Annotated in this window: 101 protein-coding genes, 1 tRNA gene and 4 pseudogenes (2 of these 106 running past the window's edge); 59 read left to right on the top strand and 47 right to left on the bottom strand. The window is 70.9% G+C overall.

All coding sequences use genetic code 11. From position 1 onward, the window contains the following. On the bottom strand, nucleotides 1–261 hold the 5' end (the start) of the coding sequence (locus tag ACLLJJ_RS06265) for a response regulator (RefSeq protein WP_434588261.1). The gene continues 435 nt to the left of window position 1, outside the view; the window shows 261 of its 696 coding nt (coding positions 1–261); the start codon lies at nucleotides 259–261; its stop codon lies off the left edge, out of view. Nucleotides 262–400: 139 nt separating this feature from the next. On the opposite strand from ACLLJJ_RS06265, the gene ACLLJJ_RS06260 reads away from it, so the two are divergent. The 5 genes and pseudogenes from ACLLJJ_RS06260 to ACLLJJ_RS06240 form a co-directional block, all read left to right on the top strand. Then, nucleotides 401–2020: an IS1634 family transposase gene (locus ACLLJJ_RS06260; RefSeq protein ID WP_434588209.1), complete on the top strand. Its 1620-nt coding sequence runs from the start codon at nucleotides 401–403 to the stop codon at nucleotides 2018–2020. 151 nt (nucleotides 2021–2171) lie between these two features. Beyond that, on the top strand, nucleotides 2172–3155 hold the full coding sequence (locus ACLLJJ_RS06255) for a Bug family tripartite tricarboxylate transporter substrate binding protein (protein ID WP_434600319.1): 984 nt from the start codon (nucleotides 2172–2174) through the stop codon (nucleotides 3153–3155). Further along, the gene (locus ACLLJJ_RS06250; RefSeq protein ID WP_434588260.1) at nucleotides 3152–3685 is read left to right on the top strand and encodes a tripartite tricarboxylate transporter TctB family protein; all 534 of its coding nucleotides are present in this window, start codon (nucleotides 3152–3154) and stop codon (nucleotides 3683–3685) included. The genes ACLLJJ_RS06255 and ACLLJJ_RS06250 overlap by 4 nt, the downstream gene beginning before the upstream one ends. 4 nt (nucleotides 3686–3689) lie before the next feature. Continuing rightward, nucleotides 3690–5186, top strand: coding sequence for a tripartite tricarboxylate transporter permease (locus ACLLJJ_RS06245; RefSeq protein ID WP_434588259.1), 1497 nt, complete (start codon nucleotides 3690–3692; stop codon nucleotides 5184–5186). A gap of 20 nt (nucleotides 5187–5206) precedes the next feature. Then, nucleotides 5207–5503, top strand: a pseudogene (locus tag ACLLJJ_RS06240) (GNAT family N-acetyltransferase); the annotation flags it as partial. On the opposite strand, the gene ACLLJJ_RS06235 reads toward ACLLJJ_RS06240, so the two are convergent. After that, nucleotides 5483–5989, bottom strand: coding sequence for a DUF402 domain-containing protein (locus ACLLJJ_RS06235; protein WP_434588258.1), 507 nt, complete (start codon nucleotides 5987–5989; stop codon nucleotides 5483–5485). The pseudogene ACLLJJ_RS06240 and the gene ACLLJJ_RS06235 overlap by 21 nt on opposite strands. 103 nt (nucleotides 5990–6092) lie before the next feature. Here ACLLJJ_RS06235 and ACLLJJ_RS06230 point away from each other — a divergent pair, with 103 nt between their 5' ends. Next, a complete protein-coding gene (locus ACLLJJ_RS06230; RefSeq protein ID WP_434588257.1) occupies nucleotides 6093–6467 on the top strand; it encodes a GntR family transcriptional regulator in 375 nt (124 codons plus the stop codon). A 38-nt stretch (nucleotides 6468–6505) separates the two neighbouring features. On the opposite strand, the gene ACLLJJ_RS06225 is transcribed toward ACLLJJ_RS06230, so the two are convergent. Beyond that, a complete protein-coding gene (locus ACLLJJ_RS06225; RefSeq protein WP_434588256.1) occupies nucleotides 6506–7600 on the bottom strand; it encodes a DUF5925 domain-containing protein in 1095 nt (364 codons plus the stop codon). 129 nt (nucleotides 7601–7729) lie between these two features. Between ACLLJJ_RS06225 and ACLLJJ_RS06220 the strand changes: the two genes are divergently transcribed. Further along, a complete protein-coding gene (locus tag ACLLJJ_RS06220; protein ID WP_434588255.1) occupies nucleotides 7730–9148 on the top strand; it encodes a xylan 1,4-beta-xylosidase in 1419 nt (472 codons plus the stop codon). 19 nt (nucleotides 9149–9167) lie between these two features. On the opposite strand, the gene ACLLJJ_RS06215 is transcribed toward ACLLJJ_RS06220, so the two are convergent. The 6 genes from ACLLJJ_RS06215 to ACLLJJ_RS06190 form a co-directional block, all read right to left on the bottom strand. After that, a complete protein-coding gene (locus ACLLJJ_RS06215) occupies nucleotides 9168–13058 on the bottom strand; it encodes a lipopolysaccharide biosynthesis protein (RefSeq protein ID WP_434588254.1) in 3891 nt (1296 codons plus the stop codon). Further along, on the bottom strand, nucleotides 13051–13824 hold the full coding sequence (locus ACLLJJ_RS06210; protein ID WP_434600318.1) for a polysaccharide deacetylase family protein: 774 nt from the start codon (nucleotides 13822–13824) through the stop codon (nucleotides 13051–13053). The genes ACLLJJ_RS06215 and ACLLJJ_RS06210 overlap by 8 nt, the downstream gene beginning before the upstream one ends. A gap of 20 nt (nucleotides 13825–13844) precedes the next feature. Beyond that, nucleotides 13845–14861 carry a glycosyltransferase family 2 protein gene (locus tag ACLLJJ_RS06205; RefSeq protein ID WP_434588253.1) on the bottom strand — a complete coding sequence of 339 codons (1017 nt, stop codon included), beginning with the start codon at nucleotides 14859–14861 and terminating at the stop codon, nucleotides 13845–13847. Further along, the gene (locus tag ACLLJJ_RS06200; protein ID WP_434588252.1) at nucleotides 14858–15730 is read right to left on the bottom strand and encodes a glycosyltransferase family 2 protein; all 873 of its coding nucleotides are present in this window, start codon (nucleotides 15728–15730) and stop codon (nucleotides 14858–14860) included. The genes ACLLJJ_RS06205 and ACLLJJ_RS06200 overlap by 4 nt, the downstream gene beginning before the upstream one ends. A 362-nt stretch (nucleotides 15731–16092) precedes the next feature. After that, complete coding sequence (locus ACLLJJ_RS06195; RefSeq protein ID WP_434588251.1) at nucleotides 16093–17196, bottom strand: GNAT family N-acetyltransferase; 1104 nt, start codon at nucleotides 17194–17196, stop codon at nucleotides 16093–16095. A gap of 1 nt (nucleotide 17197) precedes the next feature. Continuing rightward, complete coding sequence (locus ACLLJJ_RS06190; protein WP_434588250.1) at nucleotides 17198–17593, bottom strand: hypothetical protein; 396 nt, start codon at nucleotides 17591–17593, stop codon at nucleotides 17198–17200. Between the two features lie 188 nt (nucleotides 17594–17781). Here ACLLJJ_RS06190 and ACLLJJ_RS06185 point away from each other — a divergent pair, with 188 nt between their 5' ends. Further along, nucleotides 17782–18591 carry an SGNH/GDSL hydrolase family protein gene (locus tag ACLLJJ_RS06185; protein ID WP_434588249.1) on the top strand — a complete coding sequence of 270 codons (810 nt, stop codon included), beginning with the start codon at nucleotides 17782–17784 and terminating at the stop codon, nucleotides 18589–18591. Between the two features lie 19 nt (nucleotides 18592–18610). Here the strand turns inward: ACLLJJ_RS06185 and ACLLJJ_RS06180 are convergent, their stop codons facing one another. After that, the gene (locus ACLLJJ_RS06180) at nucleotides 18611–20380 is read right to left on the bottom strand and encodes a protein kinase domain-containing protein (protein ID WP_434588248.1); all 1770 of its coding nucleotides are present in this window, start codon (nucleotides 20378–20380) and stop codon (nucleotides 18611–18613) included. Between the two features lie 255 nt (nucleotides 20381–20635). On the opposite strand from ACLLJJ_RS06180, the gene ACLLJJ_RS06175 reads away from it, so the two are divergent. Then, complete coding sequence (locus tag ACLLJJ_RS06175) at nucleotides 20636–20899, top strand: hypothetical protein (protein ID WP_347121247.1); 264 nt, start codon at nucleotides 20636–20638, stop codon at nucleotides 20897–20899. A gap of 258 nt (nucleotides 20900–21157) precedes the next feature. Here ACLLJJ_RS06175 and ACLLJJ_RS06170 read toward each other — a convergent pair whose 3' ends face one another. From ACLLJJ_RS06170 to hmgA, 3 genes are all read right to left on the bottom strand, one after another. Beyond that, nucleotides 21158–22384, bottom strand: coding sequence for a type ISP restriction/modification enzyme (locus tag ACLLJJ_RS06170; protein WP_434588247.1), 1227 nt, complete (start codon nucleotides 22382–22384; stop codon nucleotides 21158–21160). A gap of 101 nt (nucleotides 22385–22485) precedes the next feature. After that, nucleotides 22486–23235: a GntR family transcriptional regulator gene (locus tag ACLLJJ_RS06165; RefSeq protein ID WP_434588246.1), complete on the bottom strand. Its 750-nt coding sequence runs from the start codon at nucleotides 23233–23235 to the stop codon at nucleotides 22486–22488. A gap of 43 nt (nucleotides 23236–23278) precedes the next feature. Next, entirely contained in the window at nucleotides 23279–24598 is a 1320-nt protein-coding gene (gene hmgA / locus ACLLJJ_RS06160; RefSeq protein ID WP_434588245.1) for a homogentisate 1,2-dioxygenase, read from the bottom strand. Nucleotides 24599–24744: 146 nt separating this feature from the next. On the opposite strand from hmgA, the gene ACLLJJ_RS06155 reads away from it, so the two are divergent. The 7 genes from ACLLJJ_RS06155 to ACLLJJ_RS06125 all read left to right on the top strand — a co-directional run bounded on the left by ACLLJJ_RS06155 (nucleotide 24745) and on the right by ACLLJJ_RS06125 (nucleotide 32692). Beyond that, complete coding sequence (locus ACLLJJ_RS06155) at nucleotides 24745–25362, top strand: TetR family transcriptional regulator (RefSeq protein ID WP_434588244.1); 618 nt, start codon at nucleotides 24745–24747, stop codon at nucleotides 25360–25362. A gap of 126 nt (nucleotides 25363–25488) precedes the next feature. Next, on the top strand, nucleotides 25489–27714 hold the full coding sequence (locus ACLLJJ_RS06150) for a molybdopterin oxidoreductase family protein (RefSeq protein WP_434588243.1): 2226 nt from the start codon (nucleotides 25489–25491) through the stop codon (nucleotides 27712–27714). Between the two features lie 120 nt (nucleotides 27715–27834). Then, nucleotides 27835–29238, top strand: coding sequence for a CitMHS family transporter (locus ACLLJJ_RS06145; RefSeq protein WP_434588242.1), 1404 nt, complete (start codon nucleotides 27835–27837; stop codon nucleotides 29236–29238). Continuing rightward, nucleotides 29238–30485 carry an MFS transporter gene (locus ACLLJJ_RS06140; RefSeq protein WP_434588241.1) on the top strand — a complete coding sequence of 416 codons (1248 nt, stop codon included), beginning with the start codon at nucleotides 29238–29240 and terminating at the stop codon, nucleotides 30483–30485. Before ACLLJJ_RS06145 ends, ACLLJJ_RS06140 begins: the two co-directional genes overlap by 1 nt. Nucleotides 30486–30747: 262 nt before the next feature. Continuing rightward, nucleotides 30748–31323: a hypothetical protein gene (locus tag ACLLJJ_RS06135; protein ID WP_434588240.1), complete on the top strand. Its 576-nt coding sequence runs from the start codon at nucleotides 30748–30750 to the stop codon at nucleotides 31321–31323. Between the two features lie 208 nt (nucleotides 31324–31531). Beyond that, complete coding sequence (locus tag ACLLJJ_RS06130) at nucleotides 31532–32032, top strand: class F sortase (RefSeq protein WP_434588239.1); 501 nt, start codon at nucleotides 31532–31534, stop codon at nucleotides 32030–32032. A 195-nt stretch (nucleotides 32033–32227) separates the two neighbouring features. After that, complete coding sequence (locus ACLLJJ_RS06125; RefSeq protein ID WP_434588238.1) at nucleotides 32228–32692, top strand: DUF3574 domain-containing protein; 465 nt, start codon at nucleotides 32228–32230, stop codon at nucleotides 32690–32692. Here the strand turns inward: ACLLJJ_RS06125 and ACLLJJ_RS06120 are convergent. Next, nucleotides 32644–33144 (bottom strand): ATP-binding protein, encoded by a 501-nt coding sequence (locus tag ACLLJJ_RS06120; protein WP_434588237.1) that lies wholly within the window; start codon nucleotides 33142–33144, stop codon nucleotides 32644–32646. The two genes, ACLLJJ_RS06125 and ACLLJJ_RS06120, sit on opposite strands and share 49 nt — an antisense overlap. A gap of 157 nt (nucleotides 33145–33301) precedes the next feature. Here ACLLJJ_RS06120 and ACLLJJ_RS06115 point away from each other — a divergent pair, with 157 nt between their 5' ends. The 7 genes from ACLLJJ_RS06115 to ACLLJJ_RS06085 all read left to right on the top strand — a co-directional run bounded on the left by ACLLJJ_RS06115 (nucleotide 33302) and on the right by ACLLJJ_RS06085 (nucleotide 40654). Next, entirely contained in the window at nucleotides 33302–34132 is an 831-nt protein-coding gene (locus ACLLJJ_RS06115) for a helix-turn-helix domain-containing protein (protein ID WP_434588236.1), read from the top strand. Next, nucleotides 34129–34374: a DUF397 domain-containing protein gene (locus ACLLJJ_RS06110; protein WP_434588235.1), complete on the top strand. Its 246-nt coding sequence runs from the start codon at nucleotides 34129–34131 to the stop codon at nucleotides 34372–34374. Before ACLLJJ_RS06115 ends, ACLLJJ_RS06110 begins: the two co-directional genes overlap by 4 nt. Before the next feature lie 10 nt (nucleotides 34375–34384). Further along, nucleotides 34385–35287 (top strand): helix-turn-helix domain-containing protein, encoded by a 903-nt coding sequence (locus tag ACLLJJ_RS06105; RefSeq protein WP_434588234.1) that lies wholly within the window; start codon nucleotides 34385–34387, stop codon nucleotides 35285–35287. A 44-nt stretch (nucleotides 35288–35331) separates the two neighbouring features. Further along, the gene (locus tag ACLLJJ_RS06100) at nucleotides 35332–36144 is read left to right on the top strand and encodes a carbohydrate-binding protein (protein ID WP_434588233.1); all 813 of its coding nucleotides are present in this window, start codon (nucleotides 35332–35334) and stop codon (nucleotides 36142–36144) included. Nucleotides 36145–36232: 88 nt separating this feature from the next. Continuing rightward, complete coding sequence (locus ACLLJJ_RS06095; protein WP_434588232.1) at nucleotides 36233–37645, top strand: aldehyde dehydrogenase family protein; 1413 nt, start codon at nucleotides 36233–36235, stop codon at nucleotides 37643–37645. 71 nt (nucleotides 37646–37716) lie between these two features. Further along, nucleotides 37717–38796: a Zn-dependent alcohol dehydrogenase gene (locus ACLLJJ_RS06090; RefSeq protein WP_434588231.1), complete on the top strand. Its 1080-nt coding sequence runs from the start codon at nucleotides 37717–37719 to the stop codon at nucleotides 38794–38796. Nucleotides 38797–39316: 520 nt separating this feature from the next. After that, on the top strand, nucleotides 39317–40654 hold the full coding sequence (locus tag ACLLJJ_RS06085; protein WP_434588230.1) for an MFS transporter: 1338 nt from the start codon (nucleotides 39317–39319) through the stop codon (nucleotides 40652–40654). On the opposite strand, the gene ACLLJJ_RS06080 is transcribed toward ACLLJJ_RS06085, so the two are convergent. Continuing rightward, nucleotides 40608–41600 carry a DMT family transporter gene (locus tag ACLLJJ_RS06080; protein WP_434588229.1) on the bottom strand — a complete coding sequence of 331 codons (993 nt, stop codon included), beginning with the start codon at nucleotides 41598–41600 and terminating at the stop codon, nucleotides 40608–40610. The two genes, ACLLJJ_RS06085 and ACLLJJ_RS06080, sit on opposite strands and share 47 nt — an antisense overlap. 32 nt (nucleotides 41601–41632) lie before the next feature. After that, nucleotides 41633–42349, bottom strand: coding sequence for an ArsR/SmtB family transcription factor (locus ACLLJJ_RS06075; RefSeq protein ID WP_434588228.1), 717 nt, complete (start codon nucleotides 42347–42349; stop codon nucleotides 41633–41635). Nucleotides 42350–42534: 185 nt separating this feature from the next. On the opposite strand from ACLLJJ_RS06075, the gene ACLLJJ_RS06070 reads away from it, so the two are divergent. Next, nucleotides 42535–42687 carry a hypothetical protein gene (locus ACLLJJ_RS06070; protein WP_434588227.1) on the top strand — a complete coding sequence of 51 codons (153 nt, stop codon included), beginning with the start codon at nucleotides 42535–42537 and terminating at the stop codon, nucleotides 42685–42687. A 9-nt stretch (nucleotides 42688–42696) separates the two neighbouring features. Here the strand turns inward: ACLLJJ_RS06070 and ACLLJJ_RS06065 are convergent, their stop codons facing one another. After that, complete coding sequence (locus tag ACLLJJ_RS06065) at nucleotides 42697–43377, bottom strand: TetR/AcrR family transcriptional regulator (protein WP_434588226.1); 681 nt, start codon at nucleotides 43375–43377, stop codon at nucleotides 42697–42699. A gap of 76 nt (nucleotides 43378–43453) precedes the next feature. On the opposite strand from ACLLJJ_RS06065, the gene ACLLJJ_RS06060 reads away from it, so the two are divergent. The 3 genes from ACLLJJ_RS06060 (at nucleotide 43454) to ACLLJJ_RS06050 (ending at nucleotide 45751) form a co-directional block, all read left to right on the top strand. Beyond that, nucleotides 43454–44605 (top strand): acyl-CoA dehydrogenase family protein, encoded by a 1152-nt coding sequence (locus tag ACLLJJ_RS06060; protein ID WP_434588225.1) that lies wholly within the window; start codon nucleotides 43454–43456, stop codon nucleotides 44603–44605. A 90-nt stretch (nucleotides 44606–44695) separates the two neighbouring features. Then, a complete protein-coding gene (locus ACLLJJ_RS06055) occupies nucleotides 44696–44986 on the top strand; it encodes a YiaA/YiaB family inner membrane protein (protein ID WP_434588224.1) in 291 nt (96 codons plus the stop codon). A gap of 138 nt (nucleotides 44987–45124) precedes the next feature. Then, nucleotides 45125–45751 carry a TetR family transcriptional regulator gene (locus tag ACLLJJ_RS06050; RefSeq protein ID WP_434588223.1) on the top strand — a complete coding sequence of 209 codons (627 nt, stop codon included), beginning with the start codon at nucleotides 45125–45127 and terminating at the stop codon, nucleotides 45749–45751. A gap of 105 nt (nucleotides 45752–45856) precedes the next feature. On the opposite strand, the gene ACLLJJ_RS06045 is transcribed toward ACLLJJ_RS06050, so the two are convergent. Beyond that, a complete protein-coding gene (locus ACLLJJ_RS06045) occupies nucleotides 45857–46318 on the bottom strand; it encodes a MaoC family dehydratase (protein WP_434588222.1) in 462 nt (153 codons plus the stop codon). Between the two features lie 132 nt (nucleotides 46319–46450). On the opposite strand from ACLLJJ_RS06045, the gene soxR reads away from it, so the two are divergent. Further along, on the top strand, nucleotides 46451–46948 hold the full coding sequence (gene soxR / locus ACLLJJ_RS06040; protein ID WP_434588221.1) for a redox-sensitive transcriptional activator SoxR: 498 nt from the start codon (nucleotides 46451–46453) through the stop codon (nucleotides 46946–46948). Between the two features lie 78 nt (nucleotides 46949–47026). On the opposite strand, the gene ACLLJJ_RS06035 is transcribed toward soxR, so the two are convergent. From ACLLJJ_RS06035 to ACLLJJ_RS06015, 5 genes and pseudogenes are all read right to left on the bottom strand, one after another. Then, complete coding sequence (locus ACLLJJ_RS06035) at nucleotides 47027–48094, bottom strand: RNA ligase (ATP) (RefSeq protein WP_434588220.1); 1068 nt, start codon at nucleotides 48092–48094, stop codon at nucleotides 47027–47029. A gap of 54 nt (nucleotides 48095–48148) precedes the next feature. Then, nucleotides 48149–48457: pseudogene (locus ACLLJJ_RS06030) on the bottom strand (3-keto-5-aminohexanoate cleavage protein); the annotation flags it as partial. A 75-nt stretch (nucleotides 48458–48532) separates the two neighbouring features. Further along, nucleotides 48533–49144 (bottom strand): hypothetical protein, encoded by a 612-nt coding sequence (locus ACLLJJ_RS06025; RefSeq protein WP_434588219.1) that lies wholly within the window; start codon nucleotides 49142–49144, stop codon nucleotides 48533–48535. Between the two features lie 146 nt (nucleotides 49145–49290). Then, on the bottom strand, nucleotides 49291–50604 hold the full coding sequence (locus tag ACLLJJ_RS06020) for a serine-threonine protein kinase (RefSeq protein ID WP_434588218.1): 1314 nt from the start codon (nucleotides 50602–50604) through the stop codon (nucleotides 49291–49293). A gap of 114 nt (nucleotides 50605–50718) precedes the next feature. Then, nucleotides 50719–51993: an exo-beta-N-acetylmuramidase NamZ family protein gene (locus ACLLJJ_RS06015; RefSeq protein ID WP_434588217.1), complete on the bottom strand. Its 1275-nt coding sequence runs from the start codon at nucleotides 51991–51993 to the stop codon at nucleotides 50719–50721. A 169-nt stretch (nucleotides 51994–52162) separates the two neighbouring features. Here ACLLJJ_RS06015 and ACLLJJ_RS06010 point away from each other — a divergent pair, with 169 nt between their 5' ends. Genes ACLLJJ_RS06010 through ACLLJJ_RS06000 form a run of 3 tightly spaced genes read left to right on the top strand, consistent with a single transcriptional unit; the run spans nucleotide 52163 to nucleotide 55207 of the window. Beyond that, complete coding sequence (locus ACLLJJ_RS06010; protein ID WP_434588216.1) at nucleotides 52163–52927, top strand: SDR family oxidoreductase; 765 nt, start codon at nucleotides 52163–52165, stop codon at nucleotides 52925–52927. Continuing rightward, complete coding sequence (locus ACLLJJ_RS06005; protein WP_434588215.1) at nucleotides 52924–54579, top strand: AMP-binding protein; 1656 nt, start codon at nucleotides 52924–52926, stop codon at nucleotides 54577–54579. Before ACLLJJ_RS06010 ends, ACLLJJ_RS06005 begins: the two co-directional genes overlap by 4 nt. A 34-nt stretch (nucleotides 54580–54613) precedes the next feature. Continuing rightward, nucleotides 54614–55207, top strand: coding sequence for a TetR/AcrR family transcriptional regulator (locus tag ACLLJJ_RS06000; protein ID WP_347121208.1), 594 nt, complete (start codon nucleotides 54614–54616; stop codon nucleotides 55205–55207). A 106-nt stretch (nucleotides 55208–55313) separates the two neighbouring features. On the opposite strand, the gene ACLLJJ_RS05995 is transcribed toward ACLLJJ_RS06000, so the two are convergent. The 4 genes from ACLLJJ_RS05995 to ACLLJJ_RS05980 form a co-directional block, all read right to left on the bottom strand. Further along, entirely contained in the window at nucleotides 55314–56528 is a 1215-nt protein-coding gene (locus tag ACLLJJ_RS05995) for an acyl-CoA dehydrogenase family protein (RefSeq protein WP_434588214.1), read from the bottom strand. A gap of 6 nt (nucleotides 56529–56534) precedes the next feature. After that, the gene (locus ACLLJJ_RS05990; RefSeq protein ID WP_434588213.1) at nucleotides 56535–57572 is read right to left on the bottom strand and encodes a phosphotransferase family protein; all 1038 of its coding nucleotides are present in this window, start codon (nucleotides 57570–57572) and stop codon (nucleotides 56535–56537) included. A 95-nt stretch (nucleotides 57573–57667) separates the two neighbouring features. Beyond that, nucleotides 57668–58579 carry an MBL fold metallo-hydrolase gene (locus tag ACLLJJ_RS05985; RefSeq protein ID WP_434588212.1) on the bottom strand — a complete coding sequence of 304 codons (912 nt, stop codon included), beginning with the start codon at nucleotides 58577–58579 and terminating at the stop codon, nucleotides 57668–57670. Between the two features lie 126 nt (nucleotides 58580–58705). Next, nucleotides 58706–59002, bottom strand: coding sequence for a hypothetical protein (locus ACLLJJ_RS05980; protein WP_434588211.1), 297 nt, complete (start codon nucleotides 59000–59002; stop codon nucleotides 58706–58708). A 170-nt stretch (nucleotides 59003–59172) separates the two neighbouring features. Between ACLLJJ_RS05980 and ACLLJJ_RS05975 the strand changes: the two genes are divergently transcribed. Both ACLLJJ_RS05975 and ACLLJJ_RS05970 read left to right on the top strand, forming a co-directional pair. Next, nucleotides 59173–60105 (top strand): NADP-dependent oxidoreductase, encoded by a 933-nt coding sequence (locus ACLLJJ_RS05975; protein WP_434588210.1) that lies wholly within the window; start codon nucleotides 59173–59175, stop codon nucleotides 60103–60105. A gap of 126 nt (nucleotides 60106–60231) precedes the next feature. Then, a complete protein-coding gene (locus ACLLJJ_RS05970) occupies nucleotides 60232–61851 on the top strand; it encodes an IS1634 family transposase (RefSeq protein WP_434588209.1) in 1620 nt (539 codons plus the stop codon). 317 nt (nucleotides 61852–62168) lie between these two features. On the opposite strand, the gene ACLLJJ_RS05965 is transcribed toward ACLLJJ_RS05970, so the two are convergent. The 3 genes from ACLLJJ_RS05965 to ACLLJJ_RS05955 are packed head-to-tail and all read right to left on the bottom strand — an operon-like array spanning nucleotide 62169 to nucleotide 63458. Continuing rightward, complete coding sequence (locus ACLLJJ_RS05965) at nucleotides 62169–62501, bottom strand: DUF202 domain-containing protein (RefSeq protein ID WP_434588208.1); 333 nt, start codon at nucleotides 62499–62501, stop codon at nucleotides 62169–62171. After that, nucleotides 62498–62893, bottom strand: a complete 396-nt coding sequence (locus ACLLJJ_RS05960; protein ID WP_434588207.1) for a YidH family protein — start codon at nucleotides 62891–62893, stop codon at nucleotides 62498–62500. Before ACLLJJ_RS05960 ends, ACLLJJ_RS05965 begins: the two co-directional genes overlap by 4 nt. A gap of 10 nt (nucleotides 62894–62903) precedes the next feature. Next, entirely contained in the window at nucleotides 62904–63458 is a 555-nt protein-coding gene (locus tag ACLLJJ_RS05955) for an NUDIX hydrolase (RefSeq protein WP_434588206.1), read from the bottom strand. Between the two features lie 105 nt (nucleotides 63459–63563). Here ACLLJJ_RS05955 and ACLLJJ_RS05950 point away from each other — a divergent pair, with 105 nt between their 5' ends. The 4 genes and pseudogenes from ACLLJJ_RS05950 to ACLLJJ_RS05935 all read left to right on the top strand — a co-directional run. Continuing rightward, nucleotides 63564–65219 carry an FAD-binding dehydrogenase gene (locus tag ACLLJJ_RS05950; RefSeq protein ID WP_434588205.1) on the top strand — a complete coding sequence of 552 codons (1656 nt, stop codon included), beginning with the start codon at nucleotides 63564–63566 and terminating at the stop codon, nucleotides 65217–65219. 60 nt (nucleotides 65220–65279) lie between these two features. Further along, nucleotides 65280–66260 (top strand): hydroxyacid dehydrogenase, encoded by a 981-nt coding sequence (locus ACLLJJ_RS05945; protein WP_434588204.1) that lies wholly within the window; start codon nucleotides 65280–65282, stop codon nucleotides 66258–66260. Continuing rightward, on the top strand, nucleotides 66257–68179 hold the full coding sequence (locus ACLLJJ_RS05940) for a DUF2264 domain-containing protein (RefSeq protein ID WP_434588203.1): 1923 nt from the start codon (nucleotides 66257–66259) through the stop codon (nucleotides 68177–68179). The genes ACLLJJ_RS05945 and ACLLJJ_RS05940 overlap by 4 nt, the downstream gene beginning before the upstream one ends. Nucleotides 68180–68239: 60 nt before the next feature. After that, nucleotides 68240–68439 (top strand): annotated as a pseudogene (locus ACLLJJ_RS05935) (glycoside hydrolase family 6 protein); the annotation flags it as partial. Between the two features lie 70 nt (nucleotides 68440–68509). On the opposite strand, the gene ACLLJJ_RS05930 reads toward ACLLJJ_RS05935, so the two are convergent. Next, the gene (locus tag ACLLJJ_RS05930) at nucleotides 68510–68950 is read right to left on the bottom strand and encodes an ASCH domain-containing protein (RefSeq protein WP_434588202.1); all 441 of its coding nucleotides are present in this window, start codon (nucleotides 68948–68950) and stop codon (nucleotides 68510–68512) included. Between the two features lie 161 nt (nucleotides 68951–69111). Between ACLLJJ_RS05930 and ACLLJJ_RS05925 the strand changes: the two genes are divergently transcribed. From ACLLJJ_RS05925 to ACLLJJ_RS05910, 4 genes are all read left to right on the top strand, one after another. After that, nucleotides 69112–70062 (top strand): hypothetical protein, encoded by a 951-nt coding sequence (locus ACLLJJ_RS05925; RefSeq protein WP_434588201.1) that lies wholly within the window; start codon nucleotides 69112–69114, stop codon nucleotides 70060–70062. Between the two features lie 26 nt (nucleotides 70063–70088). After that, entirely contained in the window at nucleotides 70089–71669 is a 1581-nt protein-coding gene (locus tag ACLLJJ_RS05920) for an APC family permease (RefSeq protein WP_434588200.1), read from the top strand. Between the two features lie 123 nt (nucleotides 71670–71792). After that, complete coding sequence (locus ACLLJJ_RS05915) at nucleotides 71793–72458, top strand: molybdopterin-dependent oxidoreductase (RefSeq protein ID WP_434600317.1); 666 nt, start codon at nucleotides 71793–71795, stop codon at nucleotides 72456–72458. Next, the gene (locus tag ACLLJJ_RS05910; protein ID WP_434588199.1) at nucleotides 72442–73113 is read left to right on the top strand and encodes a cytochrome b/b6 domain-containing protein; all 672 of its coding nucleotides are present in this window, start codon (nucleotides 72442–72444) and stop codon (nucleotides 73111–73113) included. The genes ACLLJJ_RS05915 and ACLLJJ_RS05910 overlap by 17 nt, the downstream gene beginning before the upstream one ends. Here ACLLJJ_RS05910 and ACLLJJ_RS05905 read toward each other — a convergent pair. Both ACLLJJ_RS05905 and ACLLJJ_RS05900 read right to left on the bottom strand, forming a co-directional pair. Further along, the gene (locus tag ACLLJJ_RS05905) at nucleotides 73075–74472 is read right to left on the bottom strand and encodes a gluconate:H+ symporter (RefSeq protein ID WP_434588198.1); all 1398 of its coding nucleotides are present in this window, start codon (nucleotides 74470–74472) and stop codon (nucleotides 73075–73077) included. The genes ACLLJJ_RS05910 and ACLLJJ_RS05905 overlap by 39 nt on opposite strands. 32 nt (nucleotides 74473–74504) lie before the next feature. Beyond that, on the bottom strand, nucleotides 74505–75014 hold the full coding sequence (locus tag ACLLJJ_RS05900) for a gluconokinase (RefSeq protein ID WP_434588197.1): 510 nt from the start codon (nucleotides 75012–75014) through the stop codon (nucleotides 74505–74507). 133 nt (nucleotides 75015–75147) lie between these two features. Here ACLLJJ_RS05900 and ACLLJJ_RS05895 point away from each other — a divergent pair, with 133 nt between their 5' ends. The 3 genes from ACLLJJ_RS05895 (at nucleotide 75148) to ACLLJJ_RS05885 (ending at nucleotide 78162) form a co-directional block, all read left to right on the top strand. Continuing rightward, nucleotides 75148–75849 (top strand): FadR/GntR family transcriptional regulator, encoded by a 702-nt coding sequence (locus tag ACLLJJ_RS05895; protein WP_434588196.1) that lies wholly within the window; start codon nucleotides 75148–75150, stop codon nucleotides 75847–75849. A 122-nt stretch (nucleotides 75850–75971) separates the two neighbouring features. After that, nucleotides 75972–76709, top strand: a complete 738-nt coding sequence (locus ACLLJJ_RS05890) for a FadR/GntR family transcriptional regulator (protein ID WP_434588195.1) — start codon at nucleotides 75972–75974, stop codon at nucleotides 76707–76709. Next, nucleotides 76702–78162 (top strand): amino acid permease, encoded by a 1461-nt coding sequence (locus tag ACLLJJ_RS05885; RefSeq protein ID WP_434588194.1) that lies wholly within the window; start codon nucleotides 76702–76704, stop codon nucleotides 78160–78162. The genes ACLLJJ_RS05890 and ACLLJJ_RS05885 overlap by 8 nt, the downstream gene beginning before the upstream one ends. Here ACLLJJ_RS05885 and ACLLJJ_RS05880 read toward each other — a convergent pair. Next, nucleotides 78159–78929 (bottom strand): TetR/AcrR family transcriptional regulator, encoded by a 771-nt coding sequence (locus tag ACLLJJ_RS05880; protein WP_434588193.1) that lies wholly within the window; start codon nucleotides 78927–78929, stop codon nucleotides 78159–78161. The two genes, ACLLJJ_RS05885 and ACLLJJ_RS05880, sit on opposite strands and share 4 nt — an antisense overlap. Nucleotides 78930–79042: 113 nt before the next feature. Here ACLLJJ_RS05880 and ACLLJJ_RS05875 point away from each other — a divergent pair. From ACLLJJ_RS05875 to ACLLJJ_RS05860, 4 genes and pseudogenes are all read left to right on the top strand, one after another. Then, nucleotides 79043–79402 (top strand): annotated as a pseudogene (locus ACLLJJ_RS05875) (amino acid transporter); the annotation flags it as partial. A gap of 92 nt (nucleotides 79403–79494) precedes the next feature. Beyond that, nucleotides 79495–81138, top strand: a complete 1644-nt coding sequence (locus tag ACLLJJ_RS05870) for an amidohydrolase (RefSeq protein ID WP_434588192.1) — start codon at nucleotides 79495–79497, stop codon at nucleotides 81136–81138. Between the two features lie 82 nt (nucleotides 81139–81220). After that, nucleotides 81221–82306, top strand: a complete 1086-nt coding sequence (locus ACLLJJ_RS05865) for an S-(hydroxymethyl)mycothiol dehydrogenase (protein WP_434588191.1) — start codon at nucleotides 81221–81223, stop codon at nucleotides 82304–82306. After that, nucleotides 82306–82935 carry an MBL fold metallo-hydrolase gene (locus ACLLJJ_RS05860; RefSeq protein WP_434588190.1) on the top strand — a complete coding sequence of 210 codons (630 nt, stop codon included), beginning with the start codon at nucleotides 82306–82308 and terminating at the stop codon, nucleotides 82933–82935. Before ACLLJJ_RS05865 ends, ACLLJJ_RS05860 begins: the two co-directional genes overlap by 1 nt. Before the next feature lie 417 nt (nucleotides 82936–83352). On the opposite strand, the gene ACLLJJ_RS05855 is transcribed toward ACLLJJ_RS05860, so the two are convergent. After that, a tRNA-Leu gene (locus tag ACLLJJ_RS05855) sits at nucleotides 83353–83440 on the bottom strand. A 188-nt stretch (nucleotides 83441–83628) separates the two neighbouring features. Here ACLLJJ_RS05855 and ACLLJJ_RS05850 point away from each other — a divergent pair. The 3 genes from ACLLJJ_RS05850 (at nucleotide 83629) to ACLLJJ_RS05840 (ending at nucleotide 86300) form a co-directional block, all read left to right on the top strand. Then, nucleotides 83629–84954 (top strand): M20/M25/M40 family metallo-hydrolase, encoded by a 1326-nt coding sequence (locus ACLLJJ_RS05850; protein ID WP_434588189.1) that lies wholly within the window; start codon nucleotides 83629–83631, stop codon nucleotides 84952–84954. A 171-nt stretch (nucleotides 84955–85125) separates the two neighbouring features. Then, entirely contained in the window at nucleotides 85126–85359 is a 234-nt protein-coding gene (gene chpH / locus ACLLJJ_RS05845; protein WP_434588188.1) for a chaplin ChpH, read from the top strand. A 140-nt stretch (nucleotides 85360–85499) separates the two neighbouring features. Then, a complete protein-coding gene (locus ACLLJJ_RS05840; protein ID WP_434588187.1) occupies nucleotides 85500–86300 on the top strand; it encodes a chaplin in 801 nt (266 codons plus the stop codon). A 79-nt stretch (nucleotides 86301–86379) separates the two neighbouring features. On the opposite strand, the gene ACLLJJ_RS05835 is transcribed toward ACLLJJ_RS05840, so the two are convergent. Continuing rightward, complete coding sequence (locus tag ACLLJJ_RS05835; protein ID WP_283519051.1) at nucleotides 86380–86568, bottom strand: DUF5703 family protein; 189 nt, start codon at nucleotides 86566–86568, stop codon at nucleotides 86380–86382. A gap of 47 nt (nucleotides 86569–86615) precedes the next feature. Between ACLLJJ_RS05835 and ACLLJJ_RS05830 the strand changes: the two genes are divergently transcribed. After that, nucleotides 86616–87266, top strand: coding sequence for a hypothetical protein (locus tag ACLLJJ_RS05830; RefSeq protein WP_434588186.1), 651 nt, complete (start codon nucleotides 86616–86618; stop codon nucleotides 87264–87266). A gap of 63 nt (nucleotides 87267–87329) precedes the next feature. Here the strand turns inward: ACLLJJ_RS05830 and ACLLJJ_RS05825 are convergent, their stop codons facing one another. From ACLLJJ_RS05825 to ACLLJJ_RS05815, 3 genes are all read right to left on the bottom strand, one after another. Continuing rightward, complete coding sequence (locus ACLLJJ_RS05825; RefSeq protein WP_434600316.1) at nucleotides 87330–89792, bottom strand: helix-hairpin-helix domain-containing protein; 2463 nt, start codon at nucleotides 89790–89792, stop codon at nucleotides 87330–87332. A 311-nt stretch (nucleotides 89793–90103) separates the two neighbouring features. Further along, nucleotides 90104–91501, bottom strand: a complete 1398-nt coding sequence (locus tag ACLLJJ_RS05820; protein WP_434588185.1) for an IS1380 family transposase — start codon at nucleotides 91499–91501, stop codon at nucleotides 90104–90106. Nucleotides 91502–91538: 37 nt separating this feature from the next. Continuing rightward, complete coding sequence (locus ACLLJJ_RS05815; protein WP_434588184.1) at nucleotides 91539–92522, bottom strand: aldo/keto reductase; 984 nt, start codon at nucleotides 92520–92522, stop codon at nucleotides 91539–91541. A gap of 140 nt (nucleotides 92523–92662) precedes the next feature. Between ACLLJJ_RS05815 and ACLLJJ_RS05810 the strand changes: the two genes are divergently transcribed. Together ACLLJJ_RS05810 and ACLLJJ_RS05805 are read left to right on the top strand one after the other, a co-directional pair. Continuing rightward, entirely contained in the window at nucleotides 92663–93712 is a 1050-nt protein-coding gene (locus tag ACLLJJ_RS05810) for an LLM class F420-dependent oxidoreductase (RefSeq protein WP_434588183.1), read from the top strand. Nucleotides 93713–93950: 238 nt separating this feature from the next. Then, a complete protein-coding gene (locus ACLLJJ_RS05805; RefSeq protein WP_434588182.1) occupies nucleotides 93951–94739 on the top strand; it encodes a ferritin-like domain-containing protein in 789 nt (262 codons plus the stop codon). Between the two features lie 40 nt (nucleotides 94740–94779). Here ACLLJJ_RS05805 and ACLLJJ_RS05800 read toward each other — a convergent pair whose 3' ends face one another. Next, nucleotides 94780–95802, bottom strand: a complete 1023-nt coding sequence (locus tag ACLLJJ_RS05800) for a magnesium and cobalt transport protein CorA (protein ID WP_434588181.1) — start codon at nucleotides 95800–95802, stop codon at nucleotides 94780–94782. A gap of 59 nt (nucleotides 95803–95861) precedes the next feature. Here ACLLJJ_RS05800 and ACLLJJ_RS05795 point away from each other — a divergent pair, with 59 nt between their 5' ends. The 4 genes from ACLLJJ_RS05795 (at nucleotide 95862) to mshC (ending at nucleotide 99306) form a co-directional block, all read left to right on the top strand. Beyond that, on the top strand, nucleotides 95862–96548 hold the full coding sequence (locus ACLLJJ_RS05795; protein WP_434588180.1) for a histidine phosphatase family protein: 687 nt from the start codon (nucleotides 95862–95864) through the stop codon (nucleotides 96546–96548). Between the two features lie 69 nt (nucleotides 96549–96617). Beyond that, nucleotides 96618–97208 carry a DUF3090 domain-containing protein gene (locus tag ACLLJJ_RS05790; RefSeq protein WP_434588179.1) on the top strand — a complete coding sequence of 197 codons (591 nt, stop codon included), beginning with the start codon at nucleotides 96618–96620 and terminating at the stop codon, nucleotides 97206–97208. Beyond that, a complete protein-coding gene (locus ACLLJJ_RS05785) occupies nucleotides 97172–97999 on the top strand; it encodes an SCO1664 family protein (RefSeq protein WP_434588178.1) in 828 nt (275 codons plus the stop codon). Before ACLLJJ_RS05790 ends, ACLLJJ_RS05785 begins: the two co-directional genes overlap by 37 nt. Before the next feature lie 77 nt (nucleotides 98000–98076). Next, the gene (gene mshC, locus ACLLJJ_RS05780) at nucleotides 98077–99306 is read left to right on the top strand and encodes a cysteine--1-D-myo-inosityl 2-amino-2-deoxy-alpha-D-glucopyranoside ligase (RefSeq protein WP_434588177.1); all 1230 of its coding nucleotides are present in this window, start codon (nucleotides 98077–98079) and stop codon (nucleotides 99304–99306) included. Nucleotides 99307–99536: 230 nt separating this feature from the next. Here mshC and ACLLJJ_RS05775 read toward each other — a convergent pair whose 3' ends face one another. The 7 genes from ACLLJJ_RS05775 to ACLLJJ_RS05745 all read right to left on the bottom strand — a co-directional run bounded on the left by ACLLJJ_RS05775 (nucleotide 99537) and on the right by ACLLJJ_RS05745 (nucleotide 107092). Continuing rightward, nucleotides 99537–99704: a hypothetical protein gene (locus tag ACLLJJ_RS05775; RefSeq protein WP_434588176.1), complete on the bottom strand. Its 168-nt coding sequence runs from the start codon at nucleotides 99702–99704 to the stop codon at nucleotides 99537–99539. 313 nt (nucleotides 99705–100017) lie between these two features. Further along, nucleotides 100018–101061, bottom strand: coding sequence for a PAC2 family protein (locus tag ACLLJJ_RS05770; protein WP_434588175.1), 1044 nt, complete (start codon nucleotides 101059–101061; stop codon nucleotides 100018–100020). A gap of 174 nt (nucleotides 101062–101235) precedes the next feature. Then, nucleotides 101236–101907 carry a FadR/GntR family transcriptional regulator gene (locus tag ACLLJJ_RS05765; protein ID WP_434588174.1) on the bottom strand — a complete coding sequence of 224 codons (672 nt, stop codon included), beginning with the start codon at nucleotides 101905–101907 and terminating at the stop codon, nucleotides 101236–101238. Nucleotides 101908–102064: 157 nt separating this feature from the next. Then, nucleotides 102065–103675, bottom strand: a complete 1611-nt coding sequence (locus ACLLJJ_RS05760; RefSeq protein WP_434588173.1) for an FAD-dependent oxidoreductase — start codon at nucleotides 103673–103675, stop codon at nucleotides 102065–102067. A 2-nt stretch (nucleotides 103676–103677) separates the two neighbouring features. Beyond that, the gene (gene glpK, locus ACLLJJ_RS05755; protein ID WP_434588172.1) at nucleotides 103678–105204 is read right to left on the bottom strand and encodes a glycerol kinase GlpK; all 1527 of its coding nucleotides are present in this window, start codon (nucleotides 105202–105204) and stop codon (nucleotides 103678–103680) included. A gap of 39 nt (nucleotides 105205–105243) precedes the next feature. Continuing rightward, entirely contained in the window at nucleotides 105244–106032 is a 789-nt protein-coding gene (locus tag ACLLJJ_RS05750; protein WP_434588171.1) for an MIP/aquaporin family protein, read from the bottom strand. Between the two features lie 244 nt (nucleotides 106033–106276). Continuing rightward, nucleotides 106277–107092, bottom strand: a complete 816-nt coding sequence (locus ACLLJJ_RS05745) for an IclR family transcriptional regulator (RefSeq protein ID WP_434588170.1) — start codon at nucleotides 107090–107092, stop codon at nucleotides 106277–106279. 143 nt (nucleotides 107093–107235) lie between these two features. Between ACLLJJ_RS05745 and metH the strand changes: the two genes are divergently transcribed. Then, nucleotides 107236–110626, top strand: the 5' portion of a protein-coding gene (metH, locus tag ACLLJJ_RS05740; RefSeq protein ID WP_434588168.1) for a methionine synthase. It continues 125 nt past the right edge of the window; 3391 of the gene's 3516 nt are visible here — the first part of the coding sequence; the start codon lies at nucleotides 107236–107238; the stop codon falls past the right edge of the window.

Genomic DNA, 110626 nt, shown 5'->3' with positions numbered 1-110626 from the left:
GATGAACAGGGCGTCGACCGTGTGCCCGGCCTCGTCGCGCTGCTCCGCGGCCCGCAGCTCGCGGAGCACGGTGATCCCGTCCATGTCCGGCAGATAGACGTCGAGCAGCACGAGGTCGGGGCGCAGCAGCCGGGCCGCGCGCAGCGCGTCGGCGCCGTTGTGTGCCACCCCGACGACCGTGAAGCCGTCCATCGCGGACACGCAGCGGCTGTGCAGCTTCGCGACCATGAAGTCGTCGTCCACCACCAGCACCTTGGTCACCGCGCCAGGCTAGGCCGATCCTCCGCACATAGCTGAATCGGATGAACTGATGAGTTGGCCGGTACTTCGATAAGTGCGGGTCGTTGTTCTGGACGTGCCGATATCTCGTTCGTGTCGTTCCCGGGTCCAGCGCCCCCGCATGTCGGTGGAGTTGGCGCCTGTGGTGGAGAGGCGTCTGGGTGCTCTGCCTGCCTCTGCCGAGTTTCTGCGCCGGCTGGACGTGGCCGGGATCATCGACGAGCTGTGTCCTGTCCGTGAGGTGGCTCATCTGACGCACGGGCAGGTCGTCGAGGCGCTGATCGCCAACCGGCTGTCCTCGCCGACCTCGATGGTGCGGGTGGAGGACTGGGCGCGGAAGTGGGCTGTCGAGGAGGTCTTCGGCATCGAGCCGGACCTGCTCAACGACGACCGTATCGCCCGCGCTCTGGACGCGATCGCCCCGCACCTGGAGGAGATCACCGGCTCGGTCGGCGCGCAGGCCATCGCGGAGTTCGGCATCGATACCGCTCAGATCCACTGGGACATGACGTCGATCTCCATGTTCGGCGCCTACCCGGACCAGGAAGAGGAGTACGCGCAAGTCAGATACGGTCACCCCAAGGACCGGCGGGTCGACCTGAAGCAGGTCCAGGCCGGGCTGGCCGTCACCCGCGACGGTGGCATCCCCGTCTTCCACCGTGCCTACGACGGCGGAGCGGGCGAGGTCGCCCAGGTCGTCGGCGCGATGAAGGCCCTGCGGAAGATCGCCGACCGCAAGGACTTCCTGCTCGTCGCGGACTCCAAACTGGTGTCCTACCCGAATGTCACCGCCCTGCTTGACGCCCGGGTCGGATTCGTCGCCCCCATACCCGCGGCCCAGGTCAAAGCCGGCTTCTACGCCACTGCCGACCTCGGGGCCGCCGAGCTGGTCGACTACGTCAACGACCGCGACCGCGAGCGGGAGACCCCCGCCGACCAGCGCGAGTCCTACCGGGTCCTGGAAGACGTCCACGCCATGGCAGGACCACGCAAGCGCGACCCGGTCCACCACCTGCGCCGGATCCTGGTCCACTCCACCGGCAACGCGGAGGGCCAGCGCAAAGCACGCGCCAAGCGTCTGGCCAGAGCCACCGAGGATCTGGAGAAACTGCAAAACTCGGCCGGCGGCCGGTACTACACCACCGCCGAGAAGGTCCAGGCCCGGATCGGGGTGATCACCAAGTCCCGCCGGGTCGCCAGCTGCCTGCGTACCACCGTCACCGCCGGCCCCGACGGGAAACCCACTCTGGCCTGGCACTTCGACGAGGACGTCCTGGCCGCCGAAGCCGCCGCCGACGGCTGGTACTCCCTGGTCACCGCTCTGACTCCGGAGCAGGCCGACACGGCCGAGGTCTTCCGGCGCTACAAAGGCCAGGGAGTGGTCGAACGCCGCTACGGCGAGTTCAAAGGCCCCCTGGCCGTCGCGCCGCTGTTCCTGGAGCACAACCGCCGCATCACGGCCTTGATCACCGTGATCTGCCTGGCCCTGCTGGTCTACTGCCTGATCGAACGCCAGGTCCGCCAGGCCCTGGGCCCCGAGCAGACCATGGCCGGCCTCTACCCCGACAACCGCAAGGTCCGACCCACCGGCCGCATGATCCTCTACCACCTCGACGGCCTCATGCTCCGCCCCGGCACCGCCACCGACCCACCCGTCATCCTCATCAGCCGAGGAGTCCAAGCACACCTACTCGAACTCCTCGGCATCGACGAAACCCGGCCCCGCTGGCTGGAGACCTAAAGCCCCATGTGCGAAGTCACCGGCTAGGTCGCGACCACAACGATCACAACGTCCGTTGATTGCGGAAGGGAGACAGGTTGTTAACGCACAGGCAACATGTGGGCCACTTCACAATCAGCCGAACTGATCAAAAGGACAGGTGGTGGCCCAGGTGCGCATGCGCACTCCCCTCGCCCTGCTCGGGGCGGCCGTGCTCGTACTGGTCGGGCCGCCGCTGCTCACCTCGGGCAGCGGCTCCGACACCGGCACGCAGATCCCGGGCCTGCGCTTCATGGTTCCCAACACCCCCGGCGGGGGCTACGACATCACGGCCCGGACCGCCGCCAAGAACGCCGAGGACGCCGAGCTCACCCACAACATCGAAGTGTTCAACCTGCCGGGCGCGGGCGGCACCGTCGGCCTCACCCGGCTCGTCGGCGAACACGGCAACGGCAAGGTCGCCATGTCGATGGGGCTGGGCGTCGTGGGCGCCGTACACACCAACAAGTCGCCCAATACCCTTGCCGACACGACGCCGATCGCCCGGCTCACCGAAGAGACCGACATCGTCGTCGTCAGCAAGAACTCCCCGTACAAGACCTTCGGCGACCTGCTGAAGGCCTGGAAGAAGAACCCCGGCAAGCTCCCCGTCGGCGGCGGGTCCTCGCCCGGCGGCCCCGACCACCTCGCCCCGATGCTGATGGCGAAGGCCGCGGGCATCGAGCCGAAGGCCGTCAACTACATCCCCTTCGACGGCGGCGGCGAACTGCTCGCCTCGATCCTCGGCGACAAGGTCGCCTTCGGCGTCTCCGGCCTCGGCGAATACCTCGACCAGATCGAGTCGGGCGAACTGCGCCTGCTCGCCGTCACCGGGCCCAAGCGCGCCAAGGGCCTGGACGCCCCCACCCTGCGCGAAGCGGGGCTCGACACCGACTTCACCAACTGGCGCGGCATCGTCGCACCGCCCGGCCTCACCGACGCCGAGCGCGACAAGCTCGTCACGCTGATCCAGAAGCTGCACGACTCGCCCCAGTGGCAGGAATCGATGAAGAAGAACGGCTGGGACGACGCGTTCCTGACCGGGAAGGAGTTCGGCGACTTCCTGGACGAGCAGGACCGGCGCGTGGACTCGGTGCTGAAGGAGCTGGGGCTGTGACCGCCGGAAGCACGACCGAAACGCCCCTCTCCGCGCGCCGCACCTGGCTGCGCGAGCACTCCGAACTAGGCGTCAGCGTGCTGCTGCTGGCCCTCGGCATCCTGGTCCTCACCGACGCCCTCACCATGGACGTCGACATCGCCCAGCGCGGCCCCGTCGGCCCCAGAACAGTCCCCGTCGTCGTCGGCATCGCCCTGCTCCTCGTCGCCGCGCTGCTCGCCGTCGACGTGCTGCGCGGCGGGCGCGGCGAGGCCGAGGGCGGCGAGGACATCGACCTGAGTGAACCGGGCGACTGGCGTACGGTGCTGCTCCTCGCCGGCGTATTCCTCGGCAACGCGGTCCTCATCGACCCGCTCGGCTTCCCCGTCTCCGGCGCACTGCTCTTCTGGGGCTCCGCCTACGCACTGGGCAGCCGGCACTTCGACCGCGACCCGCTCATCGCCGCCGGCCTCTCCCTCGCCACCTACTTCGTCTTCAACAACCTGCTCGGAGTCCCGCTCCCCGGTGGCCCCCTGATGGAGGTGCTGTAAGCAGATGGACTCCCTCAACTCCCTCATCGACGGCTTCGGTACGGCGCTCACGCCGATCAATCTGCTCTGGGCCGCCATCGGCGTACTCCTGGGCACCGCCATCGGCGTACTGCCCGGAATCGGCCCCGCGATGGCCGTGGCCCTGCTGCTCCCGGTGACGTACGGCCTGGAGCCGACCGGCGCGTTCATCATGTTCGCGGGCATCTACTACGGCGCGATGTTCGGCGGCTCCACCACCTCCATCCTGCTCAACACCCCGGGGGAGAGCGCGGCCGTCGTCGCGGCCATGGAGGGCAACCCGATGGCGAAGGCCGGGCGCGGCGCGCAGGCTCTCGCGGCGGCGGCGATCGGCCACTTCGCCGGCGGCATGATCGGCACCATCCTGCTGGTCGTCCTCGCCCCGACGGTCGCCTCACTCGCCGTGGACATCGGCGCACCCGACTACTTCGCCATCATGGTGCTGGCCTTCATCGCCGTCACCTCGGTCCTCGGCTCCTCGCGCATCCGAGGCCTGGCCTCGCTGCTCATCGGCCTCACCATCGGGCTCGTCGGCCTGGACCAGATGACCGGCCAACAGCGCCTCACCTTCGGCTCGCTGCAACTCGCCGACGGCGTCGACGTGGTGATCGTCGCGGTCGGGCTCTTCGCGATCGGCGAGGCCCTGTGGGTCGCCGCACACCTGCGGCGCTCCACGAGCGAGCCGATCCCGGTCGGCCGCCCGTGGCTGGGAAAGGCCGACCTCAGGCGCACCTGGAAATCTTGGCTGCGCGGCCCGCTGATCGGCTTCCCGTTCGGCGCGATCCCGGCCGGCGGCGCGGAGATCCCCACGTTCCTGTCGTACGTCACCGAGAAGCGGCTCTCCAAGCACAAGGAGGAATTCGGCAAGGGCGCCATCGAGGGCGTCGCCGGACCGGAGTCGGCGGCGTCGGCCTCGGCGGCCGGAACGCTCGTCTCCATGCTGACCCTCGGCCTGCCGACCACGGCCGTCGCCGCCGTCATGCTGGCCGCCTTCCAGCAGTACGGAATCCAGCCGGGGCCGCTCCTCTTCGAGCGCGAACCCGACCTGGTGTGGGGCCTGATCGCCTCGCTGTTCGTCGGCATGGTGCTGCTGCTCCTGCTCAACCTGCCGCTGGCCCCGCTCTGGGCCAAGCTGCTGCGGATCCCGCGCCCGTACCTCTACGCGGGGATCCTCTTCTTCGCCGCGGTCGGCGCGTACGCGGTCGGCGGAGAAGCCCTGGACCTGGTGATCCTGCTGGTCATCGGCCTGATCGGATTCGGCATGCGGCGCTACGGGCTGCCCGTGCTGCCCGCGGTGATCGGCGTGATCCTCGGCCCGGCCGCCGAACAGCAGCTGCGGCGCGCGCTGCAGATCAGTGACGGCAGCGTGACCGGTCTGGTCAACACGCCGTTCTCGGTGACGGTCTACCTGGTCATCGTGCTGTTGCTGGCCTGGCCCTTGCTCAAGAAGCTGCTCCCGCACCGCCGTCATGTGAAGGCGTGACCCACGGCATCGTGCCCGAGGCGAACCACCTCTTTCTCGACAGCACCGCGGTCCACCCCGACGCCCACGGGCAGGGGGTGGGTCGCGGTCTGCTTGCGTTCGTCGACGAGCGCGCGCGAGCTGGACCCCCCGAGGTGCGGCTCCATACGAACGCGCTCTTATGGGAGAAGCAGAAGCTCTACCCCAGGTACGGGTACGGGTACGGGTACGAGTGCGTGGAGCGGTGCGTGGACGGGGTCCGGAGCCGCTTTCACTACCGCAAGCGGCTCCGGCCGGTCGCGAACGACCCCGGCAGGTCAAACCCCCGACCGGCCTGAAACCGCGGTCAGCAGGTGGGTGAGGCCCGGTCCCCGGGCCAGCAGCTCAAGGTCGTCCAGCGCCCGGCCCGCCTCGGCCGCCGCCTGCGGGTCGCGGTCCGCCAGGCCGCTCTCCTCGAACTCGTCCTCGTCCAGGCGCAGGATCGCGGAGCCGTCGGCCGAGACCCACAGGTCCAGGTCCAGGTCCTCGACCTCCACGCGGTCCGTCAGGACGACCGCGGGGCGCGTCACATCGCAGTACCAGCCCTTGAGCGTGCCGTCCCCCGACCTGACCTCCTTCACCGCGTACCAGCGGTCCCGCCAGTAGTGCTCGGTGAAGACATCACCCGGCTCGAACCGTACGAAGCCGAAGTCCCGTACGCCCGCTCCCGCCCAGGGTGCGCGGACCACGAGATGAGTGCCGTCGTCGGAGAACAGCTCCGCCGGATAGCGGATCTTCGTACGGCCCGCCTTCAGGAGGGTGATCTCAACGCGGTGTACGGACATGGCGGACCCCCGAGGCGCGAACGATCAACAGCATGGACGGGACGTTACGCGCGGGACATCCGCTCTTGCCTCCCATTTTCCTTCCGTGGGGGACAATTGGCCGGTGACTTTGAACATCTCCATCGACCCGGACGACACGACCGCCCCGTACGAGCAGTTGCGTGCCCAGATCTCCGAGCAGGCCCACGCCGGCGCGCTGCCGGTGGGCCACAAGCTGCCGACCGTGCGCGGCCTCGCGGAGGATCTGGGGCTCGCGGCGAACACCGTGGCCAAGGCGTACCGCGCACTGGACGCCGACGGCGTGATCGAGACGCGCGGGCGCAACGGCACGTTCATCGCCGCCGCGGGGGACGCGGCGGAACGGCAGGCCGCAGCCGCCGCCCAGGCGTACGTCGACCGGGCGCGACGGCTCGGGCTCAGCCGCGCCGGGGCGCTGGCGGCCGTCGAGGACGCGTTGCGCGCCGGCTACACGAAGTAGGCGCCGGACGTTAGGGTTCGGCGGGCTCTCGCGGGCGGCTACAGGTACAGGCCCGCGTCGGAGACCTCGTGCTGGGCCGGCACCGAGGCCGGACCGGTGCCGCGCCGCAGGGCGTACAGCTCCGCCAGGGTCATGCCGTCGCGGCCGACGCCCTCCGCCGTGCCCAGCCAGTTCACCGCCTCGTTGCGGGTGAGCGAGCCGACCTCGATACGGGCCAGGCAGCGGCCGGGGCGGACCACCGCCGGGTGGAGCCGCTCCAGGTCCTCATTGGTGGTTACGCCCACCAGCACGTTCCGCCCCTGGCCCAGGAGACCGTCGGTCAGGTTCAGCAGCCGCGACAGGGCCTGGCCCGCCGTGTGCTTGGCCTCGCCGCGGATCAGCTCGTCGCAGTCCTCAAGGAGCAGCAGACGCCAGCGGCCCTTGGCCGATCCGTCGTCCTCGCCGATCGCGATGTCCATCAGATAGCCGACATCGTTGAACAGCCGCTCCGGGTCCAGTACGCAGTCGACCTGACACCAGTCTCGCCAGGAACGGGCCAGCGTCCGCAGCGCCGAGGTCTTCCCGGTGCCCGGCGGCCCGTGCAGGAGCAGTAGACGCCCCGCGATGTCGTCCGGCGTGACCTTCATCAGGCGGTCCATGGCGTCGGCCACCGGCGCCGTGTAGTTGGGCCGCACCTCATCCCACGTACCGGCGGCGATCTGCCGGCTCGTGCGGTGCGGGCCGCGGCGCGGCGAGACGTACCAGAAGCCCATCGAGACGTTCTCCGGCTGCGGCTCCGGCTCGTCCCGCACGCCCTCCGTCGCCTGCCCCAGCACCTGCTCAGCCAGCTCGGAGGTCACCGCGGTCACCGTGACGTCCGCGCCGCGGCTCCACCGGGACACGAGCAGCGTCCAGCCCTCGCCCTCGGCGAGCGTCGCGCTGCGGTCGTCGTCGCGGGCCGCGCGCAGCACCTTCGCCGACGGGGGCAGCAGTGTGGCCCCCGGTTTGACGCGGTCGATCGACGAACTGTGGGAGTAGGGCTGCTCGCCCGTCGCGAAACGGCCGAGGAACAGCGCGTCGACGACATCGGACGGTGAATCGCTGTCGTCGACATTGAGCCGGATCGGCAGTGCGGCCTCAGGGTTCGCAGACATGGCGCCCATGATCCCCCGCGGCGCGGTCTCGTGCACCGGGTTTCACCAGCTGCCCCGCGGCGCGGCGTTACGTGCCTGTTCCGGAAGAACCTGCGGAAATGCGGCCGCCCCCCGATACTCTGACGAGTGATGGGACGTCATGAGTGGAATTCGGGGCCCCGGCGGTGGCGCATCATCGCACTGCTGGGCGTGGGCGCGGTGGTGGTCGCCCTCCTGCTGACGATGTGCAGCACCCTCCCCGACAACGGTGCACGCGACGACGCCGGCACCACCGCGGACGGCGACAAGGTGCACGGCACCCCGGCGAAGCCGCCCGCCGATCCGTCTCCCGAGCTGGGCTGGGGCTTCACGCACACGCAGTACAGCGCCGACGAGGGTACGGCCGCGGCACGCAAGAAGGCGGACGAGACGCTGTCCGCGCACAAGCTGCCGCAGATCCAGCACATCATGGGATGGGGCGCGGAGAACCCCGAGCCCTCACCCGGCCGCTACCAGTTCGACGAGCTCGACAGCCGCGTCGACCTCATCCGCAGGACGGGCGGCACCCCCGTCATCACGCTGTGCTGCGCGCCCGACTGGATGAAGGGCGGCAAGGCCGGCGCGGAGAACACCGACTGGAGCAAGAAGTCGCTGGAGACCGCGCCGAGCCCCAAGCACTACAAGGACTTCGCGAAGCTCGCCTCCACCGTTGCCAAGCGCTATCCCGACGTGCGGCACTTCATCGTCTGGAACGAGTTCAAGGGCTTCTTCGACGACAGCAGCAAGCGCTGGAACTACGAGGGCTACACCGAGCTGTACAACCTGGTGTACGCCGAGCTGAAGAAGGTCGACCGGGAGAACCAGGTCGGCGGCCCGTACCTCGTCATGGACAGCTACGAGCCCCGCGACACCACCCACGCCTCGTCCCTGAAGGGGCCCTGGGGCAGCGTCGACCAGCGGGTCCTCGACGCCTTTGCCTACTGGAGCAAGAACAGGGCGGGCGCCGACTTCGTCGTCGTCGACGGCGCCAGCTACACCCGTGACGACGAGCTGCTGCCCGACGAATTCAAGGCGACGGACAAGCTCACCGCCGTCGGCGAGTGGGTCCGTGCCAGGTCCGGCAAGCTGCCGCTGTGGTGGGCCGAGTACTACGTCGAGCCCGGCGACGACGACGACGAACGCGAGGGCTGGAGCGAGCCGCACCGCGTCGCCGTGCACGCTTCCGGCATGATCGCGATGGCCCGCGGCGGGGCGAGCACCGGCTTCTACTGGAACCCGCAGAACAGGGGCGCCAAATGCGCGGGGTGCCTGTGGCGCTCCACGCAGCTGGCCGACGGCGGCAGCGAGCTGCCGATGCTGACACTGCTCGCACGGTTCGCGAAGGAGTTTCCGCCGGGGACCCGCTACGAGAAGGTGCCGGTCGCCTCCGACGACGTACCCAATGTGCGGGTCGTCGCCGACGCCGACGCGGCGCTCGTCGTGAACACCCTGAACCGGCCCATCCAGGCGAAGGTGGACGGGAAGTCCTTCGACATGGCCGGGTACGAGGTGCGCTGGCTCAAGCGCTGACCGGCGGCGGGCGGTACGCCTAGGACATCGTCATGAAGCGCTGGACCAGTGCGGCCAGCAGCACCGCCAGCAGCGGCAACGAGAACCAGAACGTGCTCTGCAGCCACTGCAACTGCCGCACGCCGGGCGCCACCGCCACCCGTACGACCTCGCGCGCCGCCAGCAGCACGATCAGCGCGAGCGCTGCCAGGGCGCCCACCACCGACCACGGGGTCCAGGTGACCTGCGGGCCGATCGGACCGGGGTTCGGCTTCTCGACCGGATCGTCCGGCTGCTCGCGCAGCGCGTACATCGACACGTCCGCGTTCGTCAGGACCTTCCTGAGCTCGGGGCGCCTGTCGAGGTTCGCGACGAGTCGCTTCTCCCAGGTCGGCGAGTAGCCCGCGTCGAACTGCAGATAGACCGACTGGCTGCGGTTGATCATGAGGTACGAGTTCGGCCCGGCGACCTTGAGCGACTTGACCAGGCCCGCCACCAGCACCGGGTCGGCCGGCGCGAGCGTCGGCAGATAGCTGACCTTCTCCATGTCCCTGGCGCCCCAGGGGAGGGCGGGTGTGACGTTGTCCAGGATGTCGTTGCTCATCCACAGCAGCCGCACGGAGGGGTCATCGTGCTCGTACACGAACTCCATCGCCGCGACCTCGCCGCCCCTGATCCGCTCGAAGGGCTCATTGCCCCACCGGGCGACCAGGAAGCCGCCGATCAGGACCAGGCCCGCCATCAGCGCGGCCACCGGCGCCAGACTCTTGCGGTCCGCGTCCCGCTCGTCCGCGGTGGCGCCGGTGCGTGGGAACAGCGCGAGGCCGGCCAGCAGGGCCGCCCCGGGCAGCGCGAACATGAAGACGCGCAGGGCCATTTCGCCGCCGTACGACTGCATGCCGAAACCCAGGAACGGGACGAAGGCCAGCACCAGCAGGGACCGCTCGCGGTACCCGTTGAGGCGGCGGCGCCACCAGCCCCAGCAGGCGAAGGCCATCACACCGCCGGCCAGCGCCACCCGGACGTAGAGCACCAGCTTGTGGGTGGAACTGCCGCCCTCGATACGGCCGGAGACCGACGACGTCACATTGCCGCCGACGCCGCCGACGCCGCCGAAGAGCTCGTCGAAGTGCCCCGACCAGTACGGCTCGGCGAAGAACCCGATCCACACGGCCACCAGCACCCCGAAGAGGATCGGCAGCCCACGCAGGGTCGAGAGTCCGGTCACGACCAGCGCGGCGAGCACTCCGAGCATCACGAACGGGGTGAGCTGGTGCGCGGGCACCGTCGCGGCGAACAGGCCGACCAGGACGAGCAGCAGCACCGCCTTCTCGCGCCGCGCAGCGGGCCTGACCTCGGCCTCGCCCGGCCGCCGCTTGGTCCACAGGACCCGCGGCTCGCGGAACCAGACCAGTAGCACCGCCACGAACGCGATGTACAGCGCGTAGGTGAAGCCCTGCGGCGAGAAGTAGTCCTGACCGACCCAGCCGCTCAGGACGAAGATCCAGACGCCGGTCCACTTGGCCCGCCAGCTCGCCCGCATGGACCGCGCGAGCAGGAACAGCGGCGGCAGATACAGCAGTTGCAGGGCGGTCGGCCACCAGCGGATCACCGAGGACATGTCCGAGATGCCGCAGGCCTCGGAGACGAAGGAGGCCGCCGCGAAGAAGCCGGGCCAGCTCCAGCGCGCGTCCAGGTCCGGCACCGCGGAGCCGGTCCTGTCGATGTAGTCCATGAAGCCCAGGTGCTGCCAGGCCGTGGCGAACCGCGGCTCGGCCTCCAGCACGGCGGGCAGCGCGTGCAGCGACACCACGGTGGCGAGCAGCGCGGCCAGCAGCAGCACGGTCCGCGGCCGGTCGAGCCACAGCAGCGAGGCGAAGGACAGTGCGAGCAGCCCGGCGCCGACCAGTGTCGCCGTCGGCAGTACGGAGATGAGTCCGAGCCCGCCCATCCGGTCGAGATCCGCCTCGCCGATGCCCAGGACGGGCAGCCAGTACAGCGCCAGCGCGGTCACCAGCAGCAGCCCCACACCCAGCTCCGGGATGCGCGCGTGCGGGAGAGCGAAGCGGCTCTTGGACGGCTCGGGGCTGACCGTCGCCGCCGGTGGCCCGTCGGGCGACGGGGGCTGCTCGGCGGACGGCGGCGTCTGCTGCCCCCGCGTGGGGTGCGCCTTCGGATCCTCGCTCGCCTCGGCCGACGGCGCGGGCGAGGGGACGGACGAGGTGGAGTGCGGCGCGTCGACCGCCTTGGGCGGCGACTTGAGCGCCCAGGTGGGCCGGTGCCCGGCGTCCGCGTCCCCGCCGCTTCCGAGCTCCCCGCCACCGATCACGGGCGTGCCGGCGGCCGGTGTCCCGGGCCCCGGTCGCACATCGGGCCGGCGCTCCGGGTGGTCGAAGTCCAGCCGCGCGCCGAGCGGCATGGTGTCCTGGTCGAGTGCGGAGCGCAGCGCCCAGCGCGTCCCGAACTCCCCGCGGGAGCCGGAGCCCGAGCCACCGCCGATGCGCTCGGCGGGCACCTGCCCAGCCGGCGCGAGCTCCGTGTCGCTGTCACTCTCGCCTTCGACCGCCCGGTCCGCGAGCTTCCCTTCGGGGACGGTCGCCCGGGGCGGCGCCGACTTGATCACCCGGTACAGCTTGATGCCCGCGACCGACGCGACGACCGCGAGGCTGGAGATCTCGGCGACACCGGCCCCGACGAGCCCCATCCGCGGCAGCAGCACCAGCGTCAGGCTCAGCACGAGCACACACAACGCGCCCTGGAGGTAGGCGAGCCCGGAGGTGCGGCTCTGGGCGCGCAGCACCGCGAAGTAGACCTCGATGACGACGCGCAGCAGCGCACCGATCGCGAACCAGCGCAGCAGTGGCGTCGCCGCGTTCGCGTACCCCTCGCCGAACACGCCCAAGATGTACGGGGCGCCGAAGAACAGCACGGCCGCCACGGGCAGCATGATGCGGGCCATGCGGCGCAGTGCGGCCCGGCAGTTCCGCGCCAGCGTCGACGGGTCGTGCGCGCCCTCCACCGTCAGCGAGGCACCCATGTTGATGGCGAGCAGGTTGACCGTGCCGCCGATGGTCGTGGTGATGTAGAAGTACGCGTTGTCCTCGGAGCTGACCTGCGAGGCGACGATCACCGGCACCGCGTAGACGACGGCCAGCGAGAAGAGCGAGCCGGTGTAGTCACCGGCCAGGAAGCGGCCCATCTGCCGCAGGGTGGGCGGCCGGGTGGTGTGGGCCGTGGCCGCCACATGGCGCGGTACCAGCCGCCGGAAGACCATCCAGCCCAGCGGGATCACCGAGACCGCGATGGCCGCGACCCAAGAGACGAAGACACCGGCGGTCGGTACCGACGTCGCGATGACGATGAGCAGGACCAGCTTCACCGCGGAGAAGACGGTGTTGCCGACGGGCACCCACAGCGCGCTGCGCAGACCGGTCAGCACACCGTCCTGAAGAGTCAGCAACGACCAGGCGACGACGGCGAGCACAAAGCCGAGGCCGTTCAGCGGGCCGTGCAGAAAACTGTACGAAGGGCCCCACAGGTTCAGGGTGGACAGGAAGATCCCGGCGGCCACCGCGACCACCAGGGAACTTCCCGCGTACGTCTGGAGGACCAACCGCCCGGTCCTGCGCCCCGCCACCGGAATGAAGCGCGCCAGAGCCCCGGTCAGCGTCAGCGCGGCGAGGCCGGCCAGCAGCTTCATCGCCGCGATGGCCGCCGAGCCCTGGCCCACCGCGGACTCCGAGTAGTACCGGGCGGCGATCAGCCAGAAGCTCAGCCCGAGCAGCGCGCTGATCCCCGTGTTGAGCATCAGCGCATAGGCGTTGCGGAAGAGCGGGTTGCCCCCGCCCTTTCCCGGCAGGAGCAGGCGGCGTCCCGGCGTCGGCCGGGTCGCCGGCGCGCTGTCGGCCTGGGCGATCGTCGTGTCAGACACGGGTTCTGCTTACCTTCCGGCCGGCCGCTCGGGCTCTGCGGACCACGGCGTATCCCTTGGTGAGGGCTCGGTCCCTGGCGAAGGCGCGGGCAATCGACCGGCCTTCCACCAGTTGTTCGAACTCCTCGATACCGGTACTGCGCTGTACGGTCACCCGACGCAGGGCGTACGGCCCCTGGCATCGCTCCGCGAGCGCGTTGCCCACGGCGAGCGACTGGGTGAACCCGGCCTTGCGCACGGCACGCCGCACCCGACGGCTGGAGTATCCGTACGGATAGGCGAACGAAGCGGGAGGGTTCCCGAGTTCCCCGGTGATGATCTCCATGCACCGCGAGGCCTCGAACCACAGCTCGGAGTCGGGCAACTGGTCCATCTGCGGGTGGGTGTGGCTGTGCCCGCCGATCTCGGCGCCGTCGGCGGCGAGCTCCCGCACCTGGTTCCAGTCGAGCATGGTGTCCAGGGCGCCCCTTTCCTCGTACGCGCCGCGTACCCACCCCGTCGAGACGAACACGGAAGCCGCGAAGCCGTACTCGGCCAGCACGGGGCGTGCGTGACGGTGCACGCCCTCGTACCCGTCGTCGAAGGTGATCACCACCGGACGGCGCGGCAGCGCGCCGCCGTTTCGCCAGCGTGCGGCCAGCCGCGCCGTCGTGAGCGGCGTGTAGCCGCCCGCGTCGAGCAGCTCCATCTGCCCGGCGAACGCCTCCGGCGTCACCGAGAGGCCGTACGCCTGCGGCGACGGGGCGCGCCCCACCGCGTGGTACATCAGGATGGGTACCGGCGTGTTCACTGAACCTCCCCTTGCGCACCTTCCGTGTTCGTGACGCGGTTCGGGACGGGCACCGTGAACGTGGCGGCGCCCCGTCGGGCGCGGACGCTGCCGAGTACGTACCCGCCGGCCGCCGCGGCGACTCCGGTCACGATGGCTCCCGCGCGGCCCGCGCCGCCCGGCCGCCCGAGCGCGGCGTCGCGCAGCCCACGGGCCACCCCCGCGGGCAGCACCCGGGTGGTGTAGCGGCGCTCGGACTCAAGTCCCTTGCCCGCCCCCACACTTCGCGCCACGAGCGCCTTCGACAGGCCCTCGGCGTAGGCGCGCGTACGGAAGTAGCCGAACCGCTCACGGATGTGGGGGACCTTGTGGTGGATCACGGCGCGGTCGTCGATCAGCAGCACCGCGTCGGGCAGCGCTTTGGTGAGCCGGATGCACAGCTCCGTCTCCTCGCCGCCCAGCGGTCGCTTGTCGCCGTCCCTGCCGATCCCGGTCGCGAAGCCTCCGGCCGCCTCGAACGCGGACCTGCGGAAGGAGGCGTTGCCGCCCAGGACGTTACGGACCCGCACCTTGCCGGGGGGCAGCCCCTTGTACGTACAGCCGACGACCCAGTCGAACTCGGCCGGGAACCAGTCGGGCCTGCGGCCCGAGGCCCAGGCTGGCATGGTCCGGCCGCCGACGGCCATCACCCGCGGGTCCTCGTACCCCGCGGCGAAGTGGAACAGCCACTCGCGCTCGGCCACCGCGTCGTCGTCGAGGAACGCGAGGATCTCGCCGCGGGCGGCGGCGATACCGGTGTTGCGGCCCGCGGAGAGGCCGCGGGGGCCCGCGTTGGCGAGCACCCGCACCTCCTCGGGCGTTTCCTTGTACTCCTTGCCGAGCCGTTCGAGCAGCGCCGGATTGTGGTCGACGACCAGCAGCGTCTCGACGGCCGGCAGTGACTGCGCGCGCACCGAGTCGACCGCGGCGAGGATGTCCTCCCAGCGGTCCTCCGTGTACACGCAGATCACCACGGAGATGGCCAGGTGGGTCAAGACACCTCTCCCCGGTTCACGCCCGTCGCGAAGGCCGGCGGGCGGCGGCGGCCGTGCCGCTTGCCGCGCTCGTGGAGGATGACCCGCAGCACGCGCAGTCCGTCCCGTACGGCGCTGAGGTTGCTCACGCCGTGGATGCGGACGTACTCGTGGCTGGGGATCTCCTGGACCCGCAGGCCCGCCTTGACGACCCGGATGTTCATCAGGGTCTCGACCTCGAAGCCGGTGCAGTCCAGGTCGATCTTGTCCAGGCAGTGCCGCCAGAAGGCGTTGTAGCCGTAGCAGAGGTCCGTGTAGCGGGCGCCGAACTTGGCGTTGACGACGGCGCACAGCGCCCAGTTGCCGAGCTTGCGGATCGGCGTCATGTCGTCGGTGCCGCCGCCGTTGGCGAACCGGGAGCCCTTGGCGAAGTCGGCCCCGGAGACCAGCGCCGAGACGTAGCTGATGATCTCGTTGCCGTCGGCCGAGCCGTCCGCGTCGACCATCACGATGATCTCGCCGGAGCAGGCGGCGAAACCACTGATCAGCGCGTCGCCCTTGCCCTTTCCGCGCTGCTTCACGACCTTGACCCCCGGCCACAGGTCGCGGGCGACCTGCACGGTGTCGTCGGTCGAATTCCCGTCCACCAGGACCACTTCGTGGATCCAGTCGGGCAGGGTCTTGAAGACGTAGGGGAGATTCTCCGCCTCATTCATGGCGGGAATCACTACGCTCACCGGCGGCGCAATGGCGAGGTGGGAGGAGATCGGACGGTACTGGCCGGATATCCGGCCGCCTCCGATCTTGGGCGCGCGGTCCGCATGGCCGTTTTCGGACGGTGTGATCAATGGATCTTCGCCCGGTACCGCAGGACGGAGGAATGAGCTCATGGGTCTTTTCCCTCTCCACCGGTGGACCGCCCGCCCCCGGGCAGCCCGGATGAGTTTCCGGTTCGAAAGGGGGGATTCTCACCCCGGCCATGACGGAATGGCACTCCGTACTGGTTGGGCGAGATGGCATAGCTGGCCGCGCGGCCCGCGGCTCGGCGCATGTGTGATCACCGAGTACGGCACCCCCCTACCGCGCCCCACTCCTGCCCCCGTCGCGACGCTTGAGCCCCCCTAGAGTCGCTTTGAATGATGGGCAGTTGCAGGTGGATGTACGACGGTATTGATGATTGGGACTGTATGGCAAGACCTGGAACGTAGCCTCACTTTTTTACGTCTTTGGCCATACTTCGACACTTCGGCGGTCACATGTGAGACCGTCCTGAACGGATCTCTCCAATCCGCTTCAGTAACTTGTCGGCCGGTTCGAACAGTTCTGGTCGTTCGACTACCGCGTTGCGCAGAGCCCGGACCGGGGCGCGGTGCGCCCGGTGTCCGAAAGCAACCGGGTGACGGCGCATTACCCACCCTTCCGAGACCGAGATTTCCCGGGTCTTCAGGGAGTCCTTGTACTGCTTCTGACCGCGGCCGAGATCGATGTAGGCGATTCCGTCGGCGGCTGCCGCCTCGGCGATTCGCAGATGCATCAGCAAACCGGGCGAGTATTTCGCGAACGCCGGATCATAGGCGGGGAACCAGCAGCAGATGATCCTTTCCGAACGCGGGCCGAAATGCGCCGCGATCGGCCGGTCGTCCGCGTAGAGCACCGACAGCAGACCGCTGAAGGACTCCGTCCTGGTGTGGAACAGACGCTCCACCAGCTGGATGATCCACGTCTGGGTGAAGCGGTCGCTGCGCCCGGTCCTGCGGTACTGCGCGGACTTCCAGCGCATCAGCGTCCGCAGCATCCGCGGGTCCCGCTCGTCGTGCACGTACCGCAGCTCGCCGCCCGCCCGCAGGAGCCGGCGCTCCTTCGCGAAGGTGGACTTCACGAACTTGGGCGCTTCCCTGCGCAGATGCGCGAGGTACGCCTCGTAGCCGTCCTGGATGTCGATCACCGGCGAGGCGAACGATCCGGTGGCGCCGGTCTCGAACGCCCGCTGGCCGTCGACCAGATGATCGAACTCCCACACCGCGAGCCCGCAGGCCCGCAGCATTTCCCGTGCGTCCCATTCGTAACCCGGTCTGTGCACCAGACCCTGGGCGTCCGAGACTCCGAGACCGATGGCCCGGCCCACGCCGGTGGCGGATCTCTGGAACGGGAAGAAGGCCGCGGGCTCGCCGTCCTGTCGTGCCACGGCGATCCGGACCCCGCGTCGGCAGTGGCCCATGGCCAGCGCGAACTCGGGGGAGAGGAAGGGGTTCGCCAGCTCCGGCGAACCGTGGAGATGGGCCTTGGACTGCATCGCGGTCCAGGCCAGCCGGTCGGCTGTGGTGAGCTCGCCGGGGCGGTGCACGGTGATGTCCACGTCAGGAGGTCTGCCTTCTCGCCTTACGGCCTCCGGGGCGCCGCACCAGTGTCAGCAGGAAGAGGAGGGCGCTGATCCCGGCGACCGCCGCGACCCCGCCCCGGATCGACCAGATGTGCATGGCCAGCATCGCCTGAGCCACGAGCAGGTCGATCGCGATGGCCCCGGCCACCGCGGCGACCCCGCGGCCCAGCGGTTCCAGGCCGCGCAGGCCCGCGGCCACGGCGGCCGCGGGTGCCACGACCAGGAAGAAGAGAGTGAACGGCGCGCGAAGCGGTGACGCCAGATCGGTGAGCGCCAGGACGGCGCCGACCACCGATACGGCGAGCGCCGCACCCGCCAGCACGGGCAGCGATTCCGATACGGCCGCGGATGGCTTGTTACTGATGTTCTGCATTGGCGACTTTGCCCCCTGAAGCGCCGGATGCCGGGCTTCAATGTCGCGCAGACGACGGAGCCGCGTCAAGGATGCGGAGAGAGTGTGCAGATGATCCGTCGCCCGGGGCAACTTGGCATGGACACTTCCAACGAAGTGGTGGGACTGCTACGAAAGTTGTGGCGGAAATCCTGCTAAAGGGAGGTTCCATGAAACTGTCCCGAATCGCGGCATTATCATCCTCACTCCTTCTCGCCGCTGCCCTCGCCCTCACCGGGGCGGGCGCGGCGCAGGCGGTGGGCCAGGCGCAATCCCTGGACTACGTAGCCCTGGGCGACTCGTACTCATCGGGCGTCGGAGCCGGTAGCTACGACAGTGGCAGCGGCTCGTGCAAGCGCAGTACCCGCGCCTACCCGGCCCTGTGGGCGGCGGCGAATTCACCCTCCACGTTCGCGTTCACCGCTTGTTCGGGCGCTCGTACGGGTGACGTCACAGCTGGTCAGCTCGCCCCGCTCGGCGCGGCGACCGACCTCGTCAGTATCAGCGTCGGCGGCAATGACGCGGGCTTCGCCGACGTCATGACGACCTGTGTCCTGCAGTCCGAGTCGGCCTGCCTGAGCAGAATCGCCACGGCGCGCGGCTACGTCGACACCACCCTGCCCGGAAAGCTCGACTCCGTGTACTCGGCGATCAGCGCCAAAGCCCCCTCCGCGCGGGTCGTCGTCCTCGGCTACCCCCGCTTCTACAAGCTCGGCGGCGGCTGCGTCGCCGGGCTGAGCGAGAACGAGCGCACCGCGATCAACGGGGCGTCCGACTACCTCAACGCCGCCACAGCCAAGCGCGCGGCCGACCACGGCTACACCTTCGCCGCGGTCGCCCCGGCGTTCACGGGACACGAGATCTGCTCGGGCTCCCCGTGGCTGCACAGCCTGAACCTGGGCAACATCGGCGAGTCGTACCACCCGAACGCGGCGGGCCAGTCGGGAGGTTATCTGCCCGTGTTCACCGCCGCGGCCTGACCCCGACGCGGTGGCGTGTTCACCGCTGCGGCCCGACCGTCGCATCGGCTGACGCGTTGGCGGTACCGCTCGCCGTGTAGGAGGAGGCCCCGCCCGTCGGGGTCTCCTGCTCACAGGTCACCGAGAACGCCACGGCGTTGGACGTGGCGTTCACCGGATTCCTGACCTCCACGCTGATCTCGTTGTGCGGGGGCCCGTCCGCCAGGTACGCCACTTCGGTGTGGTTCACCTGCTTCGACTTCGGGTCGCCCGCGCCGAAGGACAGCGTCTTCCAGCCCGGGTCGGTGCTCTCGCCGCCCTTTGTCACCCAGCGGTAGTCGACCTCGACGGGGACCCGGCCGACCGTGAACGTCGCGGCGAAGGCCGGGGCCTGGGCCTCCGGCGGCGGGCAGGCGCCCGTGTAGCTGTCGCGCACGGCCGTCACCGTGACCTTCACCGAGTGGGGTGGCGGGCCGGTCGTGCCGCCGTCGCCACCGCCGCCGTTCCCGCCGTTGCCCCCGTTGCCTCCGTCGTCGCCCCCGTTGCCGTCGCTCGGTGTGCCGCCGCCTCCGTCCGTGGCGCCGTTCGTGCCGCCGTTCCCGCCCGTCGAGCCGTTGCCTCCGGTCGCCGCGCCGCCGCCGGTACCGCCGCTCGTGTCCCCGGTGCCGCTTCCGTCGGCTGTCGGTGAGCCCGAGGCGTTCCCCGAATTGCCTCCCGGGTCGTCGCCGTTGTTCAGCAGCGCCCACGCGAGGCCGCCGACGCCGAGCAGCAGCAGGGCCGCACCCGCCGCCATCCACCCGGCCCACCGCGGCCGGCCCTGCCCCGTGGTGGTCGTCGTCGCGGACGGCCGCGGGGGCGGCGTGGGGGCGCCGTAGGGGGAGGGCGTCGGTGAGGCGCTCGGCGTCGAGGCCGCGACGGTCGGCGCGTAGCCGACGGGGAAGACCGGCGTCGACCCGGTGCTCGGCGTGCCCCCGGCCGCCACGATCCGCAGCAGCCGCTCCGCCTCGACGGCCGGCATCCGCTCCGCCGGATCCTTGCGCAGCAGCCCGTCGAGCACCGGTGCGAGCCCGCCCGCCCGGCGCGGCGGCGGCAGCTCCTCGTCGACCACGGCGCGCAGTGTGGAGAGCGGGGTGTCCTGGCGGAACGGCGAGTTGCCCTCGACCGCGGCGTACAGCAGCACTCCCAGCGACCACAGGTCCGACTCGGGTCCCGGCCTGCGCCCCAGGGCCCGCTCGGGCGCGAGGAACTCGGGGGAGCCGATCAGCTCGCCCGTCATGGTGAGGGCCGAGCTGCCCTCGACCAGCGCGATGCCGAAGTCCGTCAGGACCACGCGGCCGTCATTGCCGATCAGCACATTGCCCGGCTTCACATCGCGGTGCAGTACACCCGCCTCGTGCGCGGCCCGCAGCGCGGCCAGGACCTCGACCCCGATGTGTGCGGCCCGCCGTGGTGGCATCGGGCCCTCGGCGTCCAGTACGTCGGAGAGCGTCAGTCCGCGCACCAGTTCCATCACGATCCACGGGCGGCCCTCCTCGTTGGCCACGTCGTAGACGGTGATCACGTTGCGGTGCGAGATGCGGGCGGCGGCCCACGCCTCGCGCTCCAGGCGGGCGTAGAGTCGCTGGCCGTCCGTGCCGCCCAGACCGGCCGGCGCCCTGACCTCCTTGACCGCGACCTCGCGGCCGAGCAGTTCGTCCCGGGCGCGCCACACGACACCCATGCCGCCCTCGCCCAGGGGAGACAGTAGGCGGTAGCGCCCCGCGATCACCCGCTCGTTGCCCGGCTCTTCGGTCACTGACGAGCCCCCCATCCGCAGCTGGGCGCAGCACGGTAGAAACCACTCAAAGTTAGCTCAACCCGGGGCCGCTGAGGCCTCCTTGGACGTCACTCGCCACGGCAAGGGGGCGAACTGTCCAACTCGCCCTGGAATCAGTTGTATTCGGAGAGTAATCGTCAACCTCCGTACAGGTGTGGTGAATCCTCGGGGTGGGATACTTGAGTGTGACGGCGGGGCGATAGGGTTAACCTGCCCGGGCCGGGTGCCCTCGTACGGGTGGGGAGTGAAATGGAACAGATAACGGTGCGCAGCAGGCCACGAGTGCCTGCGATCACATGTGGGAGCAGTGCGACCAGCTCGCGCCTCGACCGCCATCTTTCGGTGCTCGGCGGCCCAGCCGTCCCGCAGCGGGAGTCGGCCGAGGCGACGCTGTTGATGCGCGAGCTCACCTCGCGTGACGTCGCGCACTCGCGAACAGGCCGAGGCGCGCGCGTCTCGCTCTTCGCTCCGCTGCGGCGACTGCGTCGCTCGCTGTTCGGCAGCCGCCGCTGACCGGCGGCCCAGCGGTACGTCCGGCGGCACGTCCACAGTTCGGTACGGATTCAGTGCGGATGTGAACGGACGCGCTCAGGCGACCACACCGTCCCGGCGCAGCGCTGCTGCCCGAACGCCCCTCGTCCCCGGGGCGTGCGGCAGCGCGTCGGTGTGCTCGCCCGGCGCGGGATTTTCTGTCTTTCGGCGGGACCGGCCACCCGCCGTCGCTGCTCAGCGGCCGGTGTTCGGGGGTCCGCGGCCGGCCGGCGGTGGGAGCTAGAGCAGGGCGAACTGCCCCTCGGGACCCTCCTCGCGATGGTCGAGTACGGACGCCGGGCGCCGGGCCGTCCCCGGGGTCGGCAGCACTCCTGCCTCCGTCAGATCGGCACGGGTGATCTGCTTGGCTCCGGCCATGTCGGGGCGCCCGGCGTCCAGTTCGCCGAGCAGGGCAAGCACCGTGATGAGTTCGAGCAGCTCCGACGACCACTCCTTGGGCCAGCCCGGGGGGCGGATCGCCGCCAGGGTGCCGGGCGTCGTCCCCGCCGTACGCCGCTCGAACCACATGCGGAGCACCCGCACCCCGCCCACCCGGAAGTTCCAGGCGGCCGGGGGCACCGGCGAGACGCGGCCGTCGCCGATGTGGAGGACCTCGTCCTCCGCGTCGTAACGCAGCTCCTGAGGGTGAGCGGGGACCGCGGTGCGCACATAGGGGCGCCGACCGCCGGGCAGCCGGGGGCGCTCGCCGCCGTGGGCGCCGCGCAGCTGGACCGCCGTCATGCGGCGGCCGAGCTCGACGCCCGCCGCCCAGCGCGCGGGGTCGGCCGGCAGCGGCACGGCGGCGCCCGAGGGGGACGGGACCGCGGCGGCGAGCGCCCAGGCCAGGACCTCGTCGGCGCCGACCCCGTGCCCATAGCGGGCGCTGAGCAGCTCCGTCAGCCCCGGTGCGAGGTTCGGTTCGTGTCCGTCGGGGCGGCGGTACAGGGGCCGGACGCGGGCGGGCCGTCCGGCGGGGGAGCGGTCGTCCGGCAGCAGGGCGCCGACCAACAGCGCGGGCCCCGTCGCCCGGGGCACGTAACCCTGCTCCACGGCGAAGAGCTGCCCGGTGCCCGCCACCCGCCACAGCTCGGGGCGGGCGGCGTCGATCAGCCGGTGGTCGGGGATCAGCCACTGCTCGTCGAACGGCCCGTGCAGGAACCGCACCGGCTCCGGGCAGGGGCCGTGTTCCCTGGCGAACCTGCCGGTCCCGGTGGGCCGCCCCGGCAGCGCGGTGACCGCGCTGCGCAGCGTGCGCGCCCGGCTCTCGTGGAACAGCGCCGCGCGCGCGGGGCCTTCGGCCCGTACCAGCGCGTCCCAACGGGCCCGCAGCGTACGGATGTCGGGTGCGAGGACCCAGTCGCGGCCCAGCCGCAGGGGCGCCACCGACCAGGGCATCAGTTCGTCGAGCAGCGGTGCGTCCGCGAGCGGGTCGGCCCCGGTCGCGCCGCCCCACCGCGTCGCCGTCATCCGGACATCCTCCATGTCGGAGCCGCTGCGCGTCGAGGCCGCCGTGGGCCCGGCCCGGTGCGCCCCGTCGGTGCGCTCCGTCCGGGCTCCACCGGTCCGGCTCAGTGCGCGTCGAGCGTCACCGAGAAGGAGAAGCGGTCACCCCGGTAGCGGATGCGGGCCACGTCCACGACCCGGCCGTCCTGGTCGTACGTCACGCCCGTGTAGTGCAGGATCGGGCTGAGCAGCGGGACCTTCAGCAGGTCGGCGGTGGCCGGGTCGGCGAGTGTGGCCTCGACCGTGTCGGTGATCTTGCTGATCCGCACTCCGACGACGTCGCGCAGCACCTTGGTCATCGGCCAGCGTTCGAGATCGGCGATGTCCACTGTGGCCGCGATCTCCGAACGCACCGTGTTCTCGGCCCAGTTGGTGGGCTCGCCGCTCTCGCCGTCGCACCGCAGCCGCTTGTACAGGACTACTTCGTCGACGTCCGGGAAGTACTCGACGAGTTCACCGGGAACGGGCGCCGGGCCATGGCCGAGGATTGTCGTCAACTCGCCCGACTGCTGGGCCACGATCGCGTCGATCGAGCCGAGCAGCTTGCGCGGGGCGCCCCGGCGCGCACCCGGCTCGATGAAGGTGCCGCGCCGCCGGTGCCTGCTGATCAGGCCCTCCGTCTCCAGCTCCTTGAGCGCCTGACGCATCGTGAGCACGCTCACCCCGTAGTGCGCGGCGAGCTGCTCCTCGGTGGGCAGCCGCAGTGACGCGCCGGGTGAGCGGCCCAGTATGGAGGCGCGCAGGGACTGCGAGACCTGGTACCAGAGCGGAAGCTTCCGGTTCAGGACCAGCGAGTCTGGGGCGAAGGCGGTCAAGGGTCTTCTCCGGGGGGCGGCAGGGCTACGGCTTGTGCCAGGACTACGGCCGGAAGTGGCGTTGCAGACCCTGCCACACGTCGTCGTACGACGTCTGTAGATGACTCGCGTTCGCGGCCTGCCCGGTGGCTGTCACCGGCCAGCGCGTCTCGAACATGAAGGCCAGCCCGTCGTCGATCTTCTGCGGCCTCAGCTCCGCGGCGCTCGCCCGGTCGAACGTCTCCCGGTCGGGTCCGTGCGCGGACATCATGTTGTGCAGCGAGCCGCCGCCGGGGACGAAACCCTCGGCCTTCGCGTCGTACGCGCCCTCGATCAGGCCCATGTACTCGCTCATCACGTTGCGGTGGAAGTACGGCGGGCGGAAGGTGTCCTCACCGACCAGCCAGCGCGGGGCGAAGACGACGAAGTCGACGCCCGCCAGGCCCGGGGTGTCGGACGGCGAGGTCAGCACGGTGAAGATCGACGGGTCCGGGTGGTCGTAGCTGATGGAGCCGAGGACATTGAAGCGGCGCAGGTCGTAGACGTACGGGACGTGGTTGCCGTGCCAGGCGATGACATCGAGGGGTGAGTGGTCGTACGTCGCCGACCAGAGGTTCCCGCAGAACTTGTTGACCACCTCCACCGGGCCCTCGGTGTCCTCGTACGCCGCGACCGGAGCGAGGAAGTCCCGGGCGTTGGCGAGGCCGTTGGCGCCGATCGGGCCCAGGTCGGGGAGCTGGAAGGGCTGCCCGTAGTTCTCGCAGATGTAGCCGCGGGCACTCCCGTCGAGCAGCTCGACGCGGAAACGCACCCCGCGCGGGATCAGGGCGATGTGGCCGGGCTCGGCGCGCAGCAGGCCGAATTCGGTGCGCAGCAGCAGACCGCCGCGCTCCGGGACGATCAGCAGCTCGCCGTCGGCGTCGCTGAACACCCGGTCCGTCATGGAGGAGTTGGCGTGGTAGAGGTGCACGGCCATGCCGGTGCGCTGGGTCACGTCACCGTTGCCGCCCAGTGTCCACAGGCCGGCCAGGAAGTCGGTACCCGGCGTGGGCTCCGGCAGCGGGTTCCAGCGCAGCCGGTTGGGGTCGGGGACGGCCTCGGTGAAGGGCGCGCTGCGGATGCCGCCGTTGTCGGCCCGTACGAACGCCGGGTGCGCGGCCGACGGCCTGATCCGGTACAGCCACGAGCGGTGGTTCTGGGCGCGCGGCTCGGTGAAGGCGCTGCCGCTGAGCTGCTCGGCGTACAGCCCGAGGGGTGCGCGCTGCGGCGAGTTCCGGCCGTGCGGCAGGGCGCCGGGAACTGCCTCCGAGCTGTGTTCGTTGCCGAAGCCCGAGGAATGGGCCAGGGCCTCGGCCGTTTTCCTCGCCTGCTCGATGCCGTTCATGGTCCGCTCCCGATGCCGAAGGAATCCTATGCTTGACAGTAGGATTCCTCGGTCCGTGCGTCAACGGGTGTCACGCCACGCGATCACTCCCGGAATTCCTGTTGTTCGCGGGGCGCGCGCGAGGACGGGCGCGAGATGATCGGCCCATGGAGCCCGTGCCACCCGCGAACCCACTCCGCCGGACCCCTGTGCAGCAGCGCAGCGCCGACCGGCTCGCCCGGATCCTGGACGCCTGCGCCGAGCTTCTCGACGAGACCGGGTACGAGGACCTGAGCACCCGGGCCGTCGCCGCCCGAGCCGACGTGCCCATCGGCTCGGTCTACCGCTTCTTCGACAACAAACGCGCCATGGCGGACGCCCTCGCCCGGCGCAACCTCGACAGCTACGCCGAGCGGATCGGCCACCGCATCGCCGCCGTCCCGGCCGGGGACTGGCGCGGCGCCATCGACGCGATCCTCGACGAGTACATCGACATGAAGCGCACCTCGGCGGGGTTCGCCCTCATCGACTTCGGCGTGCAGATCCCGGTGGGCGGCCCGGCCGCCGACCCCAACCACCGGGTCGCCGACCGCCTCACCGGCCTGATCGCCGGCCACCTCGGCCGCACCCCGGACGAGGCGCTGCGCCGCAGCGTCCTGGTGGCGGTGGAGGCCACCGACGCACTCCTGCAACTCGCCTTCCGCTCCGACCCGTCGGGCGATCCGGGGATCATCGCCGAGACGCGGGAGCTGCTGCGGGCCTATCTCGCCCGTACCCTCCAATGACTCCCCACTGTGCGTACTGGTCGGTATGCTCGGTGGTGCCTGTACGCGGCCGTACGTGCGCCGCGCCCTCAGTACGTCGCGCCGTCCGCACGCCGTGTCTGTACGCCACCGCCCCGGGAGGGCTCCGTGTCCCGTACCGCCCTGCGCATCTGCCCCCTCTGCGAAGCCACCTGCGGCCTCACCCTCACCATCGAGGGGAACAAGGTCACCGGCGCGCGCGGTGACCGCGACGACGTCTTCAGCCAGGGGTTCATCTGCCCCAAGGGCGCCGCCTTCGCGGAGGTCGACGCCGACCCCGACCGGCTGCGCCGACCCCTCGTCCGCAAGGACGGGAAGCTCCAGGACGCGAGCTGGAGCGAGGCCTTCGACCTCATCGCCGCCCGGCTGCGCCCGATCATCGAGCAGCACGGGCCGAACGCCGTCGGCGTGGTCCTCGGCAACCCCAACGTCCACACCATGGCCGGCGCGCTCTACCCGCCCCTCCTGCTCGGCGCCCTGCGCACCCGCAACATCTTCACGGCCAGCACCCTCGACCAGATGCCCAAGCACGTCTCCAGCGGCCTGCTCTTCGGCGACGCCTTCGCGATCCCGGTGCCCGACCTGGACCGTACGGACCACCTGCTGCTCCTCGGCGCCAACCCGCTGGACTCCAACGGCAGCCTGTGCACCGCCCCCGACTTCCCCGGCAAGCTCAAGGCCCTGCGCAAGCGCGGCGGCACGCTCGTCGTCGTCGACCCCCGCCGCACCCGCACCGCCAGGATCGCCGACCAGCACGTGCCCATCCGGCCGGGCACCGACGCCCTGCTGCTCGCCGCCCTCACCCAGGTCCTCTTCGAGGAGAAGCTCACCGCGCCCGGCGTGCTGGCGGAGCACATCGACGGCATGGACGAAGTCCGCGATGCGGTACGGGACTTCACGCCGGAAGCCGTCGCGGCGGCCTGTGACGTGCCGGCCGACGAGATCCGGGGGATCGCCCGCGCGCTGGCCGCCGCGCCCACCGCCGCCGTGTACGGGCGCGTCGGCAGCTCCACCGTCGAGTTCGGCACCCTGGCCAACTGGCTGGTCGACGTACTGAACATCATCACCGGCAACCTCGACCGCCCCGGCGGCGCCCTCTTCCCGCTCGCCGCCACCGCGGGCCCGTCCCGCCCCGCCGGGCCCGGCAAGGGCTTCGCGCTCGGCCGCTGGCGCAGCAGGGTGAGCGGGCACCCCGAGGCCAAGGGCGAGTTCCCGAGTGCGGCGCTCGCCGAGGAGATCCTGACGCCGGGGGAGGGGCGCATCCGGGCGGTGATCGCCGTCGCCGCCAACCCGGTGCTTTCGGCGCCCGACGGCGACCGGCTCGACGAGGCGCTGGCCGGACTCGACTTCCTGATCAGCGTCGACCCGTACCTCAACGAGACCTCGCGCCACGCGGACGTCGTACTGCCCCCGCCGCCGCCCGCGCAGAGCGCACACCACGACTTCGCCTTCAACGGCTTCGCCGTGCACAACCAGGTCCGCTACACCCGGCCCGCCGTCCCGCTGGAGGACGGCCGACTCGACGAGAGCGAGATCCACGCCAGGCTGATCCTCGCCGTGAGCGGGATGCACGACGCTGAGCCGGAAGCCGTCGACGCGCGGGCCATCGGCCAGACGCTGGACAAGGCCGTCGCCACCGCCCACTCGGCCGTCCACGGCCGCGACCCGCAGGAGCTGGCCGGGCGGCTCACCGGGCTCACCGGCCCCGAGCGGCGCCTCGACCTGATGTTGCGCCTCGGCCCGTACGGCGACGGATTCGGCGCGGTACCGGACGGGCTGAGCCTGGAGCGGCTCCTCGCGCACCCGCACGGCATCGACCTCGGCCCGCTGAAGCCGCGCATCCCCCAGGTGCTCAAGACCCGCAGCGGCCGGATCGAGCTGCTCCCCGCGCCGATCGCCGACGATCTGCCCCGGCTGCGGCGCACGCTGGACGAGCGGCCCGCCGGATTCGTGCTCGTCGGCCGCCGCCATCTGCGGTCCAACAACAGCTGGATGCACAACATCCCCGCCCTGGGCGGCGGCAGCAACCGCTGCACCCTCCAGATCCACCCCGAGGACGCGGGGCGGCTCGGCCTGACCGACGGCGGGCAGGCGCGGATCAGCTCCGACGGCGGGCAGCTGGAGGTCCCGGTGGAGGTGACCGACGCGGTACGCACCGGAGTGGTGAGCCTGCCGCACGGCTGGGGCCACAGCCGGGCCGGCGTCCGGATGTCCGTCGCCGAGGCCACCCCCGGAGTCAACGTGAACCAGCTCCTCGACGGGACCCTGCTCGACCCGCTGTCCGGCACCTCCGTGCTCAACGGATTCCCGGTGGAAGTGGCACCTCTGGGATGACCTGGGGTTTTGCTCGTATTGCTCGCATGTCAACATCTTGTTAACGCGAGGTAGCGCGACCTAACGTCAACAAACCGCCGGGTCTGGTGGAAGTTCAACGGCGAACGTTAGGTACCCCAAATGCTGACCATCCTCGGCTTCGCCATGATTGCGACCTTTCTGGTCCTGATCATGATGAAGAAGATGTCGCCCATCGCGGCGCTGGTGCTGATCCCGGCACTCTTCTGTGTGTTCGTCGGGCAGGGCGCGAAGCTCGGCGAGTACGTCCTCGAAGGCGTCGGGAACCTCGCGCCGACCGCCGCGATGCTGATGTTCGCCATCGTCTACTTCGGCGTGATGATCGACGTCGGCCTGTTCGACCCGATCGTCCGGGGCATCCTGCGCTTCTGCAAGGCGGACCCGCTGCGGATCGTCGTCGGTACGGCCGTGCTCGCCGCGATCGTCTCACTCGACGGCGACGGCTCGACCACCTTCATGATCACGGTCTCGGCCATGTATCCGCTGTACAAGCGGCTCGGCATGAGCCTGGTCGTGATGACCGGTGTCGCCGCCACCGCGAACGGCGTGATGAACACCCTCCCCTGGGGTGGCCCCACGGCCCGCGCGGCCACCGCGCTCAAGCTGGACGCGGCCGACATCTTCGTCCCGATGATCCCGGCGCTGGGCGTCGGCCTGCTCTTCGTCTTCATCCTCGCCTTCGTGCTGGGCAAGCGGGAGCGCAAGCGCCTCGGGTACCTCTCGCTCGACGAGGCCGTCAAGACGGACACCGAGAGCGAGACCGTCCTGGTCGCCGCCGGTGGCGGAGGCGCCGAGAGCCGCAAGAGTGTCGGCGGCGGCGCGGGCGTTGACGGTACGGAGGCACCCGCCGCGGACGACGATGGTTTCCAGGGCCTCGACCCGAACCGCGACACCCTGCGCCCCAAGCTCTACTGGTTCAACGCGGGCATGACCATCGTCCTGCTCGCCGCCATGATCATGGAGCTGCTGCCGATCCCGGTCCTCTTCCTCCTCGGCGCGGCGCTCGCGCTGACGGTCAACTACCCGAACATGCAGGAGCAGCGGGCCCGTATCGCCGCGCACGCGGACAACGTCCTCAATGTCTCCGGCATGGTCTTCGCCGCGGCCGTCTTCACCGGCGTCCTCACCGGCACCGGCATGGTCGAGCACATGGCGGACTGGCTCGTCGGCGCGATCCCCGACGGCATGGGCCCGCACATGGGCATCGTCACCGGCCTGCTGAGCCTCCCGCTCACCTACTTCATGTCGAACGACGGCTTCTACTTCGGCGTCCTGCCCGTCCTCGCCGAGGCCGGCGCGGCGCACGGTGTCTCGTCGCTGGAGATCGCCCGCGCCTCGCTGGCGGGCCAGGCCCTGCACATGTCGAGCCCGCTCGTTCCCGCGGTGTACGTCCTGGTCGGCATGGCCAAGGTGGAGTTCGGCGACCACACCAAGTCCACCGTGAAGTGGGCCGCGCTCACCTCGCTGGTGGTGCTCGGGGCCGGGATCCTCTTCGGCATCGTCTGATGGGAGGAACGGGCAGCAGGGGCTGGTTGCTGCGCCTCGTCATCGCCTTCAGCTTCGCGCAGGCGGCGGTGTCGATGGCGCGGCCGGCCGTCTCCTACCGGGCGCTGGCGCTGGGCGCGGACGAGCGCGCGATCGGTGTGATCGCGGGTGTGTACGCGCTGCTGCCCCTGTTCGCGGCCGTACCGCTCGGCCGCCGGACGGACCACGGCCGGTGCGCACCCCTGCTGCCCGCCGGAGTCGTCCTGATCGCCGCCGGGTGCGCGCTCAGCGGTACGGCGAACTCCTTGGCGGCGATGGCCGCCTGGAGCGGGGTGATGGGTCTCGGCCATCTCTGCTTCGTCATCGGCGCCCAGTCGATCGTGGCCCGCCAGTCGGCCCCGGCCGAACAGGACCGCGACTTCGGCCACTTCACGATCGGCGCCTCCCTCGGCCAGCTCATCGGCCCGATCGCGGCCGGACTGCTGGTGTCCGGGCACGAAGGCGCGATGGCCCGTACGAGCGCGCTCGCCCTGGTGGTCTCGGCGGGCGTCGCGGCGGTGTCGTTCACGTCGCTGTGGCGCATCGAGCACCGGGCCCCGACGAAGGCGTCCCCGGAGCGGACCAAGGTCCCCGTCCACCGCATCCTGCGGACGCGCGGGGTGCCGGCGGGCATCTTCATCAGCCTCGCCGTCCTGTCCACCACCGACATCCTGACCGCGTACCTCCCGGTCGTCGGCGAGCACCGGGGCATCGCCCCCGCCACGATCGGCATCCTGCTCAGCCTGCGGGCCGCGGCGACGATCGCGTGCCGTCTGGTGATGACCCCGATGCTCCGACTGGTGGGCCGCCGCGCCCTGTTGACGGTGACGTGCCTGCTGGCGGCCCTGCTGTGCGCGGGCGTCTCGCTGCCGGTCCCGGTGTGGGGGCTCGCGGTGATACTGGCGGCGCTCGGCTTCTGCCTGGGCGTCGGACAGCCCCTGTCGATGACCACGGTGGTCCGGGCGGCCCCGGCCGAAGCCCGCTCCACGGCCCTGGCCCTACGGCTGACGGGCAACCGCCTCGGCCAGGTCGCGGCGCCCGCCTCGGCGGGCCTGGTGGCGGGCGTGGTGGGCACGGCGGCGCCGTTCGTGATGCTGGGCGGACTGCTGCTGGTGGCCGCGGGGTTGGGGCTGCGGCGGGAGAGGGCGGCGGGGGATGTGGTTGCGCCCTCGGCGGGCGGAGGCGGCAGCCGTCCATCGTCTTGCCGGGCCGACGACGCCCGAACCTGAGTCGGCTGCTCCTCTTTCCCCTGCCTGTTTTCCGCTTGCTTCACTGGCGCCGTCCGGGTGTGCCGTCCCGCCACTGGGGCGTGGCGCTGGTTGTCGGGAGCCTCGTCGGCGCTGTTCGGTCCGCGCTCCTGGAGCCGTAGGGCCGGACGGGGGACATCAGCGGACGGTCGCGCGTTGCGGCCGTCCTGGGTGCCGATTGTGTGGCAAATAGTCATATTAACGGTTTACTCGGCCGTCACTCTCATGTTCCGGAGGACTCCGCATGACTGTCAGACCTCTACTGCGCACCGCCGTCGTCGGCTTCACCCTGGGCGCTGCGGCCCTCACGGCGACCCCCGCGGCCGTCGCCGCTCCCGGCGACAACGGTGACGTGAAAATCCACTCTGTCGGCACTCCCTTCAACGACCAGCGCAACGAGCCGAAGGTCTGCCAGTTCTACCTCGCGGCGTTCAACTTCGACACGTTGCAGAACGTCAGCTGGAGCATCGTTCCCCAGCCTCCGAAGGAGACCGGTCCGGCCCGCAATGGCCAGATCACACTCGCCACCGGCACCGGGCAGACCCTCCCGCTCTCGCTGCCCGACGGGATGTACAAGCTGACCTGGAAGTTCCAGGGGCAGAGCGGCGCCGGCAAGATGAAGGTGTTCAAGGTCGACTGTCCGGGAGGCGTCGGCCAGCCGAACGGGCCCGTCGGTGCGGGCGGCGGTGGCGCGGCCACGCTCGCCGCCGACAGTTCCTCGCTGTCCGGTGTCGGTGTGACGATGGCCGCCGGCCTGGCGGGAGCGGCCGGGCTGATCCTCGTCCGTCGATCCCGACGCCGTGCTGATGGCGCGTCCTAGACCTCGGTACTCGCGCAGGCGCAGACGCCACCTGCGTCTCGCCAGGACGCTGGTCCTGACTCTGTTGCTGGTCTTCGGCGGCGTCCGGTGTGCTCAGGACGGTCATCCGTCCGGTTCACCGGTCGCCGCCGGTCCGGCGGCCGACCGGACGGCGCGGGCACCGTCGAAGCCGCCGGCCGAGCCCCGTCCCGCGCCACCACCCCCGCCCGTGTCCCCTGCGCCACCCCCGGCGCCCGCACCTCTGGCGCCGTCGCGCCCGACGCGGCTCGCCGTCCCGGCGTTCAAGGTCGCGGCGCCGGTCGTCGGGCTGGGGCTCGACCGGGCGAGGCATCTGATCACGCCACCGGTGGACAACCCGCGCCTGGTCGGCTGGTACCGGGACGGCCCCACCCCCGGCGAGGTGGGAACCGCGGTGGTTGTCGGGCACCGCGACACCCGGACCGGCCCGGCCATCTTCCTCAATCTCGGCATGCTCAAACCCGGCAACACCGTCCGGGTCACCCGCGAGGACGGCCGCACCGCCGTGTTCACGGTCGACTCGGTGCGGACCTACGAGAAAGCGAAGTTCCCCGACAAGGAGGTGTACGGCGCCGCCCGCCGCCCCGAGCTCCGGCTGCTCACCTGCGGGGGCGCGTTCGACTCCAAGGCGGGCTACGCGGCCAATGTGGTCGCCTTCGCCCATCTCACCGACGTCACCAAGGCGGCATGACCTGACGGGCCCGCTTGCCTCGGAACTGACTCGGGCGGGGGCGTCCGCGCCGAGCAGGTGCCGGACGCGTACGGATCCACGCGAAGCCCGCACCTTCTCCCGCACCTTCTCCCGCACCTTCCCCCGCACCTTTCCCGCTGCCAGAGTGGTCGCCGCTCCGGCAGGTCTGTCGATCCGTATCGGAGGGACACTCCCATGCCGTTCCTGACCATGCGCGCCCGTATCGCCACCACCGCCGCCGGTGTGCTGCTCGCCGTAGGCGCGCCCACCGCGTACGCCACGCTCGCCGATGCGGCCCCGGCCGCGTCCCCCTCCGCCGCTGCCCGGGGCAAGGCGTACGTCGAGACCCGGCTGTTCTTCGGGACCGAGCGGCCGGACGGCGGGCCGGACGTCACCGACAAGCAGTTCATGGGCTTCATCGACCGCGAGGTGACCCGCGCCTTCCCCTCCGGGCTCACCGTCCAGGAGGGGCGCGGACAGTACCGGGACGCCAACGGCGTGATCGAGCGTGAGCGTTCGTACGAACTGATCCTGCTGTATCCCACCTCCGAGGCGAAGAAGCGCGACCCGCAGATCGAGCGCATCCGTACCGCCTATCAGCGCGCGTTCGGTCAGGAGTCCGTTGCCCGGATCGAAGACCGGGCCTCGGTCGACTTCTGATTGAGGGTCCGCACAGTCGCCCACACCGTTTTGCCGACCTCGCGGTCCAGCACGCCCCACCCGTCGGCCAGCGCCTCGACGAGCAGCAGGCCCCGGCCGCCGCCCGCCTCTGCGCCGGTGGGTGGGGCGAGGTGCGGCGGTACCGGCCGCCGTTCCGTACGGGCGTCGCTCACCTCGATGCGCAGCACGCCCTCGCCGTCCAGCGCCAGCCGCAGCTCGAAGTCGCGTCCCGGCACCCGGCCGTGCGTGACCGCGTTCGTGGCGAGCTCCGCGACGATCAACGCTGTGTTGTCGGAGAGCTCGGTGCCGTAGGGGACATCCCACTCGTGCAGCTGGTGCACGGCGAGCAGTCTGGCCAGCCGGGCGGCCTTGTGTGTGGCGGAGAACGACTGCCTGAACACACGTACGGTAGTGGGTGGTTGGGTGGTGGACAGCTGCGTGTCGGTGTGCATGGGACCACCGTGGCGGGCACGCTCCGGGCTCCACCAGCGGACACGTCCGTACGCTGCGTCAGCGTACGGACGCGAACGGTGGACAGTACGTCGTGTGTTCCGTCACCCTGGGTGAGTTGTGGGCGGGGAGATTCACTCACCGGGAGGGTGGCCGGACATGGCCGAGGACTGTGAACGTGATGAGCCGGAGTCGTCGGACAGCCTGAGGACTTTCGGGGCGTTCGTGCAGGGCCTGCGGGAGCACGCGGGCCTCACGCGGGAGGAGTTCGTGCCGCTGGTGCGGTTCTCCAAGCACACGGTCGAGTCCATCGAGCTGGGGCGGCGGATGCCGGACCGGGAGTTCGTGGAGCGGGCGGAGGCGGTGTTTGGTGAGACGGGTGCGTTGCGGCGGGCGTTCGCCCATCTGACGCGGCAGCCGGGGCTGGCGGCCTGGTTCCGGAAGTGGGCGCGGCTGGAGCGGATGGCGGTCAGCCTGGATACGTACGAATGCAGGCTGGTGCCGGGGCTGTTGCAGTCGGAGGCATACGTGCGCTCCGTGTTCGGGAACAGCATCCCGCTGCTGACCGACGAGCAGCTTGAGGCTCAAGTCACCGCCCGCATAGGGCGTCAGTGCATGCTGCGCGAGCGGCCCGATACGTCCTTCAGCTTCATCGTCGAGGAGCATGTGTTCCAACGCCGTCTCGGCGGTGCGGAGGTGACCCGCAGGCTTATCGAGCATGTGCTGGACAGTGCGCGTACGCGGAACGTGGAGCTTCAGATTATGCCGACGGACAGTGAGTTCCACGCCTGCTTGGACGGGCCTCTGCGGCTGCTGGAGACCCCGGACGGAAGGCGACTCGCGTACTCCGAGGGTCAGCAGAACGGCCGGTTGATTGCTGACCCGAAAGAGGCCGTCCTTCTCCATCGGCGGTATGCAACACTGCGCTCGCAGGCCCTCTCGCCCAAGGACTCCAGGGGGCTGCTGGAGCGAATGCGAGGAGCGCTATGAGTACCACTGAACTCGCCTGGTTCAAGAGTAGTTACAGCGGAACACAGGGCGACGATTGCGTCGAAGTCGCCCTGTCCTGGCGCAAATCCAGCTACAGCGGAACGCAGGGCGACTCCTGCGTAGAGATCGCCACCTGCCCCACCACCGTCCACATCCGCGACTCCAAGGACAAGGACGGCCCCGTCCTCGCCCTCCAGCCTCGCGCCTGGTCGGACTTCCTGGACCTCGCCACCACCAGCTGAGGCGGGGCGGATGGACGGACCCGTACCGCTGCACCGGCTCGACGTGCCCGCCGTGCACCTGTTGCCGTTCGCCATCGGCACCTTCGACACCATCGGCCCGATGTCCCGCGCCGCGTTCCCGCACCGGCACACCTTCTACGAGATCGTGCACGTCACGGGCGGGACGGGCGCGCATGTCATCGATCTCGCCCGGTGGGAACTGCGTCCGCCGCACCTGTGCTTCGTCGTGCCCGGACAGGTTCACTACTGGGAGGGTGTCTCGGACCTCCAGGGTGTCGTCATCCTCTTCACCGACGACTTCCTGCTCGACCACCCCGGCGACCACGACCTGCTGCGCAAGCTCGGCGAACGGCCGTGGCTCACGCTTTCCGACGCCGGCATGGCGGACATCGCACCGATCGTCGCCGAGATGGAGCATGAATACGCCCTCGGGCGCCCGCAGTTCGCCGACATTCTGCGTGCCTATCTGCACGTACTGATCCTGCGCGCCGCGCGTATGTCCGAGCTGGGCGGTGATGGTTCCGGCAGTCCGCGAAGGGCGGACGCCGTGACGCAGGAGTTCGTACGGATGCTGGCCGGGCCGGGGTCCGGTGTGCGGTCGGTGCGGAACTGCGCCGCGCGGATCGGGGTGAGCGTCGGGTATCTCAACGAGGTCGTCAAGCAGGTCACCGGCCGTACCCCGGGGCAGCTCGTCCGGCAGACGAGAACGCACGAGGCGAAGCGGCTGCTCGCGCTGACCGAGTTGACTGTGCGGCAGGTGGCGGGGGAGGTCGGGTTCGCCGACCCCGCCTATTTCTGCCGGTACTTCCGGCGGGAGACGGGACTCAGCCCCAGTGAGTTCCGGCGGGGGAGCGGTGCTTTGCACCACGACTACCGCATTCCGTCCATCGACCGCCCCCGGCCCCCTGCGTAGGTTCGGACCAATCCCCCGACCGCACGCAGTCAAGGAGCCCGTCCATGGACCGTGACAGTCGCCCGAGCCGCAAAACCATACTGAAAGCCGCCTTCGTGGCAGGTGCTTCGGTGCCGATCGCGATGGCCGGCGTACCGGCGCTGGCACAGCCCGCGCGGGACAGCGCCGGGTTACCCGTCTTCACCCCGGCCTGCGACGACGGGGACGACCCGACCCCCGCGCAGACCGAAGGGCCGTACTTCAAGCCGAACTCGCCGCGTCGTACCTCTCTCGTCGACGCGAACACCCAGGGCACCCGGCTGACCGTCTCCGGCTTCGTCTTCGGGGCGGCCTGCCGGCCGATCGCCAACGCGCTGCTGGATTTCTGGCAGGCGGACACCAACGGGGCGTACGACAACAGCGGTTACCGCTTCCGTGGGCACCAGTTCACTGACGCCCAGGGGCGATTCGCGCTGACCACCATCGTCCCGGGGCTGTATCCGGGGCGTACGCGCCACATCCATGTGAAGGTGCAGGCGCCCAGCCGCCCCGTGCTGACCACGCAGCTGTACTTCCCGGGTGAGCCGCGCAACAACACCGACACCATCTTCGATCCGGAGCTGCTGATGACGGTCCGGGCCAATGGTCCGGCGCGCGAGGCGAGCTACGACTTCGTACTGAACGTGCCGCAGGACCCGGGGCCGGGCGATCCCGGCGATCCCGGTGATCCGCCGGGCGGCTCCTGGAAGGCGGGGACGGCGTACCGGGCGGGGGACCGGGCGACCTATGGCGGACGCACGTACGCGTGCCTCCAGCCGCACTCCGCGCAGGCAGGGTGGGAGCCGCCGAACGTACCCGCTCTCTGGCGGGTGCAGTAGGCCGCCGGTCACTGCGCCTCTGGCGTCAAAAAACTATCACCGCTAGTTTGGGGCGTGGACGACTACGGCCAGCCCTGGAGGAATAGCGATGAAGGCCCATGACGCGATGTACATCGGCGGTCAGTGGCGGCCCGCAGCGGGCGGGGACACGATCGCCGTCGTGAACCCGGCCGACGAGCAGGTCATCGGCCATGTCCCGGCCGGGACCGCAGAGGACGTGGACGCTGCCGTGCGGGCCGCACGCGACGCCTTCCCGGGCTGGGCCGCGACCCCGCCAGCCGAGCGTGCGGCGCGGATAGCCGCGCTGCGCGACGCGCTGGTGGCCCGCAAGGACGAGATCGCCCTGACCGTCACCTCCGAGCTCGGCTCGCCGCTGGGCTTCTCGCAGATGGTGCACGCGGGGGTGCCGATCCTGGTCGCCGGGTCGTACGCCGAGCTGGCGGCGACGTACTCCTTCGAGGAGAAGACCGGCAACTCGACGGTGTTCATGGAACCGGTGGGTGTCGTCGGCGCGATCACGCCGTGGAACTACCCGCTGCACCAGATCGTCGCGAAGGTCGCCCCCGCGCTCGCGGCGGGCTGCACGGTGGTCCTCAAGCCCGCCGAGGACACCCCGCTGACCGCGCAGCTCTTCGCGGAGGCCGTGGACGAGGCCGGTATCCCCGCCGGGGTGTTCAACCTGGTCACCGGGCTCGGCCCGGTCGCGGGACAGGCGCTCGCCGAGCACGAGGGCGTCGACCTGGTCTCCTTCACCGGCTCCACCGCCGTCGGCAAGCAGATCGGCGCGACAGCCGGCGCCGCCGTCAAGCGGGTCGCGCTGGAGCTGGGCGGCAAGTCCGCGAACGTTGTGCTGCCCAGCGCGGACCTGGCCAAGGCCGTCAAGGTCGGCGTCGCCAACGTCATGTCCAACTCCGGCCAGACGTGCAGCGCCTGGACCCGGATGCTCGTCCACCGCGACCAGTACGACGAGGCCGTGGCGCTCGCAGCCGGGGCGGTTGCGAAGTACGTCGCGGGCGACCCGCACGACGAGAGCAGCCGTCTCGGCCCGGTCGTCAACGCCAAGCAGCACGCGCGCGTGCGGGGCTACATCGAGAAGGGCGTCGCAGAGGGCGCGCGCCTCGTCGCGGGTGGTCTGGACGCGCCGCACGAGAAGGGCTACTACGTCAGCCCCACCGTCTTCGCGGACGTCACACCCCAGATGACCATCGCCCAGGAGGAGATCTTCGGCCCGGTCCTCTCGCTCATCGCGTACGAGGACGAGGCGGACGCGCTGCGGATCGCCAACGGTACGGTCTACGGGCTCGCGGGTGCGGTCTGGGCGGCGGACGACGCGGAGGCGGTCGCTTTCGCCCGGCGCATGGACACCGGTCAGGTCGACATCAACGGGGGCCGTTTCAACCCCCTCGCGCCCTTCGGCGGCTACAAGCAGTCGGGGGTCGGCCGCGAGCTGGGGGCGCACGGGCTCTCCGAGTACCTCCAGACCAAGTCCCTCCAGTTCTGATTTTTTCGGGCCGTCCCGATCGGCCCCGATACAGCCCCGACCAGCCCTGAGACCCCACAGGAGTACGCACCATGGTTCGCGCCGCAGTACTGTCCGCCGTCGGCGCCCCGCTGACGATCACCGACATCGAACTCCCGGAGCCGGGCCCCGGCCAGGTGAGGATCCGGCTCGCCGCCGCCGGGGTCTGCCACTCCGACCTCTCCCTCACCAACGGCACCATGCGGGTGCCGGTCCCGGCCGTCCTCGGCCACGAGGGGGCGGGCACGGTCGTATCCGTCGGCGAGGGCGTCACGCATGTTGCCGCCGGCGACGGCGTGGTCCTCAACTGGGCCCCGTCGTGCGGCAACTGCCACTATTGCGGCCTCGGTGAGGTGTGGCTGTGCGCCAACGCGCTCACCGGCGCGGGGAATGTGTACGCCCGTACCGCCGACGGGACGGACCTGCATCCCGGGCTGAACGTCGCGGCGTTCGCCGAGGAGACCGTCGTCGCCGCGAACTGCGTGCTGCCGGTCCCGGACGGCATCCCGCTCACCGACGCCGCGCTGCTCGGCTGCGCGATCCTCACCGGGTACGGGGCGGTGCACCACAGTGCGCGGGTCCGTGCGGGGGAATCGGTCGTGGTCTTCGGTGTCGGCGGGGTCGGCCTCGCCGTCCTGCAGTCGGCGCGGATCGCCGGTGCGGGACGGATCATTGCCGTCGACGTGTCGGCGGCGAAGGAGGAGTTGGCGCGGGCCGCCGGGGCCACGGACTTCCTGATCGCCTCCGATACGACGGCCAAGGAGATCCGGAAGCTGACCGGCGGGCACGGGGCGGACGTCGCCATCGAGTGCGTGGGCCGGGCCGTCACCATCCGTGCGGCGTGGGACTCCACGCGGCGGGGCGGGCGGGCGACGGTCGTCGGCATCGGCGGCAAGGACCAGCAGGTCACTTTCCACGCGCTGGAGCTTTTCCACTTCGGGCGGACGCTCTCGGGGTGTGTGTACGGGGACTGCTCTCCGGAGCGGGATCTGCCGGTCATCGCGGAGCATGTCCGGGCCGGGCGGCTCGATTTGGGGAGCATGGTCACTGAGCGGATCGGGCTTGACGGGATTCCCGCTGCGTTCGACAACATGATCGCGGGCAAGGGAGGCCGGGCGCTGGTGGTGTTCTAGGGGAGCACGGGGAGTGGGGTGCGGGACGGGCGCGCCTGCGGCGGGCTTGCCCCTACCCGCCCCTTCCCGAGTACCCGCCCCTTCCCGGAAACGCGACAAGCCCCGGACGCCGGGCGCCCTACGGGCATGTCCTCAAGCACCGGACGGGCTGGATTCGCCGGGCGGTCCGGTTTGCTGTGCGCGGCTGCGGCTGGGCTCGTGCAGCAGATCTTCGGCATTGCAGTAACCCTCCGGCCCGTCCGGCGTTTGAGGACCTGGGCCCGGGGCGGAGCCACGGTTCGGGAAGGGGCGGTTCGGGGAACAGCGCCGCAGGCAACCCGCGCCCGTGCACCCGTTTCCGGCCGCCCTTGCCGCCGTGCCCGGCAACCCGCACGCCCGCGCACGCGCCCCCCACCAGCCAAAAAACTCCCCCCGCACAACCGGTTGACCTCCGTACCATCCGGTCGGTACGTTCCCCGAACATCCCGCCGCCGCCCCCCTCCGTCCCCTCCCGCCCCGCACCCACCGGAGTGTGCACCGCATGGACACGGCCGCATCCCCGCTTGTCGGAACCCCCGATTCCGCCTCAGCCGACCGCAACCGGCGCAAGGTCGCCACCGCCGCCGCTCTCGCCTCCGCCGTCGAGTGGTACGACTACTTCGTCTTCGGCATCGCCGCCGCGCTCGTCCTCGGCGATCTGTACTTCCCGTCCGGCAGTTCCTCGGCCGGTGTCCTCGCCGCGTTCGCCACCTTCGCCGTCGGCTTCCTCGCCCGGCCCGTCGGCGGCGTCATCGCCGGGCAGTTCGGCGACAAGCACGGCCGCAAGCCGATGCTGGTCATCGCGCTGACCCTGATGGGCCTCGCCACCACCGGCATCGGCCTCCTGCCGACGTACGAAACGATCGGGATCGCCGCTCCGATCCTGCTCGTCTTCCTGCGCGTGCTCCAAGGCATCGCGGTCGGCGCGCAGTGGGGCGGTGCGATGCTCATGGCCACCGAGTACGCCCCCGAGGGCAAGCGCGGCCTCTACGGCAGCCTCGTCCAGCTGGGCGTGCCCATCGGCGTGGTCACCGCCAACACCGTCTTCCTCGTCGTGGGCGCCACGACCAGCGAGAGCGCCTTCGCCTCGTGGGGCTGGCGGGTGCCGTTCTTCGTCGGCATCCTCGTGCTCGTCCTCGCCTGGTACATCCACACCCACGTCGAGGAGACCCCCGAGTTCCGCGAGGCCGAACGGGCCCTGGCCGCGCAGGAGAAGGGCGAGAGCCGCTCCCCGCTCCGGACGATCCTGCGCAAGCACCTCGGCACGGTCTTCCTGGCCGGCGGCTCCTTCGCCGTCAACACCGCGACCTTCTACATCATCATCACCGGCGTGCTCGACTACGCGACCCGCGAACTCGACATGAAGCGCAGCGCCGTACTCACCGTCTCGCTCTGCATCAGCCTCACCCAACTGGTGCTGATCCCCGCATCGGCCGCCCTCTCCGACCGCATCGGCCGCCTGCGGATCTACGCGCTGGGCGCGGCGGGCCTGGGGCTGTGGGCGATCCCGATGTTCCTGCTGATCGACACGAAGTCGCTGCTCTGGCTGGCCGTGGGCACCTTCGTGACCAGCTGCTTCCTGAGCATCATGTACGGCCCCCAAGCGGCCCTGTTCGCGGAGCTGTTCACCGCCGAGATGCGCTACACGGGAGCCTCGCTCGGCTACCAGATCGCCGCGGTCTTCGGCGGCGGCCTCGCCCCGTTCATGATGGTCCTGCTGCTGGAAACGACCGGTACGTCCATGGCGGTCTCGGCCTACATCATCGGTCTGGCCGTGATCGCGCTGCTCTCGATCAGGATTCTCGCGAAGCGCGCGGCTGCTCGGGAGCCGCAACCATAAGGTCCGCGGCGTCCGCCCCGGTGGCCACCACCCGGGTGGACGCCCGCTTCCCGGCCCGCGAGCGCGAAACCGCCACGCCCGCCAGGCAGACCACACCGCCCAGCAGCGTCAGCCACCCCGGCACCTCGTCGAGCAGCAGCCAGGACATCAGCACCACCAGCGCCGGCACCGCGTACGTCGTCGAGCCCATCCTGCCCGCCGTCGTCCTGGCCAGGGCGTACGCCCAGGTCGTGAACGCGATCGCGGTCGGGAAGACACCCAGGTAGACCATGTTGAGCGTCGCCGACATCGGCGCCCGCGCGACGTCATGGAACAGCTGCCCCGCGAACGGCAGGCAGCCGACCATCCCCACCAGGCAGCCGTACGTCGTGACTTGCAGCGGGCTCGCATGCGCCAGCGTGGGCTTCTGCGCGACGACGCCGCACGCGTAGGTCACCGCGGCAACCAGGCAGAGCACCACACCCAGCACCGAAGTGCTGCCGCCGCCCGACATCGACAGGCCGACGACCGCCGCCCCCACGAAGGACACCGCCATCCCGGCCAGCAGCCGTCGCGGCAGGCCCTCGCCGAGCATGCGGCCCGCGAGCAGGGCCATCAGGATCGGCGCGACATTGACCACGAGAGACGCGGTGCCCGCGTCGACCAACTGCTCGCCCCAGTTGAGGAGCACCGCGTAGCCGCCGAACCACAGCAGCCCGGACACCGCGATCCCGCGCCACGCGGCCCGCGGGGGAAGGCCTTCACGACGTATCAGCAGGATCGCGACGAGCACCAGCGATCCGGTGACCAGCCGGCCCAGGGCGAGCGCGCCGGGCGCGTACGCCTCACCCGCGCTCCGGATCGAGACGAAGGCCGAGGCCCACAGCACGACGGTGACCCCGGCGGCGGCGAGGGCGAGAGGTTCGGCGCGACCTGAGGGGGGCCCGGAGAGGGGCGAAGTAGGCATGCGGCGATACTAAGCCCTCGACACTTCGGTTGTCACCGAAGTATGCCCGACTCGATATCGAGCAGCTCCCCGAGAGCGCGCTCCCCGGCCGGGGTCACCCGCACCGCCCGCTCGGTCCCGATCCGTTCGCACCACTCGGCTTCCAGCGCATGTCGGCACAGCGCCGCCCCGGCGACGCCCGCCAGATGCCGCTTGCGCTCGGTCCAGTCCAGGCAGGAGCTGACCAGCGGGCGTCGGCCCTTGCCCTCCAGGGGGATACCGGTCTCCCGGAACCAGTGGGCCCCGTCGTCGGTGAGCGTGAATCCAGTGTCCAGGATCAGCAGCCCGCGCCGCTCCATGGCCTCCGTGATGACGATGCCCAGACGGCCGGCGAGATGGTCGTAACAGGTCCGCCCCCGGGCCATGGCGCTGCTCGCGCTCGCCGCGCGCAAGGTGTGCGGGTTGTCGCGGCCGGGGATGGCGTGGGCGGCGAGGGACTCGACGAGCTGCGCGGTCGACGCGTCGGCCAGCCGGACGTACCGGTGCCGGCCCTGCCGTTCCTCGGTGAGCAGCCGGGCCGTGACCAGCTTGCCGAGGTGCTCGCTGGCCGTGGAGGCGGCGACGCCCGCCTGCCGGGCCAGCTCGCTGGCCGTCCAGGCGCGTCCGTCGAGCAGGGACAGGCAGAAGACGGCCCGGGTCTCGTCGGCGAGGAGTGCCGCGAAGGCGGCGAGCCGGGCGCCGGGGGTGCCGGCCGAGTCGGTGGGAGGCATGCCTCCAGGGTGCCTCATGGATGGTTCGGGGCGCACCGAACTGTTGCGGATGTGGCGGTGGGGACGCCCGACTGTTGGGGCGGGAACAGGTGGACGTAGCTGCTGACGAGCATGCCGCGCAGGGTCGCCTCGTGGGCGGCGGCCCGGAAGAGATTGTTCGGGCCGGGGGCCGGTTCGGTGGCGTCATGGCCGAGCAGAAGACCGCCCCGGCCTCGGTCGCCGCCCAGTCGCTGGACGCGCTGGAGGAGGACCTCCCGGAGATCCTGGCCGACGGCATCACCCGCCAGGTCAGGCTCTCCCTGTCCGGCCCGCCCGCCGCCGTCGCCGTGACGGTCTGAGGCGGGAAGCTAGGCCTGGCCGCCCGCCCCCCGCTGCTGGGTCCTGCCGTTCGGCGCGAGCTGCTCGTACTGCAGGGCAAGGCCGTCGACGAGCGCCCGCAGGCCCGTCTCGAACGCGCCCTCGTCGACCTTCTGCCGGTGCTCGGCCAGCAGGTGGGCCTGGCCGAGATGCGGGTAGTCGGCCGGGTCGTACGCGCTCTCGTCGTCCACGAAGCCCTGCGCGAAGGAGCCCAGCGCCGAGCCGGTGATGAAGTACCGCATCAACGCCCCGATGTGCGTCGCCTGGGCCGGCGGCCAGCCCGCCCTGACCATCGCGCCGAACACCGCGTCGGCGACCCGCAGGCCCGCCGGGCGGCGACCGGGGCCGTGCGCCAGGACCGGGACGATGTTGGGGTGTTCGGTGAGGGCGGCCCGGTAGGAGACGGCCCAGTCGTGCAGCGCGGTGCGCCAGTCGCGGTTGTCCCCGGTGTCGAACATCGACAGGTCGACCTGGACGCTGACCGCGTCGGCGACCGCGTCAAGGATCTCGTCCTTGTTGCGGAAGTGGTTGTAGAGGGAGGGGCCGCTGACCCCCAGCTCGGCGGCGAGCCGTCGCGTGGAGACCGCCGCGAGCCCCTCGCCGTCCACGAGAGCGCCCGCCGCCTCGACGATGCGGTCACGGCTCAGCAGGGGCTTGCGTGGTCGGGCCATGCGGCTCATAGTAGGCGTGCCAGCAAGAAACTAGCAGTGCTAATTAAAGCACCGCTGATCACAGTGGGGTGCCCGGATGAATCTGGAGCTCAGCGAGGAGCAGACCGCCGTGCGGCAGCTCACCAGGGACTTCGTGAGCCGCGAGGTCACCCCGTACGTCGTCGAGTGGGACCGGGCCGAGTCGGTGGACCGCGGCCTCGTGAAGAAGCTCGGCGCTCTCGGCTTCCTGGGCCTGACGATCCCCGAGGAATACGGCGGCTCCGGCGGCGACCACCTCGCGTACTGCCTGGTCACCGAGGAGCTCGGCCGCGGCGACTCCTCGGTGCGCGGCATCGTGTCCGTGTCGCTCGGTCTCGTCGCCAAGACCATCGCCCACTGGGGGACCGAGGAGCAGAAGCGGCAGTGGCTGCCCGGCCTCACCTCCGGCGACCTGGTCGGCTGCTTCGGCCTCACCGAGCCGGGCACCGGGTCCGACGCGGGCAACCTCACCACCCGCGCCGTACGGGACGGCGACGACTACGTGATCAACGGCTCCAAGATGTTCATCACCAACGGCACCTGGGCCGATGTGGTGCTGCTCTTCGCCCGCTCCACCGACGCGCCCGGCCACCGGGGCGTCACCGCCTTCCTGGTGCCCACCGACACCCCCGGCCTCACCCGCCGCGAGATCCACGGCAAGCTCGGCCTGCGCGGCCAGGCCACCGCGGAACTGTTCCTGGAGGATGTGCGCGTCCCCGCCTCCGCGATGCTGGCGCCCGAGGGCAAGGGCTTCTCCGTCGCCATGTCGGCCCTCGCCAAGGGGCGGATGTCGGTCGCGGCGGGCTGCGTCGGGATAGCCCAGGCCGCGCTCGACGCGGCGGTGAGGTACGCCACCGAGCGCGACCAGTTCGGCAAGACGATCGCCCACCACCAGCTCGTCCAGGAACTGCTCACCGACATCGCGGTGGACGTGGACGCGGCCCGGCTGCTGACCTGGCGCGTCGCCGATCTGATCGACCGCGGCCGGCCGTTCGTCACCGAGGCGTCCACGGCCAAGCTCTTCGCCTCCGAGGCCGCCGTACGCGCCGCGAACAACGCGCTCCAGGTCTTCGGCGGCTACGGCTACATCGACGAGTACCCGGCGGGCAAACTGCTGCGCGACGCCCGCGTGATGACGCTCTACGAAGGCACCAGTCAGATCCAGAAGCTCGTCATCGGCCGTGCGCTGACCGGGGTTTCGGCCTTCTGACGCTCGGCCGTCCGGCTTCTGAGTACCGGGGCGCCCGACCTGAGTACGGCAGCGGATGTGGCGGGCGCCACGCCGGACGATGCTGTGGTCATGAGCGAGACACAGGTCAAGCAGCAGAACAACACAGCGGCGTACTACGGACAGGCGGTCGCCGCCTTCGCGGTCGCCCTGGGCGCGGTGACCCTCGGTATCCTCAAGATGGAGGCCGACGCCTGGGTGCGTGCCTTCCTCGGCATCGGCGTCCTGTACCTCGTCACCTCCGCCTTCACGCTCGCCAAGGTGATCAGGGACCGGCAGGAGGCCGGGCAGATCGTGAGCCGCGTCGACCAGGCCCGGCTGGAGAAGCTGCTCGCCGAGCACGACCCGTTCCAGAAGCTCTGAAGCCCGAACCCCCGAACCCCCGAACCCCCGAAGCTCTGAAGCCGCGGATGTCCGAGCTCCGAATGCCTAAGCGCTTGCTCACCTTCGGGGTATGGTGTTCGTCCTGGTCGGACGGGCCGACCGGGCGGAAGGGGCGCGATGAGTACGGCGGAGGAGCCGGCCGGTGGTGAGGACAAGCCCTGGGGCGAGGTGACCCCCGAAGCGGCCAGGAGACTGCTGGTCGCCGCCGTCGACGCGTTCGCCGAGCGCGGCTATCACGCGACCACGACCCGCGACATCGCAGGCCGCGCCGGGATGAGCCCCGCGGCGCTCTACATCCACTACAAGACCAAGGAAGAGCTGCTCCACCGGATCAGCAGGATCGGGCACGACAGGGCCCTGGAGATCCTCCGGGCGGCGGCGGACGGCGAGGGCACGGCCGCGGAGCGGCTCGCCGACGCGGTACGTTCCTTCGTCCGCTGGCACGCCGAGCGGCACACCACGGCGCGCGTGGTCCAGTACGAGCTGGACGCGCTCGGTGTCGAGCACCGCGTCGAGATCGTCGAGCTGCGCCGCAGGAGCGACGCCGCCGTGCGCGAGATCATCAACGACGGCGTGCGGGCGGGGGAGTTCGACGTCCCGGACGTCCCCGGCACCGCCCTCGCCGTGCTGTCGCTCTGCATCGACGTGGCGCGCTGGTTCAACACGCAGGGGCGCCGGACGCCCGACGAGGTCGGTGCGCTCTACGCCGATCTGGTCCTGCGGATGGTCACTGCTCAGAAGTAGCGGTCCCGCGCACCGTCACCGCCCGGAAGCGGCGGCGGGCGCCGCTCGGGACGACCGCTCGGCGGCGGTCGCCCCGGGGGGCCTTGGGAGTCGCCCGGAACCGGTTCAGAAGTAGTAGCGGGACACGGACTCGGCCACGCAGGCCGGCTTCTCGGCGCCCTCGCGCTCCACCGTGACGACGGCCGTCACCTGTACGCCGCCACCCGCGTCCGTGACCTCCCTGAGGACCGCGGTCGCGCGCAGCCGTGAGCCGACCGGCACGGGGGACGGGAAGCGCACCTTGTTGGTGCCGTAGTTGATGCCCATCTTCATGCCCTCGACCCGCATGATCTGCGGGACCAGCGCGGGCAGCAGGGAGAGCGTCAGATAGCCGTGCGCGATCGTCGCTCCGAACGGGCCCGCGGCGGCCTTCTCGGGGTCGACATGGATCCACTGGTGGTCACCGGTCGCGTCGGCGAACAGGTCGATCCGCTTCTGGTCCACCTCCAGCCATGCGCTGTGCCCCAGTTGCTCGCCGACCCCGGCGCGCAACTCCTCGGCGGAAGTGAAGATCCTCGGCTCTGCCATGTCCCTGGCCCCTGCCTCTCCAGCACGGTTACGTTCCAACAGCATCTCTGGTCCAGCAGCCTGTCTAAGCGCTTGCTCAGCATCGTCGGGCGCATGTGTTCCTGTCAACGGACTCCCAGTAGGGTTCACTGAGTGCCGCAGATTCCAGAGAAGATCCATGAGCTCACGGTCGGCCAGCTGTCCGCGCGAAGCGGCGCCGCCGTTTCCGCCCTGCACTTCTACGAGTCCAAGGGCCTGATCAGCAGCCGCAGGACCAGCGGCAACCAACGCCGCTACGGCCGTGACGCACTGCGCCGCGTCGCCTTCGTGCGGGCCGCCCAGCGGGTCGGTATTCCGCTCGCCACGATCAGGGACGCGCTGACCGAGCTTCCCGAGGAGCGGACGCCGAACCACGAGGACTGGGCCCGGCTCTCCGAGGTGTGGCGCTCCGAGCTGGACGAGCGGATCAAGCAGCTGGGCCGGCTCCGCGACCACCTCAGCGACTGCATCGGCTGTGGCTGCCTGTCGCTGGAGACCTGCGTCCTGTCCAACCCGGACGACGTCTTCGGCGACCGCATGACCGGCTCCCTGCTGCTCCCCGGCCGCAAGGCCGCGAGGGAGAGCCGGGACCAGGGGTCGTCCGGCAGCTGATCGCCGGACCGGCGACGGGAGGGCCCGGCGACCGCCGGACCAGCCCCCGCCGGCCACTCGCCTGGCCCCGCCCCGCGGTCACTCGTACTCGGTGCCGCCCTTGCGGGTCAGGTAGGCCGGGCTGACCGCCTTCGCGATCGCCCGGCCGCCCAGCACCTGGCTGTGGCGCCCGCCGGCCGCGCGGATCACCACGCCCTCGCGCAGATGCAGCTCGCGCCCCGAGACGGTCTCCCGGCCCGAAGCCAGCTCCAGCACCTGGTCGACGGCGTACGGACCCTCGTACAGCCGGGGTACCAGCGGCAGTTCGCCCGTCAGCAGCTTGGCCGCGTCCAGCCACGCGACCTGCCCGTCCACCTCGGCCGACACGTCGAAGACGGCGTAACCCAGAGCCTGGCCGCGGCCGTCGGCGCCGTACGCCAGGTCCTGCACGCCCGCTCCGTACACCTCGCCGAAGATGCCGACCCGGGTCGCGCCCAGCTTCTCGGCGAGGCGCGCGGCGACGGCCGCGACATCGTGGCCGTGGATCGCCCGCCAGTACAGATTGCGCGGATCCTCCTTCAGCGCGAGCCTCTTGGAGCCGAAGCCCTTCGACGACACCTGCACCTGCCCGTCCGCCGCGTGATACGTCAGCAGGCAGGCCGAGCCGTGCAGCTTCTCGGTGAGGACGACGGGCTCGCCGGGCTCGAAGATCTCCGGGTAGCGCTGGATGTTCTCGATGTCGCACCAGGGCAGCAGATCAGGGGCCTGCTCCACATCGCCGCTCATCGTGGGCGGGATCGGCGGAACCCACTTGGAGACGCCGAGGATCTCGGCGAGGTCGGTGCCCTCGGCGGCGGCCCGCACCAGGTCGAGGTCCGCGAGCGCCCGTGGCCGGCACACGATGCCCTGCGACAGCTCACCGCGCAGTCGCACCGCCCGGACCCGGTCGGAGTCCTTGCCGGCCAGTCGGCCGGTGAGCCCCAGCTCCTCGACCAACGCGGCGGGCAGCACGGACTGTTCGGGGATGTAGACGGCGGCGTCACCACTGCGGTACGTGCCCTTGGCGACGACGGCGCGGTAGAGCCCCACCTGGGCGAGCTCCAGCGCGTCGGCGTTCGGATGGTCATGAATGGTCAGCAGCTCGGCAGTGACACGCAGCGTCGACATTCGGCGCCCCCTCTGTTGCGGATTTCCGTCCCCACTGTGAAGGGGCGGCCCGCCTCACGGCCAGCGAATATCGACCACCGCGCGCACCAACTCGGCGTTGGAGGAAGCGGGTCGGCAGTCCGGAAGCCGCAGCGTGTCCTCAAGGCCGGCCCTGGTCGCCAGGCCCAGCCGACGGGCGAGCCGCAGCACCGGCCAGGCCGAGCCATCCTCGCCGTGCAGCAGCACCGGCCTGCCGCGCGCGTCGCGCAGGGCGGACAGCAGTGCGCGGGCGGAGTCCTGGGCCGTCCCGGGCTCCGGGTCCGTCACCTCGGCCGGCACGCGCAGCACTCGGGGCGCCAGCGGCGAGGCGAGGAAACGCTCCGCGCGATTCGGGTCGCGGTGCCGGCCTCGGTCCCGGTCGGGGTGACCACGGGCGCGTGGCGCCGCGCCCCCGTGCCTTTACGCCACCGACGCCAAGTCCTTGCGCCGTACCCTCTTGGACTCCGCCAGGGCCGCGGAGGTCAGAACCGGCCTGGGCACCAGGATGCCGCAGCCCGCGCAGACGGGCCCGAACCAGGGTTCATGGTCGAGATCCTGCGTCCAGACGATCCGGCTCTCCGTGCACGCCGGGCACCGCGCGCCGGGGTCGGCCTCCAGGGCGGAGATCAGCCGTCGCAGTACGTCGCCGAGCGGCGCCGTCGGATGGACCGCGGGATCGGGGCACAGGGCCGTACCGCACCCTCCCCAGGTGCGCCGGTGCCAGTCGTCGAACGAGCCCGGCTGCCGCAGCCCGTCGTGCTTCTCGCGCTTGCGGCGCTCCGCGAACTCCTCCTCGTAGCCGAGCCAGACGGTCCGTGCTTCCTCCAATTCGTCGAGCGCGGCCACCAGCCGCACCGGATCGGGCGCCCTGTCCTCCGGCTCCATGCTGTGCCGTGAGCACAGGTGGTCCCACGTCGCTCGGTGACCGTAAGGGGCAAATCGTTCCAGGCATTTGCGCAGCGAATATCGCCGCAGGGCAAGATCGCACCGCGGGTCGCGCACCTGTCTCGCAAGACTCCGGAAACCGGCCATCGCACTGCCACCTCCGTCGCTGGTACTTCGGCGTCATGGAATGGACGTACGGGTGCCCGATCTGGCTCCATCGAAAAACAAATGGGCCTCATAAGCGGTATTTCGTCTACATCGTGAGACGCGTGCACGACGCCCGGCCCCGGCGATCAGCGGCCCACGCGCCCCGCGGCCAGTACCATCCGCGCCAGCTCGGCGTGACAGACGTCGTTGTGTGCCCCCGCCGGCGGGCCGCCGCGCCGCACCAGCGCGGACGCGTCGACATTCACGCACCCCCGGTCCGGCATGCCTCCGCGCAGGGCCTGCGCCACCGTGAGCGTGGGGGTGCCCGTCACCGCCTGCACCCCGTCGTAACCGATCGCACCCCACTTGTCGTGCGACGCGATCAGCCCCGCCGCGTCCCCGGCGAGCCGCGACGCCAGCGGATAGATCACCCCGAGCGCCGTGTCGTGGTGCGAGTAGCAGGCGACCAGCGGCCCGTCGATCCGCCGCTGGGCGTCGCTCAGCGCGCCGCCGCCGCGTACCGAGTGCGGCAGGCGACCGGCGAACGCGTAGTGCGAGAAGGCGCCTTGGAGCAGCGTCACGGACTTCACGTTCCGCGCGCCCTCGGGCAGGCCGCGCAGCGCGAACGACACCAGCCGGGCGCCCTGGCTGTGACCGACCAGATGCACCCGCATCGAGGGCGAGGACCGCGCCAGTTCGCCGAGCAGTGGCCCGAGCCCCAGCCGGCCGACCGCCCCCGACCGCCGCTTCATCGCGTAGTAGGTCGCCTGGCGCAGCAGCTCCTTCGCCCCGTTCCAGGCCTTCTTCAGGCCGCCGCCCAGTGAGATGCCGGGCGCCGGCCCCTCGGCCATCTCCGCGCCCGCCTCCTCCAGCGCGTCGGTGAACCCGACGCAGACCGTGAGCGTGTCCTCGTACAGCATCACCGGATCGCTCTGCGGGTGATCCTCCGATTCCAGGTCCGAGCCGAACAGCACGGCGAGCCGGTCCTGCGGCTCCTCCACCAACTGGCGTATCAGCATGCCGAATTCGTCGAACGCCGTCCGCTCCGCCGGGCACTCGTCGAGCAGCCCGGCCAGCCGCGCCACGAGCCGCTCACGGCCCGGGAAGGCCTGGACCAGCGCCCGCAGCGTCGCGTCGTCGAGGCCGGGAGTGACCCGCGGGGTCACCGCGCCGCGCGGCTCGAAGTCCGGAATCGGCTCGTCGGCGAACCTGATCGACGGCCACATGATCCCCGCGTAGCCGAGCCGGACGCCCGGCTCGTCGGCGACCAGACCGGGGAAGGGGGAGAAAAAGCGGTCGTACAGCCGGTTGGCCGTCCCGCGGTCGTTGTTCCAGCCGTGCGCGAACATCACCAGGTCGGTGACGTCGAGTTCGGCGAGACGCGCGCGTTGTCGTACATCGATGTCGCCGTCGGCGTCGAACGTCACTTCCCGGTACGGCTCCACACCCACATCCACCATGACCCATCCCTCCGGTCCACGCGGGCACGCTGGGAAGTTCAGCATCCCGCCGGATCGGAGGATGGGCCATACGCGCGGCAGGGCCGGCCCGAGCCGGTGTCAGGCCCGGCGCCGTCACCGGTAGAGCAGATACTCCCGGCGTACTGCCCTGAACGCGGCGAGGTCGCTCCGCCAGGCCCCGACCACCTCGTCCGTCCCCGCGCCCGCGTCGATCATCGTGCGGACCCGGGTGTTGCCCGTCAGCTTGTCGATCCAGTTGTCGGGGCGCCAGGCGAAGCCGCTCCAGCTCTTCTTCGCCGTCACCAGCAGGCCGATGCCGGTGCGCACCGGGTCGAACGCCTGGCGGTCGTGCACATGCAGCTGGACGCCGCCTACCGTCTTGCCCTGGAACTTCGAGAACGTCGGCGCGAAGTACGCCTCGCGGAAGTGCACGCCCCTGAGCCCCGCCGCGTTCGCCGCCTCGGCCCAGCGGCGGTCGACGCCCTCGGCGCCCAGCAGCTCGAAGGGCCGGGTGGTGCCCCGCCCCTCCGACAGGTTCGTGCCCTCGAAGAGACACGTGCCGGAGTACACCAGGGCGGTCTCCGGCGTCGGCATGTTGGGGCTCGGCGGTACCCAGGGCAGGCCCGTCTCGTCGAAGAAGTCCGAGCGCCGCCACCCCGACATCTTCACCGTCTCCAGTGGCACCGGGGTCGTCAGGAACTCGCCGTTGAACAGCCGCGCCAGCTCGGTCACGGTCATGCCGTGCGCCTGCGCGATCGGCTCACGCCCCACGAACGTCGCGAACGCCCTGTCGAGCACCGGTCCCAGCGCGGCCCGCCCCGTCACCGGGTTCGGCCGGTCGAGCACCACGAAGCGCTTGCCCGCCAGCGAGGCGGCCACCATGCAGTCGTAGAGCGTCCAGATGTACGTGTAGAAGCGGGCCCCGGCGTCCTGGATGTCGAAGACGACGGTGTCCACGCCGGACGCCGTGAAGACGTCCGCGAGGGGTCTGCCGCTCTTCAGATACGTGTCGTAGACGGGCAGCCCGGTCGCCGGATCGTCGTAGCGCCCCTCGGACCCGCCCGCCTGGGCGGTGCCGCGAAAGCCGTGCTCGGGTCCGAAGACAGCGGTCAGGTCGACCCGGTCGTCGGCGTGCATCACATCCACGATGTGACGCACGTCGGAGGTGATGCCCGTCGGGTTGGTGACGACGCCGACCCGCTGTCCGTCGAGGACGTCGTACCCGTTGGCGGCCAGCCGGTCGAAGCCGGTACGCACCCGCCCGCGCCCGCCGGCGTGCCCACCGCCCTGCTCGTCCACGGCGGCGGCGCCCTTGGTGGTGGCGGCGAACGCCCCCACCGCTCCCGCGGCTCCCGTCACGGCCAGCAGTCCCCGTCTGGACAGGCTCATCCCACTACCTCCGGTATCGGCACTGTCTGTCATGGCCACGCACGCTAGCGTGTGGACAGGCCGCGGGGAACGCACCGCACACGGCGGTTCACGGCCCCCGACTCCTTTCGCCACGACATACCGACTGGTTAGTCTGTTGAGGTTGTCAGCATCGAGAGGCGGGTCGCACGTGAGTACGTTCCAGGGCGCCAGTGTTGTGGTCACGGGAGCGGGAGGCGGCATCGGAGCCGCCCTCGCCCGCAGATTCGTGGCGGAGGGCGCACGGGTCGTCGTCAATGACCTCGACGCGCAGAAGATCAAGGCCGTCGCCGACGAGACCGGCGCGATCGCCGTCGCCGGTGACGCCTCCACGATCGTCGACGAGGCCCGCGACGCACTCGGCGGCACCATCGACGTCTACTGCGCCAACGCGGGCCTCGCCTCGCCGGGCGACGCCTTCGCCGACGAAGAGGTCTGGGCCGCCGCCTGGGACGTCAACGTGATGGCCCACGTCAGGGCGTCCCGCGCGCTGCTGCCCGACTGGCTGGAGCGCGGCAGTGGCCGCTTCGTCTCCACCGTCTCCGCCGCGGGGCTGCTCACTATGGTCGGCGCCGCGCCGTACAGCGTCAGCAAGCACGGCGCGCTCGCGTACGCCGAGTGGCTGTCGCTGACCTACCGCCACCGCGGGGTCAAGGTGCACGCCATCTGCCCGCAGGGTGTACGCACCGACATGCTGACCGCGGCGGGCTCGGCCGGTGAACTGGTGCTGGCGCCGACCGCCATCGAGCCGCAGGACGTCGCGGACGCGCTCTTCGACGGGATGGCCGCCGACCGGTTCCTGATCCTGCCGCATCCCGAGGTCGCCGGGTACTACCGGGCGCGCGCCGAGAACCCGGACCGCTGGCTCTCCGGCATGAACCACCTCCAGCAGAAGTGGGAAGGGGCCGCCGGATGAGCGCGTCGATCTATGCGGCCAAGCCGTGGCTCGCGCAGCTCAGCGAGGCCCAACGGGCACCCGTGCGGCCCGCGCCGAGCGTGCTGCACGCTTTTCGTGCCGCGGTGGCCCGCGCTCCCGAGCACCCGGCCCTCACCTACTTCGACGGCCGGCTGTCCTACCGGGAGATCGACGCACTGTCCGACTCCGTCGCGGGTCATCTGGCGGCGAAGGGGCTGCGGCGCGGCGACCGGGTCGCCGTCATGCTGCAGAACACCCCGCACTTCGTGATCGCGCTGCTCGGCGCCTGGAAGGCCGGCGCCACCGTCGTCCCGGTCAACCCCATGTACAAGTCGGCCGAGGTGGCCCACGTGCTGGCGGACGCCGAGGTGAGCGCACTGGTCTGCACGGACCGCGCTTGGGCGGCGTACCTGCGCGACACCGTCGCGGACTCTCCGGTCCACACCGCGCTCACCGCCTGCGAACTGGACTTCCAGACCAGGAACGACGAGCGCGTCCTCACCTTCGAGCGGCAGCCGCAGGCCGAGGACGCCGAGGACCTGGTGGCCGTCGCCCGCCAGGGCCTGCGAGCCCCGCAGGACCGCGAGTTGAGCTCCACCGACGTGGCACTGATCAGCTACACCTCGGGCACCAGCGGCGCCCCCAAGGGCGCCATGAACGCCCACGGCAACATCATGGTCAACGCCGAGCGGCAGCGGGCCGGCCACCCGATCGAGGAAGGGGCGCGCTACTTCGCGCTCGCGCCCCTCTTCCACATCACCGGCATGGTCTGCGAACTGGCCGTGTGCATCGCCAACGCGGGCACCCTCGTCCTGGCCTACCGCTTTCACCCGGGCGTCGTGCTCGACGCCTTCACCGAGCACCGCCCGGCGTACACGGTCGGCCCCTCCACCGCCTTCATGGCGCTGAGCGCCACCCCCGGCGTCTCCCGGGACCACTTCGCGTCCTTCCAGGTGATCTCCTCGGGCGGCGCCCCGGTGCCGCCCGCCCTGGTGGAGAAGTTCCGGGCGGGCTTCGGCCCGTACATCCGCAACGGCTACGGACTCACCGAGTGCACCGCGCCCTGCGCCTCGGTGCCGCCCGAGAAGGAGGCCCCCGTCGACCCGGTGTCCGGGACGCTCTCGGTGGGCGTGCCCGGCCCCGACACGGTCGTTCGGATCGTGGACGAGAAGGGCGACGAGGTGCCGTTCGGCGAGCAGGGCGAAATCCTGGTGCGTGGCCCGCAGGTCGTCTCCGGCTACTGGCGCCGCCCGGAAGCCACCGCCGAGGCTTTCCCGGACGGCGAACTGCGCACCGGGGACATCGGCTTCATGGACGCGGACGGCTGGCTCTACGTCGTCGACCGCAAGAAGGACATGATCAACGCGTCCGGCTTCAAGGTCTGGCCACGCGAGGTCGAGGACGTGCTCTACACCCACCCGGCGGTGCGCGAGGCGGCCGTCGTCGGCATCCCGGACGCGTACCGCGGGGAGAGCGTCAAGGCGTACGTCAGCCTGCGCCCCGGCGACGGCGCCACGCCGGAGGAGATCTCCGCGTACTGCGCGGAACGGCTGGCCGCGTACAAGTACCCGCGCCAAGTGGAGATCCTGCCCGAGCTTCCCAAGACGGCGAGTGGGAAGATCCTCAGGCGGGAACTGCGTTCCCGTCCCTGAACACGGAACCTTCGACGAAAGGCAGGTGGCGGCAATGGCCAGGACGACGGACGGGAGCGGCATTCCCGTCCCCCAGAGGCTGCTGGCCGCCGCCACCCGCCTGTTCGCCGAGCGCGGTTACGACCGCACCTCCGTCCAGGAGATCGTCGAGGCGGCGGGTGTCACCAAGGGCGCGCTCTACCACTACTTCGGCTCCAAGGACGACCTGCTGCACGAGGTGTACGCGCGCGTGCTCCGCCTCCAGCAGGAGCGCCTCGACGCCTTCGCGGACGCGGACGCGCCGGTGGAGCAGCGGCTGCGGGACGCGGCGGCGGACGTGGTCGTCACCACCATCGACAACCTCGACGACGCGTCGATCTTCTTCCGCTCCATGCATCACCTGAGTCCGGAGAAGGACAAGCAGGTGCGGGCCGAGCGGCGCCGCTACCACGAGCGGTTCCGGGCGCTGGTCGAAGAGGGCCAGAAGAACGGAGTGTTCTCACTGGCCACGCCCGCGGATCTGGTGGTCGACTACCACTTCGGCTCGGTGCACCACCTGTCCACGTGGTACCGACCGAACGGCCCGCTCACCCCGCAGCAGGTCGCGGACCACCTGGCGGACCTCCTGCTGCGGGCGCTGCGGCCGTAGCCGCCCCGGGCTCAGGCCCTCACCCGCAGGGCGGACCGAAGAGAAATCCTTCAGCCCGCCGACGTGTGAGGACCTGCCCGAAGGGCGTCCCGGGCCCCCGACCGCCCTACAGGTACTTCTTCAGCTCCCGCCGGGCCAGCGACCGCTGATGCACCTCGTCCGGCCCGTCCGCCAGCTTCAGCGTCCGCGCCCCCGCCCACAGCTCCGCCAGCGGGAAGTCCTGGCTGACCCCGCCCGCACCGTGCAGCTGCACCGCCTTGTCGATGATGTCGACCACGGCTCGTGGTGTCGCGATCTTGATGGCCTGGATCTCGGTGTGCGCGCCCCGGTTGCCCACCGTGTCCATCAGCCACGCGGTCTTGAGGACCAGCAGCCGCAGCTGCTCGACCGCGACCCGCGAGTCCGCGATCCAGTTCTGTACGACACCCTGCTGGGCGATCGGCTTGCCGAAGGCCGTCCGCTCCACCGCGCGACGGCACATCAGCTCGATGGCCCGCTCGGCCATGCCGATCAGCCGCATGCAGTGGTGGATGCGGCCGGGGCCGAGGCGGGCCTGGGCGATGGCGAAGCCGCCGCCCTCCTCGCCGATCAGGTTCGCGGCGGGCACCCGCGCGCCGCTGAAGACGACCTCCGCGTGGCCGCCGTGGGAGTGGTCCTCGTACCCGTAGACCTGCATGGCCCGCCGGATCTCGACCCCCGGGGTGTCGCGCGGTACCAGGATCATCGACTGCTGGCGGCGTGGGTCCGCACCGTCCGGGTCGGTCTTGCCCATCACGATGAAGATCTTGCAGTCCGGGTTCATCGCACCGGAGATGTACCACTTGCGGCCGGTGACGACGTACTCCTCGCCGTCCCGCTCGATCCGCGTCTGGATGTTCGTCGCGTCCGAGGAAGCCACCTCGGGCTCGGTCATCGCGAAGGCCGAGCGGATCTCACCGGCGAGCAGCGGCTCCAGCCACTGCTTCTTCTGCTGGTCGGTGGCGAACTGGGCGAGCACCTCCATGTTCCCGGTGTCCGGGGCCGCGCAGTTGAGGGCCGTGGGCGCCAGGTGCGGGCTGCGGCCGGTGATCTCGGCCAGCGGCGCGTACTGCAGGTTGGTGAGCCCGGCGCCGTGCTCCGCGTCCGGCAGGAAGAGGTTCCACAGCCCCTGCCGGCGGGCCTCGGCCTTGAGGTCCTCGACGACCTGCGGGGTGTCCCAGGGCGAGGCGAGCTGCCCGCGCTGCTCGTGCGCGACGGTCTCGGCCGGGTACACGTACTCGTCCATGAAGGCGAGAAGCCGGGTCCGGAGCTCTTCGGTCCGCGCGTCGAATGCGAAGTCCATGGTGTCTCAGCCTTCCTGGAGGGTCGTGAGGCCGTGCTCGATGAAGACGGGGACCAGATCGCCGATCCGGTCGAAGCCGGGGCCGACGGTCTGCCCGAGTGTGAAGCGGTAGTGGATGCCCTCCAGGATCACGGCGAGCTTGAACCAGGCGAACGCCGTGTACCAGTCGATCGCGGAGGTGTCCCGGCCGGACCCGGCGGCGTACCGCTCGACGATCTCGCGCGCCGATGGATGCCCCGGGGCGCCGCTGGTGGTGCTGATCGGCGAGTCGGGCAGCGAGATCTCCTGGCTGTACATGACCAGCAGGCCGAGGTCGGTCAGCGGATCGCCGAGCGTCGACATCTCCCAGTCGAGCACGGCCGTGATTCGGTCGCCGCCGCCACGGCCGGTGGGGGCGATCAGGACGTTGTCGAGGCGGTAGTCGCCGTGCACGACAGTCGGCGCGGGGGAGGCGGGCAGCGAGCGCCCGAGCGCGGCGTGCAGCTCGTCGATGCCGGCCAGGTCGCGGTTGCGGGAGGCGTCGAGCTGCTTGCCCCAGCGCCGCAACTGCCGGTCGAGGAAGCCTTCGGGCCGCCCGAAGTCGCCGAGTCCGACCGCGGCGGGGTCCACGGAGTGCAGGGTGACGAGGGTGTCGACCAGGTCGAGCACCACGCCACGCGTGCGCTCGGCGCCGAGCACGGCCAGTTCCTCGGCCGTACGGTACGGAACACCCTCGACGAACTCCATGACGTAGAACGGCGACCCGATCACCGACTCGTCCTCGCACAGCAGCACCGGCGCGGGCACCGGCACATCCGTCGGGTGCAGCGCGCTGATCACCCGGAACTCGCGCTTCATGTCGTGCGCGGTGGCCAGCACGTGCCCCAGCGGCGGCCGCCGCACCACCCACCGGGCCTGCCCGTCGGTCACGGCGTACGTCAGGTTCGACCGGCCGCCCTCGATCAGCCGGGCGCTGAGCGGTCCGCTCACCAGCCCCGGCCGCTCTCGGTCGAGAAGACCGCGCAACTGCTCAGGATCGAGACCTGGCGGGTGGGCTGCGCTCATGGACTGCACCTCCGAGGGCGTTTAGTACGTCGCACCCTCATCATGCCGACCAGTCGGTATGTAGTCCAGTGCGCTGACGCGCCCGGAGACCGGAATCACGCGTGACAGGCGACCGGCCGGCCTCCGTTCATGACCGCCATGTCGGTGAATACGGCGACCGGATCGAGCGGCGAGCCCGGCGGGAGGCCGTCCAGCTCGGCGTAGGCGCGGTGCAGATTGGCGACGAGCCGCTCACTCTCGCGCAGCTCGGCGAAGTCCCCCGGACCGGACTGCTTCGCCGTCTCCAGCGGGGTGAGCCCCTTGGCGTGACCGGCCTCGGCGAGCTCGGCGACGTACCGCAAATAGCGCTCTGTCGCGTCGTACGCCGACGGATCGGTGATCGGGCCGTGGCCCGGCACGACCGTGCTCGCGTCGAGGGAGCGCAGCAGGTCGAGCGCGCGCAGGGAGCCGCTCAGGGAGCCCATCGGGGCGAAGGGGGTGCCGCCCTGGAAGACCAGGTCGCCGGTGAAGACGATGCCGTGCTCCGGCAGATGGACGACCGTGTCGCCGGTGGTGTGCGCGACGCCGGGGTGGATCAGTCGCACCTCGGTGCCGCCGACATGGACGGTCAGGCGCTCGCTGTAGGTGAGGGTGGGGGCGGTGATGGTGATGTCGCCGAAGTCGTTCCGCGGCCACATCAGGTGCAGTTGGTGCCCGGCCGCCAGAACCTCGGCGCGACAGGTGTCGTGCCCGACGACGGTGGCCTCGGGCAGGAAGACGCTGTTGCCGTAGGTGTGGTCGCCGTGGTGGTGCGTGTTGACGACGGTGCGGGGGAGCGGCACCCCGGTCTCCAGCAGCGCCGCGCGCAGCGCGTGGGCGCGGCGCTCGGTGGCCGCCGTGTCCACCAGCAGGGTGGACTCGCCGTCGCTGACGAACCCCGCGTTGTTCAGGCACCAGCCGCCGTCCGGCTGGACGTAGGCGTGTACGTGCGGCGCGAGCCGGACGGTGTACGGATCCGTGGCAGGCATGGGAGTCCCCCGGGTCGGGGCCGGCCCGGCGAACCGGGCGGACCGCGGCGAGCTGATCGAACTGGTCGATGAGAGCCTGCCAGTCGACGCGGACCCGGGGGAGGGGGGTATGGGGTACCCGGTGGGTCAGTGGTCGTCCCAGTGCCCCTCGTGGGCGGCGTGCCGGTGACCGTCGTGGACGTAGTCGACGTGGTCGCCGTGCGCGACCGCGGGGTGTCCGCAGTTCTCCCCGTGCGCGTGGCCGTGCCCGCCGTGCGGGACGTGGTCCGTGGACTCGCACTCGTCCCAGTGCCCGGAGTGCTCCCGGTGCAGGTGTCCGTCGTGCGCGTAGTCGAGGTGGTCGCCGTGCGGGACCTGGGTGTGCCCGCAGGCCGGACCGTGCACGTGCTCGTGGGTCGGGTGCTCCTGGTGGGGGACGGTCATGACGTTCACCTCTGGTGCGATGCGGATGCGTCGTTGCTCTTTCGAGGCTAGTCCCGAATGAGTGGTTGATCCCGATACCGCACCGTGGCTCAGGTGCCGTTCCGCACGGGTGACCCGCCGTTTTCCGCTTCGGCTTGCGCGGGGGCCGGGCTGCGCGGAGGGTCGGAGGCATGAAGGCGATCAGTTACTCCCGCTACGGCGGCTCCGATGTCCTCGAATACGGCGAGCGCCCCGACCCCAAGGTCGGGCCCGACTCCGTCCTGGTGAAGGTGCGTGCCGCGGCCGTCAACCCGGTCGACTGGAAGTGCCGGCAGGGCTATCTCGACGGCGCGCTCGACGCGCTCTTCCCGGTGATCCCCGGCTGGGACGTGTCCGGAGTCGTCGTCCAGCCGGGCCCGTCCGTCACGGAGTTCGCCGCCGGTGACGAAGTCATCGGATACGTACGCGAGGACTTCCTCTCCCGCGGCACCTTCGCCGAACTCGTCGCCGCCCCCATTCGCGCCCTCGCCCCCAAGCCCACGAGCCTGAGCTTCGAGGAGGCCGCCGGGCTGCCGCTGGCCGGGCTCACCGCCTACCAGGTGCTGCATGGGGCGCTGGAGGTGCGTGAGGGCGACACGGTCCTGGTGCACGCGGCGGCGGGCGGGGTGGGTTCCCTCGCGGTGCAGATCGCCCGGCACGCGGGCGCACGCGTGATCGGCACGGCGAGCGAGCGCAACCACGACCATCTGCGGAAGCTGGGTGCGGAGCCGGTGACGTACGGCGACGGACTGGTCGGCCGGGTGCGGGCCCTGGCACCCGGCGGCATCGACGCGGCCTTCGACACGGTGGGCGGTGACGCGCTCAAGGCCTCGGTCGAGCTGCTCACCGACGCCGGTCGGCTGGCCTCGATCGCGGACGGTTCGGTCACCGAACACGGTGGACACTATGTGTTCGTACGGCCCGACGCGGGCGATCTGCGCAAGCTGGGCGAGCTGGCGGACGCGGGTGTCATCAGCGTCCATGTGGACCGGGTGTTCCCGCTGGAGCAGGCGGCGGAGGCGCACCGGCTCAATGAGCAGGGGCGCACCCGGGGCAAGATCGTGGTGACGATGAACGCGGGCTAGGCCGATCCTCCGCACATAGCTGAATCGGATGAACTGATGAGTTGGCCGGTACTTCGATAAGTGCGGGTCGTTGTTCTGGACGTGCCGATATCTCGTTCGTGTCGTTCCCGGGTCCAGCGCCCCCGCATGTCGGTGGAGTTGGCGCCTGTGGTGGAGAGGCGTCTGGGTGCTCTGCCTGCCTCTGCCGAGTTTCTGCGCCGGCTGGACGTGGCCGGGATCATCGACGAGCTGTGTCCTGTCCGTGAGGTGGCTCATCTGACGCACGGGCAGGTCGTCGAGGCGCTGATCGCCAACCGGCTGTCCTCGCCGACCTCGATGGTGCGGGTGGAGGACTGGGCGCGGAAGTGGGCTGTCGAGGAGGTCTTCGGCATCGAGCCGGACCTGCTCAACGACGACCGTATCGCCCGCGCTCTGGACGCGATCGCCCCGCACCTGGAGGAGATCACCGGCTCGGTCGGCGCGCAGGCCATCGCGGAGTTCGGCATCGATACCGCTCAGATCCACTGGGACATGACGTCGATCTCCATGTTCGGCGCCTACCCGGACCAGGAAGAGGAGTACGCGCAAGTCAGATACGGTCACCCCAAGGACCGGCGGGTCGACCTGAAGCAGGTCCAGGCCGGGCTGGCCGTCACCCGCGACGGTGGCATCCCCGTCTTCCACCGTGCCTACGACGGCGGAGCGGGCGAGGTCGCCCAGGTCGTCGGCGCGATGAAGGCCCTGCGGAAGATCGCCGACCGCAAGGACTTCCTGCTCGTCGCGGACTCCAAACTGGTGTCCTACCCGAATGTCACCGCCCTGCTTGACGCCCGGGTCGGATTCGTCGCCCCCATACCCGCGGCCCAGGTCAAAGCCGGCTTCTACGCCACTGCCGACCTCGGGGCCGCCGAGCTGGTCGACTACGTCAACGACCGCGACCGCGAGCGGGAGACCCCCGCCGACCAGCGCGAGTCCTACCGGGTCCTGGAAGACGTCCACGCCATGGCAGGACCACGCAAGCGCGACCCGGTCCACCACCTGCGCCGGATCCTGGTCCACTCCACCGGCAACGCGGAGGGCCAGCGCAAAGCACGCGCCAAGCGTCTGGCCAGAGCCACCGAGGATCTGGAGAAACTGCAAAACTCGGCCGGCGGCCGGTACTACACCACCGCCGAGAAGGTCCAGGCCCGGATCGGGGTGATCACCAAGTCCCGCCGGGTCGCCAGCTGCCTGCGTACCACCGTCACCGCCGGCCCCGACGGGAAACCCACTCTGGCCTGGCACTTCGACGAGGACGTCCTGGCCGCCGAAGCCGCCGCCGACGGCTGGTACTCCCTGGTCACCGCTCTGACTCCGGAGCAGGCCGACACGGCCGAGGTCTTCCGGCGCTACAAAGGCCAGGGAGTGGTCGAACGCCGCTACGGCGAGTTCAAAGGCCCCCTGGCCGTCGCGCCGCTGTTCCTGGAGCACAACCGCCGCATCACGGCCTTGATCACCGTGATCTGCCTGGCCCTGCTGGTCTACTGCCTGATCGAACGCCAGGTCCGCCAGGCCCTGGGCCCCGAGCAGACCATGGCCGGCCTCTACCCCGACAACCGCAAGGTCCGACCCACCGGCCGCATGATCCTCTACCACCTCGACGGCCTCATGCTCCGCCCCGGCACCGCCACCGACCCACCCGTCATCCTCATCAGCCGAGGAGTCCAAGCACACCTACTCGAACTCCTCGGCATCGACGAAACCCGGCCCCGCTGGCTGGAGACCTAAAGCCCCATGTGCGAAGTCACCGGCTAGGCGAAGCCGCCGCCCCGCGGGGGTGTCCTCCATCGCCGGAGGGGCCGGATTCTTTCCGGCCGCCGCGTATGTGCAGCCCGCCCGGTGGGCCGGGGTGGGGCCGAGTTGCCCCGGCCCCGCCCCATTCGGCCGGCAATGGCGTTCGAGGACCAGGGGCAGCGCGTGGGGCCGCCTCCGCGCTCTCCCACCCCGCCCGGGTGAGCCGCCCGGGGCCCCGGGCCCGCCCCGGCCACGGGTAGGGGCCGGGCGGGGAACAGCGCCGCGGAGCGCCCCCGCCCCGCACCCGCCGCTCACCCCACCATCGCCACCGCGAACCCCGCCAGCGCCACTGTGCAGGCCGCCGCCGTCACCGCCGCCCGCACGGACATCGGCCCGGGGCTGGGACTGCTGCCCACCGTCCGCATCCGCCGGTGGGCGACCCCCAGAAAGCCCAGCCAGACGAACGTCGTCAGCGCCATCGCGACCAACGAGGCCACGGTGAGCTGCTCGATCGCCGCCTGCCGCCCCGCGAGCACCGCGACCACCGTGCAGGAGAGCGTCGTACGCCGCCAGGCCAGCCTGGTCCGCTCCGGCTGCAGGCCGGGGTCCCGGTGGGCGGGGGTGGGCGGGGCGGACTCGGTCACTTGCCCTCCCGGCCGAAGACGACGACCACCACCATCGCCACCGCGACCACGGCGACCACCAGGCTCAGCACGGTCGGAAAGCGCGTCACCGGAAGGTCGTCGCCCCGCCGCATCGCCTGCTCGCAGCGCATCCAGTGGTTCACCGCCCGCAGCGCGCACAGCACACCGGCGACCAACAGCCCGAGCGCCATGGTCGCCGCGACGGCCCGGGGCAGGTCAGGCAGGAACTGATCGACGGCGAATCCGCCACCGATCAGCGCGAGAGCCGTGCGGATCCAGGCCAGGAAGGTGCGTTCATTGGCCAGCGAGAAGCGGTAGTCGGGGGTCTCGCCCTCTTCCTTGATGTGCTGCGGAGCGAACCACAGTCGCAGGCTCCGCACGAAGTCGATCACGCGCCGCACCCTACCGGCCGGAGCTTTCCGCCCGGCTCGCGCGAAACGCCCGCACCCGCTCCCACGCGGCGAGTCCGTCCGGCACCCACTCCCACCCGCCGAGCGCCTCCGCCAGCTCAGCCGCGGACAGGAAGGCGTGCCAGGCGACCTCCTCCACCTGCGGGTCCACCGGAAGCTCGCAGCGCACCTCGTAGACGTACGACCACCAGGTCCGGGCGCCGTCGCCGCTCTCGTAGAGGAACTTGAACAGGGGCTCGGGCCGGGGCAGCCCGCTGACACCGAGCTCCTCCTGCGCCTCGCGCAGCGCCGCTTCGTCGTAGGACTCGCCCGCGCGGACGACCCCGCCCACGAACATGTCGTACAGCGAGGGGAAGACCAGCTTCACCGGCGTCCTGCGGTGCACGAAGTACCGCCCCTCGCCGTCCCGCGCGAGGACGAACACGCAGCGGTGGCGCAGCCCCCGTGCGTACGCCTCGCCGCGAGGGGCCTGCCCGACGACCTCGTCGTTCTCGTCGACGATGTCGAGGATCTCGGCGGCGGGGTCGGATGTCGCTTCGGTCGTCATGGAACCATTCCAACACTTCGGACGGTTGACGCCTCGACCGGCTGTCCCGAAGATCTGACGCACGAGTAACTTCCTGCTCGACTCGCCCCGGCAAGGACGGAAACCATGGCGTACGACGCTGATGTGATCGTGATCGGGGCGGGCCTCGCAGGCCTGGCGGCCACCGCGGAACTGGTCGACGCCGGCCGCACGGTGATCCTGCTCGACCAGGAGCCCGAGCAGTCCATCGGCGGCCAGGCGCACTGGTCCTTCGGCGGCCTCCTCCTCGTCGACTCACCCGAGCAGCGCCGGATGCGGATCAAGGACAGCCGGGAGCTGGCCCTCCAGGACTGGCAGGGCACGGCCGGCTTCGACCGCGAGGAGGACCACTGGCCGCGCAAGTGGGCAGAGGCGTACGTCGACTTCGCCGCGGGGGAGAAGCGGGCCTGGCTGCACGGCCAGGGCGTGCGCTTCTTCCCCGTCGTCGGCTGGGCCGAGCGCGGCGGGTACGACGCCAACGGACACGGCAACTCGGTGCCCCGCTTCCACATCACCTGGGGCACCGGGCCCGGCCTCGTCGCACCGTTCGAGCGCCGGGTGCGCGACGGGGTCGCGCGCGGCCTCGTCAAGCTGAAGTTCCGCCACCGCGTCACCGGCCTGGCCCGCAGCGCGGGCTCCGTGGACACCGTCACCGGCGAGGTCCTGTTCCCGTCCGACGTCGAGCGGGGGGCCGCCAGCAGCCGTGAGACGGCCGGCGACTTCGAGCTCAGGGCCCAGGCGGTGATCGTCACCTCGGGCGGCATCGGCGGCAACCACGACCTCGTACGGGCCAACTGGCCCCAGCGGCTGGGCACTCCGCCCGCCTCGATGCTCTCCGGCGTGCCCGCGCACGTGGACGGCCTGATGCTCGGCATCGCCGAGGGCGCCGGCGGCCGCATGATCAACCGCGACCGGATGTGGCACTACACCGAGGGCATCGAGAACTGGAACCCCATCTGGGCCAAGCACGGCATCCGCATCCTGCCGGGCCCCTCGTCCCTGTGGTTCGACGCCACCGGCAAGCGGCTGCCCGTGCCGCTCTTCCCCGGCTTCGACACCCTCGGCACGCTCGACCACATCATGAAGACCGGCTACGACTACACGTGGTTCGTCCTCGACCAGCGGATCATCGGCAAGGAGTTCGCGCTCTCGGGCTCCGAGCAGAACCCGGACCTGACGGGCAAGTCGATCCGTGATGTCATCGGCCGGGCGCGGGCCGATGTACCGGGCCCGGTCAAGGCGTTCATGGACAAGGGCGCGGACTTCGTCGTGGAGAAGGACCTGGCCTCGCTGGTCCGCGGGATGAACGCGCTCACCAAGGAGCCGCTGATCGACGAGGCCGCGCTGCGCCACGAAATCACCGCGCGCGACCGGGAGATCACCAACACCTTCACCAAGGACCTCCAGGTGATGGCGATCCGGGGCGCTCGCAACTATCTGGGCGACAAGCTCATCCGTACGGCGCCGCCGCACCGCATCCTCGACCCCAAGGCGGGCCCGCTCATCGCCGTGCGCCTGCACATCCTCACCCGCAAGTCGCTCGGCGGCCTGGAGACCGACCTGTCCTCGCGGGTGCTCACCGACGACGGCGACACGCTGCCCGGTGTGTACGCGGCGGGCGAGGCGGCCGGCTTCGGCGGCGGCGGGATGCACGGATACCGCTCGCTCGAAGGCACCTTCCTCGGCGGCTGCCTCTTCTCCGGGCGCACCGCGGGCCGTGCCGCGGCCAAGGCGGTCGGCTAGCGGCGGCGCCGCACTGGGTGGCCCCCGGGCGCGCGATCGGTATGCTCTGCCGCCCTCGCCATGGCGCCGGACACGGCGGCGGCCGTGTTCGACCCCGCGGCCCTGCACGCCCTCGGCCGGATCTGCGACCTCGCGCCGCTTCCCGTCATCGCCGATTTCACCACCGCGCGGGCCCGTGCCGTACTGCGGGACGTGGAGGTCCTGGTCACCGGCTGGGGCTGCCCGCCGCTCGACGCCGGTGTCCTCGACTCCGCGCCACGGCTGCGCGCCGTGGCGCACACCGCGGGTTCGGTGCGCGGGCACATCACCGAGGAGTGCTGGGAACGCGGCATCGAGGTGTCCTCGGCCGCCGCGGCCAACGCGCTGCCCGTCGCGGAGTACACCGTCGCCATGATCCTGCTCAGCGGCAAGCACGTCCTGGAACGCGCCCGGGAGTTCCGTACCGCGCGCCACCGCGGCGACTGGCTGAGCACCCCGCGCGACATCGGCAACTACGGCCGCACGGTCGGCATCCTCTCCGCCTCACTGATCGGGCGCAGAGTCGTGGAACTGCTGCGCCCGTACGACCTGAAGGTGCTCCTGCACGACCCGTACGTCACCGAGGAGGAAGCCGCGTCCCTCGGCGTGCGCGGGGTCGGCATCGACGAACTGTTCGAGCTCAGCGACGTCGTGAGCGTCCATACCCCACTGCTCCCCGCCACCCAGGGGCTCGTCGGCCGGGAACTGATCGGCGCGATGCGGCCGGACGCGGTGCTCATCAACACCGCCCGCGGAGCCGTGGTCGACCAGGACGCGCTCACCGACGCGCTGACGGACCGCCGGATCCGGGCCGTCCTGGACGTCACCGACCCCGAGGCCCTGCCGCCCGAACACCCCCTGTGGGACTACGACAACGTCACCATCACCCCGCACCTAGCCGGCTCACAGGGCAACGAGTGGGGACGGCTGGCCGCTCTCGCCGTCTCCGAGACGGGCCGCTGGGCCGCGGGTGACGGTTTCGCCCATCCGGTACGACGCGAAAGGCTGGCCTACCTCGCATGAGCATCCCCAGCACCCCCAGCTCTCCGAACCCCCTCGGACTCCCCGGCGACGACCGGGAGACGAGCCCGTACACGGGTTACACCCGCGCCCACTGGGAAGCCGCCGCCGACGGGCTGCTGGGCGCCGCCTGGCGGTGGGCCACCCCGCGCGGAGCCCTGCTCGACCTGCCGGGGCGCCCCTCCGCGTCCGGCGTGCGCTCGGACGGCCTGGAGGGATACGCCCGCACCTTCCTTGCCGCCGCGTTCCGGGTCGCGGGAGCCGGCGGCAAGGACCCGCACGAGTGGCTCGACCGGTACGCGCAGGGGCTCGCGGCCGGCACCCGCACACCGGGCCGTGACGACACCGAGTCCTGGCCGCGCACCCTCGACCAGCACATCGGGGGCCAGCCGATGGTGGAGTCCGCGTCCGTGGCGCTCGGCCTGCGCCTGACCAGGCCCTTGCTGTGGGACCGGCTCGACGGGGGCGTACAGGACCGGGCGGAGGAGTGGCTGCGGGGCGCGCTGCGCCATGTGCCCGCCCCCAACAACTGGTATCTCTTCCCGTTCACCGTGGCCGGGTTCCTGGAGTCGGTGGGCCGCGGCGACGCGGAGACCGCCCGCGCCCGCGAGCGGGCCCTGGACCTGCTGGAGACCTGGTACCGGGGGCAGGGCTGGTACGCGGACGGCGACGGCCGCGCCTTCGACCAGTACAACGGCTGGGCCCTGCACCTGTATCCCGTGCTCGACGCCTTCCTGGCGGACGACAACGACCGCGCCCCGTACGGCGACCGGCTGCGGGAGCACCTGGAGAGCTTCTCGCTGCTCTTCGGCGCCGACGGCGCGCCCCTCCACTTCGGGCGCTCACTCACCTACCGCTTCGCCGCGTCCTCCGCGGTGGCGCTGGGCACGGTGACCGGCCACACCCCGCTCGCTCCCGGTGTGGCGCGGCGGCTCCTGAGCGGATCGCTGCGCCACTTCGTCGACCGCGGCTCCGTCGGACCCGACGGGCTGCTGAGCGTGGGCTGGCACGGCCCGCACGTGGCGACGTCACAGTCCTACTCCGGTCCCGCCTCGCCGTACTGGGCATCGAAGGCCTTCGTGTGCCTGCTCGCCCCGCCGGAACACCCGCTGTGGACCGCGCCCGAGGAGCCCGCGCCCAGCGAGGGCCCGGACCGGGTGCTGGCGCTGCCCGCGCCCGGCCTGCTGGTGCAGAGCACCAGGGCCGACGGGATCGTACGGCTGCACAACCACGGCAGCGACCACGTACGGCCGCACGAGGGGGAGTCGGCCGACGGCGACGATCCGCTCTACGCGCGTCAGGCCTACTCCACCAGGACCGGCCCGACGGCAGCGGGGAACACGGCGGACAACCACTTCTGCGTCGAGGTCGCCGGGGTGCGCAGCGTCCGCCGCCGCATCCGTCCGCTCGGCGCCGGACACGGCGCCGGCTGGGGCTGGGCGGCCTCCTGGCACCGGCCGGTCTTCGCCTCAGGACCGCCGATGGTGCCCGGCCTCCGAGTGGAGAGCGTCACCGTGGTCCGGGGCAGCCGTGAACTGCGGGTCCACCGGGTCGTGGGCGCACCGCCCGGAGCCCGGGTCGCGCAGACGGGCTGGGCGACGGACCCGGCCGAGCCCCTGCTGTCCGCCCTCCATCCGCTGCACGGCTGGACCGGTCAGGACCGGCCCCGGGCGCCCCGGGGCACCGCCTTCACCCCCTGGGCCGACCTGCCCCGGCTCACCGCCGCGGCCGAGGGCACGGCCGTGTACGCGGCCCTGGCCACGCTCACCGGCGAGCCGCGGCCCGAAGCCCTGGCCGCGGCGGTCACCGCGGTGTCCGTGGCCGGGGACCGGGTGGAGGTGCGGTGGGCGGACGACGGCTCGGTGACCCGTATCGCCTTCGAACCGCTCACGGTGGAGCACCTGGACATGTCCACCGGCTGACCGGACCACGCCGACCCGACCCCGAAGAATGGGGATCCGCTGTGCGAAGGCAAGCCCGTCAACGGCAACGGTTCGAGCGGCCAGTGGTGCAACCCCTCCGGCCGTCGGCTCGGAGTGCCCGCGCAGGTCGGCGGGGGCGCCGAGATGCTGCTGTGGGTCAAAACGCCGGGCAACTCGGAGGCCTGTGCGGCACCGTGCCCGACGCCCCGGCGGGGCAGTTCGACCCGAACCTCGCCGTGCGCCTGATCGACGGCGCCTGAGCCGGGGGGCCGGGGAACGGGCGCACCACACCCCGCGCCCCGGCCCCATCACGCCCCGGCCCGGGCCGGCTCAGACGGTGTCCGGCCCGATGAGCCGCTCGACGACCCGGAAGCGCTCCGCGACCACCATCGTCGAGTCGTCGACCTCGAACTCCGGATCGCCCAGCGCCTCGCGCATCTCCTCGCCGTGCCAGAACGCCTCGTGCCCGGCGCGCCAGTCGGCGACCGACGTGTAACCCTCCCCCTCGTCCAGCGCGTGCTGGAGGTTCACGTCACCCAGGGCGAGCACCCGTACCTCGGTCAGCTCGATCACCGCGACGTGCCGCCCGTCCGAGTCGACCACCACCGAGCGCTCGCCGACCGGCGGCAACTCCTCCTTCTCCGCCTCGTACTCGACGAGCAGACCGGTCGTCGACACCTTCTCGCCGGACAGCGTGGCCGCGACCAGCCGATCGCGCAGCGGGCCGGGGTAGGCGAACAGGCAGAGCGGGAGCGCCGAGGTGTCAGACATGGCGCAAGAGTAGGGGGAGGCCCGCCCCGCCGCCCTGAGTGGCGAGCCAAGTACAGTGATCGATGGTCGTGTTGATACCGATCCGCCTTGACGCGGAGCCGCCCCTACCGGTTTGCTGTCGGTGATCAAACGCTCGCACACTGCGTGTGGAGGACCCGCGGATGAGCCCACCTCCGCCGCCCCTCGGCCGCTCACGCCGCCGGACCGACCATTTCTTCGACCCCGCACTCGACGACGCCGAACTGGCCGACGTACGAGGGCAGCTCGCTCAGGGCCGCTGGACGCGCGCCCGCTCCCTGCTCACCGCGACCGGCGACGACTGGGACCGCCGCGGCCATCGCCTCGTCGTCCTCGCCGAGGGCGCCGGGTCGGCGGCCTGGGCCGACGACTGGCTGCTCGCCGAGCCGGAGAGCGCCGACGCCCTGACGCTCCTGGCCTGCGCCCATGTCTTCGGGGCCCTCCGCGGCAAGAAGTCCGCGGACCGGGCCCGCGAGGCATGTCGGCGCGCCGCCGCTCGGGCACCCGCCGATCCGACCCCCTGGCTCGGCCTGTTGCTGCTGGCCCGCTCCCTCGGCACGGAGGAGGAGGTCACCCAGCTCTTCGACCAGGTGCGGCTGCGCCACCCCGAGCACCACCACGCCCACCACCTGGTGGTCGCCCGCCTCGCCGAGCGCAGACCGGACACCGGCCGCGACCCGCTGCACGAGGTGTACGACTTCGCCGCCTGGGCCGCCGAGCAGGCCCCCGCGGATTCCCCGCTCGCTGTACTGCCGGTGGTCGCGCACGCCGAGCGCTACCGCGCCCTGGCCGTGGCGGGCCGCGAATCCCCGGACCCTGTCGCCTCCGGCCACTGGACGGACCGGCGCGCCCGCCAGGTGATGAAGGCGGCCTTCGACTGGTGGCTGGAGTGGGAGCACGAGGACCGGCCACGTCACTGCGTCGACCTCAACTTCCTGGCCCACGCGAAGTTCTGCGAGGGCAGGTCGGCCGAGGCCGCGGCCCTGTTCGGCCGCATCGGACCGCACCTTACCCCGGCCCCCTGGTCCTACCCGGGCCGGGACCCCCATCAGGCGTTCGTCGCCGCACGCAGTGCCGCGTTCGGCTCCGTGTAACTCCTCACCGAAGGGACAACCCCGCCATGTCGACGGGCAGATCGAGCACGAGCGAGACCAGTGCGCGCAGTGCGAGCGCCGCAGGTGGCAAGGCCGGTGAGATCCGTACGTACAAGGGACAGGAACGGGCGCTGCGCGCCGGCCGCCTGGGCACCACCGGGCTGCTGCTGTCCGTCCTGGCGGCCAGTGCGCCCCTGATGGTCGTCGCGGGTGTCATGCCCACCACATACGGCGTGATGGGCATCGTCGGCCAGCCACTGCTCTTCGTCATCCTCGGCGTGGTCCTGATGCTGTTCAGCGTCGGATACGCGGAGATGAGCCGGCACGTCCACAACGCCGGCGCCTTCTACGCGTACATAGCCCGAGGCCTCGGCCCCACCGCGGGCGCCGGGGCCTCGGTGGTCGCCCTCGTCGCGTACAGCGCCATGCAGGTCGGCATCTACGGCATCCTCGGCTTCGAGGTGTCCGGGATCCTCGCCACCTACTTCGACGCCACCGTCGCCTGGTGGATACCGTCGCTGGTCGCCGTGGCGCTGGTCGGCGCGCTCGGCTGGCTCAAGATCGACCTCAATGCCAAGGTGCTGGGCGTGCTGATCGTCGTCGAGTGCGCGCTGGTCGTCATCTTCGACGTGGCGGCGATAGCGGAGCCCGGCAAGGAGGGCCTGTCCCTCCAGGCGTTCAACCCCGACACCCTCACCGGCGCCGGCCTGGGCACCGCGCTCTGCTTCTGCATCGCCGCCTTCCTCGGCTTCGAGCAGGCCCCGGTGTACGCGGAGGAGACGACCCGCCCGCAGATCGTCGTCCGCCGCGTGATGTTCCTCGCCGTCGGCTACGCCGCGCTCTTCCTCGCGTTCAGCGCCTGGGCGCTGAGCGTCGCCGTGGGACCCGCCGAGATCGTCAAGGTGGCGGGGGAGCAGGGGCCAGGACTGCTCTTCGGCCTCACCGAGAGCCGGCTCGGCTCGACCTTCACCGAGGTCCTGCACATCCTGTTCGTCACGGGCATGTTCGCGGCGCTGCTCAGCTTCCACAACGTCGTCGCGCGGTACGCCTTCGCGATGGGCCGCGAGGGACTGCTGCCTGCCGCCTTCGGCCGTACGAACAAGACGAGCGGCGCCCCCGCGGGCGGCTCGCTGCTCCAGTCCGCGGTCTCCGTGGCCGTCGTCCTGGCCTTCGCCCTCACCGACGACAAGCCGGCCGGCGACCCGACGGCGCCCGTGCTGCACCTCTTCACCTGGATGGGCAACGTCGGCGCCCTCGGCGTCATCCTGCTGATGGCCACCGCGTCGCTGGCCGTCATCGCCTTCTTCGTACGGCGCGGCGCGGGCCGCGCGCAGGCCGGCCGGCTGGTGGCCTCCGGCCTCTCCGGGCTGGCCCTCCTGGCGATCGCCTTCTACACCGTCAAGGACTTCGACGTGCTCGTGGGCACAGGCCCCGGCTCCGCCCTGAGCTGGATCCTGCCGGCCATCATCGGCGTCGCCGCCGTCGTCGGCCTGCTGTACGGCGCGGTCCTGCGCTCCGTGAAGCCCGAGGTGCACGCCCGGATCGGCCTGGGCAACGAGGCCTTCCAGCTGGAGAAGGCCGCCGAATCCGAGCGCGCCCAGGTGTGACGGAAGTCTGACGAACACCCGCGGTCGCTGGCCATCGGTGGCCGCGGGTGCTCGAATCGTCCTGTGACTCATCAACCAGCGGACGAAGGGGGCGCGCCGGTAGGCCGCCGCGTCGTCCTCGGCATGCTCGGCCTCGGCGCCGCGGGTGTGGTAGCGGCGCCGTACCTCCAGAACGGTCTGGAATCGTTCCTCGGCTCGGCCGCCGACAAGGACCCCACCGGCCTCACCCGCCTACTGCCCAACGGCGGCGGCTTCCGCTACTACTCGGTCGCCACCTCTGTGCCCCGCAAGGGCCCGGAGAACTACCGGCTCAAGATCGACGGACTGGTGGAGCGGCCTGCCACGTACACCCTCGACGACCTGCGCGCGATGGAGCAGACGCGGATCGTCCGCGACGTCCAGTGCGTGACCGGCTGGCGGGTCCCCGACACCCCCTTCGAGGGCGTACAGCTGTCGCGGCTGCTGGCCGCCGCCGGGGTGCGTCCCGAGGGCAGGGCGATCCGTTTCACCTGCTTCGACGGCACGTACAGCGAAAGCCTCACGCTCCAGCAGGCCGGCCGCAAGGACGTGCTGGTGGCCCTGCGCATGCAGGACAAGGCGGTCAGCCACACCCACGGCGGCCCGGTGCGGCTGTACGTCGCGCCCATGTACTTCTACAAATCGGCGAAATGGCTCTCCGGCATCACCGTCACCGACGAGGTGCGCCCCGGATACTGGGAGGAGCTCGGCTATGACGTCGACGCATGGGTCGGCCGGTCGAACGGACGCGACGATGCTCCAACGGTCTGAACTCCCGGCAAGGCTGCGCCGGTTCAGCCGCTCCGAGCGCTGGGTGCACCGCGCCACCGCGGGCCTGACCCTGCTGTGCATCGCGACAGCGGCATTTCTGTACGTGCCCCCGCTCGCCGAACTCGTCGGCCGCAGGCACCTGGTGGTCACCGTGCACGAATGGTCGGGGCTGCTGATCCCCGCCCCGTTCCTGCTCGGCCTGGTCTCCCGCCCCTTCCGCTCGGACCTGCGCAGGCTCAACCGCTTCGGCCCGCACGACCGGCGCTGGCTGCGGGCCGCGCTGCGCCGCGACCACCGTCTCGCGCTTCGCCCCGCGGGGAAGTTCAACGCGGGGCAGAAGCTATACGCGGGCTGGGTGGCGGGCGCGGTGCTGGTGATGCTCGGCACCGGGCTGCTGATGTGGTTCACCGATCTGGCGCCGCTGCTGTGGCGCACGAGCGCGACCTTCGTGCACGACTGGCTGGCGCTGGCCATGGGCCTGGTGGTCGCCGGACACATCGGGATGGCCCTGATGCGGCCGGAGTCCCGGCGCGGCATGCGCACCGGGACCGTCGACCGTCGATGGGCGCGGGAGGAACACCCGTTGTGGGAGCAGGAGATGAGGGAGGGGGCGGAGCTACAGAACGAGCGAGAGCAGCAGGATGAAGAGCAGTGAGACCACCGAGATGATCGTCTCCATCACCGACCAGGTCTTGATCGTCTGCCCGACGCTCATCCCGAAGTACTCCTTGACCAGCCAGAATCCGGCGTCGTTGACGTGGCTGAAGAAGAGCGAGCCCGCGCCGACGGCCAACACCAGAAGCGCCGCGTGGGACGTCGACATGTCGGCCGCGAGCGGCGCCACCAGACCGGCGGCGGAGATCGTGGCCACGGTCGCCGAGCCCGTCGCGAGCCGGATGGCGACCGCGATCAGCCAGGCGAGCAACAGCGTGGGGATCGCCCAGCTCTTGGAGAAGTCCAGGATCATCTGGCCCACGCCCACATCGATGAGCGTCTGCTTGAAGCCGCCGCCCGCGCCGACGATCATCAGCACACCCGCGATCGGGGCGAGCGACTTCTCGACGGTCGAAGCGAGACGGTCCTTGGTGAAGCCCGCCGCGCGGCCCAGCGTGAACATGCCCACGAGCACGGCGGCGAGCAGGGCGATCAGCGGGGAGCCGATGACGTCGGTGACCCGCTGGACGGGATGCTCCGGATCGTCGACGACGATGTCCACCAGGGCCTTGGCCAGCATCAGCACGACCGGCAGCAGCACGGTCGAGATGGTGGCGACGAAGCTGGGACGACGGTCCAGGTCCTCCGAGGGCCGCTGCGGGATCATGCGCTCCGGCGCCTGGATGTCCACCCAGCGGGCGGCGTACTTCGAGAACACCGGACCCGCGATGATCACGGTCGGGATCGCCACCAGCACACCCAGTGCCAGCGTCACGCCCAGGTTGGCGCCGATCGCGTCGATCGCCACCAGCGGCCCGGGGTGCGGCGGGATCAGCCCGTGCATCACGGACAGACCGGCGAGCGCCGGGATGCCGATCCGCATCAGCGAGTAGTTGCCGCGCTTGGCGACCAGCAGTACCACCGGGATCAGCAGCACGATGCCGACCTCGAAGAAGAGCGGCAGCCCGATGATGCTGGCGATCAGCACCATTGCCCACGGCATCGCCCGGCCGCTCGCCCTGGCGAGGATCGTGTCGACAATCTGGTCGGCGCCCCCGGAGTCGGCCAGCAGCTTGCCGAGGATGGCGCCGAGCGCGATCAGGACCCCGACACCCGCGACCGTGCTGCCGAGCCCGGCGGTGAAGCTGGTGATCGCCTTGTCGAGCGGGGCGCCCGCGAACGCGCCGAGCAGCAGTGACCCGATGGTCAGTGCCAGGAAGGCGTGGAGCTTGAACTTGGTGATGAGCAGGACGATGACGGCAATGCCCACGAGCACGGCGATCCCCAGCTGGGCGTTGCCCGCCGAGGTGATCGGCTCGACGGCGTCCGCTGCCAGCGTCTCGACGCTGAGACTGGTCACGGTCTGCTTCTTCCTGAAGGCTTGGCTGAGGCTCAGTTGTCGAGCCGGCGCAGGGTCGCGACGGCTCGCTCGGTGATGACTTCGGGGGTGCCCGAGACGTCGACGTCCACGCCCGCCTCGTCGTCCTGGAGCGGCTGGAGGGTGGCGTACTGCGAATCGAGCAGCGCGGTCGGCATGAAGTGCCCCTTGCGCTCGCGCATCCGCTCCTCGATCAGCTCGCGGTCGCCGGTGAGGTGCAGGAACACGGCGCCGGGGGCGGCGGCGCGCAACCGGTCGCGGTAGGAACGCTTGAGCGCGGAGCTGCTCACCACCCCGCCGAGCCCCGCCCGGCCGTGCGCCCACTGCCCGATCGCGTCGAGCCAGGGCCACCGGTCCTCGTCGTCCAGCGGTGTGCCGGCCGACATCTTCGCGATGTTCGCCGGCGGGTGGAAGTCGTCGCCCTCGGCGTACGGAACGCCGAGGCGTTCGGCGAGCAGGGGACCGATGGTGGTCTTGCCGGTCCCTGCCACGCCCATCACCACGACGACGTGGGGCTTGTTCATGAATGGATGCCTCGCTGTCTTCATCGACATCGGTCCGTCACGCCACTGAAACCCATTAGGTACGACGTATTCAAGAGGCTGTGACATAAACGTCGTACTTATTATTTCTGGAGGGTGCCCGTACGCTGACTCCATGACCACTCAGGCCCGGGGACTGCACGCGCAACTGCTCGACAGCCTCGGCCCCGCGATCACCGCCGGCGAGTACCCGCCCGGCAGTGTGTTGCGCACGGACGAGCTGGCGCAGCGCTTCGATGTCTCGCGCACCGTCATCCGCGAGGCGGTGCGGGTCCTGGAGTCGATGCGCCTGGTGGAGTCCCGGCGCCGGGTGGGCGTGACGGTACGACCCACCGAGGAATGGAACGTCTACGATCCGCAGGTCATCCGGTGGCGGCTGGCCGGCGCGGACCGGCCGCGCCAGCTGCGCTCGCTGACCGTGCTGCGCTCCGCCGTCGAGCCCGTCGCGGCCGGGCTCGCCGCCCGCAACGCCACCCCAGAGCAGTGCGCGACCCTGACCGAGCACGCGCTGGGCATGGTCGCGACCTCGCGCGGCAGGCAGCTCGACGCGTACCTCGTGCACGACATCGCCTTCCACCGAGTGGTGCTGCGCGCCTCGGGCAACGAGATGTTCGCCCGGCTCGGTGACGTGGTCGCCGAGGTGCTGAGCGGGCGTACCCGGCATCAGGTGATGTTCGAGGACCCCGACCCGGCGGCGGTCACGCTGCACGTCCAGGTCGCCGCGGCGGTGCGGGAGGGCGACGCCGGGCGGGCGGAGGAGCTGACCCGGGAGATCGCCGTCGGGGCTCTCCGGGAGCTCGACGTACTCGCCCCCTGATCGAGCCCCTCAGGGCCCCTGATGTGACCGGTTATGTCCGGTCCTTTATCCTTTCCTTCTTTTTAAATCAACTCGCCGATCGCTCTTGACGCTTACGTGTCTCACCTCCGAGCATTCACCGCATGGTCTTGTCAGACAGCCGGACAAGTGGCGGCGTTCCCCGGCGTATCAGCGCCATGGACGCCGTCCTGGCGCACCTCAGGGACGCGATAGAGCGCGGCGAGCTCACCGTGGGGGAGAAGCTCCCCACGGAGGCCGAGCTCGGCAAGCACTTCGAGGTGAGCCGCTCCGTCGTGCGCGAGGCACTGCGCACCCTCCAGGCGCTCGGCCTCACCGTGTCGCGGGCCGGCAAGGGGACCTACGTCGCGGCCAGCGGGCCCGACCAGAACCCGATCTTCGGCTCGTACTCGGCCCGTGACCTGCTGGAAGTGCGGCGGCACGTCGAGATCCCCGTCGCGGGTTACGCTGCTTCCCGACGCACGCAGGACGACATCGACCTGCTGACGCACCTGATCGGGAAGATGGAGCAGGAGCCCGACCCCACCGCGTGGGTGGCGCTGGACACGCTCTTCCACATCTCCGTCGCCCAGGCGTCGGGCAACCCTGTCTTCCGCAAGATCATCGAAGAGATCAGGGACGCCCTTGCCCGGCAGTCCACCTTCCTGAACCAACTCGGGGACCGGCGACGCCAGTCGGACCTTGAGCACCGGGCCCTCGTCGAGGCGATTCTCGACGGCTCCGAGGGGGCGGCCATGCAGGCCATGGCCGCCCACCTCGAACACGTCGAGATCACTCTCAACGCGATCGTGCGGCCCGGTACCGCACACCCCCCAAATGAAGGCGAAGAAATACATGAGTGACCGCACCCTGTCTGCGGCCGACCCCGGCACCGACCCCCACACGCGGACGTCTCCGCATGTCGACGCCGGTGACGAGGGTTACAGCAAGGATCTCAAGCCCCGTCACATCAGCATGATCGCGATCGGCGGAGCGATAGGCACCGGCCTGTTCCTCGGCGCCGGTGGCCGGATGGCCGGCGCGGGCCCGTCGCTCGCCGTCGCGTACGCAGTCTGCGGAGTCTTCGCCTTCTTCGTCGTCCGCGCACTGGGCGAGCTGGTCCTCTACCGCCCCTCCTCGGGCGCCTTCGTCAGTTACGCCCGAGAGTTCATGGGCGAGAAGGGCGCCTTCGCGGCCGGCTGGCTGTACTTCCTCAACTGGTCCACCACCGCGGTGGCCGACATCACAGCAGCCGCCACCTACGCCCACTTCTGGGCCATGTTCAGCGACGTACCCCAGTGGCTGCTCGCCCTCATCGCCCTCGCCGTGGTCCTCACCGCGAACCTGATCTCGGTGAAGTACTTCGGCGAGATGGAGTTCTGGTTCGCGATCATCAAGGTCGCGGCGCTGGTCGCGTTCATGCTCGTCGGCATCTACCTGGTGGTCACCCAGCACCAGATCGACGGACACACCCCCGGCTTCTCCACCATCAGTGACAGCGGCGGCCTCTTCCCGGTCGGCATGCTGCCGATGCTCCTGGTGATCCAGGGCGTCGTCTTCGCCTACGCCTCGGTCGAGCTGTGCGGCGTCGCCGCCGGTGAGACGGAGCACCCCGAGAAGATCATGCCGAAGGCGATCAACTCGATCATGTGGCGCGTCGGCCTCTTCTACGTCGGCTCGGTCGTCCTGCTCGCGCTGCTGCTCCCGTACACGTCGTACTCCGACGGCGAGAGCCCCTTCGTCACCGTGATGAACAAGCTCGGCGTCGCCGGCGCCGCGGACGTGATGAACCTCGTCGTCCTCACGGCGGCGCTCTCCAGCCTCAACTCGGGCCTGTACTCGACCGGCCGCATCCTGCGCTCCATGGCACTGGCGGGCTCCGCGCCCCGGTTCACCGGCCGCATGAACAAGGGCCAGGTGCCCTACGGCGGCATCCTGCTGACCGCCGGCTTCGGTGTCCTCGGCGTCGCCCTGAACTTCGTGATGCCCGGCGAGGCCTTCGAGATCGTCCTCAACTTCGCCTCCATCGGCATCCTCGGCACCTGGGGCATGATCATGCTCTGCTCGCTGCTGTTCTGGCACCGGGCCAAGGAGGGCAAGGTCGTCCGACCCTCCTACCGGCTGCCCTGGGCCCCCTACACCCAGCTCGTCACGCTGGCCTTCCTGGCCACCGTCGTGGTCCTGATGTGGTGGGGCGGCGGCGTCGGCCGCACGACCGTGATGTGCCTGCCGCTGATCGCGGCGGCGCTGGTCGGCGGCTGGTTCCTGGTCCGCAAGCGGGTCGCGGTGACAGCCGCGGAGCGCGAGGGGTTCTAGCGTTTCCCGATCGCCGGACGGGCCGAATCACTCGGCCCGTCCGGCGGTCGTCCAGATTCTTCCGCACGCAGCCGGCCCAGCCGCGCCACGGCCGTCGCCAGCATCATCTCCAGCGCCGCCGGATAGGCACTGTGCCGCATCTCGGCCACCAGCACCGGAGCGACGGCCGCCACATGGGGGTGACTGTCCGCGGGCAGCCGGGCGTACGTCCCCGGCCAGGCCCGCTCCTCGGCCTCCCGCGCATCCGGCGGCAACGCGAGGGTGGCCGCGTCCAGCGCCGCGAACGCCAGCGTCTGGTCCACGAGCACGTGGTAGATCCGCACCGCCTCCGCGTCGGGGAAACCCGCGCCGCGCAGGATGCCCAGGATCGTCTCCACCGACCGCGTCTCGTTCGCCCGGCCCGTCACCCGGGCGCAGATCAGCATCGCCGCCTGCGGATGGGCCTGGTAGTCCGCGTGCATCCGCAGGCCCAGCGCGCGCAGATCGGCCCGCCACTCACCGGTCGGCCGCCAGCCCCGCAGCGTACGGCCGATCAGCTCGTCGGCGACCGCGAGCAACAGCTCGTCGGTGTCCCGGAAATAGCGGTAGAACGCGCTCGGATCCGCGCCCAGCGCGGCGCCGAGCCTGCGCACCGTGAGAGCCGCCGCGCCGTGCTCGTGGATCAGCCGCAGCGCGGTCCCGACGATCAGCTCCTCGGACAGGACCGTCCCGTGCTTGGTGGGGCGCCTGCGCCGCCGTGCCGCCTCGGACACCACTCGCTCGCTCATGACCCGCACGTTACGACAACAGCATTGACGTGTGAAGGGTCCGCGGAGTTCGATGTGCCGCCATCGGGGCCGTCCTGGGCGGTCCGTCGCCGAAGGTGTTGAAGGAGCGAGCAATGACGGCCTCGAAGACCTCTCACGACGGCGACCCACCGGCGCCGGGCACCCTGCCCAGAACCCTCGGCGTCACCGACAGCTTCGCCATCGCGGCCTCCAGCACCGCGGCCACCAGCAGTATCGGCATCGGGCTGGGCGTCACCGCGGGCGTCGTCGGACTGCACCTGCCGATCATCATGCTGCTCGCCGTCCTGCCCGTACTCGGCATGGAGAGCGCGTACTCCCGACTCAACAAGGACGAGCCCAACATGGGCAGCGGCTACGTCTGGGTCGGCCGCTCCCTCAGCCCCTGGCTCGGCTTCCTCGTCGGCTGGATCGGCCTCGTCCCGACCGTCGTCTTCCTCGCCACCGCCACCGCCACCGCACCCGCCACCGCCACCGCCACCGACCCGCAGACAGCACCCACCCCTTCCTGAGCCCCTCCCGCCCCACCACCGAAGGAACCCGCCCCATGTGCCACGCCCCTGCCGACCTGGTCCTCACCGGCGGCCCCGTGCTCACCCTGGACTCCGCACGCAGCCGCGCCACCACCGTCGCCGTCACCGGCGACCGCATCACCGCCGTCGGCCACGACGAGGTACGCGACCTCATCGGCCCGAAGACCGAAGTCGTCGACCTCGCGGGCAAGTTGCTCGTCCCCGGCTTCCAGGACGCCCACGTCCACCCGGTCTCGGCCGGACTGGAGCTGGCGCAGTGCGACCTGACGGGCATCCTGACCGCCCCCGAAAGCGTCGCCGCCGTACGGGCGTACGCCGTGGCCCATCCCGAAGCGGAGTGGATCACCGGCGGCGGCTGGTCCATGGAGGCGTTCACCGGAGGCAGCCCCACCAAGGACCTGCTCGACGCGGTCGTCCCCGACCGGCCCGTCTACCTGCCCAACCGCGACCACCACGGAGCCTGGGCCAACAGCCGCGCCCTGCGCCTCGCCGGCATCGACCGCGACACCCCCGACCCGGCCGACGGCCGCATCGAGCGCGACCCGAACGGCGAACCCACCGGCCTCCTCCAGGAGGGCGCCATGGACCTGATCGCCCGCCTCACCCCGCCCTCCACCCCCGCCCAACGCCTCGCCGCCCTGCTGCGCGCCCAGCGGCTCCTCCACTCCTACGGCATCACCGCCTGGCAGGACGCCATCGTCGGCACCTTCGGCGCGATGGGAGACCCCTCCGACGCCTACCTGACGGCGGCCCGCGACGGCTCGCTCACCGCCCGCGTCGCCGGAGCCCTGTGGTGGGACCGCGAGCGCGGCGCCGAGCAGATACCCGAACTCGTCGCGCGGCGAGCTGAGTCGAGCCACGGCCGGTACCGCGCCGGATCGGTCAAGCTGATGGTGGACGGGGTCGCCGAGACCGGCACCGCCGCACTCCTCGACCCCTACCTGGACGGCTGCGGCTGCGCCACCGCGAACCGGGGCACCAGCTTCATCGCCCCCGCCGACCTGCGCCGGTACGTCACCGAGCTGGACGCCCTCGGCTTCCAGGCCCACTTCCACGCGCTGGGCGACCGCGCCGTGCGCGAGGCCCTGGACGCCGTCGAGGCGGCCCGCACCGCGAACGGCTGGCGCGACACCCGCCCGCACCTCGCCCATGTCCAGGTCGTCCACCCCGACGACATCGGCCGCTTCCGGGAACTGGGCGCCACCGCCAACATCCAGCCCCTGTGGGCCGCGCACGAACCGCAGATGGACGAACTGACCATCCCCTTCCTCGGAACGGAACGGGCCGGGTGGCAGTACCCGTTCGGGGCACTGCTGCGCTCCGGCGCCACCATCGCGGCGGGCAGCGACTGGCCGGTCAGCAGCCCCGACCCGCTGCAGGGCATCCACACCGCGGTCAACCGGGTCGGGCCCGGCGACTGCGGCCCGGTCTTCCTCCCCGACCAGCGCATCGGCCTGACCGCCGCCTTCGCCGCGTACACCGCCGGGTCCGCCCATGTGAACCACCTCGACGACACCGGCAGCGTCCGCGCCGGCGCCCTCGCCGACCTGGTGGTACTGGATCGGGACCCGTACGCGGCGCCGCCCGAGGAGATCGCCGCGACCCGCGTCGCCCGCACGTATGTGGGCGGACAGCAGGTCTACGACGCCGGTCTGTAGTCCACCGCTCCGCAGACGCCGGGCAGCGAGTACGGTGCGGAAAACGGGGGCGTACCCGACACGCGAGGAAGGAAGTTCAGGTATGACGCAGCAGGTCCAAGGGGTAATCGCCCCCGGAAAGAACCAGCCGGTACGGGTGGAGACCATCCTCGTCCCGGACCCGGGACCCGGCGAGGCCGTCGTGCGGATCCAGGCGTGCGGGGTCTGCCACACCGACCTGCACTACAAGCAGGGCGGCATCAACGACGACTTCCCCTTCCTTCTCGGCCACGAGGCGGCGGGCATCGTCGAGTCGGTCGGCGATGGTGTCACCGACGTCGCCCCCGGCGACTTCGTCATCCTGAACTGGCGCGCGGTGTGCGGCCAGTGCCGGGCCTGCCTGCGCGGGCGCCCCCAGTACTGCTTCGACACCCACAACGCGAAGCAGAAGATGACCCTCCTCGACGGCACCGAGCTGTCCCCGGCCCTCGGCATCGGCGCCTTCGCCGAGAAGACCCTGGTCGCGGCCGGCCAGTGCACCAAGGTCGACCCGGCCGTCTCGCCCGCCGTCGCCGGCCTGCTCGGCTGCGGCGTCATGGCGGGCATCGGCGCCGCCATCAACACCGGCCAGGTCGGCCGAGGCGACTCCGTCGCCGTCATCGGCTGCGGCGGCGTCGGCGACGCGGCGATCGTGGGTGCCAAGCTCGCGGGCGCGGCCAAGGTCATCGCCGTCGACATCGACGACCGCAAGCTGGAGACCGCCCGCACCATGGGCGCCACCCACACCGTCAACTCCCGCTCCACGGACGCCGTCGAGGCAATCCGTGAGCTGACCGGCGGCAACGGCGCCGACGTCGTCATCGAGGCGGTGGGCCACCCCGAGACGTACAAGCAGGCCTTCTACGCCCGCGACCTGGCCGGCACGGTCGTCCTGGTCGGCGTCCCCACCCCGGAGATGAAGCTGGAGCTCCCGCTCCTCGACTTCTTCGGCCGCGGCGGCGCGCTCAAGTCCTCCTGGTACGGCGACTGTCTGCCCTCGCGCGACTTCCCGATGCTCATCGACCTGCACCAGCAGGGCCGTATCGACCTCGGCGCCTTCGTCACCGAGACCATCGCGCTCGGCGACGTGGAGAAGGCCTTCGAGCGTATGCACGAAGGTGACGTCCTGCGTTCGGTGGTGGTCTTCTGATGGGCGCTCGCATCGACCACCTGGTCACCTCCGGCACCTTTTCGCTCGACGGCGGCACCTGGGACGTCGACAACAACGTGTGGATCGTCGGTGACGACACCGAGGCCGTGGTCATCGACGCCGCCCACGACGCGGACGCCATCGAGGCCGCCCTCGGTGGCCGTACGCTGCGCGCCATCATCTGCACGCACGCCCACAACGACCACATCGACGCCGCCCCGGCCCTCGCCACGGCCACCGGCGCCCCGATCCTGCTGCACGGCGACGACCTCCCGCTGTGGAAGCAGACCCACCCGGACCGGGCCCCCGTCGGTGAGCTCACCGACGGCCAGAGCATCACGGTCGCCGGCATCGCCCTCACGGTCCTGCACACTCCCGGGCACGCGCCGGGCGCCGTCTGCCTGTACGCGCCGGAGCTGTCCACGGTGTTCACCGGCGACACCCTCTTCCAGGGTGGCCCCGGCGCCACCGGCCGTTCCTTCTCGCACTTCCCGACGATCGTCGACTCGATCAGGGACCGGCTGCTGACCCTGCCGCCGGACACCGAGGTCCGTACCGGCCACGGCGATCCCACCACGATCGGCGCGGAGGCCCCGCACCTCCAGGAATGGATCACCAGGGGCCACTGACACGGTGGGTGGGGCGGCCGGACCATCCGGCCACCCCACCACGCCCGGCTACCTCTCCTTGATCCGCAGGAAGGTCACGGAGTTCGCCGGGAACGTGCAGGTGAACGACTCGTCCACCCCGCGCAGCGTCGAGCGCGGTCGCCCGGGTCCTGCGGCTGCGGGGCGGTGGCGCCGGGTGGCCCGGCGGCGAGCGTGGTCAGGAGCAGCACTCCCACCAGCAGGCCAAGCGACCGCGTACCTGACATGAGCACCCTCGATTTCGTTCGATATATCGAATGTGGATCGACAAGTCGAACGAAAGATAGGGAGCCGGACTGCCCCGTCAACGCTTCCGACACGGTGGCCCACGGATTTCGCCGACGACGTGGCCTGCTGTCCCGGAAACGCAAAAAACCCCAGATCAACTGGGGTTCCTGCTGGTGTCCGAGGGGGGACTTGAACCCCCACGCCCGATAAAGGGCACTAGCACCTCAAGCTAGCGCGTCTGCCATTCCGCCACCCGGACAAGGTGTCTGCCGTCCGGGCCCTGGGCCGTTCCGACGTGGAAAACCATAGCAAACATTCGGACCCGCTGATCGCCACCCCCCTCACCCGTGAACTGCGCGTGACGCGGGGCGACCGCCCTTGGGGTGCAGGGGTGAAAAGCGGGAGGATGCGGGGGGACCACCAGCAACGCCAGTGGGAGGAAGCAGCGTGAGCGAGTCGAACACGGCCGGAAAGATCTCGGGCGAGGACGAGGTCGTCGACCTCTGTCGTGACCTGATCCGGATCGACACCAGCAATTACGGAGACCACTCCGGGCCGGGAGAACGCGCCGCCGCGGAGTACATCGCGGAGCAGCTCGCCGAGGTCGGGCTCGAACCGCAGATCTTCGAGTCCCACCCGGGCCGCGCCTCGACGGTGGCCAGGATCGCGGGCGAGGACCCGTCCAGGCCGGCGCTGCTCATCCACGGGCACACCGACGTCGTGCCGGCGAACGCCCAGGACTGGACGCACCATCCGTTCGCCGGAGAGATCGCCGACGGCTGCGTGTGGGGCCGGGGCGCGGTCGACATGAAGGACATGGACGCGATGACCCTCGCGGTCGTACGCGACAGGATGCGCAGCGGCCGCAAGCCCCCGCGCGACATCGTGCTGGCCTTCCTCGCCGACGAGGAGGCGGGCGGCACGTACGGCGCCCGGCATCTCGTCGACAAGCACCCCGGTCTCTTCGAGGGCGTCAACGAGGCCATCGGTGAGGTCGGCGGCTTCTCCTTCACCGTCAACGAGAACCTGCGGCTGTATCTCGTCGAGACGGCGCAGAAGGGCATGCACTGGATGCGGCTCACCGTGGACGGCACGGCAGGCCACGGCTCGATGACCAACAAGGACAACGCGATCACCGAGCTGTGCGAGGCCGTCGGCCGGCTCGGTCGGCACAAGTGGCCGGTGCGCGTCACCAAGACCGTACGGTCCTTCCTCGACGAGCTCTCGGACGCGCTCGGCACCCCCCTCGACCCGGAGGACATGGACGCCACGCTCGCCAAGCTCGGCGGCATCGCGAAGATGGTCGGCGCCACCCTGCAGAACTCGGCGGCGCCCACCATGCTCGGCGCCGGCTACAAGGTGAACGTGATCCCCGGGCAGGCCACCGCGCATGTCGACGGGCGCTTCCTGCCGGGATACGAGGACGAGTTCCTGGCCGACCTCGACCGGATCCTCGGCCCGCGCGTCAAGCGCGAGGACGTGCACGGGGACAAGGCGTTGGAGACGAGCTTCGACGGCGACCTCGTCGACGCGATGCAGGTGGCCCTCAGGGCCGAGGACCCCATCGCGCGCGCCGTCCCGTACATGCTCTCCGGCGGTACCGACGCCAAGTCCTTCGACGACCTGGGCATTCGCTGCTTCGGCTTCGCACCGCTGAAGCTGCCGCCCGAGCTGGACTTCGCGGGGATGTTCCACGGTGTCGACGAGCGGGTGCCCGTGGACGGGCTGAAGTTCGGCGTGCGCGTCCTGGACCGCCTCCTGGACGGCTGCTGAGCGGGCGCCGTCGATCGGTAGCAGAAGCGGAACATCCAATAATCGGGTGAGCGTGCTATTTGACTGAATGGAGTGAATGAAAGCATCAGGTCGTAGCTACATCGGTTTTTCCTCGTTACAGGGGGTGCGGTCCGCGGCTGGGATCGCATTTGCCAACAAGGAGGAAAAGTAATGATCAAGAAGGTCGTCGCTGCTGCGGTTGCCACTGGTGGTCTCGTGCTCGCTGGTGCGGGTATGGCCGTCGCGGATTCCGGCGCGCAGGGTGCCGCTGTGGGCTCGCCGGGCGTCCTCTCGGGGAACGTCGTCCAGGCGCCCATCCACGTTCCGGTGAATGTGTGCGGAAACACGGTCTCCGTGATCGGGCTGCTGAACCCCGCCTTCGGCAACACCTGCATCAACAAGTGACGTTGTGTCTCAACCCGTGAGGGTCTGAGTCCCGGGCGGCCCCGGAGTGCGCGCCATGCACTCCGGGGCCGCTGGGGATTCTGCCCGCGGGCGGCTGCGTCCGCGGGCATTCCGGAAGGTATGAAGGCGGAGGAAGAACCATGCGCCAGGTCACCAGAAAAGGCTTGATCACCATCGCGGCTGTCGGCGGCGTATTCGGCATGACCGGCGGCAACGCCTACGCCGACGCGGGGGCCCAAGGGGCCGCGTCGGACTCGCCGGGCGTGCTGTCGGGAAACTCCGTACAGGTCCCGGTGCACGTCCCGGTGAACGCCTGCGGGAACACCGTCAACGTGGTCGGGCTGCTCAATCCCGCCGTCGGTAACCGCTGCGCCAATGTGTCGGACGGTTCCGGTCACGGCAAGTCGCACGGGAAGTCGCACGGCAAGCCCCGTGGCGGCGGCGGTGCGACGGCCGATGGGCACGCGGGCAACTCACCCGGTGTCGGCTCGGGCAACCACGTCCAGGTCCCGATCGACATCCCGGTGAACGCCTGCGGGAACAGTGTCACCGTCGGCGGCCTCGGCAACGCGGTGACGGGCAATGACTGCGCCAACGACGGCGGCGCCCCGGACCGGCCGGGCCCCGGCAAGCCGGAGCAGCCGGGCCACCCGGGAGAGCCCGGCAACCCGGGCAACCCCGGCAACCCGGGAGAGCCGGGGAACCCGGGCAACCCGGGTCAGCCCGAGAAGCCCGTCGGCCCGCCCGGGCACGACGAGCCGGTGAGCCCGGAGCAGCCCGGCGAGCCGAACAGCCCCGGCGCCCGGAGCGTCACCCAGCCCGAGGGCACCGAACTGCTCGCGCAGACCGGCGTCGGTCCGCTCGGGCTGGTGGTCCCGGTGGGCGCGGGACTGCTCCTCGGCGGTGCGGTGCTGTACCGGCGGGCACGCTCGGCGGCGTAAGGCACTGAGGTGGTGACAGCGCCGGCCTCGACGGCGCGAAAGACGGTGCGGGCCCCGTGGCTGCGGGCCCGCACCGTCTTCACCAGGTCGCGCGCTGCTGGCGGATGATCCGCCTGCGCAGCCGCACTCGGCGGCTGCCGTCCCGGCGCAGGCTCAGTCGGTCCAACTCCCAGTGTCCGTACTCGGCGTGGTCGGTCAGCAGGCGGGTCGTGTCCGTGCGGGAGACCCCGCGTGGCACGTACACGTCGACAAATTCGTATTCCGGCATCGCATCTATTGTGCGGGCAGAGCCCCAGTACGGATAGCGTCTGCACTATGTCTGATGCTGCGCAGCCCACCGCTGCCGAGGTACGCGCCGCCGCCGAGGCGGTCAAGGCCGCGCTGGACCGTCACCTGGAGGCGGTCGAGCACCGCACCGGGGACGACGACCCGGCCGTCTACGACGCGTTCAACGAGCTCGCCGCAGCCGCCGAGGTGTACGACGAGCAGCTCTACGACCGCTACGACGAAGTCACCCCCTTCGAGATCCCCGCGTCCGACGACTCCCTGCCGCCGTACACCGGCCCCGAGGAGCCGAACGCGGTGAGCGTCCTGATCCGGCGCGACTACGCGGTGGCTCAGACGCAGCGGCTGCTCGCACAGGCACAGCGCATCGCGGACCTGGACCCGGACTCCGACGAGGGGAGCGCGGCGGCAGGAGCCGGCGGCGGCAGCGTCCACGCCGCCATCGGCGTGCTCTTCGGCGAGTACGAGCCGGACGAAATCGCGTCCCGGCACAAGGAGTTCGGCCTGGAGGAGGGCGACTCCACCCTGTGGGTGACGGCGACGGAGGACCTGCCCGAACCGGGGGAGTGGCTGACCGCCCCCTTCGAACAGGCCGATCCGCAGCGCGTCGTGTGCCGCTTCGACGTCAGCTCCGTCTTCGACGACGAACTCCACGAGGTCGGCGGTCGCGAGGAGGCCTGAGGGCCCGGGACACGGCCCGTCTGCCCCGCGACCCGCCTGGGTCGCGGGGCCTTTCGGTGCGGCCTATGCCGTGGGCTCCACCGCGGGCTGGAGCAATGCCCGCAGCCGCGTGGTGCGGGGCCGGTCCGCGACCTCCGTCACGGCGTGCGGCAGCGCCTGGTCCACGCCGTGGACCACGGACAGATGCCGCTCGCCGCGGCTGAACGCGGTGTAGATCCAGGGCCGGCTCAGCCCCGCCGCGGCGTCCCCGGGCAGCACCACCACGACCGCCGGCCACCGCATCCCGGTCGCCTGGTGCGCGGTGAGCGCCCAGCCGTGCCGCACGGTGGTCTCCACCCGGTCCTTCGGTACGACGACGGGCTTGCCCCCGCAGTCGAGATGCAGGCCGTCGGCGTCGGCCGTGACGATCGTGCCGGGCAGCGTCCGGCCGGGCACCGGTACATGGGCGATCCGGTCTCCCGGGTCGAAGCCGCCGAACCGGCCCGGGCCCGGGTTCAGCCGCTGTTTGAGGGCCGCGTTGAGCGCGCGGGTACCGGCGGAACCACCGTGCCCGGGAGTGATCACCTGCGTCTGCTCGACACTCACCCCGAAGGCGCGGGGCACCGAATCGGCGACCAGCTGCACGGTGCGGTGCACCGCCTCGCCCGCGTCGCGGACCGGGACGATCACCACTTCCTTGCCCGGCGCCTCGACCTGGTTCAGCTCGCCGATCCCGATCCCGGACACCAGCTCGCCGATCGGCCCGGGGTCGGGCGTGCGCGAGGCGATCTGCGGGCAGGCACGGGCGGCCAGCAGATCCGCGAACACCCTGCCCGCACCGGCCGAAGGCAGCACGCCGGGGTCGCCGCTGAGGACGAGCCGGGTGGCGTCGGGCAGTGACTCCACGAGGATCGCGGCGGTCTCCACGTCCAGCTGCGGGGCGTCCAGCACGACCAGCAGGTCGAGCGCGAGCAGGCCCTCGTCGTCCCGGCCGGGCCCCTCGGTCCCGGAGAGCAGGCCGTAGAGGGTGACCGAGGCCGCGGGGTTGTCGACCGCCGCGGCGAGGCGCCGCGCGCCGTCCACGCTGTGCGACGCCGCGAAGGCGCGCAGGCCGAGCCCCCGCGCCATGGTGACCAGCTCGGCCGGTTCGGCGCGGGCAGCCTCACCGCCGGTGTGGGCGACCAGGCCGTGGCCCGCGACGGCGCCGATCAGTCCGGCGGCGGACCGCGAGGCCGAGGCCGTGTCCCAGGTCGCGGCCTCGGTGAAGGTGCTGACCAGCCGGGCGAGGCCCTCGGCGAGGCTCTCCTCGGCGAGGGCGTAGCGCTCAAGGCCCAGCAGGACCTGGACCGGCTCGGCCGGCTCCTGCGCGCTCGCCGACTGCGCCCCGTCCTCGTCCTCTTCGGTCGCGGCCGTGTCGTCGGCGCCGTCCTGGAAGCCCAGCACGACGCCTTCGGCGATCGCGTGCCGCAGGGCCTCGTCGGGGCCGGGCACCCCGTGCCCGGTCAGCGCCTCGGCCACCGCGGTCGCGTCGAGGACGGTGTGCCCCTGGAGGGCGGCACGCTCAAGGAGCCGGGTGACGAGCGCCGCCGTCCGGCGCTCGTCACCCGGACCGCACTCGGCGCCGAGCAGCGCACGCGCGAATCCGTCGGCCTGCTCGGGCTGCACCCCCGGCACCGACATCAGCTGCCAGGGGTCGTCGCGCAGCACTTGCCCGGCCTGCTCCCCGAGTGTGGCCGCGACCGCCTCCGCCAGCGCCGCGGGCGCACCGCCATCGGCGAGCACCTCCTGTACGGACGCGACGGCCTCCGGCGCGGGGGGAGCGGCGCCCGTGACGGGCTCGGGCGCCCCCGGCCGCGCGGCTGCGGCGGGAGCGGTGGCGGCGGGGCGCGGCGGGGGCGGCGGGGACGCGAAGAGCGCCTCGCCGGACTTCGTGCCGCTCTCCACGGCCCGTACCGCCGCGAGTAGATCGGCGGCCTGCCCGCTCAGCTTGGCACCCGCCTCGACGGGGGCCTCCTTGGCGGCTTTGCGCTGCGCGATGCGCTCCCGAAACACCCGCTGCGCGGCCAACTCGGCCTCGGCCTCGGAGAGTTGGGGCACGACGGGCTCGGCCGGAACGACCACGGCGTCGGCGTCGGTGGCCTCGGTCTCCTCGGCGGCAGGCGCGACCTCGGTGGCAGGCGCGTCGTCGGCCTCCTCGGCCTCCCCAGCGTCCCCGGATCCACCGGGCGCCTCGGCTGCGTCCTGGGCGCCCGTGCCGACGGGCGCGGCCTCGCTGTCCGGAGCGCTGCCGTCCAACTGGGCGCCGTCGGACTGGCCGCCGTCCTCGGACGGGTCGGCTTCGGACCCGACGGACGGGGTGTCGTTCCCGGCGGCGGTCGGCGCGGGCACCGTGGCGCGGTCGGGCGGCGTGGCGGCGGCCTCGTCGGGCTCCGGGCCCACGTCCCCACCTCCATCGGCTTCCGGCGACGGCGCCGGTGAGGGAGAGGCGGACAGAGCGGTCGACACCTCGGCGTCGGCCTCGGCCTCGTCCGGTGCGCCGACCTCGATGGTGTCCGGCTCCGGTGCCGTGTCGGTGGCCTCGTCCGCGGCGGCGGTGTCGCGGTCCGTACTCACAGCGTGCTCCAGTCCTGGTCGGGATAGCGGTGCACGGGCGCCGACACATCGTCGAGCGCCTGGCAGATCTCGTCTGGAAGACTAAGCCTTGATCCACCGACGTGGTCTGAAAGTGATCTTCTGACTGATTTCTGAGCCGGGTTCGGGATGTCCGTTGAGGTTGGGCAGCCTGTAGCCGCTGGTCTGCCCAGCGTTTCCACGTGTTCGGTTCCGGTTGGGCCCTGGTGGGCGGGGTGGTCAGGGGATCAGGCTGGCGGGGGTGGGTCGTGGACGGTGTCGAAGAGGTGTGTCCAGGCTTGCTGCCAGGGCCAGTTGCGTGGCAGGTGCAGGGTGAGGCGTCGTGCGGAGCGGGCGATCCTGGCGGGGACGTGGACGAGGTGGGTGCGCAGGGTGGCGGTGGTGGCTTTGGCGTGGAAGGGCGAGGTCAGTGCACCGGTGGCCCGCAGCAGGTTGTAGGTCATCGCCCACAGGGTCAGCCAGGCCGCGTTGGCATTGAAGTGTCCAGACGGCAGGTGGGCCAGAGCTCCGGCTTTGCTGTCCGCGATGACCTGCTCGACCACGGCGTGGTGGCGGTGTTCCCGCTCGGCCTGAAGGGTCTGGGCCGGGTTGTCGGTGAAGAAGGGGTGGTAGCGCCAGAGGGGGAACAGTTCGCCCTGCTCGCCCACGACGGCGGGTTTGGCCAGGTCACGGACCCGGCGCACGATCAGCCGGGCGGTGACGTGCTCGCTCTTCTTGCGGCCGGTGAACGCGGTGTATGCGGGTATCTCGGCGACCTCGGCGTCCGAGATGAGCTCACCGGTGTCGGGGTCGGGTACCGCGGTCGGGTACGTGATCTGCTGCCAGTCGTGGTCGGGGATGGCGTGGACGGCCCGTTTGATGGAGGGGTTCATGCCGGTGGTGATCGAGAAGTGGGCTCCGGCCCGGCGGCAGGCGGCGATCACACCGGCGTTGTAGAACTGCGAGTCCGCGCGCAGGATGCGGGTGCCGGTGCAGCCGGCTTCCCGGGCGGTGGCCAGGGCCTCGGCCACGAACTTCGGGGCGCCCCGGGAGTCGGCCGCTTTGCCGCGGCGCATTCGCACCGCGGCGATCACCGGCCTCGACCGGGGGGTGCAGATCGTGGCCAGCAGGGGGTGCAGGGTGCGGATGCCCTTGAACCGTCCGTACTCGGCGCCCTGCTTGGTCCGGCCGTAGACGCGTTTGTGGGTGGAGTCGACATCGATGAACGCCATCGCGTCGGCGCCGGGCAGCAGCGGGGTATGCGCGGCCAGCTCCGCAAGGAATTTCCGGTGCACGGCGTGGAGTTGGAGTGCGTGACCGTGGGTGAACGCGCGCAGGAAGCTGCCCAGGGTGGACGGGGCACGGATGCCCGCGAAGACGACAGGCATCGCACCGTGTCGCAGGACGTGGAGGTCGTCGATACTGTCCGCCCCGGCGGCCATCCCGGCCACGATGCTGGTGACCTTGGCGTCGGCCGACGCGCCCGCGCCGTTCGCCGCCCCCGTCAGCTTCACCTTCTCCGCCGCCAGGCGCGAAAGCCCGCACCGCTCGGCCAGCCGCATCACCGGGACCAGCCCGGCATGCGCGATCAGATTCTCGTCGTCGAACGCAGCGGAGACCGCCGCCCGGGTATGGGAAACTTGCATCTCGGAAGTGCCTTGCTGATTGTGTGTGCTGGAAGCCTCAAGAACTCCCATCATCGCAGGTCACAAGGCACTTCTTCGTTTTCCCAAAAGTTACCCACAGGCACCAAATCGGTGGATCAAGGCTAAGCGCCTCCACTGACAATGCGGCCCTGAGCTGCTGCGCGTTGCGCGCGCCGACAATCGGGGCCACCACACCGGGCCGGTCGCGGACCCAGGCCAGCGCCACCTGGAGCGTGGTCGTGGCCAGCCCGTCAGCGGCCGTCGCGACCGCGTCCACGATGCGGCTCGCCGCGTCGTCCAGGTAGGGCTCCACGAAACCGGCCAGATGCTCGGACGCGCCCCGGGAGTCCACGGGGGTCGAGGTGCGGTACTTGCCGGTGAGGACGCCCCGGCCCAGCGGCGAGGACGGCAACAGCCCCACTCCCAGATCGATCGCGGCCGGCAGCACCTCGCGCTCCACACCGCGCTGGAGGAGCGAGTACTCCATCTGCGTGCTGGCCAGCCGGGTCCGCAGCCCCGGAGCGGCGAGCTGCCAGGTGGCGGCCTTCGCCAGCTGCCAGCCGCAGAAGTTGGACACCCCCGCGTACCGCGCCCGGCCACTGCTCACGGCTATGTCGAGCGCCTGGAGCGTTTCGTCGAGCGGTGTCCCGGGGTCGAAGGCGTGGACCTGCCACAGATCGACGTAGTCGGTGCCCAGTCGCTCCAGCGAGGCGTCGAGCGCGGCCAGCAGATGTCCGCGTGAGCCGTTGAAACGCCGGTCGGGATCGGGCACGCTGCCCGCCTTGGTCGCGATGACCAGATCCCGCCGCGGCACGAGCCGTTCGACGAGCTGACCGAGCAGATACTCGGCGTCCCCTCCGCCGTACACGTCCGCCGTGTCGACGAGGGTCCCGCCCGCGTCCCAGAAGACCTTCAACTGGTCGGCGGCGTCGTGCTCGCCGGTGTCCCGGCCCCAAGTGAGGGTGCCGAGCCCGATCCGGGATACGCGCAGGCCCGTGCGGCCGAGATGCCTCTGCTCCATGGGCGCTGAGATTACTGGCCAGGCGTCCATGGCAAGCGGCCCTGTGGACAACCCGGTCCTGACGGATCGCGCTCCCGCGCGTTAGAGTCCCCGGCACAAGGACGTTACTCATCAGTAAGACACGAGTAAGAGGAGCGGTTATGCGGCTCGGCATCAACCTCGGCTACTGGGGCGCGGGGATGGACGGCGACAACCTCGCTGTCGCACAGGAGGCGGACCGCCTCGGCTACGACGTCTGTTGGGCCGCCGAGGCCTACGGGTCGGACGCCGCGACCGTGCTCACCTGGGTGGCCGCCCAGACCGAGCGCATCGACGTGGGCTCCGCGATCTTCCAGATCCCGGCCCGTACCCCGGCGATGACCGCGATGACGGCCGCCACCCTCGACTCCCTCTCGGGCGGGCGCTTCCGGCTGGGCCTGGGCGTCTCCGGCCCGCAGGTCTCCGAGGGCTGGTACGGCGTCAAGTTCGACAAGCCGCTGGCCCGCACCCGCGAGTACGTGGAGATCGTCCGAAAGGCGATGACCCGCGAGCGCCTGTCGTACGAGGGGCAGCACTGGACGCTGCCGCTGCCCGACGGCCCCGGCAAGCCGCTCAAGCTCACGGTCCACCCGCAGCGCGAGCACATCCCGCTCTACATCGCCGCGATCGGCCCCAAGAACCTGGAGCAGACCGGTGAGATCGCCGACGGCGCGCTGCTGATCTTCCCCTCCGCCGACCACATCGAAGACACCGCGATCAAGCACCTGCGCGCGGGCCGCGAGAAGGCCGGCAAGACCATGGACGGCTTCGACGTCTGCCCGACGCTGCCGCTCGCGGTCGGCGACGACGTCAACGCGCTGGCAGACACGTTCCGCCCGTACACCGCGCTGTACGTCGGTGGCATGGGCAGCCGCAAGCAGAACTTCTACAACCAGCTCGCGCAGCGCATGGGCTACGAGAAGGAAGCCGCCGAGATCCAGGACCTGTACCTGTCCGGCGACAAGACGGGCGCGGCCGCCGCGATCCCGCACCGGCTGATCGACCAGACCACCCTGCTGGGCTCCGTGGAGCGGATCGCCGAGCGGATGCAGGCCTACGCCGCGGCCGGAGTGACGACGCTGACGCTGGCCCCCGCCGGCTTCACGCTCGATGAGCGGATCACCGCCCTGCGGGCCGGCACCGACGCCCTGGAGCGCGCCGGTCTGGCGTAACGCGCGGGGCCGTTCGGCGTAATCGGCGAGAAGAGAAAGTCTGCGGCCGTGGTGGGGGCTCGGGGGTCTTCCCCGCCACGGCCGTCATGCAGAACAACGCTCCACGAGCCCATGGGTTACGCGCAGATACGGTTCGCCCTGTGCTCCTTCCGGCTGAGATGTCCGGCGCAGCTGTTGCCTGCCCTCCACCCACGCACTTGACTTGTTCTTTGCGGATGTATTCACGGAGGAGTCCCAGATGTTCTCGGCCCGAAGCCTGTTCCAGGAAATCATCGACAACGACGACTCCTTCCAGCTCTTCTGCTCCATCGCGGCCAGTGGTGAGGCCCAGGGCGGCTGGGAGAACGGCCGGATCGCGGCCCTGGTCCCCGAGAGCATGCGTGTCCTCGCCCCCAAGATCACCCGGCACGGCGCGGACGAGGACAAGCACGGCAGGCTCTTCATCGCCCTGCTGAAGAAGCGCGGCCTCGAACCGGTGCCCGTCCCGCCGGAGACCGACTACACGATGCTGCTCGAACGCAAGGGCATCGGTCTGGCCCACGAGAAGCTGCGCCGCGACGAGCCGCTCACCGAGCAGGACATCCTCGTGTACCTGTCGCACAGCCGGGTGACGGAGCAGCGCGCCGCCGACCAGATGGTCATGCTGGTGAAGTACTTCGGCGACCACCCCGAGGCGGGCAGGCCGATCAGGATGATCTGCCACGACGAGGACAACCACCTCGCGTACTGCCACGAGGAGCTGCTGCGGCTGGCCGGCGCCGGACACGGCCGGGAGATCCAGCGGGTCCTGCGCGAGAGCGCCCTCGCCGAGATCGGCGTCTACCGGGACGTGAGCCTGGCCGTCATGGCGCAGATGGGCCGCGTCCTTGGCTGGCCGCAGCCCAAGGCCGCCGCGCTGGCCACCGGAATTCGTGGCGTGTACGGGTACGAACGCCTCGGTGGCTGGCGGCGGATGGTGAGCCTGACCATGCCGGAGCGCCGGGGCGCACTCGACGGCCCGTCGACGCCCGCGCCCGAGTTCGCCTGAGCGGCGGAGCCCGGAACGCGCGAACGACCCGACGTCGGGATCAGAGCCAGCCGCGCCGCTTGAACTGGCGGTACAGGCCGAACTCGCACACCGCCATGAAGAGGATCACCGCCGGATAGGACCACGTCCAGGTCAGCTCCGGCATGTGCTCGAAGTTCATGCCGTAGATGCCCGCGACCATCGTCGGCACCGCCGCCATGGCGGCCCACGCGGAGATCTTCCGCATGTCGTCGTTCTGCCGCACCCCCATCTGCGCGAGGTGCGCGGAAAGGATGTCGGACAGCAGCCGGTCGAGCCCGTCCACCTGCTCGTTGGCCCGGGTGAGGTGGTCGCTCACGTCCCGGAAGAACGGCTGCGCGTGCTCGACGACGAACGGCAGGCCGGGCGACGACAGTCGCAGCATGGGCTGGGTGAGCGGCCCCGTCGCACGGCGGAATTCGAGTACTTGCCGCTTGAAGGTGTAGATCCGTGCGGCCGTGGAGGGCACGCGGGGCGTGCTCTTGGCAGGCGCCCCCGTCGGCTCCCCGACCGGTGCGAAGACCTCCGCCTCCAGCTCCTCCAGGTCGGTCTGGAGCTCGACCCCGACCTCCAGATAGTGGTCCACGACGGCGTCGCTCACCGCGTACAGCACGGAGGTGGGCCCGTGCCGCAGGACTTCGGGGTCGGCTTCGAGCCGGTGGCGCACGGCGGCCAGCGGTGAGCTCTCGCCGTGCCGCACCGTCACCACGAAGGAATCACCGACGAAGAGCATCAGCTCGTCCGTGGTCACGGTGTCGCTCTCCGGCTCGTAGAGCACCGGCTTGAGCACCGCGAAGAGCGAATCCTCGTACACCTCCAGCTTGGGCCGCTGATGGGCCCTGAGAGCGTCCTCCACGGCCAGCGGATGCAGCCCGAACTCGCTGCTGACGAGAGCGAACTCCTCCTCCGTCGGCTCATGCAGCCCGATCCACAAAAACGCGTCCCCAGTGGCACGCGCCTCCGCGAGGGCATCCGAAAAGTCGGAAGGGCCGTCGGTTCGGCGCCCTTCCCGGTAGATGGCACAGTCCACGATCACGGCGCGCATTCTCCCCCGGTCCGGGCCCGGGCGCACCTCGGGGCGACAGGCCGCCTAGGCTGACCGCCATGGCCACGCTGATCCTCGTACGCCACGGACGCTCGACCGCCAACACCGCGGGGCTGCTCGCGGGCTGGACGCCGGGCGTCTCCCTCGACGAGCGCGGTACCGCCCAGGCGGCCGCACTCCCCACCAGGCTGGCCGCCGTGCCGCTGGCCGCCGTCGTCAGCAGTCCCCTCGACCGCTGCCGCCAGACCCTCCAGCCGCTGCTCGACGCGCGCCCCGGGCTCCCGCTGCACACCGACGACCGCATCGGCGAGTGCCACTACGGCGACTGGACGGGCCGCAAGCTCGCCGAGCTGACCGACGAGCCGCTGATGACCGCGGTGCAGCAGCACCCGTCGTCCGTCACCTTTCCCGGCGGCGAGTCGATGCGCGCCATGCAGGCGCGCGCGGTCGACGCGGTCCGGGAGTGGAACGCGCGTATCGAGGCGGAGCACGGCGAGGACGCCGTCTACGTGATGTGCTCGCACGGCGACATCATCAAGTCCGTCGTCGCCGACGCGCTCGGCCTTCACCTTGATCTCTTCCAGCGGATTCACGTCGACCCGTGTTCCCTGACGGCCATCCGCTACACGGGACTGCGCCCGTTTCTCGTACGCCTCGGCGACACCGGAGACCTCGGCTCACTGGCCCCGCGGGAGAACGGCAACGGCGCGGACGCGGCCGTAGGAGGCGGCGCGGGCGCACCGTGATCGCTCCGCGCAGTAGGGTGGACGGGCCCTGAGCCCGCGCGTACAACCGATTTCAAGGGAGAGCAGGACGTGTCCCGTCAGGTATTCCTCTACGACCCACCGGACCGCTTCGTGGCCGGTACGGTCGGGCTGCCTGGACGCCGTACGTTCTTCCTGCAGGCGTCGGCGGCCGGTCGAGTCACCAGTGTCTCGCTGGAGAAGTCCCAAGTGGCCGCCCTCGCCGAGCGGATCGACGAACTGCTCGACGAAGTGGTGCGCCGCACCGGCGGCAACGCCCCGGTGCCGGCCGTCGCCCCCACCGATGTCTCGGACAGCGCGCCGCTGGACGCCCCCGTCGAGGAGGAGTTCCGCGTCGGCACCATGGCGCTGGCCTGGGACGGCGAGGAGCAGCGCATGATCGTCGAGGCGCAGGCTTTGGTGGAACTCGACGCCTCGGACGAGGAAGACCTCGCGGACGCCGAGGAACGGCTGCTCCAAGACGAGGAGAACGGCCCGCCGATGCTGCGGGTACGGCTCAGCGGCGCGCAGGCGAGAGCCTTCGCCAAGCGCGCCCTCGACGTCGTCAACGCGGGGCGACCGCCCTGCCCGCTGTGCAGCCTGCCGCTCGATTCGGAAGGACACGTATGTCCGCGCCAGAACGGATACCGGCGCGGAGCGTGACGCCGGTGGATCAGCTCACCGTCCTGGCGAAAGGGCGGCTCACCGTCCGCGGACGGGTCCGTGAGGCGTCCAACGCGGTGCTCTACTGCGGGATCGAGTACGAGGGCGTGTCGGCGTCCTGTGTGTACAAGCCGGTCGCCGGGGAGCGGCCCCTGTGGGACTTCCCCGACGGCACGCTCGCCCAGCGCGAGGTCGCCGCGTACGAGATCTCCGAGGTGACCGGCTGGGGCCTGGTGCCGCCGACGGTGCTGCGCGACGGGCCGTACGGCGAGGGCATGTGCCAGCTGTGGATCGAGGCGGACGCCGACGGCTCACTGCTGGCCCTGGTCGAGGACGAGGAGCCCGGCGAGGGCTGGAAGCCGGTCGTCCTCGCGGAGGTCGCCGAAGGCCGCACCGCCCTGCTCGTGCACGCCGACGACGAGCGGCTGCGGCGGCTCGCGGTCCTGGACGCGGTCATCAACAACGCCGACCGCAAGGGCGGTCATCTGCTGCCGACGGCTGACGGCAAGCTGTACGGCATCGACCACGGCGTGACCTTCAACGCCGAGGACAAGCTCCGCACCCTGCTGTGGGGCTGGGCGGGCGACCCCCTGACGGCGGAGGCCCTGGAGGTTCTGGCGCGGGTGTCCGACGCCCTGGCGGAGGGCGGCCCCCTCGCCACCCGTCTGGCCGAGCTGATCACCCCGGCCGAGGTGGAGGCGGTGCGCGCCCGGGTCACGGCGCTGCGGACCACGGCCCGCCACCCGCAGCCGAGCGGGGAGTGGCCGGCTATTCCCTGGCCGCCCGTGTGATGTCTCACCGGCCATGACCGGTGATCGGTTCCGTATCCGGTTCGTATCCGGAACGTGCGTCCGGTTACGCTCATGACATGCATGCCTGGCCCGCTTCTGACGTCCCCGCCCTGCCTGGTAAGGGCCGCGACCTCAAGATCCACGACACCGCGACCGGTGGTCCCGTCTCTCTGGACCCCGGCCCCGTCGCCCGTATCTATGTCTGCGGTATCACGCCGTACGACGCGACCCACATGGGTCACGCGGCGACCTACAACGCGTTCGACCTCGTTCAGCGCGTGTGGCTCGATACCAAGCGGCAGGTTCATTACGTCCAAAATGTGACGGACGTGGATGACCCTCTGCTGGAGCGGGCGATCCGCGACGGACACGACTGGACCGAGCTCGCGGAGCGTGAAACCGCTCTGTTTCGCGAGGACATGACGGCCCTGCGAATGCTCCCGCCGCAGCACTACATCGGCGCGGTCGAGTCGATACCCGGCATCGTCCCGCTCGTGGAGCGGTTGCGCGACAAGGGGGCCGCGTACGAACTCGAAGGGGATGTGTACTTCTCCGTCGAGGCCGATCCGCACTTCGGTGAGGTGTCCGGGCTCGACGCCGACGCGATGCGGCTGCTCTCCGCCGAGCGCGGTGGGGACCCGGACCGCCCCGGCAAGAAGAACCCGCTCGACCCGATGCTCTGGATGGCCGCCCGTGAGGGCGAGCCGAGCTGGGACGGCGCGAGTCTGGGCCGCGGCCGGCCCGGCTGGCACATCGAGTGTGTGGCCATCGCCCTGGACCACCTCGGCATGGGCTTCGACGTGCAGGGCGGCGGCTCCGACCTCGCCTTCCCGCACCACGAGATGGGCGCGTCCCACGCCCAGGCGCTGACCGGCGAGCACCCGTTCGCCAAGGCCTACGTGCACGCCGGGATGGTCGGCCTGGACGGCGAGAAGATGTCGAAGTCCCGGGGCAACCTGGTCTTCGTGTCGAAGGTGCGCCGCGACGGCGTCGACCCGGCCGCGATCCGTCTGGCCCTGCACTCGCACCACTACCGCTCCGACTGGGAGTGGACGGACCAGGTGCTCGCGGACGCCGTCGAGCGTCTCGCTCGCTGGCGCGCCGCCGTGTCGCGCCCCGACGGGCCGTCCGCCGACGCCCTCGTCGAGGAGATCCGCGAAGCTCTCGCGAACGACCTCGACACCCCGTCCGCGCTGCGTGCGGTGGACCGCTGGGCCGCGCTCCAGCAGTCCGACGGCGGTACGCAGGAGGGGGCGCCCGGTGTGGTCTCGCGCGCCGTCGACGCACTCCTCGGGGTGGCCCTGTAGCTGAACCCCGTACAGAGCTCCTGTAGGGACATGACGGTGCCGGGCGGAGGGACATCCGCCCGGCACCGCTTTCTTGGGGCGCCCTGTGCCCTGTGCCCTGTGCCCTGTGCCCTGTGCCGGGTGCCTCCGACGCCCCGCGCTCCGGTCGGTCCACCGGCCCCCGCCCGCACCAACTCCCTTTGCGAGAAGGCGAATGGGCGGGCCGGGTATCGCCTGGTTCACCGATTCGTTCAACCCGGCGCTCCACGGGCTGCCGCTCGGGCGGCGCCGGTGAGCTGCCACAGGCGGGTGGAATGGTCACCCGTGTTGATGCGCGTCGAACCGCGCACGGGCGTCGCCCGGCGGGCCGCGCTGGGCCCGCTGAAGATGACGGCGACGGCCTGCTGCTGCTCGGCCAACTCCCGTACATCGTCCAGCAGTCGCAGAACGCGATCGACGTGGTGCGGCTGAGCGCGAGCGGCGCCAAGGGCGTCGCGGTCGCCCGCATCACCGACCCGAGTTTCCGGATTCCCACCACCACGGTGGCCCCCGGGGCGACCGGATCCATCTGCCCAACGCCCGCTTCGACGTGCCGCCGACGCCCGGCACGGAGTACGACGTGGTGTCCGTGCGCCGGGTCCGAGGGCCGTACCGCGCAGGTGATGACGGTGGGGCGGCGCCCCAAGGCGCCGCCCCACCGTCATCACTCCGTACCGCGCCACTCCCGGCCCGCTACTCCTCCGAGGAGTCTTCCGCCCCGCTGCCGCCGGCCTCGTCGGCGTCGCCCTCTTCGGGGACCGCCTCTTCGGGAACCGCCTCCGCGCGCGGCGGCCTGGGCGGCCGGGTGCGACCGCTGGAGTTGTCACGCAGGTACGTCGTACTGCTTTCGCTTCCGTCCGTGGCACGACCGGGGCCGGCCGTACCGGGCCCCGGACCGCCGTCGCGCCGCCGCAGGTACCGCTCGAACTCGCGGGCGATGGCCTCACCCGACGCCTCGGGAAGGTCCGCGGTGTCCCGCGCCTCCTCCAGCGACTGCACGTACTCGGCGACCTCGCTGTCCTCCGCGGCCAGCTGGTCCACACCGACCTGCCAGGCGCGGGCGTCCTCCGGCAGCTCGCCGAGCGGGATCCGCAGATTGATGAGGTCTTCGAGCCGGTTGAGCAGCGCGAGGGTGGCCTTGGGGTTCGGCGGCTGCGAGACGTAGTGCGGCACGGCGGCCCACAGGCTCACGGCCGGGACGCCGGCGTGCGTGCACGCCTCCTGGAGGATGCCGACGATGCCCGTCGGGCCCTCGTACCGGGTCTCCTCCAGATCCATCGCCCGCGCCAGGTCCGCGTCCGACGTGACGCCGCTGACCGGCACCGGGCGGGTGTGCGGAGTGTCACCGAGCAGCGCGCCCAGGATCACGACCATCTCGACGCCCAGCTCATGGGCGAAGCCGAGGATCTCGTTGCAGTACGAGCGCCAGCGCATCGACGGCTCGATGCCACGGACCAGAACGAGGTCACGGGGCTTGTCGCCGCCGATCCTCACGACGGAAAGCCGCGTGGTCGGCCAGGTGATCTTGCGTACCCCGCCGTCCAGGAACACCGTGGGGCGGTTCACCTGGAAGTCGTAGTAGTCCTCGGCGTCCAGCGCCGCGAACACCTCGCCCTTCCACTCCCGCTCCAGGTGCGCGACCGCGGCGGAGGCGGCGTCGCCGGCGTCGTTCCAGCCCTCGAACGCGGCCACCATGACCGGGTCGATCAGCTCGGGAACACTCTCGAGCTCGATCACCCAGTGCCTCCTTCCGAAGCGTGTGAAGTTCCTTTGTGCATGTGCCAACCCTACGGCTTCCAGCAGGTCCGGCCGCAGCCTCTGCGCACGGCCGGGTGAACAGGGTGACGCCTGATCCGCACCGGGGAAGCGTGCCCTTCGTGCATGAAATCAATCGAAAAGGACGGAGTGCGGTCAGAGCGTGGTGCGCAGCCACTGCTCGACGCTCGCGATGTGCACCGTCGCCCAGGACCGCGCCGCCTCCGCGTCCCCGTCGCGCAGCGCGGTGAGGATCGCGCGGTGCTCGTGGAGCGTGCGGCTGACCGCGTCCTCCTGGGTCAGACCGCGCCAGATGCGGGCCCGGGTCGTCGGGCCGGAAAGCCCGTCGAGCAGGGAGCACAGTACGGAGTTGCCCGAGCTCTGCACGATGACGCGGTGGAATTCGAGATCGCAGGCGACCAGCTCCTCGACCGAGGGCTGCGCGCCCAGGTCGTCCAACTGGGCGCTCAGGGCGTCTAGTTGAGCGCCCGTGATCCGGGAACTCGCCATCGCGGTGGCGGCGGGCTCCAGGATGCGACGTACCGCCAGGAACTCCAGCACCGTGTCGTCCCGGTGGAAGTCCACGACGAAACTCACCGCTTCGAGGAGCAGCTGCGGGTCCAGGCTGGTGACATAGGTCCCGTCGCCCTGGCGCACGTCGAGGATGCGGATCAGCGACAGGGCGCGCACCGCCTCACGCAGCGAGTTGCGGGACAGGCCGAGCTCGGCGGCGAGTTCGCTCTCCTTGGGGAGTCGGTCGCCGGGCCGCAACGCGCCCGAGACGATCATTTCCTTGATCTTCTCGATGGCTTCGTCGGTGACGGCCATGGACGACCTCCTCGTTGCGTCCGGCAACTGCCACCAGACGTCCGATGTATCGCCTCATTATGCCGCGCCGCGGTACCGGTGAGTATCCGGCCGGACGCGGGCAGCGGTGGGGCCCGGAGGCGCTTGCCCCCGGGCCCCACCGCGCCGCCGGGTCCACTCAGGCCTTGCGGTCCAGTACGTCGGTCACCTTGCCGCGGATCTCGTCCGTGGCCAGGCCCCGGATCGTCAGCGTCGTACGGCGGCGCAGTACGTCGTCCGCCGTCTCGGCCCACTCGTGGTCCCGGGCGTACACGACCTGCGCCCAGATCTCCGGCGCGTCCGGGTGGACTCGCTCGGCCAGCGCCGGGTTGTCGTTGGCCAGCCGCGCGATGTCGAAGGCCAGCGAGCCGTAGTGGGTGGCCAGGTGGCGGGCGGTGTCCCCGCCCATCCGCGGGCCGGGGCTGCCGCCGTCGACGAGCAGCCGGTGCGCGACCGCGTTCGGGTTGGAGATGCCCGGCAGCGGCTGGTGCTTGGGCAGCCGCGAGATCGGCTCCATGTCCTCGCCCAGCGGGTGGCCGGGCAGTGCGGCGAGCTTGTTCACAACGGTGCGGCCGATGTGACGGAATGTCGTCCACTTGCCGCCCGCCACCGAGAGCATGCCGCCTCGTCCCTCGGTGACGACCGTCTCGCGCTTGGCCTTGGAGGTGCTCCCGGGGCCGCCGGGCAGCACCCGCAGACCGGCGAACGAGTAGGTGATCAGGTCGCGGGACAGCTGCTGGTCGCGGATGGAGAAGGCGGCCTCGTCCAGGATCTGGGTGATGTCCTTCTCGTTGACGGCGACATCGGCCGGGTCGCCCTCGTACTCCTCGTCGGTCGTACCCAGCAGCAGCTGGTCCTCCCACGGCAGCGCGAAGGTGATCCGGTACTTGTCGATCGGCGTCGCCAGCGCGGCCCGCCAGGGGGCGGTGCGCCTGAGGACCAGGTGCGCGCCCTTGGAGAGGCGGATGGACGGCGCCGCGTCGGGGTTCTCCAGCTTGCGCAGGTGGTCGACCCACGGGCCGGTGGCGTTGAGCACCAGACGGGCGTCGACCCCGAACTCCGTACCGTCCATGCGGTCTTCGAGCTCCGCACCGGTGACCCGGCCGCCGGTGAAGCGCAGCCCGGTGACCTTGGCGTGGTTGAGGACGGTGGTGCCCGACTCGACCGCCGCGCGGACCGTCATCAGGGCCATGCGGGAGTCGTTCATCTGGTCGTCGCCGTACACGGCCACGGCCTTGAGGTTGTCCGTACGCAGCTCGGGCACCTCGCGCGCGGCCTTCGAGGCGCTGATCACATGGCCGACGCCGTCACCGAAGGCGGACAGCGCGGAGTAGGCGAAGACGCCCGCGCCGAGCTTGGCCGCGCCGTGCGGGCCGCCCTTGTAGACGGGGAGGTAGAACTTCAGCGGGTTGGACAGGTGCGGTGCGACGTCGCGGGAGACCGCGCGGCGCTCGAAGTGGTTCTCCGCGACCAGCTTGACCGCGCCGGTCTGCAGGTAGCGCAGACCGCCGTGGAGCAGCTTGGAGGAGGCGGAGGAGGTGGCGCCGGCGAAGTCGCCGGCGTCCACCAGCGCCACCCGCAGCCCGGACTGCGCGGCGTGCCAGGCAGTGGAGATGCCCAGGATGCCGCCGCCGATCACCAGGAGGTCGTACGTCGCCTTGGAAAGTCGCTCCCGAGTCTCGGCGCGGCTCGCTGTGGAACCGTCAGCCGGGTGCGTCCCGAGGGCCGGGACGCTCTGCAGGGTGGTCATGTTTACTCCTCGTCCTCGATCCAGCCCATGGTCCGCTCTACGGCCTTGAGCCAGCTCTTGTACTCGCGGTCGCGGGTGTCCGCGTCCATGCGGGGGGTCCACTCGGCGGCCCTGCGCCAGTTGGCGCGCAGTTCGTCGGTGCTGGACCAGAAGCCGACGGCCAGGCCGGCGGCATAGGCGGCGCCGAGGCAGGTCGTCTCGGCGACCATCGGGCGCACCACGGGGGCGTCCAGGAAGTCCGAGAGGGTCTGCATCAGCAGGTTGTTGGAGGTCATACCGCCGTCGACCTTGAGTGCGGTCAGCTCGACGCCGGAGTCCTTGGTCATGGCGTCACTGATCTCGCGGGTCTGCCAGGCAGTGGCCTCAAGAACGGCGCGGGCGATGTGCGCCTTGGTGACGTACTGGGTGAGACCGGCGATCACGCCGCGGGCGTCGGGACGCCAGTACGGGGCGAAGAGGCCGGAGAAGGCGGGCACGAAGTACGCGCCGCCGTTGTCCTCGACGGAGGAGGCCAGCGTCTCGATCTCGGCGGCGCTCTTGATCAGGCCCATCTGGTCGCGCATCCACTGGACGAGCGCACCGGTGACGGCGATCGAGCCTTCGAGGGCGTAGACGGGCTTCTGGTCGCCGATCTGGTATCCGACGGTCGTCAGCAGGCCGTTGTACGAGTTGACGGGCGTGTTGCCGGTGTTCATGAGCATGAACGTGCCGGTGCCGTACGTCGACTTCGCCTCGCCCTGGGCGAAACAGGTCTGGCCGAACAGGGCCGCCTGCTGGTCACCGAGCGCGGAGGCGACGGGCACACCCGCGAGCGGGCCCTCCTTGGCGACGCCGTACACCTCGGAGGAGGAACGGATCTCCGGCAGCACGGCCGCCGGGATGCCCATGGACTGCACGATCTTCTCGTCCCACTGCATCTCCTGCAGGTTCATGAGCATCGTGCGGGAGGCGTTGGTGACGTCGGTGACGTGGACGCCGCCGTCGGTACCACCGGTGAGGTTCCAGATGATCCAGGAATCCATGGTGCCGAAGAGGATGTCGCCGCTGTTGGCGCGCTCACGCAGGCCGTCGACGTTGTCGAGCAGCCAGCGGACCTTCGGGCCGGAGAAGTAGCTGGCCAGCGGCAGGCCCGTCTCACGGCGGAAGCGGTCCTGGCCGACGTTGCGGCCGAGCTCCTTGCAGAGCGCGTCGGTGCGGGTGTCCTGCCAGACGATGGCGTTGTGGACGGGCTCACCGGTGTTCTTGTCCCACATCAGCGTCGTCTCACGCTGGTTGGTGATGCCGATCGCCTTGACGTCGTCGGGCGTGATGCCCGCCTTCTCGATGGCGCTCGCGACGACTTCCTGGACGTTGGTCCAGATCTCGCTCGCGTCGTGCTCCACCCAGCCGGGCTTCGGGAAGATCTGCTCGTGCTCCTTCTGGTCGACCGCGACGATGCGGCCGTCCTTGTCGAAGACGATGCAGCGGCTGGAGGTGGTGCCCTGGTCGATGGCCGCGATGAACGGGCCGGTGGTGTGTGCGTCGGTCACGGTGTGCTCCCGGAGGTCTTGGAGGGTCGGCCGGTCGGCTCAGGCGAACGCGAGTTGGTAGATCCCCGCGGCCAGTGCTCCGCCGGCCAGTGGGCCGACGACGGGGATCCAGGCGTAGCTCCAGTCGGAGCCGCCCTTGTTCGGCAGCGGGAGCAGAGCGTGCACGATGCGCGGGCCCAGGTCGCGGGCCGGGTTGATCGCGTAGCCGGTCGGGCCACCGAGTGACAGACCTATGGCGACAACAACGAGGGCGGTGATCAGGGCGCCGAGCACGCCGAGGCCCTTGCCGCTGTCGTTGAGGCCCTGGGTGAGCACCGCGAGAACCAGCACGGTGGTGCCGATGATCTCGGTGGCCAGGTTCTGCCAGACGTTCCGGACTTCCGGGCCGGTGGAGAAGATGCCGAGCACCGGGCCGGCCTTGGGAGCGGCCTTCTGGTCGACCAGGCCCTCCTCGGCGGGCTGCGCCGCGAGGATCTCCGGGTCGGTGAGATGGGCCTGGAACTGGCCGTAGTACGCGATCCAGACCAGGGTGGCGCCGATCATGGCACCGAGTATCTGGCCGGCGAAGTAGACCGGGACGTTGCTCCAGCCCCCGTCCTTGATCGCGATACCGACCGTGACCGCCGGGTTGAGGTGGGCGCCGGACAGCGTGCCGGTCATGTAGACGGCCGTCATGACGGCGAAGCCCCACCCGAAGGTGATGGCGAGCCAGCCGGCGTTCTGCGCCTTCGAGCGCTTGAGCACAACGGCGGCGACGACGCCGCCGCCGAGCAGGATGAGCACGGCGGTACCGATGATCTCGCCGATGAAGATGTCGGAGCTGGACACCCGCGACTCCTTTGTCCTTCGTCCAGGGAAAAGGCGGAACCCGAGTCCCTCCGGGTGGTCCGCGCCCTCGGTGAGGGCCTAGCCGGTCCCTTGGCTTTGCCACACTCTAGCGCGTATTGCCGGTAGGTGTTCGGCATTGCCGACCGATGAACGGCAGTTTTCCCTCCGATAAACACACCCGTCAAGGGTTCTGTGACGAGTGTCGCGATCGTTACCAGCGTGACAGGAGATGTCCGAGCGCGCCTCAGAAGCGCCCGGCGCCCAGATCCCGGGAAACGGCACGGGCGCAGTCGCGCACCGCGGCGACCAGGTCGGGACGGAGCTCCCCGCCCTCGCACACCCGCTCCACCGCACCGGTGATGCCGACCGCGCCGACGGGCATCCTGCGCCGGTCGTGGATGGGTGCGGCGATCGAGGCCACCCCGACCCAGGTCTCCTCCACATCGGCGGCCCAGCCGCGCGCCCTGGTCAGATCCAGGACGGCTTCGAAGTCCACCGCGTCGGTGACCGTGCGCGGCGTGAAGGTCTCGCGGTCGTTCTCCAGGACCTCGTTGTGCGCCACGGGGTCGTACGCGGAGAGGACCTTGCCCAGGGCCGCGGAGTGCAGGGGCTGCATCGCCCCCACCTCAAGAACCTGCCTGCTGTCGTCCGGGCGGAAGACGTGGTGGATGACCAGCACACCACGCTGGTGCAGCACGCCCAGGTAGGCGCTCTCGCCGCTGGAACGGGCCAGATCGTCGGTCCACACCAGCGCACGGGCGCGCAGCTCGTGCACGTCCAGGTAGCTGTTGCCCAGGCGGAGCAGCTCGGCGCCCAGTTGGTAGCGGCCCGACGCGGCGTCCTGTTCGACAAAACCCTCCGCCTGGAGGGTGCGCAGGATGCCGTGCGCGGTGCCCTTGGCCAGGCCGAGCGAGGAGGCCACCTCGGACAGGCCGAGCCTTCGTTCGCCACCGGCGAGCAGGCGCAGCATCGCAGCCGCCCGCTCGAGCGACTGGATATGCCGTGCCACCGCTCTGCCTCCTCCGTCTCGGTTCGACAATGCTGAACAGTATCGGCTCATGTCGACTCAGTGTCACCGCGCGCCACTCCGTCCGCCTCGTGGGACGCATCGTGGCGCGAACGACACCACAGCTACCCTGGCCGGGTGTGCCTTCCGCCGGAAGGCACAAAGCCGACAGCCGTCGCACCTCAGGGAGCACTTCCATGGCCTCGTTGCCGACCTCCACCCCTGCCAGCAGCAGCACCCGAGTAGCAGCCTTCCGTGCTGCGCTTGCCTCGCGTGTGGTGGTGGCGGATGGTGCGATGGGGACGATGTTGCAGGCGCAGGATCCGACCATGGAGGACTTCGAGCAGCTGGAGGGCTGTAACGAGATCCTGAATGTCACCCGGCCGGACATTGTGCGTTCGGTGCATGAGGAGTATTTCGCGGTCGGTGTGGACTGTGTGGAGACGAATACCTTCGGGACGAATTACGCGGCGTTGGCCGAGTACGACATCGCGGAGCGGGTCTTCGAGCTGTCGGAGGCGGGGGCGCGGATCGCGCGTGAGGTGGCGGACGAGTTCACGGTGTCGACCGGGCAGCAGCGTTGGGTGCTGGGTTCGATGGGTCCGGGGACGAAGCTGCCGACGCTGGGGCATGCCCCGTATGTGACGTTGCGGGACGCGTATCAGCAGAACGCCGAGGGGATGATCGCCGGTGGCGCGGACGCGCTGCTGGTGGAGACGACGCAGGACCTGCTTCAGACGAAGTCCGCGATCATTGGCGCGCGGCGCGCGATGGAGGTCGCGGGTGTCAGCCTCCCGCTGATCTGCTCGGTGACCGTCGAGACCACCGGCACCATGCTCCTCGGCTCGGAGATCGGCGCGGCTCTGACGGCGCTGGAGCCGTTGGGCATCGACATGATCGGGCTGAACTGCGCGACGGGGCCCGCCGAGATGAGCGAGCACCTGCGCTACCTCGCCCGCCACTCGCGCATCCCGATCTCCTGCATGCCCAACGCCGGTCTGCCCGTGCTCGGCAAGGACGGCGCGCACTACCCGCTGTCCGCCGGTGAACTCGCCGACGCGCAGGAGACGTTCGTCCACGAGTACGGTCTCTCGCTGGTCGGCGGCTGCTGCGGTACGACGCCCGAGCACCTGCGCCAGGTCGTCGAGCGCGTTCGTGACCTGCGCCCCGCCGAGCGCACGGCGCACCCCGAGCCCGGCGCGGCCTCCCTCTACCAGACCGTCCCCTTCCGGCAGGACACCTCGTTCCTGGCGATCGGGGAGCGTACGAACGCCAATGGGTCGAAGAAGTTCCGTGAGGCGATGCTGGAGGCCCGCTGGGACGACTGCGTGGAGATGGTCCGTGACCAGATCCGTGAGGGCGCGCACATGCTCGACCTGTGTGTGGACTACGTCGGCCGTGACGGGGTCGCGGACATGCGGGAGCTGGCCGGCCGGTTCGCCACCGCCTCCACCCTGCCCCTCGTGCTCGACTCCACCGAAGTCGACGTACTGCGGGCCGGGTTGGAGAAGCTCGGTGGGCGGGCCGTCATCAACTCGGTCAACTACGAGGACGGCGACGGCCCCGAATCGCGCTTCGCGAAGGTCACCGCACTGGCCCAGGAACACGGCGCGGCCCTGATGGCGCTGACCATCGACGAGGAGGGCCAGGCCCGTACCGTCGAGCACAAGGTCGCCATCGCCGAGCGGATCATCGACGACCTGACCGGCAACTGGGGCATCCACGAGTCCGACATCCTCATCGACTGCCTGACGTTCACCATCTGCACCGGGCAGGAGGAGTCCCGCAAGGACGGCGTCGCCACCATCGAGGCCATCCGCGAACTCAAGCGCCGCCGCCCCGATGTGCAGACGACGCTGGGCCTGTCCAACATCTCCTTCGGCCTGAACCCGGCAGCCCGCATCGTCCTCAACTCCGTCTTCCTGGACGAGTGTGTGAAGGCCGGACTGGATTCGGCGATCGTGCACGCGTCGAAGATCCTGCCGCTCGCCCGGCTGGGCGAGGAGCAGGTCTCCGTCGCCCTCGACCTCATCCACGACCGCCGCGCCGAAGGCTACGACCCGCTCCAGCGCTACCTCGAACTCTTCGACGGTGTCGACACGAAGTCGATGAAGGAGGGCAAGGCCGAGGAGCTGCTCGCGCTGCCGTTGGGTGAGCGTCTGCAGCGGCGGATCATCGACGGGGAGAAGAAGGGCCTGGAGGCGGATCTCGACGAGGCGCTGGAGAGCCGTCCGGCGTTGGAGATCGTCAACGAGACGCTGCTGGAGGGCATGAAGACGGTCGGTGAGCTGTTCGGCTCCGGTCAGATGCAGCTGCCGTTCGTGCTCCAGTCCGCCGAGGTGATGAAAACCGCGGTGGCGCACCTGGAGCCGCACATGGAGAAGACCGACGACGACGGCAAGGGCACCATCGTGCTGGCCACCGTGCGCGGTGACGTCCATGACATCGGCAAGAACCTGGTCGACATCATTTTGTCCAACAACGGCTACAACGTCGTCAACCTCGGGATCAAGCAGCCCGTCTCCGCGATCCTGGAGGCCGCCGAGGAACACCGCGCCGATGTCATCGGCATGTCGGGGCTCCTGGTCAAGTCCACAGTGATCATGAAGGAGAACCTCCAGGAGCTCAACCAGCGCAAGATGGCAGCCGACTTCCCGGTGATCCTCGGCGGCGCCGCACTCACCCGGGCCTATGTCGAGCAGGACCTGCACGAGATCTACGAGGGCGAAGTCCGCTACGCACGCGACGCCTTCGAAGGCCTGCGCCTGATGGACACCCTCATCGGCATCAAGCGCGGTGTCCCCGGCGCCGTACTGCCGGAACTGAAGAAGCGCCGGGTCGCCAAGCTCGACACCCCCCTCGTCGAGGAAGCCCCCGAAGAGGGCGCGGCCCGCTCCGACGTGAGCATCACCAACCCGGTGCCCACCCCGCCGTTCTGGGGCACCCGCGTCGTCAAGGGCATCGGTCTCAAGGAGTACGCCTCCTGGCTCGACGAGGGCGCCCTGTTCAAGGGCCAGTGGGGCCTCAAGCAGGCCAGGGCCGGCGACGGGCCGACGTACGAGGAGCTGGTGGAGACCGAGGGCCGGCCGCGGCTGCGCGGCTGGCTGGAGCAGCTGCACACCAGGAACCTGCTGGAGGCCGCGGTGGTCTACGGCTACTTCCCGTGCCACTCCAAGGGCGACGACCTGATCCTCCTCAACGACGACGGCTCCGAGCGCACCCGCTTCACCTTCCCGCGCCAGAGCCGCGGTCGCCGCCTGTGCCTGGCCGACTTCTTCCGCCCGGAGGAGTCCGGCGAGCCGGACGTGGTCGGCCTGCAGATCGTCACCGTCGGCTCGAAGATCGGCGGAGCCACCGCCGAGCTCTTCGAGTCCAACTCCTACCGCGACTACCTCGAACTGCACGGCCTGTCCGTGCAGCTGGCCGAGGCCCTCGCCGAGTACTGGCACGCGCGCGTGCGCACCGAACTCGGCTTCGCGGGGGAGGACCCCACCGACGTGGCGGACATGTTCGCGCTCAAGTACCGCGGCGCGCGCTTCTCGCTCGGCTACGGCGCCTGCCCCAATCTGGAGGACCGCGCGAAGATCT

Source organism: Streptomyces sp. A5-4, from assembly GCF_051131715.1.
Classification (GTDB): domain Bacteria; phylum Actinomycetota; class Actinomycetes; order Streptomycetales; family Streptomycetaceae; genus Streptomyces.
Note: the sequence above shows the minus strand (reverse complement) of the source record. Positions and strands in the feature narration are given on the sequence as shown.

What these genes read in the sequence shown, in the direction of transcription:
- ACLLJJ_RS06260 (WP_434588209.1), top strand. Translation starts at nt 401, where the DNA reads ATGTCGGTGGAGTTGGCGCCTGTGGTGGAGAGGCGTCTGGGTGCTCTG.
- ACLLJJ_RS06245 (WP_434588259.1), top strand. Translation starts at nt 3,690, where the DNA reads ATGGACTCCCTCAACTCCCTCATCGACGGCTTCGGTACGGCGCTCACG.
- ACLLJJ_RS06235 (WP_434588258.1), bottom strand. Translation starts at nt 5,989, where the DNA reads ATGTCCGTACACCGCGTTGAGATCACCCTCCTGAAGGCGGGCCGTACG.
- ACLLJJ_RS06225 (WP_434588256.1), bottom strand. Translation starts at nt 7,600, where the DNA reads ATGTCTGCGAACCCTGAGGCCGCACTGCCGATCCGGCTCAATGTCGAC.
- ACLLJJ_RS06220 (WP_434588255.1), top strand. Translation starts at nt 7,730, where the DNA reads ATGGGACGTCATGAGTGGAATTCGGGGCCCCGGCGGTGGCGCATCATC.
- ACLLJJ_RS06210 (WP_434600318.1), bottom strand. Translation starts at nt 13,824, where the DNA reads ATGTACCACGCGGTGGGGCGCGCCCCGTCGCCGCAGGCGTACGGCCTC.
- ACLLJJ_RS06200 (WP_434588252.1), bottom strand. Translation starts at nt 15,730, where the DNA reads ATGAGCTCATTCCTCCGTCCTGCGGTACCGGGCGAAGATCCATTGATC.
- ACLLJJ_RS06190 (WP_434588250.1), bottom strand. Translation starts at nt 17,593, where the DNA reads ATGCAGAACATCAGTAACAAGCCATCCGCGGCCGTATCGGAATCGCTG.
- ACLLJJ_RS06185 (WP_434588249.1), top strand. Translation starts at nt 17,782, where the DNA reads ATGAAACTGTCCCGAATCGCGGCATTATCATCCTCACTCCTTCTCGCC.
- ACLLJJ_RS06180 (WP_434588248.1), bottom strand. Translation starts at nt 20,380, where the DNA reads ATGGGGGGCTCGTCAGTGACCGAAGAGCCGGGCAACGAGCGGGTGATC.
- ACLLJJ_RS06175 (WP_347121247.1), top strand. Translation starts at nt 20,636, where the DNA reads ATGGAACAGATAACGGTGCGCAGCAGGCCACGAGTGCCTGCGATCACA.
- ACLLJJ_RS06170 (WP_434588247.1), bottom strand. Translation starts at nt 22,384, where the DNA reads ATGACGGCGACGCGGTGGGGCGGCGCGACCGGGGCCGACCCGCTCGCG.
- hmgA (WP_434588245.1), bottom strand. Translation starts at nt 24,598, where the DNA reads ATGAACGGCATCGAGCAGGCGAGGAAAACGGCCGAGGCCCTGGCCCAT.
- ACLLJJ_RS06155 (WP_434588244.1), top strand. Translation starts at nt 24,745, where the DNA reads ATGGAGCCCGTGCCACCCGCGAACCCACTCCGCCGGACCCCTGTGCAG.
- ACLLJJ_RS06145 (WP_434588242.1), top strand. Translation starts at nt 27,835, where the DNA reads ATGCTGACCATCCTCGGCTTCGCCATGATTGCGACCTTTCTGGTCCTG.
- ACLLJJ_RS06140 (WP_434588241.1), top strand. Translation starts at nt 29,238, where the DNA reads ATGGGAGGAACGGGCAGCAGGGGCTGGTTGCTGCGCCTCGTCATCGCC.
- ACLLJJ_RS06135 (WP_434588240.1), top strand. Translation starts at nt 30,748, where the DNA reads ATGACTGTCAGACCTCTACTGCGCACCGCCGTCGTCGGCTTCACCCTG.
- ACLLJJ_RS06125 (WP_434588238.1), top strand. Translation starts at nt 32,228, where the DNA reads ATGCCGTTCCTGACCATGCGCGCCCGTATCGCCACCACCGCCGCCGGT.
- ACLLJJ_RS06120 (WP_434588237.1), bottom strand. Translation starts at nt 33,144, where the DNA reads ATGCACACCGACACGCAGCTGTCCACCACCCAACCACCCACTACCGTA.
- ACLLJJ_RS06115 (WP_434588236.1), top strand. Translation starts at nt 33,302, where the DNA reads ATGGCCGAGGACTGTGAACGTGATGAGCCGGAGTCGTCGGACAGCCTG.
- ACLLJJ_RS06110 (WP_434588235.1), top strand. Translation starts at nt 34,129, where the DNA reads ATGAGTACCACTGAACTCGCCTGGTTCAAGAGTAGTTACAGCGGAACA.
- ACLLJJ_RS06105 (WP_434588234.1), top strand. Translation starts at nt 34,385, where the DNA reads ATGGACGGACCCGTACCGCTGCACCGGCTCGACGTGCCCGCCGTGCAC.
- ACLLJJ_RS06100 (WP_434588233.1), top strand. Translation starts at nt 35,332, where the DNA reads ATGGACCGTGACAGTCGCCCGAGCCGCAAAACCATACTGAAAGCCGCC.
- ACLLJJ_RS06095 (WP_434588232.1), top strand. Translation starts at nt 36,233, where the DNA reads ATGAAGGCCCATGACGCGATGTACATCGGCGGTCAGTGGCGGCCCGCA.
- ACLLJJ_RS06090 (WP_434588231.1), top strand. Translation starts at nt 37,717, where the DNA reads ATGGTTCGCGCCGCAGTACTGTCCGCCGTCGGCGCCCCGCTGACGATC.
- ACLLJJ_RS06085 (WP_434588230.1), top strand. Translation starts at nt 39,317, where the DNA reads ATGGACACGGCCGCATCCCCGCTTGTCGGAACCCCCGATTCCGCCTCA.
- ACLLJJ_RS06080 (WP_434588229.1), bottom strand. Translation starts at nt 41,600, where the DNA reads ATGCCTACTTCGCCCCTCTCCGGGCCCCCCTCAGGTCGCGCCGAACCT.
- ACLLJJ_RS06075 (WP_434588228.1), bottom strand. Translation starts at nt 42,349, where the DNA reads ATGCCTCCCACCGACTCGGCCGGCACCCCCGGCGCCCGGCTCGCCGCC.
- ACLLJJ_RS06070 (WP_434588227.1), top strand. Translation starts at nt 42,535, where the DNA reads ATGGCCGAGCAGAAGACCGCCCCGGCCTCGGTCGCCGCCCAGTCGCTG.
- ACLLJJ_RS06065 (WP_434588226.1), bottom strand. Translation starts at nt 43,377, where the DNA reads ATGGCCCGACCACGCAAGCCCCTGCTGAGCCGTGACCGCATCGTCGAG.
- ACLLJJ_RS06060 (WP_434588225.1), top strand. Translation starts at nt 43,454, where the DNA reads ATGAATCTGGAGCTCAGCGAGGAGCAGACCGCCGTGCGGCAGCTCACC.
- ACLLJJ_RS06055 (WP_434588224.1), top strand. Translation starts at nt 44,696, where the DNA reads ATGAGCGAGACACAGGTCAAGCAGCAGAACAACACAGCGGCGTACTAC.
- ACLLJJ_RS06050 (WP_434588223.1), top strand. Translation starts at nt 45,125, where the DNA reads ATGAGTACGGCGGAGGAGCCGGCCGGTGGTGAGGACAAGCCCTGGGGC.
- ACLLJJ_RS06045 (WP_434588222.1), bottom strand. Translation starts at nt 46,318, where the DNA reads ATGGCAGAGCCGAGGATCTTCACTTCCGCCGAGGAGTTGCGCGCCGGG.
- ACLLJJ_RS06035 (WP_434588220.1), bottom strand. Translation starts at nt 48,094, where the DNA reads ATGTCGACGCTGCGTGTCACTGCCGAGCTGCTGACCATTCATGACCAT.
- ACLLJJ_RS06025 (WP_434588219.1), bottom strand. Translation starts at nt 49,144, where the DNA reads ATGGCCGGTTTCCGGAGTCTTGCGAGACAGGTGCGCGACCCGCGGTGC.
- ACLLJJ_RS06020 (WP_434588218.1), bottom strand. Translation starts at nt 50,604, where the DNA reads ATGGTGGATGTGGGTGTGGAGCCGTACCGGGAAGTGACGTTCGACGCC.
- ACLLJJ_RS06015 (WP_434588217.1), bottom strand. Translation starts at nt 51,993, where the DNA reads ATGAGCCTGTCCAGACGGGGACTGCTGGCCGTGACGGGAGCCGCGGGA.
- ACLLJJ_RS06005 (WP_434588215.1), top strand. Translation starts at nt 52,924, where the DNA reads ATGAGCGCGTCGATCTATGCGGCCAAGCCGTGGCTCGCGCAGCTCAGC.
- ACLLJJ_RS06000 (WP_347121208.1), top strand. Translation starts at nt 54,614, where the DNA reads ATGGCCAGGACGACGGACGGGAGCGGCATTCCCGTCCCCCAGAGGCTG.
- ACLLJJ_RS05995 (WP_434588214.1), bottom strand. Translation starts at nt 56,528, where the DNA reads ATGGACTTCGCATTCGACGCGCGGACCGAAGAGCTCCGGACCCGGCTT.
- ACLLJJ_RS05990 (WP_434588213.1), bottom strand. Translation starts at nt 57,572, where the DNA reads ATGAGCGCAGCCCACCCGCCAGGTCTCGATCCTGAGCAGTTGCGCGGT.
- ACLLJJ_RS05985 (WP_434588212.1), bottom strand. Translation starts at nt 58,579, where the DNA reads ATGCCTGCCACGGATCCGTACACCGTCCGGCTCGCGCCGCACGTACAC.
- ACLLJJ_RS05980 (WP_434588211.1), bottom strand. Translation starts at nt 59,002, where the DNA reads ATGACCGTCCCCCACCAGGAGCACCCGACCCACGAGCACGTGCACGGT.
- ACLLJJ_RS05975 (WP_434588210.1), top strand. Translation starts at nt 59,173, where the DNA reads ATGAAGGCGATCAGTTACTCCCGCTACGGCGGCTCCGATGTCCTCGAA.
- ACLLJJ_RS05970 (WP_434588209.1), top strand. Translation starts at nt 60,232, where the DNA reads ATGTCGGTGGAGTTGGCGCCTGTGGTGGAGAGGCGTCTGGGTGCTCTG.
- ACLLJJ_RS05955 (WP_434588206.1), bottom strand. Translation starts at nt 63,458, where the DNA reads ATGACGACCGAAGCGACATCCGACCCCGCCGCCGAGATCCTCGACATC.
- ACLLJJ_RS05950 (WP_434588205.1), top strand. Translation starts at nt 63,564, where the DNA reads ATGGCGTACGACGCTGATGTGATCGTGATCGGGGCGGGCCTCGCAGGC.
- ACLLJJ_RS05945 (WP_434588204.1), top strand. Translation starts at nt 65,280, where the DNA reads ATGGCGCCGGACACGGCGGCGGCCGTGTTCGACCCCGCGGCCCTGCAC.
- ACLLJJ_RS05940 (WP_434588203.1), top strand. Translation starts at nt 66,257, where the DNA reads ATGAGCATCCCCAGCACCCCCAGCTCTCCGAACCCCCTCGGACTCCCC.
- ACLLJJ_RS05930 (WP_434588202.1), bottom strand. Translation starts at nt 68,950, where the DNA reads ATGTCTGACACCTCGGCGCTCCCGCTCTGCCTGTTCGCCTACCCCGGC.
- ACLLJJ_RS05925 (WP_434588201.1), top strand. Translation starts at nt 69,112, where the DNA reads ATGAGCCCACCTCCGCCGCCCCTCGGCCGCTCACGCCGCCGGACCGAC.
- ACLLJJ_RS05920 (WP_434588200.1), top strand. Translation starts at nt 70,089, where the DNA reads ATGTCGACGGGCAGATCGAGCACGAGCGAGACCAGTGCGCGCAGTGCG.
- ACLLJJ_RS05915 (WP_434600317.1), top strand. Translation starts at nt 71,793, where the DNA reads ATGCTCGGCCTCGGCGCCGCGGGTGTGGTAGCGGCGCCGTACCTCCAG.
- ACLLJJ_RS05910 (WP_434588199.1), top strand. Translation starts at nt 72,442, where the DNA reads ATGCTCCAACGGTCTGAACTCCCGGCAAGGCTGCGCCGGTTCAGCCGC.
- ACLLJJ_RS05900 (WP_434588197.1), bottom strand. Translation starts at nt 75,014, where the DNA reads ATGAACAAGCCCCACGTCGTCGTGGTGATGGGCGTGGCAGGGACCGGC.
- ACLLJJ_RS05895 (WP_434588196.1), top strand. Translation starts at nt 75,148, where the DNA reads ATGACCACTCAGGCCCGGGGACTGCACGCGCAACTGCTCGACAGCCTC.
- ACLLJJ_RS05890 (WP_434588195.1), top strand. Translation starts at nt 75,972, where the DNA reads ATGGTCTTGTCAGACAGCCGGACAAGTGGCGGCGTTCCCCGGCGTATC.
- ACLLJJ_RS05885 (WP_434588194.1), top strand. Translation starts at nt 76,702, where the DNA reads ATGAGTGACCGCACCCTGTCTGCGGCCGACCCCGGCACCGACCCCCAC.
- ACLLJJ_RS05880 (WP_434588193.1), bottom strand. Translation starts at nt 78,929, where the DNA reads ATGAGCGAGCGAGTGGTGTCCGAGGCGGCACGGCGGCGCAGGCGCCCC.
- ACLLJJ_RS05870 (WP_434588192.1), top strand. Translation starts at nt 79,495, where the DNA reads ATGTGCCACGCCCCTGCCGACCTGGTCCTCACCGGCGGCCCCGTGCTC.
- ACLLJJ_RS05865 (WP_434588191.1), top strand. Translation starts at nt 81,221, where the DNA reads ATGACGCAGCAGGTCCAAGGGGTAATCGCCCCCGGAAAGAACCAGCCG.
- ACLLJJ_RS05860 (WP_434588190.1), top strand. Translation starts at nt 82,306, where the DNA reads ATGGGCGCTCGCATCGACCACCTGGTCACCTCCGGCACCTTTTCGCTC.
- chpH (WP_434588188.1), top strand. Translation starts at nt 85,126, where the DNA reads ATGATCAAGAAGGTCGTCGCTGCTGCGGTTGCCACTGGTGGTCTCGTG.
- ACLLJJ_RS05840 (WP_434588187.1), top strand. Translation starts at nt 85,500, where the DNA reads ATGCGCCAGGTCACCAGAAAAGGCTTGATCACCATCGCGGCTGTCGGC.
- ACLLJJ_RS05835 (WP_283519051.1), bottom strand. Translation starts at nt 86,568, where the DNA reads ATGCCGGAATACGAATTTGTCGACGTGTACGTGCCACGCGGGGTCTCC.
- ACLLJJ_RS05830 (WP_434588186.1), top strand. Translation starts at nt 86,616, where the DNA reads ATGTCTGATGCTGCGCAGCCCACCGCTGCCGAGGTACGCGCCGCCGCC.
- ACLLJJ_RS05820 (WP_434588185.1), bottom strand. Translation starts at nt 91,501, where the DNA reads ATGCAAGTTTCCCATACCCGGGCGGCGGTCTCCGCTGCGTTCGACGAC.
- ACLLJJ_RS05815 (WP_434588184.1), bottom strand. Translation starts at nt 92,522, where the DNA reads ATGGAGCAGAGGCATCTCGGCCGCACGGGCCTGCGCGTATCCCGGATC.
- ACLLJJ_RS05810 (WP_434588183.1), top strand. Translation starts at nt 92,663, where the DNA reads ATGCGGCTCGGCATCAACCTCGGCTACTGGGGCGCGGGGATGGACGGC.
- ACLLJJ_RS05805 (WP_434588182.1), top strand. Translation starts at nt 93,951, where the DNA reads ATGTTCTCGGCCCGAAGCCTGTTCCAGGAAATCATCGACAACGACGAC.
- ACLLJJ_RS05800 (WP_434588181.1), bottom strand. Translation starts at nt 95,802, where the DNA reads ATGCGCGCCGTGATCGTGGACTGTGCCATCTACCGGGAAGGGCGCCGA.
- ACLLJJ_RS05795 (WP_434588180.1), top strand. Translation starts at nt 95,862, where the DNA reads ATGGCCACGCTGATCCTCGTACGCCACGGACGCTCGACCGCCAACACC.
- ACLLJJ_RS05785 (WP_434588178.1), top strand. Translation starts at nt 97,172, where the DNA reads ATGTCCGCGCCAGAACGGATACCGGCGCGGAGCGTGACGCCGGTGGAT.
- mshC (WP_434588177.1), top strand. Translation starts at nt 98,077, where the DNA reads ATGCATGCCTGGCCCGCTTCTGACGTCCCCGCCCTGCCTGGTAAGGGC.
- ACLLJJ_RS05765 (WP_434588174.1), bottom strand. Translation starts at nt 101,907, where the DNA reads ATGGCCGTCACCGACGAAGCCATCGAGAAGATCAAGGAAATGATCGTC.
- ACLLJJ_RS05760 (WP_434588173.1), bottom strand. Translation starts at nt 103,675, where the DNA reads ATGACCACCCTGCAGAGCGTCCCGGCCCTCGGGACGCACCCGGCTGAC.
- ACLLJJ_RS05745 (WP_434588170.1), bottom strand. Translation starts at nt 107,092, where the DNA reads ATGAGCCGATACTGTTCAGCATTGTCGAACCGAGACGGAGGAGGCAGA.